The sequence below is a fragment of the Actinoplanes palleronii genome (genome assembly GCF_016862315.1).
GTDB classification, from domain to species: domain Bacteria; phylum Actinomycetota; class Actinomycetes; order Mycobacteriales; family Micromonosporaceae; genus Actinoplanes; species Actinoplanes palleronii.
Window position 1 is genome coordinate 1 of sequence record NZ_BOMS01000004.1, and the last position, 82326, is coordinate 82326.

Consider the following 82326-nt stretch of genomic DNA (forward strand, 5'->3'; position numbering starts at 1 on the left):
GCCGCCCCTCCGGTGCCGAGCGCGGACTCCCGCCGCCCGTTCCGTGCCGATCGCGGACTCCGGCCGCCCCTCCGGTGGGGAGCGCGGACCTCCGCCGCCCCATCGGCATCGATCACCCACGCCGAGCCGGCGAAGCACCGCTGAGCGACCGCTGGAACCTGGCGAACGCCGCCGGCAGCAGGATCAGCGCCGAGCCGGTCAGGTGCCGGCGGTTCAGCGGAGGTGCTGGGAAGCGTCGTCCCGGCCGCGGAAGTCCGCCGGGCGCAGGCGCGCGGTGCGGCGGCGGTACTCGGCGGCCATGCCCGGCCAGTTCGTGACGATCCGGCCGGTCGCCGTGCGGTACCAGCTCCGGCAGGACGTCCACACGCTGCCGGCCAGGCGGGACTGCAGCTCCCGGTCGTAGGCCTCGGCGACGTCCGCCCGTACCTCACAAGGTTTTTGATCTTGATCTAGTTGCCGGACGGCCTGGCCGATCCAGCGGGCCTGTGCCTCGTGGAAGTAGACCACCGAGGTGTTGCCGGTGTTCGTATTCGGTCCGTAGACCAGGAACATGTTCGGGAATCCGGGCACCACGAGGCCGAGATAGGCGTGCGCGCCGTCGCGCCACACCTCGTCGAGGCGCACGCCGTCCCGGCCGGTCACCGTGATCGGCACCAGGAACTCGGTCGCCGCGAAGCCGGTCCCGTAGACCAGCACGTCCACCGGATGCTCCGCGCCGTCCGCGGTACGCACGCCGCCCGCCGTCACCGCGGTCACCGGCTCGGTGACGAGATTGACGTCCGGGCGGGCCAGGGCCGGCAGCCACGCGTTGGTGAACAGCACCCGCTTGCAGCCCATCGGCTCGTCCGGGGTGACCTTGCGGCGCAGTTCCGGATCGCGCACCTGCAGCCTCCGCTGGAGCCGGGACGCGCCGTGCAGCAGCGCGCCCGCGGCCCGGTTGCCCTGCAGCGCGGCACCGGTGACCACGGTCATCGCCCAGGTCCCGGCGCGGGCCGGGGCCATCAGCGCCGGGAATCGCGAGTAGAGGGCACGCCGGACCCGGCCGTAGCGGCGGTCCGGTTTGGGCAGCGTCCACGGCGGCGTCCGCTGGAAGACGGTGACGTGCGCGGCCGTCCCGGCGATCTCCGGGACCAGCTGGATCGCGCTCGCGCCGGTGCCGATCACCCCGACCCGCCGGCCGGCCAGCGACAGCCCAGGTTCCCAGTGCGCGGTGTGCAGCGCGGGGCCGTCGAACGTTCCGGGCAGCTGCGGGACGAGCGGGCGGGAGAGCTGGCCGACCGCCGGGATCAGCACGTCCGCCTCGAGGACCTCGCCACCGGCCGTGGTCACCCGCCAGTCCGTGCCGGTCCAGTCGGCCGCGGTCACCTCGACACCGAGCCGAAGCTTTCCGGCGAGACCGAAATCGGTCACGCAGCGTTCGAGGTAGGCGAGGATCTCGGCCTGCGGCGGGAAGCGGCGGGTCCAGGCCGGATTCTGCGCGTACGAATAGGAGTAGAGCGGCGCCGGGATGTCGCACGCGCAGCCGGGATAGACGTTGTCACGCCACACCCCGCCGGGCCGGTCCGCCTTGTCGAGCAGGGTGATGTCGGTGAACCCGGCCTTGAGCAGCTCGTTCGCGGCCGCGATCCCGCCGAACCCGGCCCCGATGATCAGGATCCGGGTCATCGGTTCTCGATGGGGAGAAGTCGCAGGGCCGCCGGCGCGGTGCCCGGGACCACCGGATGGCGGGGCGGTATCGGATTTATCGGTACATAGCTATCGGCTGGCCGACGATCGTCTTCCCCTCTGTTCGGCCACAGCGCCACCGCCCGCTCGGCGAGGGCCGTGATGGTCAGCGACGGGTTCACCCCGAGGTTCGCCGCCACCACCGACCCGTCGATCACGTGCAGCCCGGGATGCCCGAACAGCCGGTGATACGGATCGACCACCCCGTGCTCCGGATCCGCCCCGATCGCGCACCCGCCGATGAAGTGCCCGGTGACCGGCTTGCCGACCAGCTCGGTGTAGGAACCCAGCGGCACCCCGTCGACCTTCTCCGCGACCCGCCGGGCCACGTCGTGCGCGGCCGGCACCCACTCCGGGCTCGGCTCGCCCACCCCGGGCCGGCTGTTCAGCCGCCCCCGCCGGCGGAACACCGTGATCGAGTTGTCCAGCGGCTGCATGGCCAGCAGCACCACGGTCTGCCGGGACCAGTCCCGCGGCGACAGGTACAACCGCAGGTCCCGGCCCGCCCGGGCGAGCGTCTTCAGACCCGCCCACCAGCGCGGCCGGTTGCCGGCGTCGTCGACGAGCACGGTGGAGAGCAGCGCGAGCAGGTTGCTGCCCGGCCCGTACCGCACCGGCTCGACGTGGGTGACCGGGTCCGGGTGGATCGACGAGGTGATCGCCACCCCGTGGCTGTAGTCGCGGTCGGTGCGCCGGGTCCGCGCGCCCAGGATGGACTCCGAGTTGGTCCGGCTCAGCTCGCCCAGCCGCGGCGAGACCCCGGGCAGCCGGCCGCGGTCACGCAGCCGGTGCAGCAGCCGCTGGGTGCCGAGCGCGCCGGCCGCGAACACCACCTGCTCCGCGGTGAACGTCCGGCTCCGCAGGCCACCGGTCCGGCGGGTGTGCACCGCGTACCCGCCGCCGGGCAGCGGCCGCACGTCGCGGACCGTGGTCAGCGGGTGCACCCGCGCACCGGCCCGCTCGGCCAGGTAGAGATAGTTCTTGACCAGGGTGTTCTTGGCGTTGCCCCGGCAGCCGGTCATGCACGAGCCGCACAGCGTGCAGGTCCTGCGCTCCGGGCCGGCCCCGCCGAAGAACGGGTCCGGCGTTGCGGCGCCGGGTTCGCTGCCGAACAAGACCCCCACCGGGGTACGTCGATACGTGTGCCCGACACCCAGATCCTCGGCCACGGCTCGCAGCACCCGGTCGGAGGCGGTCTCCACGGGGTTGACGGTCACCCCGAGCATCCGCTTGGCCTGGTCGTAGTAGGGGGCGAGCTCCCGCTCCCAGTCGGTGATCGCGGACCACTGCGGGTCGGCGTAGAACGCGGCGGGCGGCTCGTAGAGCGTGTTCGCGTAGCCGAGGGAGCCGCCACCGACACCGGCCCCCGACATGATCAGCACGTTCTTCAGCAGGGTGAGCCGGAGGATGCCGTAACAGCCCAGCGCCGGGGCGTAGACGTAGTCGCGCAGCCGCCAGGACGTGGTGGCGAACTGCTCGTCGGTGAATCGGCGGCCGGCCTCGAGAACGCCGACGCGGTAGCCCTTCTCGGTCAGCCGCAGCGCGGTCACGCTGCCGCCGAACCCGGAGCCGATCACGAGGACGTCGTAGTCGTACGACATCGCCGTAGCATCACGCCCTTATTGGCAACATGTCAACAACGTGTTTCCGGTCTTGCTCGCAGCGTCAATCCACCCGCTTGACCCTCCCCATCCCGCCCGGCTCCCGGCATGGTGCTCCGATGACCTCGCTGACCCACGACCGGCGCGGCGCCGGCCCGCCGCTGCTGCTGATCCACGGCATCGGCAGCCACTGGCAGGTGTGGGCGCCGCTGCTCGACCGGCTGGCCCCGCACCGCGACGTGATCAGCGTCGACCTGCCCGGCTTCGGCACGTCCCCGCTCTGGCCGGCGCCGGCCGCCGGTGTCACGCCCGGCTCGGTGCCGCACCTCGCCGGCCTGGTCGAGTCGTTCCTGGACACGCTCGGCCTGGGCGCCGTCGAGGTCGGCGGCAGCTCGATGGGCGGCGGCATCGCCCTGGAACTCGGGCGGCGCGGCCGGGCGAGCGCCGTCACCGCGTTCTCCCCGGTCGGCTTCTGGCCGACCGGCGGCGGGCGCTGGGGCCGGTTCGTGGTCGGCGCCGCGCGGGCCGGCAGCACCACGCTGGACCCGCTGCTGCCCCGGCTGCTGGCGACCCGGGCCGGGCGGGCCGCGCTGTGCTCGGTCTTCTACGCCCACCCGTCCCGGCTGGACCCGCAGGAGTGCCTGTCGGCGGCCCGTGCGCTGGCGCGGGCGCCCGGGTTTGCGGCGTCACGGACCGCGTTCGGCGGGCTCACGCCGTGGTCAGGAGCGGACATCGGGCCGCTGGCCGGGGTGCCGGTGACGATCGCGTGGGGCACCCGGGATGCCGTGCTGCCGTACCGTAAACAGGCCTTCCGGGCCCGCGCGGCGCTGCCGGGTGCCCGGCACGTGACGCTGCCGGGCTGCGGGCACCTGCCGTTCCCGGACGCGCCGGACCGCTGCGCCGAGTTGCTGCTGTCGGCTCAGTCCCAGTAGGTCAGCAGGAACTTTGTGTCGGCGGCGGCGCCGGACGGGTCGCGGCACGTGATCCGTACGTCGCCAGTCGCGGTCCGGGCCACGCAGGACGCCGCCGTGTCATACGCGGTGACCTGCAGATTCCCGCTCTTCAGGGCCAGCCCGGGCAGCTCGACACGGTACTCACCCGGCTCGGACCGGGTGACCGCCGCCGCCTGCCCGCCGCTGCTGAACTGGGCCACGCCCTCCGGCGTGTAGGAGGCCTCGGCCGGCCGGTCGGCCAGCACGTGGGCGCCGGCGACACCGGGCGCGCCGACACCGAGCGTGAACGTCACCGCGAACCGCGCGTCCACCGGCTGCCCACCGGCGTCGCGGCACCGCACCCGCGCGGCGAGATAGCGCCCCTCCGGGTAGGCGAACCACCGCTCCACCCCGCACACGGTCGCCGCGTCGGCCACCGGCGTGACCCGCACGGTCCCGCCCTCGACGGCTTCCAACCCACCGAAATAGACCACGTACGACCCGACGTCCTCGCGCCCGGCCGAGTTCGCCCCGCCCGCGGAGTTGTGGCTGTACGCGTCCTCCACGGTCTGACTGGTCCGGCCCGGATCACCCAGTCGCAGGTAGGCGGCGGTCCCCCCGGTCTCGCCCCCGGGGCTCACGTCCCAGAAGTGTGCGGTGAAACCACTGTCCGCCGCCGCGCCGGACCTGTCGAAGCAGTCCACCTGGACCAGCTCGTCGGCACCCTCGGGCCGCCAGTCCGGCAGTGTGCAGATCCGGTCATCACCGGTCACCGGTGTCACCGCGGCGACGCCGCCGTCCCGGCCGAGCTTGCCGAACACGACCAGGTAGCGCCCGGTCCCGGTCCGCTCGACGGTGTTCGGCGCGTCCGCCGAGTTGCACTGCCGGTCCGGCTGGTAGCGGTCCTCCGCGGGACGGTCGGCCAGCACGTACCCGGTCATCTCGTGCGCCACCCGGCAGGCCGGCACGTGCGCCACCGGATCCGGCTTGGCCGCCCAGGTCACCGCCATCACCAGGATCGGCAGCACCCCACCGGCCACCGCCACCACGGCGACCAGCGCGCTGATCCGCGGCTCGGACCGGCTGACCCGCTCCCCGGGCGACAGCCAGTCCCCGACCACGGTCATCGCCCGGCCACCCACCCGGTCCAGCCGCTCCCGCCAGTCCGCCACGCCCCGCGCCGGCGTCAGAGGCACCCCGAACTCCCGCAACCCACGGCCCGCCCCTTTTCCCGTACGAGACCTCTCACCGAGGCCGCAGTCCTGCCCTGCGCCGCGGCCTTCTCCGGCGCCGTGGTCCTCGCCGGCGAGGCGGTCTTCGCCGGAGCCGCCGGCGGGTCCGCCGGGTCGGGCTGTACCGGTGAGGCCGGTTCGGTCGCCGGATTCGGATCCTTCTTCACCGGCCTCTTCGGCCGGTTCGACGGCTTCGATGGGGTTCCGGTGTCCGAGGTGACCGACGGATCCCGCATACCCCGCCGATCCGGCATGCCCGATCGATCCCGGGTGGTCCGGGAACGATCGTCGCCTCGCGACCGCCCGGACCGGACCGACGGCCGCTCCCGATCGCTGCGCCGCGCGGCGCTCCCGGCCGAACCGGAATCCCGCGTCACCCCGCCGGCCCCGTTCCGGGTCACCCCGCTGTTTCGGCTGAGGTTCGCACCATCGGTCCCGCCGCGGTTCGCACTGTTGGTCCCGCCGCGGTTCGCATCGTTGGTCCCGCTCCGCGGCGCGCCGTCGGTTCCGGGCGCGCTGAGGGTTCCCGGAGCCGAGCGGGCACTTCCCGCCGGATCACCGGCCGCCGAGGTCTCGTCACCCGGAAGCTCGTCACCCGGTAGGACATCGCGCACCGGCCCTTCCGGAGCGAGCACGATCCGCCCCGGCCCACCGGACTGCCCGACCCCGGGCTGAGCCACACCGGGTTGAGCCGGGATCGGCTGGGCCGCAACACCGGCGAGATCCGGCTGCCCCGCGCCGGGCCGGGCTCCACCGGGCTGGCCGGCGCCGGGATCACTGCCGCCGGGCTGACCAGCACCGGCCGGGCCGGGCGGCAGGCTGTCCGCCACCGGCGTGAACATCCGCGGCGCCTGAGCCGAGTCCGCAGCGGACCCACCGCACCCGGCCAGCGGCGTCACGGCCAGCACCGCGGCCATCAGGAGGAACCGTCCTCGTTTCACCGCACCTCCACCACCGAGCCGTCTGCTCCTCAAACGACCCACGGCGGGAACGGTGATGCGGCCCGCCGCGGCCGCTGCCACACTTCTCACCGATACGTGGGAGCACCCCGCCCCGGACGAGGAGCACACCGAGATGGCCCTGAGCGACGCCGCGAAACTGCTGCAGAAGGCCCGCCACGTGGTCGTCTTCACCGGCGCCGGCATCTCGGCGGAGAGTGGCGTCGCCACGTTCCGGGACGCGCTCACCGGCCTGTGGTCCCGGTTCGACGCGCAGTCCCTGGCCACCCCGCAGGCCTTCGCCGAGGACCCGGACCTGGTCTGGGGCTGGTACGAGTGGCGCCGCCAGCAGGTCCAGCAGGTCCGCCCGAACCACGGCCACCTCGCCGTGGCCCGGCTGAAGGACCACGTCCCCCAGCTCACGGTGATCACCCAGAACGTCGACGACCTGCACGAACGCGCCGGCTCCGACACACCGACGCACTTGCACGGCAGTCTCTTCGCCCCGCGCTGCGCCACCTGTTCCCGCCCGGCCCCGCTGCCCGCGACCACGGAGGAGCAGCCCGCCGAGGGCAGCCGGGTGCCCCCGCCCCGCTGCGCCCACTGCGCCGGCCCGGTCCGCCCGGGCGTCGTCTGGTTCGGCGAGGCCCTCCCCGAGCAGGCCCTGGAGTCCGCCGTCCGCGCCGCCTCGTCCTGCGACGTCCTGCTCACCGTCGGCACGTCCGGCCTGGTCTACCCGGCCGCCGAGATCCCCCGCCTGGCCGCCCGCTCCGGTGCCGCCGTGATCCAGGTCAACCCCCAGCCCACCCCGCTGGATCCCCTGGCCGCGGTGAACCTCCCCGGCCCCGCCGCCGAACTGCTCCCCGCCCTGCTCACCACCACCTGGCCCTGACCGCCGCTGCCCACCCCATAACGGCCGCTGGGCACCAGCCGGGGCGCCGCTACTTGACCGTCACCGTGAGGCCGAGCGGGTTGGTGCCGGTGTCCGGGTTCCAGGTGTCCGGGTTGGCGAGGCGGATCGCGTACGCCGGGGTCGCCGCCAGCCGCGTCGACGGGTCCGGCAACGACAGCGCCAGGTCATACGCTCCGGCCTTCGACGGGGCGGTGAACGAGACCGTGAGCGCGACCGTCCTCCCCGGCGCCCAGGTCCGCACGTCCGCCGGGATCATCACGGACTGGGTGATCGGGCCGCTCAGCACGAGGCGGACCGGCCGCTTCTGGGCCGGCGCCGCGTACCCCTGGTTGGTGAGCGTCAAGCGAACCGTGACCGCGCCGTTCACCTTGACCGTGCTGGGCGCCGCGGCCGAGACCAGGCTCAACCGGTAACCGAGGCGGCGGGACGCCTCGGCCAGGCCGTCGGCACCCCACGAGGTGAGCACGTCGGTGTTGAAACTCGGGTTCAGGTACGTCCAGTGATAGGCCGCCAGCTCGCTCGACGCCGACGCCCAGCCGGACCGGTCGGACGGTGCGCAGGTCTCCCCGCCGACCAGCATCGACGGGCTCTGCGCGGCCATCCAGGCGAAGTCGGTGTCGGCCGGGAACGTGCCGTAGTCGTCGGTGCCGGCCAGGAAGCAGTCATCGTGGATGCCGACCCGGGCCGCGTACGCCGCCGGGACCAGGCGCTTCTTGATCTCCGGCGTGCGCACCTGGATCGGGGCCGTGGTGGCGGCGAGCAGCGCGTTGATCACCTTGCGGCGGTCCGGCCAGGCGGCGAAGTTCTGGGTGTAGTACCACTCGCCCCAGCGGCCGACGAAGCCCGCCTGCAGCGCGGTGATCAGGTCGGCGTTCTGGGTGAGCAGCGGGGCGAGCTGCCGGATGTGCTTGACCACCCGGGCGACCGGCGCGTCGGCGTCGTCGTCGGCGGTGTACGCGAACCGGAGCACCAGCTTCACCCCGGCCTGGCGGGCCGCGGCGAAGTCCGCCTTGATCAGGTTCAGGTCGGCGGCCGCGAGGGTGTCGCTGTCGCGGTAGCGCTCCAGGTAGACGATCCGGTAGACGACGCTGTGCGCCTCGGACTCCCGGGCCGCGGCCAGGGCGTCGGCGTCCAGCGGCGCCCAGCCGGTGCCGTCGGCGTACAGATGGGTCTCGGACCAGGAGAAGAAGCCGCGGCCCGGGTTGGCGAAGTCGGCGTCGGAGGCGTCGTAGGTCCGGGTGGTGGACGTCGTCGCCGGCGGCGCGGCACAGGCCACCCCGGGCAGCAGGAGAACGGTCGCAGCGGCTACCACCGGCAGGATTCGCATGCCCGCGTTCATCGTCGGAGCGCCACGGGAGCTGAGAGGGAATCAGCGGGAAGGTAGTGGCAGCGCCCGCAGCGGCCCCTTTCGCACCTTGTTCGAACCTGTCTTCGGCAGTTCCGCCACCACGTCGACGTACACCGGGATCTTGTATTTGGCGAGCCGCTCCCGCAGGAACACCGGCACGTCACCGGGCTTCAGATCAACACCATCCAGGGGTACGACGAACGCCCGCCCCACCTCGCCCCACCTCGGGTCCGGCACTCCGACCACGGCCACCTCGGCCACTCCCGGGTGCTCGAAGATCGCCGCTTCCACCTCGGCCGGATACACGTTCTCCCCGCCGGAGATGTACATGTCCTTGGTCCGGTCGACGATGTGAAAATGCCCGTCGGCGTCGACGACGGCCAGGTCCCCGGAGCGGAACCACCCGCCGTCGACGAACGCGGCCGCGGTCGCCTGCGGGTCGTTCCAGTAGCCAGGGGTCACGTTCGGCCCGCGCACCAGCACCTCCCCGGGCTCGCCCGGCTCCGCGTCGGTCAGGTCCGGCCGTACGCACCGGACGTCGGCGAAGAACACCGGCAGCCCGGCCGACCCGACGTGCTCCCGGCTCTCCCGCGCTTCCAGGAACGTGGCGCCGGGCGCCGTCTCGGTCATCCCGTAGCCCTGGCAGAACGCCAGCCCGCGCTCCTGATAGCGGCGGATCAGCGCTTCCGGCACGGCGGCGCCCCCGGTCATCAGGCTGCGCACCGAGGACAGGTCGGCGTCCGCCCAGCGGGGTGACTGGCTGAGCCCGGCGTACATCGTGGAGACCCCGAACATCCAGGTCACCCGGTGCCGCGCGATCAGGTCGAAACAGCCGTCCACGTCCCAGCCCGGCATGATCACCGAGGTGCCGCCCTTGAGGAACGTCGGCAGCAGGCACTGGTCGAGCGCCGCGACGTGGAACAGCGGCGCGCTGACCAGGGTCACCTCGTCACTGGCCACGTCCACGCAGATCAGCAGGTGATAGCTGTTCCAGACCAGGTTGCCGTGGGTGAGCACGGCGCCCTTGGGGTGCCCGGTGGTCCCGGACGTGTAGAGGATGCAGGCCGCGTCGTCCAGCCCGACCGGCTCGTCCGGGAATATCGGGCTTTCGGCGAACTCGGCAAGCGACGTCAGCGCAACGGTCACCGGTGCTTCGACGGCGGGCATCGCCGGATCGTGGATCAGCACCGACGCCCCGCTGTGCCGGAGCTGATATGCCAGCTCCGGCGCGGTCAGCCGGAAGTTCAGCGGCACGAAGACCCCGCCGAGCGCCCACGTCGCGAACATCGTCTCGACGAACGCCGGGTGGTTCGGCCCCAGGTACGCGACCCGGTCACCGCGCCGCACCCCGGACGACCGGAGTGCGGCGGCGAGCCGGGCGATCCGCTGGTGCAACTCGGCGTACGTGATCCGCTGCTCGCCGAAGATCAGCGCGGTGCGCCCGGGCGACATCGCCGCCCGGCGCGCCGGCCAGGAGCCCAGCCCTGCGTTGTGCATGGTCGGACCTCAGGCGTACTGGCGGTAGACGGTGCGGGCGACACACGCCGGCTTCGCCGAACCGTCGATCTGCACGGTGAAGTCGAACGTGCTCTGCACCCCGCCGGGTACGTCCTCGACGCTGACCACGGTCGCCGCCAGCCGGATCCGCGCGCCGACCTTGACCGGCGTGGGGAACCGCACCTTCTCCAGGCCGTAGTTCACGCCCATCGAGATCCCCTCGACCGTGAGCAGGCTGCCGAAGAGCGGGATGACCAGCGAGAGGGTCAGGTAGCCGTGCGCGATCGGTCCGCCGAACGGGCCGGCCGTGGCGCGCTCGGTGTCCACGTGGATCCACTGGTGGTCGTCGGTGGCGTCGGCGAACGTGTTCACCCGCTCCTGGGTGATCTCCAGCCACTCGCTGGCGCCCAGGTCCTTGCCGACCAGCGACTTGATGCCGTCGATACCGTTCACGATCGTGGTCATGTCGATTCCTCTCCGAGAAGCAGACGGGCGGCGTTGCGCAGCAGGATCTTCTCCCGGACCGCGTCCTTGATCTCCAGCTGCGCGAAGTCGGCGAGCCAGCGGTCCGGCGTGATCACCGGGTAGTCCGAGCCGAACAGCACCTTGTCCTGCAGCAGGCTGTTGGCGTACCGGACGAGTTGCGGCGGGAAGTACTTGGGCGACCAGCCGGACAGGTCGATGTACACGTGTTCCTTGTGCGTGGCGACCGCGAGGGCCTCGTCCTGCCACGGGAACGACGGGTGGGCCAGGATGATCCGCAGGTCCGGGAAGTCCACCGCGACGTCGTCGACGAGCATCGGGTTGGAGTACTTGAGCCGGATGCCGCCGCCCCCGCGCACCCGGGCGCCGATCCCGGTCTGCCCGGTGTGGAACAGCGCGACCGCGCCGAGCTCCTCGATCGCCTCGTAGAGCGGGTAGGCCAGCCGGTCGTCCGGCGCGAAACCCTGGATGCTGGGGTGGAACTTGAAACCGCGAACGCCGTAGTCGTCGACCAGGCGGTGCGCCTCGCGGACGCCGGCCTTGCCCTTGTGCGGGTCGATGCTGGCGAACGGGATCAGCACGTCGGGGTGGTCGGCACAGCTCGACGCGATCTCCTCGTTGGCGATCCGCGGGTGCCCGGTGGCGTGCTCGGCGTCGACGGTGAACACGACCGCGGCCATCCGGCGGGAACGGTAGTAATCGGCCATCTCGGCGATGGTCGGCTGCCGGTGACCGTGCGCCTGGAAGTAGTCGGCGGACGCGCCGAGCAGCTCGGGGCTCAGCGAGCTGTGACCGTCCTTGCTCACCTCGGCGTGCGTGTGCACGTCGATGGCGACGAGATCGTCGATCTTCACGAGGGAACCCGGGGCGCCGGGATGCCGTAGGTCTCCGCGGGGAAGTCCCAGGACGCCGCGATGTCCGATGCCGACCAGCCGCCGTCGTGGAAGACGACCTGCTTCTCCGCCGGGTGCGACCAGAGGGCCAGCTTGTCGCCGCCGATCCCGATCGCCTGCCCGGTGATCCCCTTCGACGCGTCCGAGGCCAGGAACGTGATCAGCCCGGTGACGTCGTCGACCGTGCCGAGGCCCTCGTCGCGGCGCAGCCAGGCCGGATAGGGCTGCCCGGTCCGCTCGGCCTCCTCGATCACCGGGGCGAAGGCCGGGATCGTCTTGGTCATCTCGGTGGCCGCGATCGGCACCACCGCGTTCACGGTGATCTCGCTGCGGGCCAGCTCGAGGGCCCAGGTGCGGGCCATCGCGGCGATGCCGGCCTTGGCCGCCGCGTAGTTGGTCTGCCCGAAGTTGCCGCGCTGGCCGGCCGGCGAGGCGATCAGAATCAGTCGTCCGCCGGTGCCCTGCGCCCGCATCCGGATCGCCGCGGCGCGGGCGCAGGTGAACGTGCCGCGCAGGTGCACCCGGACCACCGCGTCGAAGTCGTCGTCGGTCATCTTCCAGAGCACCCGGTCGCGCAGGATGCCGGCGTTGGTGATCAGCACGTCCAGCCGGCCGAACGCCTCGACCGCGGCGGCCACCAGACGGTCCGCGCTCTCGGTGTCGCCGACCGCGGCGGCCACGCCGACCGCGCCGGGGATCTCGGCGACCGCGGCGTCGACCGCCGCCTGGTCCACGTCGTTCACCACGACGGACGCGCCGGCCGCCGCGAGGGCCTTGGCATACGCGAGGCCGAGGCCCCGGCCGCTGCCGGTGACGACGGCGACCCTGCCGGTCAGATCCATGTGTGTCAACCTCTCACGAAGGGGGTGGGCGGCGCGACGGCTTCGGGCCCCGCAGCCCGTCGAATCCGGCGCCGCCCACAATCAACAGGATTCCTGTTGATGCCGAGTCTTCATGACGATCAGGTTTCCTGTCAATGGGGTAGTCTGCCGGTATCTTTCGCCGAGGAGATCCACTGATGCCATCGCTGCTCTACCTGGTCAAACAGCTCGAACTCGCGGTGCGGGCGCGCCTCGACGAGCTGGTCCGCGGCCACGGCATCACCGCGCTGCAGTACACCGCGCTGACCGTTCTTGAACGCCACGACGGCCTCTCCGCCGCCCAGCTCGCCCGCGACTCGTTCGTCACCGCGCAGTCGATGGCCGACATGGTCCGCACCCTGGAGAGCCACGGCCTGCTCCGCCGCGAACGCAACCCGGCCAACCGCCGTGAGCTCCTCCTGCACCTCACCGAGGACGGCCGCGGCCTGCTGGCATCGGTCGCCGCCCCGGTCCACGACCTGGAAACCCGCATGATCGCCAAACTCACCGAGGCCGAGTCCGCCGCCTTCCGCGACACCCTGATCACCGCCTGGCAGGCGCTCACCTGATGCGACGGATCAAGACCATGCCGCCGCCTCATGACCGCTTCTGGTTCCGCGCCGCCCTTGTCCGCTACGACCTGGGTGCCTTCACAAGAGCAGCTGCGGAGTCCCGGGCCTCCCCGCGACGCTGCCCCGCTCAGGATCGCTGGTCGCCGCACGGGTGTATCCCGGGCCCGCGACGCAGTCCCCCACCGGACCGCCAGGCGCGCGCCGTGTCCCGGCTGGCCCCCAGGGGTGCTTCGCACCCCCGGAGACACCCCCGAGAACCAGCTTGAGGCCAGGAGCCGCGCCGCGGCCCGGAGTGCGGCGGACCTCACGCGGTGACCACCCGCCACCCGCCGCTCGGCGGACGGCCGGCAGACCGGCTGGCGCTCAGGGGTGCCTCCGCAACGCGGAGGCACCCCTGAGGACCAGCCAAGACCGGGAGTCGCGCTGCGGTCTGGCGTGCGGCGGGTCTTGCGGGGCCGGGATACACCCGTGCGGCGCTCAGCGGTCTGGGGTGGGACTGCGTCGCGGGGAGGCCCGGGACTCCGCTGCTGCTCTCGTGATGGCCCGAGTTCGTACCGTATGGGGTTGATCTAAAGCGGTCGGATCGGCGGGAACGCGTCCTCCAGGTCGCGGGCGGCGGCCAGGGCGATGTGCTCGCCGTGCAGGCGGGCGATGACCTGGACGCCGAGCGGGCGGCGGCCGGTGACGCCGGTCGGGACGGCGACCGCGGGCAGGCCGAGGAAGTTCGCGGTGACCAGCAGGCGGTGGGCCTTCCAGAGTGCGGTGGTGGCGGCCGGGCCGGACAGGTCGAAACCGATCAGCGGCATCGGCTGGGTGGTGACCGGACCGAGAACGATCGGGTAGCGGGCGTGGAACGCGCGCCACGCGGCGGCGTGCACAAAACGCTCCGCCCAGGCGCCCTGGTAGGCCGCCGAGGTGTCCAGGAGTTCGACGTCGACGATGTTGTCCTTGAAGTACTGGACGGTGCCGGCCGACAGCGGGCCCGGGAAGATCCCCGGGGTCAGCAGCATGGGTGCGTTCTCGGTCGAGGAGAGCTGACGCCAGAGGGTGGCGCAGCGGTCCACCGACGGCGGCTCGACCTCCTCGACGTCCCAGCCGGCCGCGGCGAGCGCGGCCGCCGCAGCCCGGACCGCCGACGCGGTCTGCGCGTCGACGCCCCACCCGGCCGGGTCGACGGTGACCGCGACCCGGCGCGGACCGTCATAACCGGACGGGTGCTCGACGGTCACGCTCAGCGGGTCGACGTCGTCGGCGCCGTGCATCACGCCGAAGAGCAGGTCGAGGTCGGCGACCGAGCGGGCCAGCGGACCGTTCACCGCCATGTGCTGAATCGACAGCGGCAGCGGCTCGACACTCCGGGACGGCGCGGCCACCCGGCCGGCCGAGGTGCGCAGCGCGGTGATCCCGGCGGCGTGCGCGGGCAGCCGCAGCGAGCCGCCGTAGTCGTTGCCGAGACCGATCGCGACCATGCCGGTGGCGACCGCGACCGCGTCGCCGCCGCTGGAGCCGCCCGGCACCCGGGTGTCGTCCCACGGGTTGACCGTGCGGCCGAACAGGTCGTTGTCGGTGTCCCAGCGCAGGCCGATGTCCGGCATGTTCCCGCGGGCGACCGGGATCGCGCCGGCGGCCAGGAGCTTGTCGACGAACGTGGCGTTGGCCGCCGGCACGTTGCCGGCCGCGAACGGCAGCCCGGACGTGGTCGCCGACCAGGTCAGGTCGATGTTCTCCTTGACCGAGATCGGCACCCCGGCGAGCGGGCCCGGGTCCTGCCCGGCGGCGATCCGGGCGTCGAGCGCCGCGGCCGCCTCCCGGGCCCGCTCGGCGAGGACCACGGTGACCGCGTTGACCTGCGGGTTCACCGCACCGATCCGGGCCAGGGAGGCGTCCACGACGGCGGCCGCGGTGAACGTGCCGCGGCGCACCCCGCCGGCGATCTCGGTGGCGGTCAGGTTGTTCATCGTGGTGCCTTTCCTTCAGGGAGGACCGTGCAGGTCAGCGCGGTCTCGCCGAGCTGGAGCCGCTGCCGGTTCGGGACGGTCGTGACGGCCAGCCAGCGGTGTTCGCCGGTGCCCGGTGCGGGCACGAACTCCGGCGCGTCGCTGCTCGCCACGGTGAGCCGCAGGGCGTGCCCGGCCGGCAGCCGGTACCCGACGTGACCCAGGTCGAGCTCGACGGCGAACGCGGCGCCGGGGTCGAGGATGGTCTGCTGTCCGCGAGCGATCAGCTTGGCCGTGCCGTCGGGTGCGACGTCGAGCAGCCGGGCGAACAGGTCCATCTCCGGGCCGTCCGAGCCGGCCGTGGCGCGCAGCCGGATCGGGCCGGCCAGGTCGAGCGGCGCGGTGACCGGTGCGGCGGTGAAGGCGAGCACGTCCGGGCGGTCGGCGAGGTGCCGCTCGTCCGGGTATTCGGCGAGGAACGAGAACGCGTCGGCGACCGGGGACGGCACCGGGTCGGCGGCGTCGTGGATCCAGGTGGCGGTCTCGGCCGGGCCGGTCCCGGCGACCGGCGCGGTGGTCAGCGTGCCGCCCGGCGCGGCGCCCGCGGCCGCGGCGGCACCGGCCGGGCGCAGGACGATCTCGTGCGCCGCGGGCGGCGGCCAGGCGACGTCGGCGCGGTGGGCCGGGTCGCCGGAGTTGGCCAGCTGCCAGCGCACCCGCGGCAGGTCCCGGTCCTGCCCGCGCAGGAAGACGTCGAAGAACTCGATCGCCGGGTCCAGGTACCGGGGCAGCGCGGCGTCCGAGTCGGCCGTGCGGACCAGCGGGTCGAGCTCGAAGTGGCTGTGGTTCTCGTGGTCGATCGCCTCGAGCAGCAGGTACTCGTTGCGCGCCCAGGCCGGGCGGCGCTGGATCTCCCGGTGGTCGTGCCAGGACCACGGTGCGCAGTTGTCCCACCAGCCGATGGTCATCAGCACCGGCACCGGTGGCGCGTCGAACGGGCTGCCGGCCGGGAAGCGGCGCAGGGTGACCGGGTGCGGGAACCACACGTCGTACGACGCCGAGCGGCTGCCGACCGTCGCGAAGAACTCCTCGACCTGCGCGGCCAGGGGGCGCCGCGACCAGTCGAACTCCCACTCGAGCATGTCCTGATCGTGGAACATGCTGAGCGGGTACACCCGGGCTACGCCCATCTCGGTGTCGTGGGTGCGCTGCCCCGGGACCGGACCGGGCAGCTCGCCGAGGCGGGTGCCGGTGACCCGGGGCGCGATCGCGCGCAGCGCCGGATGCCCGGTGGAGGCGGCGGCCCACTGGGTGAAGCCGTAGTACGAGTCGCCCCACATCCCGACCACGCCGTCCGACCACTCCTGCTGGACGATCCAGTCGAGGGTGTCGTGGCCGTCGTACGCCTCGTTGACGAAGAGCAGGGTTTCGCCCTCGGAGCGGAACTTCCCGCGGACGTCCTGCACCACCATGGTGTAACCACGGGCGGTGAAGTAGGCGGCCACCCGGGGCATGAACGTGTACTCGCCGCACTTGTCGTACGGAAGCCTGGTCAGGATGACCGGGCCGGGCTGCGGATCTACGGGAAGATAGACGTCGGTGGCCAGACGGACACCGTCGCGCATCCGCACCATGTGCTGGGTCGCCGCGGGAGAGACCGGCCCGGGGCCGGTGCGCTGGACGGAGATGGTCATCAGAGCACCTCGAAGAAGCGGATGCGGACCTGGCCGGCCTCGCCGCGGGCCAGCCCCACGAAGACCGAGGAGTTCAGCCACGCGTGTGCCGGGGCGTCGGTGCTGAACTTCGGGCTGGTGCGGTAGTAGTACTCGGTCTCCGGGATGTCCTCGCCGGCCTCGACCCGCGCGTCGATCTCCGGGGTGGCCCGCCAGAAGCCGCGGTTGTCGATGTCGATCACGCTGCCGTCGTCGGCCTGCAGCAGGTACCGCGCGTCCAGCTCGGTCACCTGTCCGCGGGTCACCGACCAGTCGCCGCCGCCGGCCAGGACCGTGCCGTTCAGGCGGGGTCCGGAGACGGTGCCGCCGGTGATCGGGGTGAACATCAGGACCTCGTCCGGGCCGCGGCCGACGTGCCGGGTCTCGGCCACGTCGACCCGGGCCTCGAAGACGAAGACCAGGCGGGGGTCGGGGAGTTCAGGCATGACGGTCCTCGTTTTCTTTTCCGAAATGACAATCAATTAGGCTGAGCGAAATCGACCGGAGGGGGCGGGGATGGGCCGGCCGAGCATGGCAGCCGAGCGGACCGAACAGATCATGCAGGCCACCGCGCGCTGCCTGCAGAAACACGGTCTCGCCGGGACGACCCTGGAACGGGTCGCCGAGGAGTCCGGGCTGAGCCGCAGCCACGTGCGGCACTACGTCGGCAACCGCGACGACCTGCTGCAGAAGTTCGCGAACTGGCTCTACTCCGGGTACGAGGCCGAGTTCATCGGCCGGATCGCCGGGGCGGACGGCCGCGACAAGCTGCCGATCGTGATGGACTACCTGTTCAGCACGGGTTTCCTGCCGATCAGCGACGACGACACGGTGATCCGCGAGCTGATCACCGCGGGGATCGCCGACGAGCGCATCCGGGTCGTCATGCAGACCCACTACACGCAGGCGATCCAGTCGGTCGAGGACGCGCTCGCCGCGGAACACCCGGAGGCCTCCCCGGGAGCGCGGCGCGCGGTGGCCTACGGCCTGTGGTGCCTGGCGATGGGCAACTCGATGATGGCCGAGCTGCAGCTGCCGGTGGCCTCCGGCGGCCTGGTCCGCGCGGCCGCGGAGTCCCTGCTGGAACGGCTCAGCAGACACGGTTGACCTCCCGGGTCGGCACCCAGCCCGGGCGCGGGACCGATCCGATCAACTTCCTGGTGTACGGGTCGGACGGCGCGGAGAGCACCTCCGCCACCGTGCCCGACTCGACCACCCGGCCGCGGTGCATCACCACCACGTCCTCGCAGACGTGCTGCACCACGGACAGGTCGTGGGTGATGAACAGGTACGCCACCCCGGTCGCGGCCCGCGCGTCGACCAGCAGGTTCAGGATCTGCGCCTGGATCGACACGTCGAGCGCGGCCACCGCCTCGTCGAGGACCAGCAGCTTCGGGTCGGCGGCGAGGGCCCTGGCGATCGCCACCCGCTGCCGCTGCCCGCCGGAGAGCGCCCGGGGCAGCGCCGGGCCGTGCCGCTCGTCCAGCCCGACCAGGTTCAGCAGCTCGGCGCTCCGGGCGGCGCGCCCGGCCCGGTCGAGCGTGGTGTGGTGCGCGAGCACCTCGGTGAGGCAGCTCGTCACGGTCTGCCGGCGGTCCAGCGACTGGTACGGGTCCTGGAACACCATCTGCACCGTCGACGCCCGGCGCTCGCCCTCGATCGTGACCGTCCCGGAGGTGGCCTTCTCCAGCCCCGTGATGATCCGCGCGCACGTGGTCTTGCCCGAGCCGGACTCCCCCACCACGGCGAGGGACCCGCCGGTCGGCACCGAGAAGCTCACCCCGTCCACCGCGACGAACCGCCCCTTGAACACTTTGCGCAGGTCACGTACCTCAAGCAACACTCGGCGTCTCCCTGGGAAGAAGGTGGCAGGCGGCCAGTCCGGAGTCGATCGGCAGCAGCGCCGGGCGGACGTCCCGGCACAGCCCGGCCGCCTGAGGGCACCGGTCGGCGAAGACACACCCGGCCGGCGCGTCGAACGCCGACTGCGGTGACCCCGGCACGGTCGCCAGCCGCTCCCCCGGCGCCACCGTCCCGGGCCGCGAGCGCAGCAGCGCCTGCGTGTACGGGTGCCGGGCGTCCTCGTGCAGCCGGTCGGCGGGCAGGATCTCGACGATCTCCCCGGCGTACATCACCGCGATCCGGTCGCACACCGCGGCGGCCAGTTCCAGGTCGTGCGAGATGAACAGCAGCGCGCTGCCGTGCTCGCGGCGCCGCTCGTTGAGGATCGCCACCACCTCCTCCTGGGTGGTGACGTCCAGCGCCGTGGTCGGCTCGTCGGCCAGGATCAGCTTCGGCGAGGTGGCCAGCGCGGCTGCGATCACCACCCGTTGCAGCAGGCCGCCGGAGAGCTCGTGCGGGCGCTGGCGCAGCCGCCGTGCGACGTGGTCGACACCGACGTCGGCGAGCAGCCCGGCCGCCCGTGTCCGCGCGTCGGACCGACTGACACCCTGGTCACGCAGCACCTCGGTGAGGAAGTCGCCGATCGTCCGGACCGGGTTGACGGTGGCCCGCGGGTCCTGGAAGACCATCGCCACGTCCTGCGAGCGCATCCGGCGCAGCCCGGCGCCGTCCAGCGTGTGCACGTCGGTGTCGCCGAACCGGACCGTGCCGGTGGCCCGGGCGCCCGGCGGCAGCAGCCGCAGCACCGACTTGACCGTCATCGACTTGCCCGAACCGGACTCGCCGACCAGGCCGACGGCCTCCCCGGCCGCCACCGACAGGGTGACGTCCCGCAGGATCGGCCGGCCGTTGATCTCCACCCGGAGGTGGTCGAACTCCAGCATCGTCACCGGACACCTCCGCCGAATCGTTCGGCCAGCCGCTCGGCGACCACGGTGAAGGCCACCACGGTGATCACCACGGCGACGGCGGCCTCGATGGACTGTTGCGGGAAACCCGCCAGGATGGACGGCTGACCGTTCGCGATCATCAGGCCCCAGTCCGAGGCCGGTGGTTGCAGGCCGAGGCCGAGGAAGGAGATCGAGGCCAGGTCGATCATGGCGTACCCGAAACCGATCGCGGCCTGGACCACCAGCAGCGGCGCCAGGTTCGGCAGCAGATGCCGCAGGCAGATGTGCCATCCGGAGAAGCCCTGCACCCGCAGCGCCTCGATGTACGGCAGGTTCCGCTCACGCAAGGCCGCGGCCCGCATCACCCGGGCGATCATCGGCACGAAGGCCAGTGACAGCGCGACCACCGGCGCGGTGAACCCGGCCCCGAAGATCGCCGCCACGGTGATCGCCAGGACCAGCCCGGGGAACGCGAACAGGATGTCGAGCAGCCGGGAGACCGCCGCGTCGAACCAGCCGCCGAACCAGGCCGCGGTCACCGCGAGCGCGGTGCCGGCGGTGCCGGCCGCGAGGACCACGATCAGCGGGCCGGCCAGGCTGGTGCGGGCGCCGGCCATCAGCCGGGACAGCAGGTCACGGCCCAGGTCGTCGGTGCCGAGCGGATGGTCGCCGGTGAACGGGGCGTAGGCGTTCAGCGGGTCGACGGCGGTCGGGTCGTGCGGCGTGATCCACGGCGCGAGGAGCGCGAGCAGCACCACGAGCACGCAGACGACGGCGGCCGCCATGGGGACAAATCGGATTTTTACTAAACGTCGAGGGAGAGCCAGGGTGCTCACGAGTCACTTCCCCGTCGGCGGATCATGCGGTCCGCTCCGTCAGCAGCCGCGGGTCGAGGACCGCGTTGAGCACGTCGACCAGCATGTTGACCACCAGGAACGCGGCCACCAGCAGCAGCGACAGCACCTGCACCACCACCAGGTCCTGCCGGGCCGCGCTCTGCACCAGCAGCGAGCCGAGCCCGCTCACCCCGAACGCCTGCTCGGCCACCGCGGTGCCGGCGAACAGCCCGGCCACGGTCACCCCGGAGACCGCCAGGATCGGCGGCGCGGCGTTGCGCAGCACGTGCCGGCGCAGCACCGCCAGGCGCGGCAGGCCCCGGGCCCGGGCCGCGGCCACGTGGTCGGCGGCGAGTTCGGCGCGGACCTCGGTGCGGGTGATCCGGCTGACGTAGGCGAGGTAGCCGCCGCTGAGCGCGAGCGCCGGCAGCGTCAAGTGGTGGATCCGGTCCCCGAACCCCTCGCCGGAGCCGAAGACCGGGAACCAGGACAGCTTGGTCGCGAAGATCCAGATCAGCAGGATCGCGGCCACGAACGCCGGCGCCGCCATCAGGATCGTGGTGACCACCGTGAGCGCGCCGTCGACGACCTTGCCGGCCGCTCCGGCGAGCACACCGGAGACCACCCCGATCACCAGGATCACCACCGACGCGTACGCCACCAGCAGCGCGGTGGTGCCGATCCGCGACGAGATCAGCGTGGTGACCGGCTCCTTGAGCACCATCGACGTGCCCGGGTCACCGGTGAGCAGGCCACCGAGCCAGTGCCCGTACTGCACCCAGAACGGGTCGTCCAGGTGGTACTGCGCGCGGATCGCGGCCATCGTCGCCGGTGTGACCTCGTGCCCGCCGGCCAGGATGCTCGCCGGGTCCCCCGGTGCCAGGTAGAGCGCCCCGAAGATGACCACACTGGCGACCGCCACGGTGGCCAGCATCCCGCCGAGCTTCCGGGCCACGAACCAGATCATGCGGTGCCCACCTGAGCGGCCCAGGCCGAACTGATGTAGGAGAACGACGCCGGCGCCCCGGTGACCCGCTTGTTCAGGAACAGCCGGTTGTACGACTCGGCCAGGGTGATCTGCAGCTTGGCCGGCCCGAAGATCGCCTGCGCGGCCACGAACGCCTGCGCCGACGCGGCCGGGTCGGTCGCCGACACCGCGGTCACGATGTTCTTGGTGACCGCGGTGTCCTCGTAGTTCGTCCAGTTGAACAGCGCGCCCTTGAGCACGAAGCCCGGCGCGTAGTACAGCGCGCCCGGCACCTCGAGATACCCGGTGGTGGCGATGAAGTCGATGCCCTTGCGCAGCGCCGGGTCATAGAACAGCCCGGCGAACTCGGCCGCCTGCAACTGCTTGATCGTCATCTTCAGCCCGATCTGCTGGGCGGCGGCCTGCGCGATCGTGGCGGTCTGCAGCAGCGACTGGTCACCGGCCGGCAGCGCGATCACCAGGTCGGTGCGGCTCGGCGAGGCGTCGGCGACCAACTGCTTGGCCTTCGCCAGGTCGGCCTTCGAGGTGTCCGGCAGGGCCGCGTACCCGGCGTCGTAGACGCTCTTGGCCGGACTGCCGTTCCAGGCCATCGGCGGGGTGAACGTCTTGAGCGGCTCACCGGCGCCCTTGAGCACGCTCGTCACGAAGCTGGTCTTGTCGATCGCCAGGTCGAGCGCCTGGCGGATCCTCGGGTCGGCGGCCGGGCCGTCGGTGGCGACCGCGCCGAGGCTGAACGTCTCGGTGCTCGGCCCGAAGTACAGCTTGCCCACGCTGGCCTTCTGCAGGGCGGCGATGCTGCCGGCCGGCGCGCCGTAGACGCCGTCCACCTCGCCGGAGAGCAACGCGCTGGTCAGCGTGCTGCTGTCGGTCAGGAACACGAACTGGAAGCTGGCCGCCTTCGCCTTGCGCGCGGTGTCCCAGTAGGTCTCGTTCCGCTTCAGGGTGATCTTCTGGCCGCTCTGCCAGGAGTCCAGCCGGAACGGCCCGGTGCACATCAGCCCGCCGCTCGCGGTGCCGAACCCGGCCGCCGCCGTGGTCGCGTACTTCTCCTCGATGATCGCGCCCGGCACACCGGCCAGGTCCGGCACGAACTGCATGTCCGGCGCGGTGAACGTGACCGTGACCTCGAGCGGGCCGGTCCTGGCGATCGTCTTGACGTTCGCGAACACGTGCGCGCTGTAGGACGCCAGCTTCGGGTCCATGTTCCGCTTCAGGCTGTAGACCACGTCGTCGGCGGTCAGCGCCGCGCCGTCCCAGAACGTCACGCCGGCTCGCAGGGTGATCACCACGGTGGTGGCGTCCTTCTGGGTGACCGCGCTGGCCAGGCCGGGTGACGTCGAGTAGTCGGTGTTCAGCCGGAGCAGGCTCTCGCAGAGGTTGGTGCCGACCGTGTTCGCCGAGTAGTCCCCGGTCCGGGCCGGGTCGAGCGACGCCGGCTCACCGGACGGCAGCGCCCAGGTGACGCTGTCGACGTCTCCGGTCGCGGCCGGCGTGGTCTCGGTCAGCTCGATCGTCGCCGCGGCCGCCGGCCCGCCGCCGGACCCACCACCGCAGCCGGCCACCGCGACGCTCAGCACGACAGCCGAAGCCGCCAGCGCTATCTTGATGATCATCTATGTATCTCCCTGGACTAGGGCACGAGAACGCACCACCGGAACGCCGCGGGGACCACCCGCCGACCGGTCGCGGGTCCGGCGGCGTGTGGCGACGGTCTCAGAGTCCCGCCCAGGCCTGTAGATTGTCAATCCTGGAAATCAACTATTAACTACTCGCCCAGCTAACCCCCGTTCACCAGGAGTCTTACCAGCTGGATAGTCCATCTTTTTCGACGAAAAACCTTTTCCGGTACGGCCGTGGAGCCCCGCCGCGGGCCACGCGCCGCGGTGGTCTCACGCGGCACCGCGCGGCGCCGGGTCCCTGAGCGACTCGCGCTTCCCCCGGCTGGCAAGATCATGCACCGTGATCATTGATGCCTACTTATCCAGCACGCGTTGCGTGGTGGGGACGCCGTGAGTAATCCGGATCTCGGGGAGGCTCGCCGGTGAGGGCGGTCATCGTCGCGGCGGCCGTCGCGTTCATCATCTCGCTGCTCGGCACGCCGGTGGCGATCCGGGTCTTCACCGCGCTCAAGGCCGGGCAGCCGATCCGGTCCCTCGGGCTCGCCTCGAGCGACGGCAAGAGGGGCACCCCCGCGATGGGCGGCGTGGTGTTCATCGTGGCGACCCTGTTCGCCTACGTCGCCGGGCACCTGGCGCTGACCACGCTGCCCGACCGGCAGATCGCGCAGGCGAAGCCGACCATGACGGCGCTCGTCCTGCTCGGGCTGTTCGTCTTCTGCGGCGCGGTCGGCTTCGTCGACGACCTGCTCAAGGTGCGCCAGAAGAACTCCGACGGCCTGTCCGCGAAGGGCAAGCTGCTCGGTCAGGTGATCATCGGCACCGGGTTCGGCATCGCCGCGCTCTACGTGGCGAGCACCAACGGCCAGACCGTGGCCAGCGAGCACATCTCGTTCATCCAGGACATCAGCTGGCTGAACGTCGGCAAGGTCGGCTCGGTGATGATGTTCGTCTTCGTGATCACCGCGATGTCGAACGGCGTGAACCTCACCGACGGCCTCGACGGCCTGGCCACCGGCGCGTCGATGCTGGTGCTCGGCGCGTACGCGCTGATCGGCTACTGGCAGTACCGGCACTGGTGCGCCGACGACACGTACGCCCGCGCGAACGACTACTGCTACCAGGTCCGGGATCCGCTGGAGATCTCCATGATCGCCGCGGCCGCGGCCTGTGCCTGCCTGGGCTTCCTGTGGTGGAACACGTCCCCGGCGCGGATCTTCATGGGCGACGTCGGCGCGCTCGGCCTCGGCGCCCTGATCGGCGGCCTCGCGGTGGCGACCCGCACCACGCTGCTCTCGATCCTGATCGGCGGGCTGTTCGTCATCATCACGGTCACCTGGGTGATCCAGATCGTCTCGTTCAAGACCACCGGCAAACGGGTCTTCCGGATGGTGCCGCTGCACCACCACTTCGAGCTGGCCGGGTGGAGCGAGGTCAACATCGTGGTCCGGTTCTGGACCATCGCCGGCGTCTGCGTGGCAGCCGGCCTGGGCCTGTTCTACTCGGACTTCCTGACCGCCGTCGGCTAGCACCTCAGCGACGGCCGGCCGCCGCGCGGCGTCAGCGCGGGATGATCTGCACGCCGCGGGGCGGGAGGAAGCCGTCGATGCCCAGGCCGACCGGGTCGCCGGTCCGGTTGATCAGGAACCGGTGACCCGACCGGACCGCCGGCTCCACCCGCCGCCGGAGCTCCGGCGGCAGCTCGCTCGCGGCGCAGCCGGTGCCGATGCGCGTTGTCACCCGCGGCGATCACGCCACCGGTGCTACGTCACTCCCCGGACTCCTTGGGCCGGCCCGCTTCGCGCCGATAAGTACCCCGTGCAGACCCACGAAGCCGAGGACGGCGCATGAGCGGTCGTTCGACGAGTGGGCCCCGCCACCTGTGGTGGATCTACTTGACGGTCACCACCGTGCTCGCGGTCGTCTACGTCACCGTGCCGTTCAACGGCGGCACCCGATGGATCTACGTGCTGGTCAACAGCACCGCGCCGTTCGCCGTCTGGATCGGTCAGCGCGGGCACTCCCCGCAGCGCCGGGGCGGGTGGCTGGTGATCGGCGCCGGGCTGCTGTTCTCGGCGGCCGGCGACGTGATCTTCGCGGTGCACACCGCCCGCAACGGCGGCGCGGCGTTCCCGTCCAGCGCGGACGTGTTCTACCTGTTCGGGCACCTGACCATCGCGGCCGGCACGGCGATGCTCGCCGCCCGGGCCGGGCGGACCGCGTTCGTCGACTCGGCGGTGATCCTCACCCCGCTGGCCAGCATCGCCTGGATCCTGGTCGTCGAGCCGACGATGACCGTCGGCGGCAGCACCCTCGCCCAGTTCTTCGCGGTCTCCGCGCCGGTGAACACGCTGATCGTGGTGTACTGCGCGCTGGCCCTGGCGCTCGGCGTGGAGCTGCGCACGCCCGGGGTGCGCTGGCTGCTGTCCGGGCTGGTGCTCTGGTTCGTCTCCGACGCGCTCTACACGCATCAGGGGCTGACCGGCACGTACACCGAGGGCGGCCTGATCGACCTCGGCTGGATGGCGATGCCGATCCTGATCGGCACGGCCGGCCTGCACCCGTCGATGGTGGCCACCACCCCGCGGCGCTCCGCGGTGAGCACGCTGACCCTGCCGCGGGCGCTGACCCTGTTCGGCGCCGCGCTGATCCTGCCCACCCTGAACCTGTGCTGGGAGCCGGGGCACTCCGAGGTGCCGATGGTGCTCGGCTCGGCGCTGTCCATCGCGCTCGTCGCGATCCGGCTGATCGGGCCGATCCACGAGCTGTCCTGGCGGGCCGGGCACGACCCGCTGACCGGGCTGGTCAACCGCAGCCTGCTGATGGACCGGGTGACGCTGGCCCTGAGCGCGCTGCCGGACGGCGGGTCGGCCCGCGTCGGCCTGCTCTTCTGCGACCTGGACCACTTCAAGAACGTCAACGACAGCCTCGGCCACGACGCCGGCGACCAGCTGCTCATGGAGATCAGCACCCGGCTGCGGGCCGCGGTGCGGGACGCCGACGTGGTGTGCCGGCTGGGTGGCGACGAGTTCGTCATCCTGATGCCGGACACCACCGAGGAGCAGGCCGTGGAGATCGCGGAACGGGTGGCCGAGCGGCTCGGCGTACCCATGAGGCTCTCCGACGGCACCGAGTTCTTCGCCTCGTTGTCGATCGGGCTGCGCACCACCGGCGATCCGGACGCCGACCCGGACGCCCTGGTGCAGGACGCCGACACCGCGATGTACCAGGCCAAGGCGGCCGGCCGGGGCCGGGTGGTGCGGTTCGACGCGGAGATCCGCACGGAGGCCGCGCTGCGGCTGCGGCTGGACGCCGACCTGCGCCGGGCGCTCACCCACCCGGGCGAGCTGTTCTGTGTCTACCAGCCGGTGTTCCGGGTCGACGACGGCCGGCTGAGCTCGGTGGAGGCGCTGGTCCGGTGGCAGCACCCGGTGGACGGGATCCTGCCGCCGGCCGAGTTCGTGCCGATCGCCGAGGCGGCCGGCACCATCGCGCAGCTGTTCACGCTGGTGCTCGAGCAGACCCTGGCCGAGCAGCGCCGCTGGTTCCACCAGACCGGGCGGTGGATCCCGGTCGCGGTCAACCTGTCGCCGCACCAGCTCGACGGATCCACCGCCGAGCTGGTGCTCTCCATGATCGAACGGATCGGCACCCCGGCGGACCAGCTCACCCTGGAGCTGACCGAGACCGGGCTCGCCGATCCGGCGACGGTGGACGGCGCGCTCGGCCCGCTGCGGCGCGCCGGGGTCAAGATCGCTGTCGACGATTTCGGTACGGGGTACTCGTCGATGGCCCGGGTCGCCGACCACGGCTGGGACATCGTCAAGATCGACCGCGCGTTCGTCGCCGGCATCCACCGTGACCAGGCGCGGTGCGCGCTCGCCGACGCGATGGTCAAGATGGCGCACGCCCTCGGCATGGTGACCGTCGCCGAGGGCGTCGACAACGCCGCCGACCTGCAGGTGCTCGCCCGGCTCGGCTGCGAGTACGCCCAGGGCTACCTGCTGGCCCGCCCGCTCGACGCGGCCGGCATCCTGGAGCTGGCCGGCCTGGAGACCCGCACGTCGGTGGAGTTACGCCCCGGCGGCGTCCAGGCGAGCCAGCTGTGAGGCGTCCAGCTTGACGTCCACGGCCGGGATCAGGTCCTCGAACTGCTCCACGGTCCGCGGGCCGATCAGCGGGATCACCGACGGGTCGCCCTGGTGCAGCAGCCAGGCCAGGACCGTACGGTTCGGCGTGGTCCCGAGCTCGGCGGCCACCTCGGCCAGCACCGCCAGCCGGGCGTCCACGTCCGGCCCCTCGTAGTTGTCCATCATCCAGTGGCCGGAGCGTTTGGCCGGGTCGTCGTAGATGCCCTTGAGGATCGGCGAGTACGCGACCAGTTGCAGGTCCGGGTGCGTGGCCAGATAGTCCTGCTGCTCGGCGCCGACGATCGAGGCGGACGTGTTGCCGGCCTTCGGACGCAGGTACGAGTGCTGCTGCTGCAGAGCCACCGGCGCCACCCAGCCGTGCCGCTCGCACAGCTGCCGGATCCGCTCCAGCCGCCAGGTGCGCACGTTCGACCAGCCGAGGTAGCGCACCTTGCCCGCGGTGACCAGCCCGGACAGCGCCTCCAGGGTCTCCTCGAGCGGGGTGCCCAGGTCGTCCACGTGCACGTAGTACAGGTCGACGTGGTCGGTGCCGAGCCGCCGCAGGCTGCCGTCCAGGGCGTGCCGCAGGGTGTCCGCGCCGGCGCCCTCGAAGGTCTTCCGGGCGAGCTCCCAGTCCGGGTTCCCGTCGGCGTCCCACAGGTCCGGCGAGTAGGCCGGCACCGCGCTGCCCTTGGTGGCCAGGAAGACCTGGTCACGGTGGTTGCCGGCGCGCAACCAGCGACCCAGCAGTTCCTCGCTCTCCCCGCCCCGGCTGCCGACGCGCCGCCACCACTCGTAACAGTCCGCGGTGTCCAGGAAGGCGCCACCGGCCTCGCGGTAGCGGTCCAGGATCCGGATCGAGTCGGCCTCACTGGTGACGCCGCCCATCTGCATGGCGCCGAGGGCGAGCTTGCTGACCTGAGTTCCGGTTCGTCCCAGTTCGATCATTTCCATACGGACGACGCTAGGACCTGGAGCGCGCTCCAGGTCAACCTCGCGCGCTCCCCCGGGTGACCGGGCCCACATTCCGATACGAGAGCGTTCCGTTTCTATACGACGGGGGCTACTGTCCCCATTGAGATACGGAACGGTTCCGTTTCATAACCGGGGGGAAACACCGGATGAACGCCGAAGTACAACCCCAGACCGGGCACCCCCGGCGCTGGGCCATCCTGGGCGTGCTGGTCATCAGCCTGCTCGTGGTGGTGCTCGACAACACCGTGCTGAACGTGGCACTGCGCATCATCGCCGACCCGCAGCACGGGCTCGGCGCGACGCAGAGCCAGCTCGAATGGGCCATCAACTCGTACACCCTGGTCTTCGCCGGCATGCTGTTCACCGCCGGCATCCTGGCCGACCGGCTGGGCCGCCGGATCACCCTGGCCGTCGGCCTGGTGCTGTTCGGCATCGCGTCGCTGATCTCCGCGTACGCCGGCTCGCCGGACCAGCTGATCGCCGCCCGCGCGGTGATGGGCCTGGGCGCCGCGGCCGTCATGCCCGCCACTCTGTCGATCATCGCGAACGTCTTCGAGCCGAAGGAGCGCGGCCGCGCCATCGGTGTCTGGGCCGGCGCGGTCGGCCTCGCGGTCGCCCTCGGCCCGATTCTCGGCGGCTTCCTGCTGGAGAACTTCTGGTGGGGCTCGGTCTTCCTGATCAACGTGCCGATCGTGATCGCCGGCGTGATCCTGGTCTTCGTCCTGGTGCCGGAGTCGCGTGACCCCAAGCCGGGCCGGATCGACGTGGTCGGCGTCCTGCTCTCGGTGATCGGCCTGACCCTGCTCACCTACGGCGTGATCAAGGGCGGCGAGGACGGCTTCGGCGACACCCTGGCCTGGGCCCCGATCCTCAGCGGCGTGCTGGTCCTGGTCGGCTTCGTGCTCTACGAGCTGCGGGTCGAGTTCCCGTCGCTGGACGTGCGGCTCTTCAAGAACCGTCAGTTCTCCGCGTCGACTTCCATGATCGGCCTGGTCTTCTTCGCGGCCATGGGCTCGATGTTCTTCGGCGCGTTCTACCTGCAGCTGGTCCGCGGTTACGGCCCGCTCGCCTCCGGCGCGCTGTTCGTCCCGTTCGCGGTCGGCCAGATGGTCTTCGCCCCGATCAGCTCGAACATGGTCAAGAAGTTCGGCCCGAAGCTGGTCAGCACGGTCGGCCTGCTGCTCGTCGCGACCGGCCTGGGCACCTGGCTGCTGATCGGCACCGAGACCCCGATCGCCGTGGTCGCCGTCGCGTTCTTCCTGATGGGCGTCGGCATGGCGAACGTGATGCCGCCGGCCACCGAGTCGATCATGGCAGCGCTGCCCCGGGAGAAGGCCGGCGTCGGCTCCGCGGTCAGCAACACCATCCGGCAGCTCGGCGGGGCCCTCGGCGTCGCGGTACTGGGCGCCATCCTCTCCTCGGTCTACCGCGACAACCTGGGCACCGCCACCGACGGCCTGCCCGGCGCGGCGGCCGACGCGGCCCGCGAGTCCATCTCCGGGGCGTACGCGGTGGCCGAGCAGGCCGGCCAGGCCGGGTCCGCGCTGATCACCACCGCCAACGAGGCGTACGTCACGGCGATGCACTGGGCGGCCCTCGGCTCGCTGGTGTTCGCGCTGCTCGGCGCGCTGGTCGCGGTGATCTTCCTCCCCGGCAAGCGGCCGGAGGGTCCGCACAGCCCGGTTCTCGCCGAGGAGCAGGGCGTGGCCCTGGTCGAGGCGTAACCCGTCGGTAACAATGAATCCCATGACCAGCACCGTCCCGGCCGCCCAGGAGCGTAAAGCTCCTGGCCGGCCCCGCAACGCCCAGGCCGACGAGGCCATCCTCGACGCGGTGCTCGCACTGATGTCGGAGGGGCAGAGCGCGACGGCCGTCTCGATCGAGGCGGTCGCCGCGCGTGCCGGGGTCGGCAAGGCCACCATCTACCGTCGGTGGCCGAACAAGGAATCGCTGCTGATCGACGCGGTGCGCAGCATGAAGGGCCCGATCCCGGAGCTGCCGGGCGCATCGGTGCGCGACGACCTGATCGCCATGGTCACCGCGAACCGGTCGTCCCGGAGCCGGGAGTTCGGCAAGGTCACCGCGTGTCTGCTGCCGGAGTTGCAGCGGGACGCCGAACTGAGCCGGATGCACCATGCGGTGATGGAGCCCCGGCGCGAGGTGATGCGCACGATCCTGCGGCGCGGCATCGCCGGCGGGGAGCTGCGGGCCGACCTGAACATCGAGCTGACCCTGCTGATGCTCTCCGGGCCGTCGATGATGCAGGGCCTGTTCGGGATCGACACCGGCGTCACCGACGACGACTTCCCGACGACGCTGGTCGACTCGCTGCTGCGGGGCGCGGCCGCCTGACCCCCGAAGTGTGTGAAGTTGCGGCGCCCTCCGCACCCAAACTTCACACACACGGGGCCGCCGGGCGCTGCGTGGGGACTTTCGGCGCGCTCCGCACCACAACTTCACACACACGAGGTGGCCGGGCGCTGCGTGGGGACTTTCGGCGCGCTCCGCACCACAACTTCACACACACGGGGTGGCTGGGGGCTGCGTGGGGAGTTTGGGTGCGGAGCGCGCCGCAACTTCACACACACCGGGGAAGCCGAAACCGACAAAGCCGAAGAACCCGATTTTCCAGCGCGAAAGCCTTTCGCACTGCTGCAATCGGGAGCATGGGACCCCGGCGTGACGACAACAGGTCCGAGCCGAGGCCGGCGCGGGCCGGCGTGCACACGGCTCTACGGGCCTGGCGAGAGAGCCTGATCGATCTCGGCGACAACAATCGCCTGATCAACTTCACCGGCGGCAACGCCGACCTCGTGGAGATCACCGCACCGGACCCGGACCGGGTGGTCACCGCCCTGACCCGCGGCGCCCGGTGCGCCTTCACCGGGCCGGGCGGCGCGGGAGCCGAACGAGAGAACACGCTCCGCACCGAGCTGCCCGTCCGCTCGCTCGGCCCGGTGCTGCGCCGGCTGATGCGCCGCTCCCAGCAGGAGTACCTGGACCGCGGCGTCGCCGTCCTGCACCTCGCGCTCGGCCTGCTCAACTGGCGCCTGGCCGACGACGACGAGGACGCCGACAGCGAGTCCACCAGCCACGCCAGCCCGCTGCTGCTGCTCCCCGCCGAACTGGTACCGAGCGAGTCCGGCGACCTGCCCGAGCTGCGGCTGCGCGACGAGGAGCCGGTGCTCAACCCGGCCCTGGTGCTGCGGCTGCGCCAGTCCGGTGTCACCCTGCCCGGCCTGGAACCCGGCGCCGAGTTGAACGTCTCGGAGTTCTGGGCGCACTTCACCGACACGGTCGCCCGCCGGCACGGCTGGCACATCGAACGCACCGTGATCCTGACCTGCCTCACGTTCCACAAGGAGGCGATCTACCGGGACCTGCAGGAGAATGAGGAGCGGATCCTGGCCCACCCGGTGGTCCGCGCGCTGGCCACCACCGACCAGCACCGGCAGACCGACGCGTTCAGGTTCACCCCGATCCGGCCGGACGAGGTGGACCGGCTCACCCCGCCCGAGGACGTGCCGCTGGTCCTGGACGCCGACTCGTCGCAGCGGGCCTGCGTGGCCGCCGCGCTGGCCGGGCACAGCTTCGTGATGGACGGTCCGCCCGGCACCGGCAAGTCGCAGACCGTGGCCAACATGATCGGCGCGCTGCTGCACGCCGGCAAGCGGGTGCTGTTCGTCTCGGAGAAGGTGGCCGCGCTCGACGTGGTGCGCAACCGGCTGGCCGAGGCCGGTCTGGACCGCTACATCCTGGAGCTGCACGGGCAGCAGGCCGGCCGCCGCGAGGTCGCGACGCTGCTCGCGGCCGCGGTGGACGAGGCGCCGGAGGCGCCCGGGGAAGGCCCGGCTGTCGACCGCGGTGCGCTCCGGGAGCGCCGCGAGAAATTGACTGCTTTCGCGTACGCCATGAACCAGACCCGCCAGCCCCTCGGCGCCACCCTGCACGAGATCATCGGCCGTTGCGCCGGACTGTCCGAGGCCCCGGCCGCCCCGGTGCCGGCCATCACCCCGGACGCGCTCACCCCGGACGTGATGCGCCGGGTCCGCGAGGCCACCGACCAGCTCGCCCGCTCGTGGCGCGCGATGGCCGGCGGCGACGACCTGCTCTGGCGCGACGTGATCACCCGTGAGCCGCTCGATCCGGCGCTGAGCCGGGCCGAGAAGGCGCTCGCCACCCTGGCCCGCTCGGCCCGGATCGCCGACGCCGCGGCGCACGCGTTCGGGCTGCGCCGCCCGGATGACGCGGCCACCCTGGCCCGGCTCGCCGAGCACGCCGGCACCCGGCCGTCCCGGGTCGCCGACTCCTGGCTGACCGCGGACGACCTGGCCCCGGTCCGCCAGGCCGCCGACCGGCGCAGCGACGAGCTGGCCACCGCGGCCACGGCCGCCGAGGCGGTACGCCAGCGCGCCGGCGTGGACTGGACCGCGCTGCCGTCGCCCGCCGACCTGCCGGTGGTCCCCGACCTGAGCGCGCTGACCGCGCCGGTCGAGCTGGACGCGCTGACCGCCGCCGACGCCGACGACCTGGCCCGCTCGTTCACCCGGGCCGCCGAGCAGCTCGACAAGCACCGGCGGGCGGTCGACCGGGTCACCGCCAAGCTCGGGCTGCCGCCGGCCACCACGATCCGGGACATCTCCCGGGTGGCCGCCGTCGCCGAGCTGGGCGTGCGCCCGCACAAGCCGGAACGGTTCTGGTTCGGGCCGGGCGCGCTGACCGGGGTGCAGAACGGGTCGAGCGCGCTGCGCCGGGCCCTGGAGGCGCTCGTCGGTGCGGAGATCCAGGCCCGGCCGTACTTCGCCGAGGCGATCCTGGCCCAGCCGGTCGAGGAGCTCGCCGAGCGCTTCACCAACGTCCATCGCGGGTTCGGGAAGCTGCGGGCGGCGTACCGGCGGGACAAGCGGCAGGTGGCCGGCTTCGTGCTGCCGACCGCGCACCTCGGCGACGCGATCGACCGGATCGGCACGGCGGTCGCCTGGAAGCGGGCCCGGCAGGAGCTGGCCGCGGCGGAACACGCGTACGCGACGGTGCTGGGCCGCTACTGGCAGGGCCGGGGCACCGACTTCGCGGCCGTCGACGAGGCGATCGCGGTGGCCACCTCGGCGCTGGCCGCGGCACCGCCGTCCGGGGTGGAGGCGGTGCTCGGCTACCTCTGCGCGCCCGCTCCCGACCCGGAGCCGATCCGGGTCGTCGCCGAGGCCCGGGACGCGCTGCTGCGCTGGCAGGCCACGCTGCGCCCGGCGCCCTATCCGGCGGCCCGCCCCGAGCTGGTGTCCGGCCCGATCGAGGACGCGATCACCTGGCTGACCGCGCACACCGCGGCTCTGCACGCCACACTGGAGACGCTGCGCGCCTACGACACCGCGACCGGGCGCACCCTCGACTACGCCGAGACCGTACGCCTGGCCGAGCTGCGCACCACGGCGGCGCGGGCCGAGGCGGCGCTCTCCGGTCGTACCGGACCATTGCTCGACACCGCGAGCGAACCGCCTGCCGATCCCGCCGCGGTCGCCGAAGCGGTCGCCTGGGCCGCCGAGGTCCGCCGGTTCCGCGGTCCGGAGGCGCCGCTCACCGCGGAGCAGGTCGCGGCGCTGCGTGACCTGCGGCCGATCGTCGGGCTGGCCGAACGGGCGCAGGAGTGGACCGAGGCGAGCCACGCGGTGCTCGCCGGGTTCGGGCCCTCGCGCCAGGCCGGCCTGCGCGAACAGTTCGACGACTACCCGCGGGCGTCCGCGTTCCTGCGGGCCGCCCGGGACGACAGCAGCGGGCAGGAGGAGTGGTTCGCCTGCCTCGACGCCCGGGACGTGCTCACCTTCCACGGCCTGGACGCCGCCGTCGAGTTCTGCGCCGACCAGCACCTGGACAGCGCGGACGTGCCGGCCGTGCTGGAACGCGCGCTGCTGCACGGCTGGGTCGACGCGGTGGTCCGGGCCGACAACCGGCTGCGGCCCTGGCGGGGCGAGGACCGGGACCGCCTGGTCACCGAGTTCCGGCAGGCCGACGAGAAGCTCGCGGCGGTCGCGGCCCGCGAGATCATCGCGGCGGTCGAGGCCCGCCGGCCGGCCGCCGACAGCACGGCCGCGGGCCTGTTGCGGCGGGAGGCGATGAAGGCCGATCGGCAACTTCCGGTACGGGATCTGATCGCCCGGGCCCGTGACGTCGTGCTCGCCCTGCGCCCGTGCGTGCTGGCGTCGCCGCTGACCGTGAGTCAGTCGCTGCCACCGGACATCGGCTTCGACGCGGTCATCTTCGACGAGGCCTCGCAGATCACCCCGGCCGACGCGATCAACTGCATCTACCGCGGCACCGCCCTGATCACCGCGGGCGACGACCGGCAGCTGCCACCGACGTCGTTCTTCGACCGGACCTACTCGGCGGTGGACACCGACACCGAGGTGCTCGACTACCAGTCGGTGCTGGAGCTGGCCAAGGCCTGCGGCGCGTTCCCCGGGATGGGCCTGACCTGGCACTACCGCAGCCGGCACCAGGCGCTCGTGGCGTTCGCCAACGACGCGTTCTACCAGGGCCGGCTGAGCACGTTCCCGGCGCCGGGCAACGGCGGGCCGGACACCGGCGTCGAGTTGTTCCCGGTGGCCGGTGTCTACCGCCGCAGCACCAGCCGGGACAACCCGATCGAGGCCGAACGGGTCGCCGAGCGGATCGTGCACCACTTCACCACCCGGCCCGGGCACACGCTGGGCGTCGTCACGTTCTCGGTGGCGCAGGCCGAGGCGATCGACCGGGCCCTCGAGAAGATCGCCGCCGGTCATCCGGCGCTGGAACGCGCGGTCGCCGACGACCGCCTGCACGGCTTCTTCGTGAAGAGCCTGGAGTCGGTCCAGGGCGACGAACGCGACGTCATGATCTTCTCGATCGGCTACGGCTACGACGAAGCCGGCAAGATCAGCGCCAACTTCGGGGCGCTGAACCGGACCAACGGCTGGCGGCGGCTGAACGTCGCGATCACCCGGGCCCGGCACCGGGTGGAGCTGGTCACCTCGATCCTGTCCCGGGACGTCCCGGAGTCGGAGAACGAGGGTGTCCGGCAGCTGGCGGCGTACCTGGACTACGTGGAGCGCGGCACCGGCGACACCAGCCTGGACTCCTCCGACGCGCCCGGCGCGTTCGTGGACTCGGTCCTGGAGACCGTCCGGTCCTGGGGTTATCCGGCCCGGACCGGCCTGGGCACGTCCGGCGGCCGGGTCGACATCGCGATCCGGCACCCGGAGGACCCGGCCGGCGACTACCTGCTCGGGGTCCGCTGCGACGGGCCGGGCTACCGGGACTGCCCGGCCGCGCGCGACCGGGACCGGCTCACCGACCAGGTCCTGATCGACCTGGGCTGGACGTTGCACCGGGCCTGGGCCCTGTCCTGGTACCGCGACCGGGCCGGCGAGGAGTCCCGCCTGCGCGCCGCCCTGGACCGCGCCGCGGCGTCCCGCCCGGCCCGCACCGGCGCGGTCGAGGGCCCGGCCGCCGACCGCGCCCCGAACGCCCGCCCCCGCATCCTCCGCGGCGAGCCGGCCCGCAAGTAGCCGTCCCGGGCTGGTGCTGGGGGGTGTCTCCGCGTCGCGGAGACACCCCCCAGCACCAGCCAGAAGCGAGACATGCGAGACCGCACCGCGTGTCGCGGTCCCCGGCTGGTCCTCAGGGGTGTGTCGAGCACCGCGAGACACCCCTGAGGACCAGCCGGAAACCCGCAGCCGCGCCGCGGTCCGGGGTGGGCCGCGACCTCGCGCGAGACCAGCACGGGACTCGGCTCGTAGCCTGCGGACGGGCGCTCCGCATCCGTACCGGAAAAGATCTTCAGCGGAGCGCGGGCGCCGGAGCCGGAAGCGCGCAGGTCTCCGCGAGGCGGGCGATCAGGACCGCGGAGTCGATGTCCGCGAGCAGCGGCCGCAGGTGGGACGTGTCCAGCGGCGGGACCTCGACGTGCGAGATCAGCGGGTGGAACGGGCGGTGGTCGACCTCGCCCGCACCGAACAGCGTCTCGGCCAGCTTCTCGCCCGGGCGCAGGCCGATGTACTCCACCGCGACCGGCGCCGGCGCCAGTTGCGCCATCTGCGCCGCCACCTCGGCGATCCGCACCGGTGAGCCCATCTCCAGGACCAGGGCCTCGCCGTCCTGGCCGATCGCCGCCGCCTGGATCACCAGGTGGACCGCCTCCTGCAGGGTCATGAAGTACCGGGTCACGTCGGGGTGGGTCACGGTGAGCGGGCCGCCGTCGGCGATCTGCGCGCTGAACTTGGTGAACACCGACCCGCGGCTGCCCAGCACGTTGCCGAACCGGACGCTGAGGAACGTGCCCTGGCGGCGGCGGGCGGTCCACGCGGTGAGCCGCTCGGTGATCCGCTTCGAGTAGCCGAGCACGCTCGACGGGTCCGCGGCCTTGTCGGTGGAGATGTTGACGAAGCGTTCCACCGCCTGGGCCGCGTCCAGGACGTTGAGGGTGCCCAGGACGTTGGTCTTCACCGCCTCGGCCGGGTAGCGCTGCAGCAGGGCCAGGTGTTTGAGCGCGGCCGCGTGGAAGACCACCTGTGGCCGGCGGTCCCGGAAGATCTCCCGGATCCGGGCGGCGTCCCGCAGGTCGGCGAGGATCACCGCCGGGTCCTCCAGCCGGGCCTGCGGGTCGATCGAGAGCTGCACCGCCTGCAGCGACGTCTCGTCCCGGTCCAGCATCATCAGCTCGGCCGGGCCGAAGTGGTGGATCTGCCGGCACAGCTCCGAGCCGATCGACCCGCCCGCACCGGTGACCAGGACCCGTTTGCCGGTCAGGTAGCCGCCGATCGCGGTCAGGTCGGTGTCGATCTGGTGCCGGCCGAGCAGGTCGGTGACCTGCACCTCGCGGACGTCGCCGACCTCGACCGGGTGGTCCATCAGCTCGGTGACCGACGGGACCACCTTGAACTGGGCGCCGGCCGCCAGGGTCCGGTCCCGGATGTCGCGGACCAGCGCCGCGTCGGCGTTGGCGACCGCGAAGATCAGCAGTCCGGCGCCGGTGTCGGCGAGGGCGCGCGCGATGTCGTCGCGGGCGCCGCGGACCGGGACGTTGAAGATCCGCAGGTGGCGCTTGCCGGGGTCGTCGTCGATCAGGCCGGCCGGCAGGTAGCGGCCCTTCGGGTCCTGCAGCATCGAGTCGAGCAGCTTGACCGCCGCCGCGCCGGCCCCGAAGAGGATCACCGGAGCCGTGCTGCGGGCGTCCGGGCGCTGGCTGCGGGCCTGCTGGGTCCGCCGGGCGTAGCGGACGGCGAGCATCATGACCAGCGCGACGGTGCCGCCGAGCGCCGGCAGCCCGGCCGGGAGCGGATGCTGGGAGAGCAGCAGCACGATCGCGGTCAGCACGAACGCCACCAGGGCCGTGCTGGTGGCGACCGCGCGGACCTCGTCGAACCCGGCGAACCGGTAGCGGCCGCGGTACAGGCCCCTGGTGTGCCCGATCGCGGCCTGCAGCACCACGGCCACGGCGATCGCGACCAGGGCGCCGGCCAGGCTGCGCCGGGTCGGTGCGAAGTCGTAGCGGGCCAGCACCGCGGCGAGCAGGCCGGCCGCCCAGGCGGTGGCGTCCACGAGCAGCGGGAGCAGGCGGCGGTGGCGCAGCACCCAGGACCGTGCGCCCATCATGCCCGGGAGCATAACAGCGAAAATGCCCCTTAAAGTGGACTTTTTCCATACCGGAGGATTACTCGCCATACCGCTCATATCGTGACTACGTGGGCATGCGCGATTACCTCCGTGTCGCCCGGCGACATTGGTGGCTGCTGCTGGCCTCGGTCGCCCTCGCGCTGGGCGTCGCCCTGATCGTGAACCTGAACATGACCCCGGTCTACGCGGCCCGGGTCACCTTCTTCTTCTCCACCCCGTCGGCCGGCGCCACCGACCTGCTGCCCGCCAGCATGTTCAACACCAGCCGGCTGCAGACCTACGCCAAGCTGCTGACCAGCGACGAGGTCGCCACCCCGCTGGCCGGTACGCCCGGCATCGACCTGAGCGTGAAGGACGTCCGGGAAGCGATCGGCGCGGAGACCATCGCGGACACCGTGATGATGGAGGTGAGCGTGCAGGACCCGGACCGCAACCGGGCGCTGCTGCTGCTCGCCCGGCTCATCCAGCGGTTCGAGTCCGCGGTCGAGACCCTGGAGCGCCCCGCGCCGACCGAACCGTCGCTGGTGAAGGTCACCGTGGTCAACGGCCCGGCCCTGGACGAGGACCCGGTCGCCCCGAACGCGCTGAACAACTTCGCCCTGGCCACCGTCGCCGGGCTGGTCGTCGGCGCGATCGGCTCGGTCGGCCGGGAGGTCGCCGACCACACGGTACGCACCGCGGAGGCGTTGCAGCTGCTCACGTCGGCCCCGGTGCTGGCCCGGGTGCCGCTGGACCCGGGCAACCCGTTCGTGTCGGCGAGCAACTCGGCGCGCACCGAGGCGCTGCGCGAGGTACGCACCCAGGTGCAGTGCGCCGCCGCCGCCAACTCGGTCAAGACCCTCGCGGTGACCAGCGCGGTCCCCGGCGAGGGCCGCTCGGCCACCGCGTGCGGGCTGGCCCTGCTCTTCGCCGAGGCCGGGCAGCGCGTCCTGGTCGTCGACGCCGAGCTGCGGCACCCCCGGCTGGCCGCGTTCCTGGGGCGGGAGGACTCGGCCGGGCTGAGCACGGTGCTGGACGGCACCGCGGCGCTGGAGCAGGTGCTGCAGCCGTGGGGCGCCGGGCTGTGGCTGCTGGCGAGCGGGCGTACCCCGCCGAACCCGAGTGAGCTGCTCAGCTCGCCGCGGATGACGGAACTGGTCGACGACGTACGGAAAAGGTTCGATGTTGTGATCTTCGATTGCCCACCGCTGCTGCCGGTGACCGACGCGGCCGTCGTCGCCGCCCGTGCCGACGGCACACTGCTCGTGGTGCGGGCCCGGCGGACCACGGCGGCCCAGGTCACCGCGTCGGTCCGGGCCCTGCACGCGGTCAACGCGACACTGCTCGGCTGCGTGCTCAACATGGTGACCCGCACCGGCCCGGACGCGATACCCACCTACGACGGCTATCCGGCCGGGCCGAAACCACCGCGGCGCGGCCGGGAGTGGCGGATGCAGGCGGTGCTCTCGTGAGCACGGTGCTGCACTACTACCGGGGCCGGGTGGCGCTGCACGCGACGCTGCGGGCGCTGCACGTGCCGCCGGGCGACGAGGTGATCGTGCCGGGGTACACCTGCCCGGCCGTCGTCGAGCCCCTGCTGCGGCTCGGGATCCGGCCGGTCTTCGCCGACATCGACCGCGCCACGCTGGTCGCGAGCCCGGCGTCGATCCGGGAACGGATCACCGGCCGGACCCGGGCGGTGATCGTCCAGCACACGTTCGGTTATCCCGCGCCGGTCCGGGAGATCACCGAGCTGCCGGTGATCGAGGACTGTGCGCACATCGGGCCCGGCTCGATCGACGTGGGTTACGGCGGGGTGGCGGCGATCTACTCGTACGAGCAGGGCAAACCCGCCGTCGCCGGACCGGGTGGCGCCGCCGTGGTGCACGACCCCGCGCTGGCCGCCGAGATGCACACCCGCTACGCCCGGTACTCGGCCCCGCCGCTGCGCCCGGAGCTGACCGCGTCCGCCGAGTACCTCGCGTACCGGCTCACCGACGAGCTCGGGCTGCGCTGGCGGTGCCGTCCGCAGCCGTCCGACGCCGAGTACGGGTGGCGGATGAGCCGTGGCGTGCGGGAGCGGCTGTCCCGGCGGATCACCGCGGCGCGGCGTGACATCGGGGTGCGGCGCAAGGTGCTCACCGCGTACGAGAGAGGTCTTGATCGGCTCGCGGTCTCGCACCACCCGCGGCCCGGACCGGAAGCGATCCCGCTCTGCCTGCCGGTGCGGGTCTTCGGCAAGGCCACCGTCCTGCGCGAGGCGGCCGACGCCGGCGTCGAGCTGGGTGACCGGTTCCGCACACCGCCCGGCTATCTCGCGGGCTCCTGTCCGAACGCCGAGTGGGCGCTCGGGCACCTGGTCACCCTGCCGGTCCGGAGCAGTGTCTCGCCGGCCGACGTGCACAAGACGATGCAGCTGTTCGACCGGTTGAAGGCGAAGGGCCATGTCTGAGGCGTATGCCGGTCGGTGAGCGTCTCGGTTTCCGGACACTGCTGCGGATCGTCCCCGCCGCCGTGCGGCGCGACTATGCCTCGACGCTGCTCGTCCAGTGGTTCGTGCTGGGCACCGGCCTGTTCCTGTTCCACCTGGTCGCGGCGCGCGGCAGCGTCGACGGCTTCGCGTATTACCAGATCGCCCGGGGCACGGTGACCACGTTCCAGCCGGCCCTGCTGCTCGGGCTCGGCCTGGGCCTGCAGCGTTACCTGCCACGCACCGAGCACACCACCCGGCGCCTGGCCCGGCACGCGCTGAGCACCGAGGCCCTGGTGGTGGTCGGTGTCGGCCTGGCCGGGGCGGGCGCCGGGAACTGGATCGCCGGGCTGCTCGGGCTGCACGGCGGCCGGCCCGCGGTGGCCGCCATCCTGATCATGCTGGGCGGCAACTGCCTGACCACCGTCGCGCTCGCCGCACTGCGCGGCAACCAGCAGATCGTCGACGCGAACCTGACCTTCGGGCTGGGCCTCGGGCTGATGCCCCTCGTGGCGTTCGTCGCCGCGGAGCGGATCGAGGACTTCCTGATCATCCAGGGCCTCGGCGCCGCGGTGGTCGGCCTGTGGGGCACCCTCGTCGTCCGGCACCGCCCCAGGACGTTCTTCAAACACCCCGAACCCACGATCAAAACCCTGATTTCGTACGGTCTGAAGCGCATGCCCGGCGAACTCGCGCTGCCCGCGCTCTACACGTTCCCGACCTTCGCCGTGGCCGTGACGATGCCGGGCGACCCGGTGGCGGGCTTCGTCGGGTTCACCACCTCGGCGGTCACCCTGATCTGCTCGCTGTTCGCCATGCTCACCCCGGTCCTGATGCCCCGGCTCAGCCGCCTGTTCCACCGGGCCGGCGAGGACGCGGGCGTCCGTCAGCTGCTCACCGCGCTGCCGCTCGCCGCCGGGCTGCTCGCCGCGGTGCCGACCACGGTGATCTTCGTGTTCGCGCCGGCGCTGGTGCACGGGTTCCTCGGCGACGAGTTCTCCCCGGCGATCCCGGTGCTGCGCCTCGGCGTGCTCGCGGCGATCCCGATGGCGATGTTCTACGCCGCCCGGCCGACCATGGAGACGCTGCTCGAGGCGAAGTTCCTCAGCCGCCTGCTGCTCGCCTGCCTGGCCCTCGAGGTCGTGATGACCTGCATCGGCACGGTGTTCTTCGCGCCGCAGCACGCCGCGGTGCTGGGGCTGGCCGCGGCCGCCACCGCGCTCGGCATCGACGCCGTCTGGCTGGCCGGGTACGCCCTGCGCCTCCCCCGCCCATGAATGCTCCCGTCCTTGGTGACAAAGACGCTGCCCGGCCGGGCCTGGTGGTCCTGCTCGCCTTCGTGGTCGCGCTGGCCGGGCGGTTCACCCTGGTCCGGGTCGGCGTGGACGTCCCGGTCGTCAACGACGTCCGGGTACCGCTCTTCCTGGTCCTGCTGCTGAGCCTGGCCCTGGAGGCGCACCACGCCGGCCACCGTCCGGGCGAGGGCAGCGGTGCCCTGCTCGGCATCCTGGCCCTGCTCGGCTACCAGGGGCTCTCCGTGCTCTGGGTGCCGCCCGGCACCGAGACCGGCCCGATGGTCGGCGACCTGTGCGCGATCGCCGGGCTGCTCGTCGTCTACTTCACCCTGGCCGCCTGGGACCGCGACCGGGTCACCGAGGTCACCCTGAAGCTCTTCCACGTCGCGGCCTGGGCCTACTTCCTGTTCGCCGCGTCCGGCCGGGGCCACGACGCGAGCGGCCGATGGGCGGCGTTCGGCGGCGGCCCGAACGTCTTCGTCCGCATCATGATCATCGGCGGGATCACCTCGCTCTACCTCTACCTGCGCAGCGGCGAACGGCTGATCTGGCTGGTGCCGATCCCGGCGTTCCTGTTCGGCGCGATCGCCTCCGGCTCCCGGGGTGGCATCGTCGCGCTCGCCGTCACCGTCGCGGTCGCGTTACTGGCGATCCGGCCCAAGCTCGACTTCGACCGGATGGCCAAGCCGTTCGCCCTGATCGCCCTGGTCGGCACGGTCCTGGTGATCACCGCCGGCCCGACGATCGCCGGCTACGTCCAGTCGCGCTTCGTCGACGCGACCATCGGCCAGGGGTACGCGTCACAGCGCGACGTGCTGTTCCGGATGGCTCTGCAGATCTTCCTGCAGCGGCCGATCCTCGGCGCCGGGCTGAACGGCTTCCACACGGTCAGCGCCCTCGGCTTCGGCGAAAGGTACGTGCACAACCTGCCGCTGTCGATCGCCGCCGAGGGCGGGTTCGCCGGGCTGGTGCTGCTGGTCGCGGCGTGGGTGGGGCTGTGGCGGGCGTACCAGAGCCAGCCGCTGGCCGAGCGCAGCCTGGAAGCCCGGACGGCCGCCTACTGCGGCATCTTCATCGGGGCCACCTGCCTGTTCTCCGGCGACTACTACGACGCCCGGCTGATGTGGATCCTGCTGCTGCTGGCCGCGGTGCGCCCGGCTCGTGCCCGGCTCGTACCGGCCACCTCGGTCAGCACCCTCACGAAGTCCTGAAACAGCAGGTCCCGGTCGAAGCGGTCCCGGGCCAGGGCACGCGCCGCGGTCCGGGCGGCCGGCCCCGCCGCCGGGTCGCGGACGAACGCGGACACCGCGGCGGCCGCTCCCGCCGGGTCGTCCGGCGGCAGCACCAGTCCGGCGCCGCTCTCGGCGACCAGGTCGGCGATCCAGCCACCGTTGTTCACCACGACCGGCCGCCCGGCGGCGAACGCGTCGAAGACCTTGTTCGGCGAGTTGTTGCCCAGCTCGGGCAGGTTGACGAAGACCGACGCGGCCAGGTCGCAGGCGCCGAAGAACGCCACCACCTCGGCCTTGCTGACCGGCCCGAGCAGGAACAGGTTCCGGTCCAGCACGCCCAGCTCCACGGCCAGACCGCGCAGGTCGTCCCGCATCCGGCCGTCCCCCAGGATCACCACCCGCACGTCCGGGTCCGTCCCGGCGAGATGTCCGGCCATCCGTACGAGGTAGTCGACGCCGTTGGCCATCCCCAGCGTGCCGGCGTAGAGGACCAGCGGCCGGTCGCCCAGCCACGGCGTGGCCCGGCGCAACGCCTCGCCCGCGCCGTCCGCGCCGGCGAACAGCTCCCGATCCGAACTGTTCGGCACCACCGTGACCGGCACGTCGGCGAACCGGCGCCGGATGCTCGCGGCCATGCCCGGCGACAGCGCGATCACGTGCGCCGCCCGGTGGTAGGCCCACGCCTCCAGCCGGAACGCGGCCCACCGGCTGACCGGCGACCGCAGCGCGCCCACCGCGATCGGCAGCTCCGGCCACACGTCCCGGACCTCCAGCACCATCGGCACCCGCCGGCGCAGCGCCGCGTACGCGCCCGGGATCGCCACGGTCAGCGGCGTGCTGGTGGCCAGGACCAGGTCGTGCCGCAGGCGGCCGGCCACCACGGCGGCGCGGGCGACGAAGCCGAGGAACGCGCGGATCCGGCGGGGGTAGGACATCGCGTTGTCGTACGGCACCGGCAGCCAGTGCACGACGATGCCGGCCTCGGTGCTGACCCGGGGCCGGGCGCCGTCGGGCTCACCGGTGATCACGTGCACCTCGTGGCCGCGCTCGACCAGCCGCCGGGCGAACTCGTAGGACCGCGTCCCGCCGGACATCGCCGGGGTCTTGAAGTACTGGTGGATGTAGGTGATGCGCACGTGGTCTCCCTCTGCTTCAGGCTGCGGGGACGCCTTTGACGGTGCGGCCGGCGGTCACGTCGCGGACGACGCAGGCGTTGGCGCCCACCCTCGATCCGGCGCCGACGGAGCGGCCCTGGAGCACCGAGGCGTTCGTGCCGATCAGCACGTCGCGGCCGATGGTGCAGCTACCGGAGACCGCCGCCGACGGGTTCACCTGGACGCAGTCGGCCAGCACCGAGTCGTGGCCGACGGTGGCGTTCTGATTGATGTGCACGTGCCGGCCCAGGGTCACGTTCGTGGTGATCCGTGCGCCGGCGAAGACCACGACGCCCTCGCCCAGCTCGTTGGCCAGCCCGACCGTCGCCGCCGGGTGCACGAGCCGCGCCGCCGGCCGGCCGAGCGGGTCCAGCTCGGCGGCGACCCTGGCCCGGACCCGCGGGTCCCCGATCCCGATCACGAAGTGCGTGTCGAGCTGGGCCAGCAGCGCGTTCGGGCCCAGCCAGGCGGTGCCGAGCCGGTCGAGGCACCGGAGGTTGGCGTCGCTGGGCGAGTCGTCGAGGAATCCGGTCACCTTCCAGGGCACGTCACCGGCCTCGTTGATCGCCGCGACGATGCCGAAGATCTCCCGCCCGTGCCCCCCGCACCCCACGATCACGATGGCGTCAGGCACGGTCCGCCTCCCGCTGCGGCTTCGTGCCGGTGAACTGCGGCATCGTCGGGTCGCCCGGGGCGGTGATGCCGGTGCGGCGCAGCAGGACCAGAGCGGTCTGCGCGCAGATCCGCAGGTACAGGCCGAACGAGCGGTGATCGACATACCAGACGTCGATCGCCAGCCGGTCCTCCCAGCTCAGCGCGTTGCGGCCGCGGACCTGCGCGAGCCCGGTGACCCCGGGCCGCACCAGATGCCGGCGCGCCTGCTCCGGCGTGTAGAGCTCGAGGTAGTGCATCAGCAACGGCCGCGGCCCCACCAGGCTCATCTCGCCGCGCAGCACGTTCCACATCGTCGGCAGCTCGTCCAGGCTGGTCGCGCGCAGCGCCTTGCCCAGCCCGGTCAGCCGGTCGGCGTCGGTGACCAGCCCGCGCTCCTCGTCCACGTCCCGCATCGTGCGGAACTTGACCAGCGTGAACGGCAGCCCGTGCAACCCCGGCCGCGCCTGCCGGAACAGCACCGGCCGCCCGAGCCTCGCCGCGACCACGGCGGCGACCCCGGCCAGCACCGGCGACAGCACGACCAGCACGCCTCCCGCGACGACAACATCGATCGCACGCTGCACACCGTCGACGACGCGGGTCCCGCGGCCGGCGCGGCCCGCGGCTCGGGCCCGGTCGCTCGTGGCACGAGTCCCGCGGCCGGCGCGGCCCGCAGCTCCGATATCGCCGCTCGTAGCTCGGCCGCCCATGGCGCGGATCGCGAATCTCACCGGTGGCCGTCCAGGAACTCGATGACAGCGTCGAGGACCCGCCTGACCTGGTCCTCGACGAGCGCCGAGCCGCTCGGCAGCAGCAGCCCGTCGCGGAACAGCCGTTCCGCGGCCCCGGTCAGCGCGGCCCGCGCCCCGGCGTAGAGCGGCTGCAGGTGCATCGGTTTGAAGATCGGCCGGGTTTCCACGTTCCGCGCCGCCAGAAACGCGGCCAGCTCACCGGCCCGCCACCCGGCCCGGTCCGGATCGACGACGATGCTGGTGAGCCAGCGGTTCGCCGCCGGATCGTGGTCGCCCAGCAGGCTGACGCCTGCCACATCCGCAAAGACTTTCGCGTACGCGTCGTGCACCGCCCGCCGCCGCTCGATCATGTCGTCCAGGCGGCACAACTGAGCCCGGCCCAGCGCGGCCAGCAGGTTGCTCAGCCGATAGTTGTACCCGATCTCGGCGTGCTCGTAGTGCGCCGCGGGCAGCCGGGCCTGACCGGCCAGGTGCCGCGCCCGGGCGGCCAGCACCGGATCGGCGGTGAGCACCATGCCACCACCCGACGTCGTCATGATCTTGTTGCCGTTGAACGACAGCGCCGCCACCCGGCCGAACGAGCCCGCCGCCCGTCCGTGGTAGCGGGACCCGAGCGACTCGGCGGCGTCCTCGACGACCGGGATGTCGTACCCGTCGCACACCGGCAGGATCCGTTCGTAGTCGGCGCAGCACCCGAACAGGTCGACGGCCAGCACCGCGCGCACCGACGCACCCTCCGCGCGCAACTCGGCGAGCAGGCCGGCCAGCACCTCGGGGTCCAGGTTGCCGGTGCCGGCGTCGCAGTCCACGAAGACCGGCCGCGCGCCGGTGTAGACGACCGCGTTGGCGGTGGCCACGAACGTCAGGGTCGGCACCACGACGACATCGCCCGGGCCCGCGCCGACACCGAGCAGGGCCAGGTGCAGCGCGGCGGTGCCGGAATTGACGGCGACGGCGTGCGGCACACCGACCCGGCCGGCGACCTCCCGCTCGAACTCCTCGAGGTCCGGTCCGACCGGGGCGATCCAGCCGGAGCGGAGCGCCGCCATCACGTACTCCTGCTCCAGCAACCCGACATCGGGTGCCGACAGCAGCACAGCCTGACTATTTTCGATCATTCCCCCACCACCCGGCGAGTCGGCGTGACGGGGGGGGCGACAGCTCGACGTCCTTTTCCCTGATCATGCTAATCCGCGCCGCTGCCCGATACCGGAGATCCGCGCGGAAGCCGAATGCCCCTCACCTTCGAGCCGGGCCGCGTGAGGATCATCCGTGATCCACCCTGCCGCGGACGACGAGGTCACCTGCCGGATCGTCCTCGACGGGGCGATGGTCGCCGAGGTCACCCGCCCTCGGGTCGCGTTCACGGCAGAGAAAAGCCGCCCACCTCCGGAAACCTCCCCGACCCGCCCCTACCCGGCCCGGCCTCGGCGTCACCTCGGACCCGACGCCGCCCGCCGGGTGGAGCCTGCGGTCAGTTACCCGCCCAGGACGGCGTGAAGCCGATCAGCAGCGCCACCGCGGCACCGACGAGGGCCAGCGCGAGCCCGGCCAGCATGCCGATCCCGGCCGCCTTGAACCGCGGATTGTTCACCAGGAAAGCGCCGAGCGACGCGGTGATCGGCGAGATGCAGCACCCACCGGTCCCGTAGAAATACGTCCACTGCTGCGGATTATCGGTCTCCCCGCTCCACAACCAGTTCGCGGCGAGCAGCCCGAGACCGACGTGCAACGCGAGTACGAGACAGGCGACCAGCACCGCCATTGATCCCTTAGCCACACGGGAACGTTAGCCGCACCCACCCCACCCGACACACGCCCGGGGTCGCTCTTTCCCGCCAACTACCTACCATATCCCCGCAAAATGCCATCAATTTCGGAAGATCGGCCCGGCGGCCGAGATCACCTCTCACCCACCGCAATCGCCCTATCCACCCACAGTTCCACCCGTCACGGCACCTTCTGCGCCCCGACCTCCGCCACACCCCGCCCCACCGACCCGGCACGACCCGCCACCCCGGCGGATCCGCCGATCAACCGCCGGACCACCCCGCCCAGCCGGCGCCCCAGCGCCCCGGCGTGCCGCTGCCCCACCATCGCGAGCACGGTCACGAGACCCGCACCGAGCCAGGCCACCCCGAACCCGGCCAGCGGACGATCCGCGAACGCCACCCCGCCCAGATACCCGAGCAGCGCACTCTGCGCCGCCCACACCACCGCACCCACCCCGGTGAAAGCCACGAACCGCCGCCCGGGATACCCCACGGCCCCCGCCGTGAACGCCGCCGCCGACCGCACCCCCGGCACAAAACGTCCGAAAATGATCAGCGCCCCACCGTGCCGCCGCATCACCGCCAGCACCCAGTCGTGGATCACCGCACCCCGGCGCCCGCGCCGCAACCGGTGCCGGACCGCGGCGCCGCTGCGACGCCCCACGAGGTAGGCGAGCCCGTCCCCGCACACCACCCCGGCGGCCGCCGCGACCATCACCCAGATCAGCAACGGATGCCCGGCCTCAGCCACCCCGACACCGACCGCCACGATGATCGTCTCGCTCGGGATGAACGGCAGCACCACATCGACCATCGCCGCCGCCAGCACCACCACCAGCACCCAGCGGCCGCTCGTCAGCAGCTCCACATACTGCGACATCGGCACCTCCCCCGCCGTGCCGAGATTCGCAGCCGCGAGCAGCCCCGGAGTGACATCCACACATACGCCAGACATCACCCACACAACACCCGCCCCAGCCACCCACCCGCAGTCGCCGGACAGCACCACCGCCGGCCCCCGCCACCCGCACGGCAACACCGAGCAACCCACAACGGCCCCAGGCCCAGCCAAACTCGCCCAGCTGGCCCAGCCGGCCATGCTCGCCCAGCTGGCCCAGACGGCCGTGCTCGCCCAGCTGGCCCAGACGGCCGTGCTCGCCCAGACGGCCCAGACGGCCGTTATGGGTCCGCCATAACGGCCCCCAGACCCAGCCGAGCGAACCCGGCTGGCCACCACCGCCCTTATCGACCCCTCATAACGGCCCTCAGCACCAGCCGGGCCGCCCGAGCCAGCCGCCACAGCCACCACTGGTCCGCCTCGACAGCACCCGAGCCCAGCCAACCAAATCCAGCTGGCCACCACTGCCCTTATCGGCCCGCCATAACGGCCCTCAGCACCAGCCGGGCCGGCCAGCGAGCACCCACGGTGGCTCACGGCCGCCTTGACCACACCCGGGGAGCAGTCACCGCGGCCGCCGACGGCGACCGGCGGGTCGAGCGAGCGCCCTCAGACCAGCACCCGGCGGCGGCTCAGTGACACCGCCACCATCGCGACCACCGCCAGCAGGCCCGCCACCGGGGCGAAGACGAAGCCGTACCGAATGGACTCTCCCACCAGCGGCCCGGTGATCGCCGCGCCTGCCGCGCTGCCCACCGTGAACGCCGTGATGATCCAGGCGAACGCCTCCACCGCCGTACCCGGTGGGGTCAGCTCGTCGGCGGCCAGGAACACCGCGGTCAGCACCGGAGGCAGGGACATCCCGGCGATCGCAAGCAGCACTCCCATCAGGACCGGCCCGGGCACCGCGAGCAGCGGCACGAACCCGGCCGCGAGCGCCGCGGTGACCAGCGGCAGGCGGGCCGGGCCACCGGGACGCGCCCGCATGTAGAGCAGGCCGCCGGCCAGCGCGCCGGTCGCCTGGGCGGCGAGGAGCCAGCCGCTCAGCGAGCGGTCGCCGGCCGCTTCCGCATAACCGGTGACCACGACCGGCAGGCTGCCGATGGCCGCGCCGGCGCCGAGGACACCGAGCAGGATCACCGCGAACTGCGGCACTCGCAGCGGACCGGCCCAGTGGCGGTGCGCCGAGACGCCGCGCCAGGTGCGGACGAGCGGGGTCGAGACGAACAGCGCCACCCCGGCGAGCTGCAGCAGCGCGGCCACGATCAGACCCGCGGGCGGGCCGGCGACGGCCACCGCGAGCAGGGTGACCAGCGGGCCTGTCACGTAGATGACCTCTTGAACCGCGATGTCCAGCGAGTAGGCCGCGGCCACCCGGTCCGCACTGACCAGTTCCGGCCAGAGGGCGCGCAGGCAGGCTTCCAGCGGCGGCGTGCCGAGCCCGGCCAGCACCGCGCCGGTCATCGTGGCCGGCAGCCCGTTCTCACCCGCCGCGACCAGCAGGAACCCGGCGGCGGAGAGCAGCGCGGAGCCCCAGAGCACCGGGGGTTGCCGCCAGCGGTCGACGATCCGGGCGAGCAGCGGCGCGCTGACCGCCATCCCCGCGGTGTAGGCGCCGACCACCAGGCCGGCCATCGCGAGGCTGTGCGCCTCGCGGGCGAAGAGCAGCAGAGCGAGGGGGGCTGAGGCCATGGGCAGGCGTCCGGTTTGACTCGCGATCAAGAGCCTTGCGACGTACGGGGTGCGGAGCACCGCGGTGAGTGCGGACATGCGCGCTTCTCGTTTCCAGGAGCGAAGAACGGGCCGGGGACGCGGGCGGTTCCGGACACGGCGGCGCGCTGCGACAGCGGGGCAGTGGCGGAGACCGGCTGAGCGGACAGCTCAGGGCGCGAAGTCGGCCCGATCGTGGTCGAGCCCGTAGAGCGGCAGATCCGGCGTGACCCAACCCGCGTACGCAGCGGCGATGGCGTCGAGAGGGGTCACGGCGTGCACCCTACCCGAGTCGGCTGTTGACACTCCGGCACCCGATTCAAGGTCTTCCCGTAGCCGGGTGTCCCCCGTGACCCGTTCGAGAAGGTCGCCGGCGCCGCGGTCGTGCACCGCCTGACCGGGATCGCGCCCGCCGTCTCGCTGCACATCCCGTGGGAGCGGGTCGACGACTGGACCAGGCTGCGCGAATTCGCCCAGGAGCAGGGCGTCGCCCTCGGCGCGATCAACGCGAACGTCTTCCAGGACGAGGACTACGGACTCGGCCCGGTCACCCACCCCGACCCGCGGGCGCGCCGCAAGGCCACCACTGATGACCAGCCGCAGGGCGAAACCTCAGAGGCGGCGGATGACCGAGACGACCTTGCCGAGGACGACGGCGTCGTCGCCGGGGATCACCGGATAGTTCGGGTTCTGCGGGACCAGCTCGACGTGGCCGTCGCGCCGCTGGAACGTCTTGACCGTGGCCTCACCGTCGATCATGGCGGCGACGATCTCCCCGTTCTCCGCGACCGGCTGCCGGCGGACCACCACGACGTCGCCGTCGCAGATCGCCGCGTCGATCATCGAGTCGCCCTTGACGTTCAGCGCGAACAGCTCGCCGTGCCCGACCATCCCGGCCGAGACGACGAGGTGATCGGTCACGTGCTCCTCGGCCAGGATCGGCGCACCGGCCGCGATGTCACCGAGCACCGGGATCGTCACCGCCGGATGGCTCACGGCCGCGACCGGCGCGGCACTGTCCCGTACGTTCACGGCCCGCGACCCGTGTGGCTCGCGCCGCAGCAGACCGTGGCGTTCCAGCACCTTGAGGTGGTGCGCCACCGACGACGGCGAGACCAGCCCGACGGCCGCGCCGATCTCCCGCACCGTCGGCGGGAAGCCCCGCTCGCGCACCGAGTCGCGGATCGCCGCGAGAATGCGCTCCTGCTTGGCCGAGATCCGCGGCCGATCCTCGCCCTCACCGACATCGACGCTCATGTCGGCACCTTACCCCACGATTAGATCAGATGTACGAATCGTGACCGGATCCGCACGTTCGGGGGACCCCGTGGATCAGCGGACGAAGAGCAGGAACAGACCCGCCCAGGTGCACCCGATCATGAACAGCACCAGCGGCAGCTCGTCGGCGAGCGTGACCAGCAGCGGCCGGGCCGGGCGGACACCGGTCACGGCGGCGCCGGCCGGTACGACGGGCCGGGCGGCGGTCAGCGCCGCGTCGTGGGCGACGATCACGCCGAGCACGTGTCCCAGCAGGATCAGGGCGACCTGCGCACCGGCGATCACCGACGGGATCGGGACCACGTCCCAGGTGGCGTCCGGCGCAAGCCCCCACTGCCGGATCAACAGCAGGAACCCGCGCGGCGCCTCGACGATCAGCAGCGACAGGTAGTGGGCGAGCGTGTAGCCGACCGCGATCGGGATCAGCGAGGCGGTCACGTCCAGGCCACCGGCGGTCCTGCGTACGGCGGCGAACACCCCGGCGCAGACCACCACGAGCGCGGCCGTCGCGTAGAGCGCGCCATGCCCGGCCCGCTGGGTGAACCCGGCCCACGCGGGCGAGCCGGACGCGCTGTCGAACACCGTCGAGCCCCACCAGACCGCCACGAACGCGGCCGCACCGGCCCCGGCCGTCGACGACCCGGCCGCGGCGAGCCCGCTGAGCGGGGTACGCCACCACACGGGGCTGAGCCGGCCGGCGAGCTCGGAGTACACCTCGAAGCAGTCCCCGCGGGCGAACCACTCCTCACCGCGCAGCGCGGCCATCCCGAGCTGCACGATCGCGTACCCGAGCAGGGCACCCCCGATCACCGCCGGGGTGGTCCGGTGCGGCGCGACCAGCTCGAACCAGACGAAGGCCAGCAGCCACAGCGCGGCCGGCCACCCGCCTCGCCCGGTGCCCGGCCGCACCCCGGCACGCGGCAGCCGCAGCAGCCGGAACAGCGTGCGCAGCGGGTTGACCGCCCGCCACACCGGCCCGAACAGCACGCTGACCGGCACCAGCCCGACCCACAGCCAGACGAACAGCGCGTGCGCCGCCGGGTTTTCCGCGCCCTGCGGCCCGGCCAGCGCGTTCCCGACCAGATAGACGGAGAGCAGAAGCACCACACCGCGCACGACAGGCAACCACATGGGGGTACGCAGTGAGCGCGGGGTCGCGCCGCCCAGCCGTGGTTTGGTCCACCACAGCGCCGCGATCAGGAAGGACAGCACCACGGTGGCCGCGCCGGCCTGCAACACCAGGTCGAGCGGCAGCGGCAGATCCGACGAGCTCCCTACCCCGTGGGCGAGGGGGCTCACTTCACTTCGAGCTGCAGCAGCAGCGTGTCGGGGTGCGCCTCGACGTCGAAGAGGCCGGCCCGGGACGCGACGAAGACGATGCACGTGGGCTGGCCGGGCGTGACCGGGTATTCCAGGTCGTAGCCGTGCACGTGGATGTCGGCGGCGGCATCCACCGAGACGCCGAGCCGGACCTGGCTGCCGAGCGGCACACTGACCCGCTGCGGCGCGGGCTCGGCCTTGCCGGCGCGGAGCGCGGCGTTCGCCACCACCTGCTCCGGTGACGCGGACCCGCAGGCGGCCGGGGTGGCGGCCTGCGCGGCCGGTGCCGCCGTGCACCCGGGCAGCAGGGCGAGCGCGGCCAGCAGGAACGGCACGATCCGCAGCGACCGGCGACCGGTGCCGGCCGGCTCCACCGGCGTGGCCTCGGAGACCGGGGTGCCGGCCAGCGGCATCGGCATCGACGGCGGGCCAGCGGGCGCGCGCCGGCGGGTCAGTGCCAGCACGCCGAGCTGCGCGAAGATCGCGATCGAGGCGGACGACACCACCAGCACGAACGCCGCGAACAGCGCGGTGCCGGAGACCAGGCTCTCCGCGGTCATCAGGGTCTTGACGCCGAGCAATGCCGGCCCGGCCAGCAACACCGACGACACCAGCAACACCAGACCGGTCAGCACCCTCATGCCCACTCCCTCGCGACCGCACGCGGCGGGTCGTAACGGACACAACCCGCGGGCCGGCCGGAGACTTCCGTGTGCGGTGACATCATGCGGGTTCCTCGACGGCGGCACGCTGCGCCAGCGTGCGCAGCACCGACGCGCCGGCCACCGCGACACCCGCGCCCAGGCCCAGCGCCAGCACCACCAGCACCCGCTCGGCCACCGCCGGCCCGGCGAACGGCAGCACCGCCCGGTGGAACGAGGTCACGTCCGGGAGGACGAAGATCGCGGTCAGCGCGGCGCCGGCGCAGACCGCGAGCAGGCCGGCCGGGCGGCCGCGCAGCACGGTGACCACGCCGCCCAGGATCAGCGGCCAGCTCAGCAGGTTGATGCCGGCCGCGCTGAGGAACGTCCCGGCGGCCGGCGCCGACTCGACCGCCAGCGTGGAGCCGGTGACGTGCACGATCGACGCGGCCATCGCGACACCACCGGACGCGGCCAGCAGCAGGTCGGCCCGGTGCAGGCGACGAGCGATCACGGGTACGGCCACGGCCGTCACGATAGCCAGCGCCCACCAGGGCAGCGGGTTCGGCGGGCGCTCGCCGGTCAGCACCCCGCTGACCGTGACCGTGGTGCCGCGGGCGTCGACGGTCAGCGACCAGTCCGCCGTACGATCAGGTTTGATGTTTTTGCCCTCGGGAGCGGACCGTGAGTCAGCCCAGGTCAAGACGTTGCCGGAGGCAACGGTGGCCGGAGTGCCGGCGCCGCCGTCACCACTGACCGTGACCGGGCCGCCGGTGTTGTTCGTCAGCCGCAGCTTCGCGCCGTCCTCGATCGCGACCACTTGGAGTCCGGCGATCGCCGGTGTGACGGTCACCACCCGGCTGCGCGCGTCCGTCGCCACCAGGCCACCGGCGTGCGCCGCCGCCGGCCCGGCCGAGCCCAGCACGAGCGCCGCGGCCACCGCCGTCAGCACCGCGAGACGCCGGAGCGGGGCGGCGGCCGGCCGGTTCACTCCGGCTGCAGGTATTGGATGCTGCGGACGACCAGGACCGTCGCGGCACCGGTCAGCGCGCTGAAGGTGAGCAGGCCGCTGACCATGTGCACGTTCCAGCCCACCGTGCCGGTCACGCTCTGCCCGACGGCCAGCACCGCGCCCCACACGATCGGCGGGGCGAGCAGGCCCAGCGCGATCCAGCGCGCGGTCACCGGCAGCTTCACGAACCGGTTTGCCACCCGCAGCAGCAGCTCGACGACCGGCGCGGCGATCGCCACGGTCAGCTGCGGCCACCAGGCGTCCTCGGAGTCGAACATCAGGTGCATGAGCAGCGCGGGGATGGCGACCAGCGCGCTCGCCAGGCCGATCGGCAGACGCCAGCGGCGGCCGATCATCAGGATCGGGGCCAGCAGCAGCACGGTGCTGAACAGGTAGCCGTGCACCAGCTGGCCGTCGGTGGAGAAGACCAGCGGGTCGTCGTCGCCGCTGCCCAGGTGGCGGAAGCCGAGCGCGCTGGCGTGCAGCGAGTAGATGTGCAGCGGCAGCACCGAGAAGAGCGCGGAGATCGCGACCAGGAACCCGCCGCCGACACTGAGCGTGCGGCCCGGACTGGTGGCGAGCATCAGCGCCGGGCCCATGGCGACCAGCACCATGCCCAGGATGATCAGCTCGTGGCTGGGGCTGACGAAGATCTCGAGGTTCTTCTCGATGCCGAAGATGTTGTGCCAGAGGGTGTCCACGCCGCCGCCGACCAGCAGCGCCGCCATGCCGCCCATCGGGATGCGCAGGGCGTTGGGCAGGGCGAGCAGGCTCCGGTACGTCGGGATCGCCGGCAGCCGCGACTTCATGATCCAGAGGAGGGTGAAGCCGGACGCCGCGATGCCCGAATACAGCACCCCGTGCCAGGGCGTCCAGAACGTCTCCAGCTCCGGCGTGGTGGCGTGTGCGTACGCGTCGAGCTGCAGCCCGATCACCAGCCAGGCGCTCGCGATCAGCAGCACCCAGCGTTCCCGCGCGGTGAACGCGGCGATGCCCGCGGTCGTGCCCTCGACGGGCTGCGGCCGCTCCACGGACGTAGTCACGTTTCCCCCTCTGAAAGAACCGGCGACAGCAACCTACATCGCCGGTGTTACATAGCTCGATCAGATACTGGACCGACCCGCCACAATGGTGCGCCAGTCGCTAAACGATCAATTGACGGCATGACGGTCACCTCCCGGAGTTCCTTAAAATCTGTACCGATAAGGTGTGTTCCGTGGCGAACCTACGGGCGACACAGAAGTTGATGACACGACGACTTCTCCTGGACCACGGGCTGGCGCTCTTTCAGGACAAGGGGTACGCGGCCACCACCGTCGACGAGATCGCGGCCTCGGCCGGCACCACCCGCACCACCTTCTACCTGCATTTTCCGTCCAAGTCGCAGCTGATGCAGGCACTCGTCGAAGACCTCGACGACATCCGGACCGCCGACGACGACCCGCCGCTGGCCGAGGTGGTCGCGCGGGGCGACCGGGCGCTGATCGAGCAGTGGCTGAACCGGAAGTTCGACCAGTGGGGCGCGGTCCGGGCTCACCTGGTGGCGGCGTACCAGGCCGCCGCGATCGAACCGGAGATCAAGGCGACGGTGGAGACGTGGTTCGAGACGGTCACGAGCGCCCTGCACGAGGGCCTGGACCGGGCCGGCCGCTTCGACGCGGCCAGCCGCCCGATCCGTTCGATGCTGGCCTTCGGCCAGTTCGAGTACGTCGCCCGCCGCTGGCTGAGCACCGGCTGGACCGTCGACCGCACCATCTGCCTGCGAACCCTGTCCGACTCCTGGTGCCACCTGCTGGCGGGCTGACCCGCTCCGGCCTCAGCCGCCGGCACCGCGCCTTCCACGCCGCGCCTTCCACGCCGCGCCGCACCTCCACGCCGCGCCGCACACCCGCGCCCTCCACGCCGCGCCCTCCGCTCTCGGCGCCGCACCCTCAGTCGCGGAGGGTGAGTTGTTCCTCGAGGTGGAAGATCTGGTCGAGGACGAGCATGCCCTCGTCGGGGCGGAGTTCGCCCAGCACCGGGAAGAACTCGGCCATCGCGGCCTGCCAGCGGGCATTGACCTCGGTGCGGGCCATCGCCTCCTGCGCGGCGGCGAAGTCGTCGGTCTCCAGCGTGCCGACCAGCAGGCCGTCCGGGCGCAGGAACAACCGGTAGTTCCGCCAGCCGGTCGCGTGCAGGGCGCTCAGCATCTCCGGCCAGACGGCGGCGTGCGCCGCCCGGTACGCGTCCAGCTTGCCGGGGTCGACCTGAAGCGTGAAGCAGACGTGAGCCATCAACATCCTCCCCTGCGCGGACCGGAATGAAACGTATCACCGATTAGGGTCCGCAGCGTGATCTACTACGTGGACGACAAGGACGTTCCCGGACTGCCGTGGTCCCCGGCGCGGGTCCTGACGGACCTGTTCGAGGAGATCGACCGCATGAGCGCGGTTGTCGGCGCCCGGGGGAAGCTGCCGTACATCGGGATGATCCGGGACATGGCTTACCCGTTCATCGGTATCGACGACGATGGCGTCTTCCACTGGATCGCCATCGAACGGAACATCGAGGTCGGACACCGCCAGACCGCCGACCGGGGCGAGATCCTCTATTGGGCGCTGGAGGACACCACGTCCGTGCTGGCGAGCAACTGGAAGCTGGAACACCCGCGCCGCGGCCAGGAGCAGCGGGTCACCGGATGGATCAGGCAGTTCGACCTGCTCTACAAGCTGAATCCGGCCTGGGCACAGCGTTGCCGCCAGGAACTGGCCGACACCCTCGTCGATGTCCCCGACACCGGGATCCCGCCCCTGCCCGGACCGGTCTGACGCTGGCCGCCCTGGCCCTGGTCAGCACGTGGAGTGGAACAGCCCGCCGACCGGGGCCGAGCCGGCCAGGTTGTTGTAGATCTGGACGGCCTCGGTGGTCTCGGCGACGTGGACCTCGATGTCCCGCTGGCGCAGCAGCTCCAGGGTCGCCGGGTCGACCTGCAGCACCAGGTCCATCCCCCGGGACAGCACCAGCACGGTGGCGCCGTGGTCCAGCAGCTCCGCGACGTCGGCGGGCTGGATGCCGGGGTCGTGCCTGGTCCCGGTCTCGGTCCAGTCCCACGGCCGGCCGCCGCCCGGCCAGAGCATGAAGTCCTTGCCCGCCGCCAGCCCGTCGATCTCCATCTTTCCCCACGACACCGCGAGGATCCTCGGCGAATCCGCCATCGTTCCCACCTCCGTCACGTCTGAGTCTGCCGCTCCGGGTCCCACTCGGCACGCTCCCAGGCCGCCTCGAACTCGTCCCGGCCGACCTCCTGCCCGACCAGCTCCGGGTCGTAGAGGTCGACGACCGGCGGGTTGATCGGCCAGTCCTCCGCATCGTTCTTGATCCACGGACCGTCCTCGGCGAGCAGCACCTCGCGCAGCCGCCGGCCGTCGGCGCCGATCTCCATCAGGTACAGCTCCGGATCGCCCTCGTCCCAGGGGCGGCGCAGGTACACGACCTCCCGGTCGGCGAACGCCCCGAAATCCGGCCGGCCCCGCTGCGCGTCACGTTCCGCCCGCAGATCGTCAAGCCCCTCCGGCATGACCGGCGCGTCGATGTCCACCTCCTCGATGTCCGGGTCCCGCACGGCCCGCTCCAGCGACTCGGCGTCCGACTCGACCGCGACGTCGCGGAACGTCTCCCGGATCTCCCGCACCGACCGGGCGTGGATCCACCACCACAGCCCGCCCATCCCGTAGTCGTGGATCACGAGGAACCGCTGCTTGCCACCCACCTCGTCCATAGATTCCGATCATTCCAGTACGCCGGCCGCGGCCTGCAGCGCCTCGGCCAGCCGCGCCGCCGCCGGTGGCAACGGTTGGTGCAGCCAGGCCAGCATCATCTGCCGGCCCTCGTCCGACCCGCCGCGGACCGGCAGCACCCGGACGCCGTCCGGCACCGTCCCGGCCAGCACCGGCGGGATCGTGGTGAGCCCGCACCCGGCCGCCACCAGGTGCAGCTTGGCCAGCCAGTCCCGGGCGACGTGAGCGATCACCGGCCGCTCGTCCAGCCCGGGCCAGACCCCCATCAGCCGCTCGTCACCGGAACTGTGCCCGGCGATCCACTCCTGTCCGCGCAGCTGCGCGACGTCGATCGCGGAGCCACCGGCCAGCGGATGGTTCGCCGGCACCGCGACCATCAGACTCCGATCGGTCAGCACCCGCGTCCGCAACGGCGGCATCCCGGCATCCGGCAGCCCGTGCCGCCGCCGAGGCGTTCCGGCGCCCGGCAGCCCGTGCCCCTGACCAGGCGTTCCGGCGCCCGGCAGACCGAGCGGTGTCGTGGTGGCGATCACCGCCAGGTCCAGGCTGCCCGCGCGCAGGGCACGGATCAGCGCGGACGTGGCGGCCTCCCGGGTGGTCACGGTCACCCCCGGATGCGTGCGGCGCAGGTCGGCCAGTGCGCGCGGCACCAACCCGGCACCGGCGCTGGTGAACCACCCGAGCCGCACCGCGCCGTCCGGACCGGGCAATCCGGCCAGCTCGTGTGCCGCCGCCTCGATCTGCTCGGCCACCGCGACCGCGCGCCGCAACACGATCCGCCCCGCCGCGGTGACGCGCACCCCGTCGTGCCGCCGCTCCAGCAGGTCCGCCCCCACGGCCCGCTCGAGCGCCGCAATCTGCCGGGACACTGCCGACTGCGTATAGCCCAACGCCACGGCGGCCGCGGTGAAACTCCCGCGCTCGGCCACCGCCCGGAACACCCGCAAAGCTACCAAGGACGCGTCGGTGATCGCCATGACGATTACTCATACCAGGTATGAGTAAATCTCGTTGGCGGCATCCGGCGGCACCGGCCTAGCGTGGTCGCATGACTACACGTATCGCCCTGGTCACCGGGGCTACCCAGGGGCTCGGCACGGCGCTGGTGGCGGGCCTCGCCCAGCGGATGAATCCCGCCGACATCGTCTATCTGACCGGCCGCGACGCGGCCCGGGTGAGCGCGGCCGTCGCCGCGCTGCCGGAGACCACCGCGGAGGTCCGCGGCGCGGTGCTGGACGTGTCCGACCCCGCGTCGGTCACCCGGCTCGCCGCCGAGCTGGAGCACCGCGACGGCGGGGTCGACGTGGTGTTCGGCAACGCGGTGATGCGGGTCGGCCCGGATGACGATCCCCGTGCGATCGTCGAGGAGTACACGGAGGTCAACAACTTCGGCACCACCCGGGTGCTGCGGGCCTTCGCTCCCCTGCTGCGCGACGGCGGCCGGCTGATCGTGGTGGCCAACTCGCTCGGCACCCTCACGTTCCTGGCACCGGTGCTGCACCGGCACTTCGACGGCCTGTCCTCGCTGGACGCCGTCGACACCGCCACCGCCGACTGGCGTGACCAGGTCCGCGACGGCAGCGCGCGGGCCGGCGCCTGGCCGGGCTTCGTCAACATCCCCTCCAAGATCGCCCAGGTCGCGGCGGTCCGCGCGCTCGCCCGGCAGCGCCGCTCCTCCGACACCGAGCGCGGCATCCTGGTGGCCGCCGTCTGCCCCGGCATGATGAACACGCCGACCTCGGCCCTGTGGTGGGACGTCAGCGCCGCGCCGACCCCGGAGCAGGCGGCTGTTCCGCTGCTGTCGCTCGCCCTCGACCCGATCAAACCCGACCACTACGGCGAGCTGATCCGCGACGGAGCGGTCCTCCCCTGGCACCCGGCCCCCTGATCCCCGGCGGCTCAGGGCTCGCCGGCCGTCGCCACCACGGGGGCCGGGCCGCCTGGCCGCAGTCACCGCAACGCCCGGTCGCCCGGCTTCAGCCGCCGTGATGCGCCAGCGCCAGCCGCGGCCACCTTGGCACCGGGCCGCCTGATCTCGGCCTCCGTGACGTGCTGCCTCCCGACCGCGGCTGCCTTGGCCCTGGCCCTGGTTACCTGACCGCAGTCGCTATCAGGCGCTGTCTCCGACCGCGGCTGTCCTGACAGGGGGCCTGAGCTCAGCCGGCAGCGCCGGCTTCGTGAGCGCTCGCAGCCGGGGGCACGGGGTCGGGGTGAGCGCCCAGGGCTTTCAGCCGGGTGTCGTCCAGGCCGAGGCTTCGCAGGTGCGCCAGGTCGCCGGCGGAAACGGGCGGCCCGGTCGGAGCTGGCTCGAAGGTGCCCGGCTCGAAGGTGCCCGGCTCGGGCAGGCCCGGCCCGGGGAGGGGCGGCCCGGAGGTGCCCGGCTCGGAGGTGCCCGGCTCGGAGAGGGGCGGCTCGGAGAGGGGCGGCTCGGGGAAGAACGGCTCGGGGAAGGGCGGCGCTGGGGGTTGCGGGTCGAGGTTGAGGAGGGCTAGGACGTGCAGGGTGTGGTGGAGCACCGAGGCGAGGTCCGCCGGGGTGATCCAGCGGCGGGACGGCTCCACGATGAAGAGTTCGTCGCCGAGGACGGTCCAGGGCGGGATCTCGCCGTGCAGGGCGGCCCAGCGCAGCTCGGGGCGGTGCAACCGGGGCGAGTCACCGACGTACTGGAAAGGCAGTCGCCATGCCATCGACGGCGCCGGACGGGGCAGCTTCAGCACCACGAAGATCGCCCAGCCCTCGCGGTCCCGGACCGCGCCGGCGAACGCCGCGCCGGAGAAACGCACGCGGCCCGCGGCGATCGGGAGGCCGTCCACCTCCCTGATCCAGGCGGTCCCGACCACCGCGCGGCCCTGCTGCAGGCCCTGCCACGGCCAGGCCCGGGTGCGCGGATCGATCGGGCTCCAGCCCGCGCCCTCGACCGCACGGGTCATCCGGCGGCGCCGGCGCCGCCGGACGAGAAGCGCGGCGGCCGTCGCACCGGCCACGCCGGTGACCAGGGCGCCCAGGGCGATCCGGGGGTGGAGGACGAGCCACGTGCCCAGCAGGTACCGCAGGCCGAGCAGCGCCGCGCCGAACGGCACGAACACGGCGAGGCCGCGCAACCACCGCTCGGTCGTCTCCACCGCTTAGCAGCGCTCCATCGATCAACAGAGTAGGAGGTCACGGCGACCGGTTCAGCCCTCGCTCAGCCTCCTCCGGTGAGAATCCGCACGTGAGTGGTCATTTTCACGGCATACGGGTATGCGGAAGTGCGCTGTACTAAGCGGACGGACTCGGACGGGAGCAGGCAATGACTCAGCTAGGTCACCGCCAACGTGTGGTCGTGGTGGGAGCCGGTTTCGGCGGGCTCTTCGCGATCAAGGCGCTGCGCAAGGCTCCGGTGGACATCACCCTGATCAACGGCACGACATATCACCTCTTCCAGCCGCTGCTCTACCAGGTGGCGACGGGGATCCTGTCGGAGGGCGAGGTCGCCCCGCCGATCCGCGAGGTGCTGCGGCGGCAGGAGAACGTGGACGTCCGCCTCGGCTGGGTGAAGGACGTCGACATCGAGAACAAGGTCGTCTCGGTCGCCGGGCCGGGCATCGACTACACCGTGGAGTACGACACGCTGATCGTGGCGGCCGGCGCCTCGCAGTCGTACTTCGGCAACGACCAGTTCGCCGACCACGCGCCCGGCATGAAGAGCATCGACGACGCGCTCGAGTTGCGCGCCCGGATCTTCGGCGCGTTCGAGGTGGCCGACCTGCAGACCGACCCGGAGGCGATCCAGCGCTGGCTGACCTTCGTGGTGGTCGGCGCCGGCCCGACCGGCACCGAACTGGCCGGGCAGATCGCCGAGCTGGCCCACCGGAACCTGCCGGGGCAGTACAAGCACATCGACCCGCGGAAGGCCCGGATCATCCTGGTCGACGCGATCGGGGCGGTGCTGAACACGTTCGGCGACCATCTGTCGGCCAGCGCGCAGCGGCAGCTGGAGAAGCTCGGCGTCGAGGTGAAGCTGAACACCAAGGTGGTCGGCGTCGACGCGACCGGCATCGAGGTCGAGGACGCGAACGGCCGGCACCGGATCCCGTCGGTGACCAAGGTGTGGGCGGCCGGGGTGGCCGCGCCGCCGCTGGCCCGCAAGCTGGCCGAAGCGGCCGGCGCCGAGATCGACCGGGCCGGTCGGGTGCTCGTGGAGAAGGACACCACGCTGCCCGGGCACCCGGAGATCTTCGTGCTCGGCGACATGATGCACCTGGCCGGCGCGGACGGTAAGCCGCTGCCCGGGGTGGCGCAGGTGGCCATCCAGAGCGGCCGGCACGCCGCCGACCAGATCAAGCGGCGGCTCGGCGGCAAGGAGACCGGGCAGGCGTTCACGTACTTCGACAAGGGCAGCCTGGCGACGATCTCCCGGTTCTCCGCGGTGGCCAGCATCGGCAAGGTGCGACTGTCCGGCTTCCCGGCCTGGGTGGTGTGGATGGTGGTGCACCTGCTCTACCTGGTCGGCTTCAAGAACCGGGTGACTGCGGTGCTGCACTGGGCGGTCAGCTTCGTCGGGCGCGGGCGGGCCGAGCGGGTGGCGACGCAGCAGCAGGCGTTCGCGCGGCGGGCGATCCGGGCCTACGGCGACCCGTTCGAGCGGGAGCGTGCGGAGGCCGCCGACGCACCGGCGCCCCGGACGGACGAGCAGGCCGCGCAGGCCACCCCGGTGGACCACGACCAGGCGCCGCGGACTCCGGCCACGCCGGCGAAAGCCGAGCCGGCGAACACCGAGCCGGCGACAGCCGAGTCGGAGAAGACCGCACCGGAGCTGGCCGTGAACGAGCAGGTCGCGGACGAGCGGGAGCCGCTGAGCGTTCGGGAGTGATCTTCGCCGGGGGAGGGCGGCGCATGGGAGCGTGCCCACCCGGGCATGTAGAACGACATGCGCCGACCTCTCCTTCCGGCCCTGCTGGCCACCACCCTGCTGCTCACCGCCGCGTGCAACGACCACGACGAGAAGGGGCAACCCTTCGCCGATCACGACGACGCGGCCCGGGTCGTCACCGGCGGCAGTGTCGGCGACCATGACCGGGCCACCTTCGCGGTCATCTCCGGCGCGGACGTGGTCCGGGTGCGCGCCGCCGACCTGGGTGGTGACCTCTACCGGGTCTCCACCGCCGACGACGCCAAGGTCCGTCCGTCGGTCCGGCTCGACGGCGACACCGTCTACGCGGGCCTGGCCGACACCGGTGACCCGGGCCCGGCCCTGGTCACCGCGGAACTCAGCAACGCCGTGCACTGGCAGCTCCGGTTCGACGGTGGCGCCAAGGAGGAGTCCGCCGACCTGACCGGCGGCAAACTCACCGGCGTGAGCTTCGTCGCCGGCACCAGCCTGGCCGACGTCACCCTGCCCGCCGCGCAGGGCACGATCCCGGTCACGCTCGGTGGCGGCGCGAGCCAGGTCAGCGTGCACCTGACCGGTGATGCGCCGGTCCGCGTACGAGTGGGTGGGGGTGCCGCGACCGTGACCATCGACGGCGTTCGCCGTTCCGGGATCGCCGGAGGCACCGATTTCACCCCGTCCGGTTGGGGCACGGCGACCGACCGTTACGACATCGATCTCACGTCAGGTGTATCGACCCTGACCGTCGACCGGCGGTAACCAGAAGTTCGATCATTAGGTAGCGTGTACCGGCCCCGTCAGGAAGAGAAAGAGGCCCCGATTGATGCCGGTCACCGCCGCGACCGTTCTCGCCGCTCGGCAGCCGGCAATGGCCCCGGTCTTCGGGACCCTCACCCTCTTCACCGGCCGGATGGGGTCGGGCAAGAGCACCCTGGCCCTGCAGAACGCGTTCAACCGCCGCCAGGCCGGCCGGCCCGGCGTGCTGCTGACCAGCCAGGACCGGGCCGGCGAGGGGATCATGTCGTCGCGCCTCGGTGTGACCGCGGACGCCATCGAGGTGGATCCGGAGATGGACCTGGTCGCGATGGTCACCGAGCGGGTGCCGGCCGGCGGTTTTGTGATCGCCGACGAGGCGCAGTTCCTCACCCCGGCGCAGGTCGAGCAGCTGGCCTGGGCGGCCGACGAGATGGCCGTCGACATCGACTGCTACGCGATCATCACGGACTTCCTGTCCCGGCTGTTCCCGGGCGCGCAGCGGCTGGTCGAGCTGGCTGACGTGATCACGCCGCTGCAGGTCGAGGTGACCTGCTGGTGCGGGCGGCCGGGCCGGCAGAACGCCCGGATCGTCGGCGGCGAGGTGGCCCGGGCCGGCGCGCAGGTCGCGGTCGGCGACACCACCGAGACGTCCGCGGTCTCCTACCGGGTGCTGTGCCGCCGCCACTGGCGCAGCGGCGAGCCCGGCCCGATCTGATCCTTGCGCGCCGCCGACTCGCTGACCACCTGCGGTCCGCACGGCGGGGCACCGTGGCGGGAAGCGGCGGGCAGACCGGTCAGCGCGGCGGGATCGGCAGCGGCGACTGCGGCTTGGTCACCGCGAACGCGAACGTCGTCTTGATCGACGCCAGTGCCGGGATGGACCGCAGCTCCCGCCGCAGCAGGTCCTCGTACGCCGCGAAGGACTGGATGACGATCTTGACGAGGTAGTCGTCGTCCCCGGCCAGCAGGTACGCCTCGACCACCTCGGGGATCGTCCGCAGCCGCTCCTCGACCTCGTCGACCACTGCCGAGCCGTGCGAGATCAGGGTCAGCCGGGCGAACGCGGTGATCGGCAGCCCGAGCGCGTCCTGGGACAGCACCGCGGCGTACCGCTCGATCACGCCGGACTCCTGGAGCAGCCGCACCCGCCGCAGGCAGGGTGACGGGGACAGCCCGACCCGGTCGGCCAGCTCCTGGTTGGTGAGGCGGCCGTCCCGCTGCAACTCGAGCAGGATCCGGCGGTCGATGGCGTCCAGGCTCTCCACGTAGCAGATTCTGCCACTGCAGGCCCTTCCCGTGGCAGAACTAGCAATCGCGTGCCAGCCGATTGTTCCTAGCCTTTCCCCCAACGACCAGGGGAGGGAATCGCTCGTGCACCGTCATCGAGGCGTGGCCGCACTCGCCGCGGCCGTGGTCCTGTGGGCATCGTTCGCGCTCACCATCCGCGGGATCGGCGCCTCCGGCCTGACGCCGGTCGACGCCGCGTTCCTGCGGTTCGTCACCCCGGTGCTCCTGCTCGCGCCGTGGCTGCCCCGTGCGCTGCGCGCGGTCCGCCGGGAACGTCCCGGGGTGGTGGTCGCGCTCTGCCTCGCCGGGCTGCCGCACTTCCTGCTCTCCGCGCTCGGCGGGCGCCTGACCACGGCGGCCCTGGTCGGGCTGCTGCTGCCCGGGTCGGTGCCGCTGTTCGTGGCGGTCATCCTGGCCGTCACCCGCGGCGAACGGGTTCGCGGCCGGCGGCTGATCGCGCTGACCGCGATCGTGCTCGGCATCGCGGCGACCGCCGTGCTGACGACGGCCGGCGCGACGACCACCGGGATCGGGGTGCTGCTCGCGGCCGGGTTCGTGTGGGCGGTCTACACGATCGGGCTCGGCCGGACACGACTGGATCTGATCAGCGTCGTCCTGGTGATCTGCACGCCGGCCGCGCTGGTCGCCGCCGTACTGGAGGTCACCGGCGCCCTGCCGGTGAACCTGACTTCTGCCCCGGTGTCGCACCTTGCCCTCTTCGTCGTCCTGCAAGGTGTCGGGACCGGCATTTTTTCAACCCTGAGTTATGGGTACGCGGTCCGCAGGCTCGGCAGCGGCATCCCGGCGGTGATCGGCGCGATCAGCCCGGTGCTCACCACGGTCCTCGCCGTGCCGCTGTTCGGTGAGCCGATCACGGCCGGCGTGCTCGTCGCCTTGGCGCTGGTCGTGGGCGGAGTGATCACCTACAACGTGAAACCACGGGACCGAGCCGGGTCAGCACTTGCCGGTCCCCCACCAGCGGCAGGCCACCGTCCACATGTCCGCGGTCTGCAGCCGCACCTCACCACCGGCGTCGTCGAGCACCCGGCGGCCGCCGGCCAGCTGCACCTCCAGTGACTCGCCCGGCTGCAGGACCGTGCTCTCCTCGAACCGGTGCTGGTACCGGCTGACCACCGCGTGCCCCTGCAGGTCGACCGGCTGGTCGCTGGTGTTGACCACCTCGATCTTCTCCACCCCGGCGTACTTCACCCGGAGGGTGACCTTGCCGGTCAGCGGGCTGCCGCAGTGCACCCGGCACGGGTAGAGCATCGCCTGCCGCAGGTCGCCCTGCGGGTCGAAGAGGTACGCGCCGTCGCCGACCGAGTGGCCCAGCGGGTCGACGTTCGTGAAGATCGGCGCGGTCAGTCCCCAGTACTTGTCGGTCGCGGTGTCGGCGCCCTTGCCGACGTGCACGTAGACCGCGCCGCCCGCGGGCACCTCGGCGCCGGCCGCGAACGTGTACCGGCGCAGCCCGGAGTCCCGCACCCACCAGCCACCGATCGGGACCGGCTGGGCGCCGGTGTTGCCGATCCGGACCCACTCGCCGTTCAGGTTGGTCGCGTCGTCGCCGTCCGCGTCGCTGTTCGCCCAGACGGACAGCTGGGCGTCCTGGGCCGGTCCGGTACCGCAGTAGTCGTCGTCCCACATCAGGTTCTTCTCGGCCGCCGCGTTCGCCTCGGCCAGCTCGTACGCCGAGTCCCAGGCCCACTCGCCGGCGAACGGGAGCCACAGGGCGTACCCGTGTCGTACCAAATCTTCGCCGATATCCCGCCACTTACCATTGATCTTGACCGACATCGATCGCAGTGGCCGACTGCGGCTCTGGCTGCCGGACTTCTGCGCGGTCATCCGGACCACGCCCTTGCCCGCCTTGACCAGCTGCTCGACCCGGGCGGTCGCCTCGATCGCGTGGCAGTCACCGCGGCGCTTGGCCGGCTGCGGCGAGTAGACGTGCTGCTCCATGGCCTGCACGCCGATCAGCCGGATCGAGCGCGGGGTCTTCGTGCCGTCGCCGTTCACGTCGACCAGCAGCGTGTCGCCGTCGGCCACCCAGGAGACCTTGCCGGTCCAGACCGAGCAGCGGGGGCTTCCGGCACCGGGGCGGCAGGCGGTGGTGGCGGCTTCGGCGGGGGCGGGGAGGGCGGCGAGGGTCAGGGCGGTGGCGGTGGTGAGGGAGGTAGCGAGGGAGAGAAGACGGCGCAGCATGTCACCAGGATCGGCGGGGGTGGGTTGCGGGACGAGTGCCGATGGGCTGCGGGCTGGTTGTGATCATGACGCGCGAGCCCAAAGCCCGCCTCTCCCCGGGGGCTCCCCCGCTGACAGTCTGACCGCGAGCAGACCCCCGCCGCAGCGAGCATGTGGACAACCCGAGACTGTGGAAACCTCAGCCCCGCCCCGACCCCACCCTCCGGGTCCGCTCTACCGCCCCCGCGTCCACGCAGACCCGATCCCGCCCCGTCCGCTTGGCCTCATACAACTGCGCATCCGCCCCGGCCAGCAGCTCCGCCTGCGAACTCCCCGGCATGGCCGCATCCGCCCCGATGCTCACCGTCACCGGCAGCTCCCCGGTCACCGGCTCCCACGGATGCCCGGCGATCCCGGCTCGCACCCGGTCCAGATACCCCGCCACCTGCTCCCCGTCCATCCCCCCGACCACGAGCAGGAATTCCTCCCCGCCCAGCCGAGCCGCGAACCCCCCGACCGGCGCCGCGTCGATCAGCAACCGGGCCACCTCGATCAGCACCCGGTCCCCCACCTCGTGCGTGCACTGGTCGTTGACCCGCTTGAAGTGGTCGAGGTCGAGCAGCGCCGCCCACAGCGGCGCCCCGGTCCGCGCGGCCTGCTCGATCATCCCGGGCAGTTGCTCGTCCACGTAGCGCCGGTTGCGCAGTCCGGTGAGCGGATCCCGGCGGGCCTGCTCGCGGAACTGTTCGGCCTCTTCCCGCGCCTCGTTGACCTCGAACAGCGCCTGCCGGCTGCGCGCCTGCGCCTCCCGGGCCGCGGAGATCACTTCCTTCTCGGCCGTGTGGAAGCGTTTGTGCTCGGCGAACGCATTGGCGAAGTCGCCGGCCGCGGCGTACAGCTCGGCCTGTTCCTGCATCACCCGGACCAGGATCTCGCCGTGCCCGTGCGCCTCGCACTGGTCCCGGCAGGTGTTCAGGGTGTCCTGCGCGTTCGGCAGGTCGCCCTGCATCCGCCGGGTGGTGGCCAGGGTGAGCAGGAACTCGGGCAGCGAGTCGGCCTCCTGCGGCCCGTCCGGGTATCCGCTGATGGCGACCAGGATGGTCTGTTCGGCGTCGCCGTAGTGACCGAGGGCGATCTGCACGCTGGCGACCGTGTCGAGGTCGTTCGGGTCGAGCCGGTGATTGCTGGCGGCGGCGGTGGCCCGCATTCGCCGCACCACGTCCCAGGCCCGTTGCGGGTCGCCGGCCAGGAATTCGGCGTACGCGTGGTTGTTCAGCACCATCATCCGGTCGCGGATGTCGGTGCTGTGTCTCGCCAGCTCCTCGGCCTGCCGGTAGCGTTCCCGGGCCGCCTCGATCGAGCCGGTCTCGGTGAGCGCGTCGGCGTACTTGACCACGTACGGCAGCCGGCGGCGGGGCGGGACGGTGTCGTCGAGCGCCTCGACCGCGGCGACCGCGTGTTCCAGCAGCGCGGCCACGTCACCCAGGTTGCGGTAGGTCCGGCCGAGCAGCAGGTGACTGCGGGCGATCAGGTAGCGGTTACCCCGGGCGTGCGCCCACTCGTTGATCAGCCACATCGCCTCGGCGGCGGCTTTCAGCTCACCGGAGCGTTCGGCCGCGTCGGCCTGGATCAGCCGGGCCCGCATCCGGGCGACCGCGTCCCCGTCGGCGGCGGCGTCCTGCTCGACCTCGACGGCGCGGGCCGAGCGACCGGCCGGGTCACGGCCGACCCAGTCCTCCAGGTCGTCGAGTTCCGCCGCCCGTGCCGCGAACGCGGCCGGGACGGCGGCACTATCTGCCGCCGTCCGCATCAGGGCCGTTCCGGTCACGTCCGACCATCGGCACGGATCCGCGGCATCGTAGCTTTCCGGCGGGCATCCGATCATCGTGCGCCCATCGGGCACAGCGGGCAAGGAGGTCGTCACGAGTCGTTAAAACCTATAAACCCTATAGGTAATGTATATTGATCGAGATTGTTACGCCGCGGACACGCTACGTAAGGGATCTCGATGATAAATCCGCTCGTTAACCGCCGCACCCTGCTCGGGGGACTTCTCGGAGTGACCGCGCTCGGCCTGACCGGATGTGCCGGCGACGATGCCGCCGCCGCGAGCCTGAGCGCCTCCGACCCGCTGCCGACGACCGTCGACCCGGCCACCGCACTGGTCATCTCGATCCACACCACGCAGGTCGCGCTGCAGGCCTCCGGCGAGATCGGCAAGCTGCCGTTCACGGTCAAGGACTGGCCGAACATCGCGGCCGGCCCCGACGTGATCACGGCGTTCCGGGCGCACTCGGTGGACCTGGCCAACAACGCGGGGATCCCGCCGATCCAGGCCGCCGCGATCGGCGTGGACGCCAAGATCGTCGCGGTGCAGACCGTGCAGAAGCCGCAGTACACGTACGTCACGGCGCCGGGCAACCCGGTCGCGGGGCTGACCGACCTGCGGGGCAAGAAGATCGGCTTCTCGCAGGGCCAGGCGCAGGGCGTGGTGGTGCTGCGCACCCTCAAGGAGCAGGGCCTCACCCCGAAGGACGTGCAGCTGATCGCGCTGCCGAGCACCAAGTTCCTGGTCGCGTTGCAGAGCGGGCAGATCGACGTCGCACCGCTCGCCGAGCCGTCGATCACCAAATACCTTCTCGAGTACGGCAAGGACGGCGCCATCCAGTTCCCGATGACGGCTGTCGACTATCTGGGCGTGCTCTGGGCGCCGGGCGAGGTGCTCGCCGACGCGGGCAAGGTCGCCGCGATCCGGTCGTTCATCCCGTTCTGGGCCAAGGACCAGGTCTGGCGCTGGGAGAACAAGGAGAAATGGCTGGACGCCTACTACGTCAAGGACCAGCAGGTCTCCCCCGCGGACGCCGAGCGGATCGGCACCACGCTGCAGAAACCGTTCTTCCCGCGGAACTGGGACAAGGCCGTCGCGTGGGAGAAGGAGTCCGCCGACCTGCTCGTCGAGGGCGGCTTCATCAAGCCGATCGACCCGGAGAAGCTCTTCGACCGGCGCTTCCAGTCCCTCGCCGCGGACGCGGTACCCGCCGAGTACCAGGAGTGACCATGGCCACCGAGACGTTCTCCGTCGCCACCCGACCCCGATCCCCGGTTCCGGCCGTCCGCCGGGCGCGACGCCGCCTGGGTCCGGGCAGACCTCTTCCGTACGGAAGATTGCTCGGTCCCGCCCTCCTCCTCGCGCTGTGGGCGGCGGCCTCCGCGAGCGGTCTGCTCGATCCTCGCAAGCTCTCCGCGCCGTGGGCGGTGGCCCGGACCACCGCGGACATGATCTCCACGGGTGTCCTGCAGGAGCACGTGCTCACGTCGCTGACCAGGGCCACCGCCGGCTTCCTGATCGGCATCACGGCCGGCCTCGCGCTCGCGGTGATCGCCGGGATCAGCCGGATCGGCGAGGCGCTGATCGACGGCCCCATGAAGATCAAGCTGGCCATCCCGACCATCGGCCTGATCCCGCTGCTCATCCTCTGGCTCGGCATCGGCGAACTCTTCAAGATCGTGATCATCGCGGTGGCCGTGGCGGTGTACATGTACATCCAGGTCTACGCGGGGCTGGTCGGCATCGACAAGCGTTACGTCGAGCTGGCCGAGGTGCAGGGCTACCGCCGGAGCGAGTTCCTGCGGCACGTCGTCCTGCCCGGTGTGCTTCCGCAGTTCTTCGTCGGCCTGCGCCTCTCGCTCACCGCGTCCTGGCTGGTCCTGATCACGGTCGAGCAGATCAACGCGCTGAGCGGGGTCGGCTACATGATGGAGCAGGCCCAGCAGTATGCACAGACCGACGTGATCCTGGTCGGCCTGGCCGTCTACGGCATCTTCGGTTTCCTGTCCGACGCGCTGGTGCGCGTGACCGAGCGGAGGGTGCTGTCGTGGCGACGGACACTGGCGAGCTGACCGGCGTACGGATCGACAAACTGACCCGGCGCTTCGGCGACCACGTGGTCCTCGACCGGGTCGACCTGCAGATCGCGCCCGGCGAGTTCGTCGCACTGCTCGGGCGCAGCGGTTCCGGCAAGAGCACGCTGCTGCGCGCCCTCGCCGGTCTCGACTACGACGTGGCCGGCGACGGCGAGTTGCGGATCCCGGACCGGGTGTCGGTGGTCTTCCAGGACTCCCGGCTGCTGCCCTGGCGCCGGGTGCTGGACAACGTCATCCTCGGCCTGCGCGCGCCGAACCCCCGCGAGCGCGGCGCCGAAGCCCTGGCCGAGGTGGGTCTCGCCGGGCGGGAACGCGCCTGGCCCACCGAGCTCTCCGGCGGCGAGCAGCAGCGGGTGGCGCTGGCCCGGTCCCTGGTCGGCGAGCCGGAGCTGCTGCTGGCCGACGAGCCGTTCGGTGCGCTGGACGCGCTCACCCGGATCCGGATGCACGGCCTGCTGCGCGCGCTCTGCAAACGGCATCAGCCGGCGGTGCTGCTGGTCACCCACGACGTGGACGAGGCGGTGCAGCTGGCCGACCGGATCGTGGTGCTGGACGGCGGCCGCATCGCCGTCGACATCCGCCCCGGCCTGCCCGACTCCCGCACACCCCGTGACCCGGGGTTCCAGGAGGTCCGTGAACTGCTACTGCGAGCCCTGGGAGTCACCTCATGACCCGGCAACTGCACCTGAACGCGTTCCTGATGACGGTCGGGCACCACGAGGCGGCCTGGCGGCTGCCAGAGAGTGACCCGTTCGCCCACCTGGACGTCCAGCACTACGTCCGGCTGGCCCGGATCGCCGAGCGCGGCAAGCTCGACTCGCTCTTCCTGGCCGACAGCCCGGTGCTGTGGAACAGCGTCGGGCACCGCCCGTCCGGTGGCCTGGAGCCGACCGTGCTGCTCACCGCGCTGGCCGGGGCCACCGAGCGGATCGGCCTGATCGCCACCGCGTCGACCAGCTACAACGAGCCGTACAACCTGGCGCGGCGGTTCGCCTCGCTGGACCACGTCAGCGGCGGCCGGGCCGGCTGGAACGTGGTCACCACGGCCGGGCCGGACGCGGCCCGCAACTTCAACCTGGACGACCAGCCGGCACACCGCGACCGGTACGCGCGGGCCGCCGAGTTCGTCGACGTGTCCCGCAAGCTCTGGGACAGCTGGGAGGACGACGCCGCGCTCGGCGACAAGGCGAACGGCGTCTGGGGCGACGACACGAAGATCCACCCGGCCGGGCACACCGGCGAGTACTTCCAGGTGGCCGGCGCGCTGAACGTGCCACGGTCCCCGCAGGGTCACCCGCTGCTGGTCCAGGCCGGCTCCTCGGAGGACGGCAAGGCGCTCGCCGCGAGGTACGCCGACGCGGTCTTCACCGCCCAGCAGACCCTCGAGGACGCCCAGGCCTTCTACGCCGACCTCAAGCGCCGCGCCCTGGCCGAGGGCCGTGACCCGGACACCGTCAAGATCCTGCCCGGGATCGTGCCGGCGATCGGCTCCACCCAGGCCGAGGCCCTGGCACTGGAGGAGGAGCTGGAGCAGCTGATCAAGCCGGAGTACGCGCTGCGCCAGCTGGCACAGACGCTCAAGCTGGACCCGTCCGCGCTGCACCTGGACCGGGAGTTGCCCGACGACCTGCCGGACGAGGACGAGATCGAGGCGGCCAAGAGCCGGTACACGCTGATCGTCGAGCTGGCCCGGCGGGAGCGGCTGACCGTACGGCAGCTGATCGGGCGGCTCGGCGGCGGCCGTGGGCACCGCACCTTCGCCGGCACTCCGGAACAGGTCGCCGACGCGATCCAGCACTGGTTCGACAACGGCGCCGCGGACGGGTTCAACATCATGGCCCCGGTGCTGCCGTCCGGTCTGGAGGTCTTCGTCGACCAGGTGGTCCCGATCCTGCAGCGGCGCGGGCTGTTCCGCACCGAGTACACCACCCGCACCCTGCGCGACCACTACGGCCTGCCCCGCCCGGCCGGCGTCCTGAAAAGCAGTGCCTGAAAAGCAGTGTGTGAAGTTTCGGTGCGGAGCGCACCGAAACTTCACACACTTCCCCTTCCCGGGGTCGTTAGCTAAGCTAAGAATCCCGGGAAAGAGGAGCGCGCTTGCCCACCGCCCCACGCCGCGCCCCGAGCGCGGGCATTCACCCCGACCCGTCGAAGAGCTGGCTGCGGCGCGCCTGGCCGCTGCTGCGGGCACACCGGCTCATGTTGATCACCTCGCTGGCGCTGTCCTTCGTCGGGCTGATCGTGCAGGTGCAGATCCCCAACCTGATCCGGATCGGGATCGACCGGGCGCTCGTCGCGCACACCGAGCCGCTGGCCACGTACGTCTGGCTGATCGCCGCGCTGGCCCTGGTCCAGGGCGTGATCAACTACCTGGCCCGGCTCTACCTGCTGCGCACCGCGTACGAGCTGGAGTACGACCTGCGCAACGTCGTCTTCGGTCACCTGATGCGGATGTCGTACGGCTTCTACGACCGGGTCCAGTCCGGCGAGCTGATGTCCCGGGCCACCTCGGACATCCGGGCCGTCCAGATGTACCTCACGTTCGGCCCCTCGATCCTGGTCCAGTGCATGATCGCGGTGATCGCGTTCGGATTGATGGTCTCGATCAACCCGATCCTGGCGGTGGTCGCGATGGCCACCATGCCGGCCATCGCGGTGCTCGGCGTACGGATGCGCAAGGCGATCTTCCCGGTCTCCTGGCTGATCCAGTCCCGGCTCGCCGGGGTGGCCACCGTCGTCGACGAGAACATCCAGGGTGTACGGATCGTCAAGGCGTTCGCCGGCGAGCAGGGGCAGGTCGACACCCTGGCCCGGGCGGCCGACCGGGTGCGCTGGGCGTACACCGCGGACGCGAAGCTGCGCAGCCGGTGGATCCCGGTGATGGACAACCTGCCCCGGATCGGCCTGGCCCTGGTCCTGCTGGTCGGCGGCCTGATGGTGCTGCGCGGGCAGGCCACGGTGGGCACCGTGGTGGCGTTCAACTCCTACGTGCTGATGCTGCAGCCGCCGTTCCGGATGCTCGGCATGATCATCATGATGGGCCAGCGGGCCGCCGCGTCCTCCCAGCGCATCTACGAAATTCTCGACACAAAAGCCGACATAACCGATAGATCGGAAACAGCGACACCGTCACCCCGCGGCGAGCTCCACCTCCGACATGTCCATTTTGTTTACCCGGACGGCACCACCGCGCTGGACGGCCTGGACCTGCACATCCACCCCGGCGAAACGATCGCCCTGGTCGGCGCGACCGGCGCGGGAAAATCCACCGTCGGCCGCCTCGCCGCCCGCTTCTACGACGTGACCGAAGGGCAGATCCTGCTCGACGGCGTCGACGTCCGCGACTACCCCCTGGCCACCCTGCGCGACCGGGTCGGCATCGTCCCCGACGAGCCGTTCCTGTTCTCGGTCTCGCTGCACGAGAACATCGCGTTCGGCCGCCCGGAGGCCACCCGCGCCCAGGTCGAGGCCGCGGCGCTGGCGGCCGGCGCCGACGCGTTCATCCGCGACCTCCCCGACGGCTACGACACGGTCGTCGGCGAACGCGGCTACACGCTCTCCGGCGGTCAGCGGCAGCGGGTCGCGATCGCCCGGGCGCTGCTGGTCAACCCGCCGGTGCTGATCCTCGACGACGCGACAAGCGCCGTCGACGTCCGGGTCGAGCACGAGATCCACGAGTCGCTGCGCACGCTGATGACCGGCCGCACCACGATCGTGGTGGCACACCGGCTGGCCACCATCGGTCTGGCCGACCGGGTCGTCCTGATCGACGGCGGCCGGGTGGTCGCGGACGGCACGCACGCCGCCCTGCTGGCGACAAGCCCGTTGTACGCGCAGGTCCTGGCGACCGTGAGCGAAGAGGAACCGGTCGCATGAGCATGTTCGGAGGGGGCTTCGGCGGGCACGGCGGCGCGATCCCCGGTGGCCTCAGCGGTACGAGCCGCAAGGGCGGGCAGAGCGGCACCCCGTTCGCCGGCATCCCGCCCGAGCTGGCCGCCGGGGTGGACCGCTTGGAGGCCACCGAGCCCGAGCACCCGACGCCGCACGAGCCGTTCCGGCAGCAGCCCGACCATCGCCAGCTCACCCTCTGGTCGATGCTGGCCAACCGGCCCGCGTTCCTGGTCTCGGCGGCCGTCGCGGTCCTGGTCGAGGCGCTGCTGCTGCAGGCCGGTCCGCTGCTCGTGCAGGTCGGCATCGACCACGGCATCGTGGCCCGCGACGTGCCGGTGCTCGTCGGCGCGTCGATCGCGTTCCTGGTCGCGGTCGGGCTCACCGCGGTGGCGTCCGGGGTGCGGATCCGGCAGAGCGGGCGGCTCGCCGCGTACGCCACCCGGGACCTGCGAGTCCGGATCTTCAGTCACCTGCAGCGGCTCAGCCTGGACTTCTACACCAAGGAGAAGGCCGGGGTCACGATGACCCGGATGACCTCCGACGTCGAGGCGCTGCAGCAGCTGCTGCAGGAGGGGTTCGCGCAGTTCCTGATCCAGGGGCTGACCATGGTGGTGGTCACCGCGGTGCTGGTGCACTACGACGTGGAGCTGGCCGCGATCACGTTGCTGCTCGTGGTGCCCCCGCTGGCGGCGCTGTCGATCTGGTTCCGGAAGGCCGCCGACCACGGGTACAACCGGCAGCGGGACGCCATCGCGGCACTCTTCTCGCACCTGTCCGAGAGCCTCTACGGCGTCCGCGTGATCACGGCGCACAACCAGCAGCACCGCAGTGTGGTCGGCCATCGTGAGGTGGTCGGCGGGTACCGCGACGCCAACGATCACACCGGCCGGATCAACGCCGTCTACGGCCCCGGCAGCTCGGTGATCGGGTTGCTCGGGCTGGCCGCGCTGCTGCTGATCGGCGGGCGGATGGTGCTGCGCGACGAGCTGACCATCGGCGAGCTGACCGCGTTCGTCCTCTACCTGAACGCGTTCTTCCAGCCGGTCCAGCAACTCGTCCAGTTGTACACCAACTACCAGCAGGCCAGGGCCGCGCTGGGCAAGCTCCGCGGCCTGCTCACGACGGCTCCGGGCGTACCGGAAAAGGTTTCTGCCATCGCACTGCCGCCGGCGAGCGGCGGCATCGAGTTGCGCGAGGTGTCTTTCGGGTACGACAGTGAGCGTCCGGTCCTGCGCGACGTCAGCCTGCGGATCTCGCCCGGCGAGACGATCGCGTGTGTCGGCCCGACCGGCGCCGGCAAGTCGACACTGGCCAAGCTGGTCGCCCGGCTCTACGACCCGGACCGGGGCACGGTGCTGATCGACGGTCACGACCTGCGCGACGTCACCCTGGACTCGCTGCACCGGCAGGTCGGCGTGGTGCCGCAGGAGCCGTTCCTGTTCGCCGGGACGCTGCGGGACAACATCGCCTTCGCCCGCCCGGACGCGTCGGAGGCCGAGATCGGCGCGGCGGTCGACGCGGTCGGCCTGCGTGACCTGGTGGACCGCTCCCCCGGCGGCCTCGACACGGTGCTGCACGAGCGCGGCCAGTCGGTGTCGTCCGGCGAACGGCAACTGATCGCGCTGGCCCGGGTGTTCGTCGCGGCGCCCCGGGTGGTGGTCCTGGACGAGGCGACGTCGAGCCTGGACCTGCGGTCCGAGCTGCGGGTGGAGGCCGCGGTGCAGCGGCTGCTCGACGGGCGGACCGCGATCCTGGTCGCGCACCGGCTGTCCACCGCGCGGCGCGCCGACCGGGTGATCGTGGTCGACGACGGCGGCATCATCGAGTCGGGCAGCCACGAAGAGTTGGTCGCGGCGGGCGGGCGGTATGCGGCGATGTACGCGACGTGGGAGTCGCACGCCGCCCGGTCATAGCGTCGCCAGCAACTCGTGGATCGCGGTCAGCAGATCGCCGGAGCGTTCGAAGTGGGCGGTCACGGTGATCGCGGCGCGGCGCTCCGGGTCGATCACCGCGAACTGGCCGTAGGCGCCGTCCATCCGGAACGTGCCGTCGCCGCCGAGCCAGACGCCCAGGCCGTAGCCGTCGCTGAACTGCGGGCCCCAGGCCGCGACCGGCGCCGTGCTGACCTTCTCCGCCGCGATCCGCCGCACGTAGTCGGCCGGGACGACCTGCCGCCCCTGCCACTCCCCGCCCTGCAGGATGAGCTGGGCAAATCGCGCCAGCTCCCCGGTGCGCAGGAACAGCTCACTGTCCGCGAACGGAAACCCCAGCGGGCAGGTGTGCCAGGCCGGATGGTGCACACCGAGCGGGCGGAAAAGGCGGGGCTCGAGGTAGGCGCGCAGGTCCGCGCCGCTGGTGCGCGCGATGACCCGACCTATCGCGTACGGGCCGGAGCCGACATACCGGAAGCGCTCCCCCGGCACCGCCTCCAGGGGTGCCGCCACGAACTCGCGCAACAGGTCGGCGGGGTCGACCCGCTCGTACGACGACCAGTGGTGACTGCTCCCGCTGGTCATCGTGAGCAGGTGCCGCAGCGTGACCCGCTCGAACCCGTCCGCGGCGACCGGGCGCAGCTCCGGGAAGTGGTCGAGGAACAGATCGTCGAGTCCGAGCCGGCCCTCGGCCTCGGCAAGTCCGGCCGCGACCGAGGTGAACGTCTTCGCCACCGAGTAGACGTTCACCCGGTCGTCGGAGCGGAACCGGTGGATCAGCGGCTCGTGGCCCTCCCGGTGCACGTGGATGCCGTACGTGCCGAGCTGCTGCTCCCGGTCGGTGCGAACGAAGTCCGCAAGAAGATCATCTGGCACTCCCGGACGATACCGCCCTCAGAACGTGACCGACCCGCCGAGCGGGACACGGGCGTACGCGGTGCCGCTCTCCTCCGCCATCCAACCGTCGACGTTGTCGAAACCGACGTCGGTCGACAGCATCCGGTCGTGGATCGGGAACGCGCGCTGCGGGGCGACGGCGCGGACGAAGTCCAGGGCCTCGGCGAGCTTGAACCACGGCCCGCCCGCCGGGACGAGCAGCGTGGAGACCAGCCGGTCCTTGTCCGGTACGAAGAACGAGTCACCCGGGTGGTAGACGCCCTCGACCACGTAGCCGAGGTTGGCGCAGCCGGGTTGGCCCCGGTACACCTCGGCGTGGCTGCCGCCGACCGCGGTCACCGCGAAGCCGCCGGCCGTGAACGTGTCACCGGACGCGACCGGGCTGATCACGGCGGCCAGCTTCTCGTCCGGCGCGGCTGCCCGCACCGCGGCCGGGGCGTAGAGCCGCAGGGGCCGGGTGGCCAGCCGGGTCGCGATCTGCTCGAGGTCGATGTGGTCGGCGTGCTCGTGCGTGACCAGGACGTCGGTGATGCCGTCGAAGGCCTCCGGTTCGGTCCACACTCCCGGGTCGATCAGGAGTCGCCGGTCGCCGTCCTCGAGGCGTACGCAGGCATGGGTGAATTTGATCAGCCGCATGCCGGGCAGCCTAGCGAGGATCGGTATCGGTCTCAGCCCCGTAGCCTGTCAAGGACCTCATAGACCGCGGTGAGCAGGTCCTCGTCGTGGTCGGAGTGCGCGGTGACGGTGACCGCGGCGCGGAGGTCCGGGGCGATCACCGCGTACTGGCCGTAGAGGCCGTCCATCCGGTAGGTGCCGTTGCCACCGAGCCAGACGCCGAGCCCGTAACCGTGCGTGAACTGACCGCCCGGGGAGTCCGCGGTCGGCACCGTCTCCAGCGGCATCCGGCGCACGTAGTCGGCCGGGATCACCGGGCGGCCCGCCCACTCGCCGCCCTGCAGCAGCAGCCGGGCGAACCGGGCCAGCTCCTCGGTGCGCAGGAACAGGTCACTCTCCGCGACCGGGAACCCCAGCGGGCAGGTGTGCCAGGCCGGATTGCGCAGCCCGAGCGCTCGAACCCGTCCGCGGCGATCGGCCGCAACTCGGGGAAGTGGTCGAGGAACAGGTCGTCGAGGCTGAGCAGACCCTCGGCCTCGGCCAGCCCGGCCGCCACCGCGGTGAACGTCTTCGACACCGAGTACAGGTTGACCCGGTCGTCGGACCGGAACCGGTGGATCAGCGGCTCGTGCCCCTCCCGGTGCACATGGATGCCGTAGGTGCCGAGCGCCCGCTCCCGATCGGCACGCACGAAGTCCGCGAGAAGATCATCAGCCACCGCCGGAGCCTAGACCTGACCGCAACCGCCGGCGCACCTGACAGCGACCACCAGCCGCGAGGTACGCGGTCAGCTCGCGGGACGCGGCTGGTTCTCCGGGGTGCCTCCGGCACCCTGAGACACCCCTCGGGACCAGCCGGGACCTCGGTGGGGTCAGCGGGCCGGGACCAGGAAGGCGAAGACGCGGACGCCGACCGGGCCCTTCGGCAGCGGGGCGCCGGCCGCGGCGGTGACCTTCATGCCGGCCTCCCACGGCTCGCCGTCCAGGAAGACCTCGTTGGTCAGCAGCTGGCCGTCCTGGTGAACGGTGAAGAACCGCAGCGCGTGCACCGCCGGGCTCAGCGGCACACCCTCCAGCGCGGTCAGCAGCTGATCGAACAGTTCCTCGGCGGACGGCACCGCCTCGGTGGCGAACAGGTCCACCTGCGCGCCGAGCAGCACCTCGAACCCGCCGCTCGGGTGCGCGAACCGCTCCACATGCACGTTCTCCCCGGCCACGTCCCGGTCCAGCAGCGCCGCGATCATCGGGTACGCCACCGCCCGCTCGAACATCGCCAGGCTCTGGAAGATCGCTTCCCGCCAGGTCGGCGCGACACCGGCGCAGCTCTCCACCATCCACGGCCGGGCCAGCGCCGGATGGTTCACCGCGAAGTTCACCTGCGCGACGACCAGGTCGGGCGTCGGCCGCGGGTGCGGCGCCAGGGTCGCCTGGAACTCGGCGTCACCCAGCCGGAGGTCGTCACCGAGCGGCACGCCGTAGGCCGCCATCCAACGCGCGAAGATCGATGCGGGCGAGGGCACCCCGCCGCTGCCGGTGCCGAGCGGCGGCAACGGCTCGTCGAGGGTGATCGCCCCGAGCACGAGATCGGTCAGCGTGGCGCCGTCGCGCAGGGCCTGGCTGACCGCGGCGACCTCGTGGCTGTACCCCGCGACCCTGGCGATCTCCTGCTCCCCGACGAGCTGCGCACAGCGCTCGCAGGCCGCGTAGACCGGATCGTCGGCGAAGCGCCGGGTGGTCGCGCCGTCGACGAAGTTCTCGTCCACCCGCACCCCGTCGAGCACGCGGCGCCCGAAAGCGAGGGGCAGGAAGGCCAGCAGCCGCTCCGCCAGCCACGGCTCCACACCACCGCTGAGCAGCCTGTTCCGGACCTCGTCCCCGGACGGCGGCGTCGCGCCCTCACAGAACGCGATGACCCCGACCACAACCGCCTCGTCGAACATCGCGTGAGCGTACCGCCCAGCCGATCTCCCGCAAGCCCCCGCAAATCCCAAGATCAAACACCGGGTGAGGTGGCCAACCCCGCTCCCCGCACCGCGCCGGCCCGCCCACCCGGGTACGGTCCGGCGCGTCCGGGCGTCGTGACGGTGGCGTCCACCGGCGCCGATGCGCCAGGCTGCGACCATGACCGCTTCCGCGCTGCGCGCCCTCCTCGCCTCCGACCGGGTCACCCACGTGCCCGGCGTCTACGACCCGGTGACAGCGGCGCTCGCGGTGGCCGCCGGGAACCGGGCAGTGCACCTGTCCGGCGCGGCCGTCTCGGCCACCATGCTGGGCCGCCCCGACCTCGGCTTCGTGCCCGCCACCCAGATCGCCGACCGGGCGTCCACGCTGGTCCCGGCGCTGCGGGGGATCCCGCTGCTGGCCGACGCGGACACCGGCTACGGCAACCCGCTGCACGCGGTGTGGACCGGGCTGGCGTACAGCCGGGCCGGCGTCTCCGGGCTGCACCTGGCGGATCGGGTCAGCCCGGAACGCGGCGGGCACCCGGCCGGCAAGGGGGTCATCGCCACCACTCCGGCGGCCGCCACGATCCAGGCGCTGGCCGATCAGGTCCCGGAACTCGTGGTGATCGCCAGGACGGACGCGTACGCCGTGAACGGGCTCGCCGACACCATCGAGCGCTGCCGGGCCTATGCCGAGGCGGGTGCCGGCGCGGTCCTCCCGGCGGGTGTCGTGGAGCTTGCCGAGCTCGAGGAGCTCCATCGGGCGCTCCCCGGCGTACCCCTGGTGGTCGATCGCAGCGAAGCCGCACCGCACCAGCCCACCTGGACCGACGCGGACCTCGCCGCCGTCGGGGTCCGGCTGGCGCTGCACCCGGTGGCGGCCCTGCTCGCCGCGATGCGGGCCGCGTCGGTCACCTACCGCGCGATCGCCGAGAGCGGCGACGCCACCGCGGTCGAGCGGATGCCGTGGGCGGCGTTCACCGCCCTGGGCGGCCCGGACGAGGCGCGCGACCCGGACGCCCGCTACGTCCCCCGGGGGTTGCAGACCTGAACCGGATCCTGGCCGCGGTCGCGGAGACGGCGGCGGCCGGCGCGGGGACGACACGCGCCGGGCGGACCTGGCGGCATCGGGCGGATCGGGATTAGCTTTCGGGTGTGGACGTTGAGCTGGAGGCGTGGGACGCCTGGCATCCGCGGTTCGTGGCGGACCGGCTGACCGGTCTCGAGTTGCCCTGGTGCGTCGCCGGCGGCTGGGCCGTCGACCTCTTCCTCGGCGCCGAGACCCGAGCGCACGACGACCTGGAGATCGCCGTCCCCGCGAACCGTTTCGAGGACATCGCGGCCCGCTTCCCCGATCACGCGTTCTTCGCCGTGGGCGCGGGCACGGTCACCCCGGCCAGTCCGGAGAGCCTGCTCGCCACCCATCAGACCTGGGCACGGGAGCCGGCGACCGGCAAGTGGCGCTTCGACGTCTTCCGGGAGCCGCACGACGGCGTCGTCTGGATCTGCCGCCGAGATCCGGCGATCCGCCTGCCGTACACCGAGGTCATCGCGCACACTCCGGACGGCGTGCCCTACCTGGTGCCGGAGATCGTCCTGCTCTTCAAGGCCAAGGGACCACGACCGAAGGACGAGGCGGATTTCCGCGCCGTCCGCCCCCACCTGTCCGCGAGCCGGCGCGACTGGCTGATCAACGCGCTGGCCCGGGTCCACCCGGGCCACCCCTGGCAGCCACTCCTCAGCACCTGACCCACCGCCGGCGCGACCTACTCAGGATCCGCGGCCGGCGCAGCCGGATGACCCGCATCTCGGACCTTCAGCCGGCAGCGGCGACCGTTCGGGCCCGCGAGCCGGGCTCAACGGCCGACCGGACCGGCAAACGGACCTCGTCGTCCCCGCCGCGTGGACAAGCTGTTTCCGCTTGACCACTATCGGATGAAAGGTCTGACATGTCCAAACTTACCAGCATCTCCGCCATCGGTGTCGGGCTGCTGACGGGCGCCGCGTTCTCCATGGCGCCGGCTCACGCCTCGCCGTCGAGCCACCAGGTCACCGCGACCTCGGCCGCCACGCAGTCCTCGACGGGCTTCTCCGAGAAGCGCGAGACGTTCTGGGATCTCGACTCCTGCGTCAGAGCGCGGAAGAACCACATCCGCAACGGCGACTTCACCGACGCCCGCTGCGAGGAGTTCGAGGACGACAACGGCAACACCAAGTACGTGCTGGTGCCCCAGAAGTCCCGCGACAACAGCCGCGACAGGGACCGCGACAGGGACCGGGACCGCGACCGCGACCGCGACAACGGCCGGGATAGGGACCGCGACCGCGACAATGGCCGGGACGGCGACCGGGACCGCGACCGGGATCGTGACAACGACCGCGACCGCGACCGCGACCGGGACCGGGACCGGGACCGGGACCGGGACCGGGACCGGGACAACGACCGCGACCGCGACCGCGG

The 82326-nt window shown here is 72.2% G+C and carries 71 protein-coding genes and 2 pseudogenes; 29 read left to right on the plus strand and 44 right to left on the minus strand.

The annotated features are described in order from the left end of the window. Positions 1–213: 213 nt before the first annotated feature. Both Apa02nite_RS00655 and Apa02nite_RS00660 read right to left on the minus strand, forming a co-directional pair. The gene (locus tag Apa02nite_RS00655) at positions 214–1665 is read right to left on the minus strand and encodes a flavin-containing monooxygenase (RefSeq protein WP_203823335.1); all 1452 of its coding nucleotides are present in this window, start codon (positions 1663–1665) and stop codon (positions 214–216) included. Continuing rightward, positions 1662–3326, minus strand: a complete 1665-nt coding sequence (locus tag Apa02nite_RS00660; protein ID WP_203823336.1) for a GMC oxidoreductase — start codon at positions 3324–3326, stop codon at positions 1662–1664. The genes Apa02nite_RS00655 and Apa02nite_RS00660 overlap by 4 nt, the downstream gene beginning before the upstream one ends. A 119-nt stretch (positions 3327–3445) precedes the next feature. Between Apa02nite_RS00660 and Apa02nite_RS00665 the strand changes: the two genes are divergently transcribed. After that, entirely contained in the window at positions 3446–4258 is an 813-nt protein-coding gene (locus Apa02nite_RS00665) for an alpha/beta fold hydrolase (protein WP_239164019.1), read from the plus strand. On the opposite strand, the gene Apa02nite_RS00670 is transcribed toward Apa02nite_RS00665, so the two are convergent. Further along, entirely contained in the window at positions 4246–5454 is a 1209-nt protein-coding gene (locus Apa02nite_RS00670) for a hypothetical protein (RefSeq protein ID WP_203823337.1), read from the minus strand. The genes Apa02nite_RS00665 and Apa02nite_RS00670 overlap by 13 nt on opposite strands. 1110 nt (positions 5455–6564) lie before the next feature. Between Apa02nite_RS00670 and Apa02nite_RS00675 the strand changes: the two genes are divergently transcribed. Then, a complete protein-coding gene (locus tag Apa02nite_RS00675; protein ID WP_203823389.1) occupies positions 6565–7320 on the plus strand; it encodes an SIR2 family NAD-dependent protein deacylase in 756 nt (251 codons plus the stop codon). Between the two features lie 49 nt (positions 7321–7369). Here Apa02nite_RS00675 and Apa02nite_RS00680 read toward each other — a convergent pair whose 3' ends face one another. Genes Apa02nite_RS00680 through Apa02nite_RS00700 form a run of 5 tightly spaced genes read right to left on the minus strand, consistent with a single transcriptional unit; the run spans position 7370 to position 12404 of the window. Next, the gene (locus Apa02nite_RS00680) at positions 7370–8668 is read right to left on the minus strand and encodes a DUF4832 domain-containing protein (protein WP_203823338.1); all 1299 of its coding nucleotides are present in this window, start codon (positions 8666–8668) and stop codon (positions 7370–7372) included. Positions 8669–8710: 42 nt separating this feature from the next. Continuing rightward, a complete protein-coding gene (locus Apa02nite_RS00685; protein WP_203823339.1) occupies positions 8711–10186 on the minus strand; it encodes an acyl-CoA synthetase in 1476 nt (491 codons plus the stop codon). Between the two features lie 9 nt (positions 10187–10195). Next, positions 10196–10651, minus strand: coding sequence for a MaoC family dehydratase (locus Apa02nite_RS00690; RefSeq protein WP_203823340.1), 456 nt, complete (start codon positions 10649–10651; stop codon positions 10196–10198). Beyond that, positions 10648–11523 carry an amidohydrolase family protein gene (locus Apa02nite_RS00695; protein ID WP_203823341.1) on the minus strand — a complete coding sequence of 292 codons (876 nt, stop codon included), beginning with the start codon at positions 11521–11523 and terminating at the stop codon, positions 10648–10650. Before Apa02nite_RS00695 ends, Apa02nite_RS00690 begins: the two co-directional genes overlap by 4 nt. After that, entirely contained in the window at positions 11520–12404 is an 885-nt protein-coding gene (locus tag Apa02nite_RS00700; RefSeq protein WP_203823342.1) for an SDR family oxidoreductase, read from the minus strand. The genes Apa02nite_RS00695 and Apa02nite_RS00700 overlap by 4 nt, the downstream gene beginning before the upstream one ends. 176 nt (positions 12405–12580) lie before the next feature. Here Apa02nite_RS00700 and Apa02nite_RS00705 point away from each other — a divergent pair, with 176 nt between their 5' ends. Next, on the plus strand, positions 12581–12991 hold the full coding sequence (locus Apa02nite_RS00705; protein ID WP_203823343.1) for a MarR family winged helix-turn-helix transcriptional regulator: 411 nt from the start codon (positions 12581–12583) through the stop codon (positions 12989–12991). Between the two features lie 572 nt (positions 12992–13563). Here Apa02nite_RS00705 and Apa02nite_RS00710 read toward each other — a convergent pair. The 3 genes from Apa02nite_RS00710 to Apa02nite_RS00720 are packed head-to-tail and all read right to left on the minus strand — an operon-like array spanning position 13564 to position 17089. Beyond that, positions 13564–14952 carry an amidase family protein gene (locus Apa02nite_RS00710; protein ID WP_203823344.1) on the minus strand — a complete coding sequence of 463 codons (1389 nt, stop codon included), beginning with the start codon at positions 14950–14952 and terminating at the stop codon, positions 13564–13566. Next, positions 14949–16625, minus strand: a complete 1677-nt coding sequence (locus Apa02nite_RS00715) for a CocE/NonD family hydrolase (protein ID WP_203823345.1) — start codon at positions 16623–16625, stop codon at positions 14949–14951. Before Apa02nite_RS00715 ends, Apa02nite_RS00710 begins: the two co-directional genes overlap by 4 nt. Beyond that, complete coding sequence (locus tag Apa02nite_RS00720) at positions 16625–17089, minus strand: DUF3237 domain-containing protein (RefSeq protein WP_203823346.1); 465 nt, start codon at positions 17087–17089, stop codon at positions 16625–16627. The genes Apa02nite_RS00715 and Apa02nite_RS00720 overlap by 1 nt, the downstream gene beginning before the upstream one ends. An 85-nt stretch (positions 17090–17174) precedes the next feature. Here Apa02nite_RS00720 and Apa02nite_RS00725 point away from each other — a divergent pair, with 85 nt between their 5' ends. After that, entirely contained in the window at positions 17175–17750 is a 576-nt protein-coding gene (locus Apa02nite_RS00725; RefSeq protein WP_198170474.1) for a TetR/AcrR family transcriptional regulator, read from the plus strand. Here the strand turns inward: Apa02nite_RS00725 and Apa02nite_RS00730 are convergent. The 5 genes from Apa02nite_RS00730 to Apa02nite_RS00750 form a co-directional block, all read right to left on the minus strand. Beyond that, positions 17734–18486 (minus strand): ABC transporter ATP-binding protein, encoded by a 753-nt coding sequence (locus Apa02nite_RS00730; RefSeq protein ID WP_203823347.1) that lies wholly within the window; start codon positions 18484–18486, stop codon positions 17734–17736. The genes Apa02nite_RS00725 and Apa02nite_RS00730 overlap by 17 nt on opposite strands. Continuing rightward, positions 18476–19429, minus strand: a complete 954-nt coding sequence (locus Apa02nite_RS00735; RefSeq protein ID WP_239164032.1) for an ABC transporter ATP-binding protein — start codon at positions 19427–19429, stop codon at positions 18476–18478. The genes Apa02nite_RS00730 and Apa02nite_RS00735 overlap by 11 nt, the downstream gene beginning before the upstream one ends. Before the next feature lie 2 nt (positions 19430–19431). Then, positions 19432–20220 (minus strand): ABC transporter permease, encoded by a 789-nt coding sequence (locus tag Apa02nite_RS00740; RefSeq protein WP_203823349.1) that lies wholly within the window; start codon positions 20218–20220, stop codon positions 19432–19434. A 73-nt stretch (positions 20221–20293) separates the two neighbouring features. After that, positions 20294–21238: an ABC transporter permease gene (locus Apa02nite_RS00745; RefSeq protein WP_239164020.1), complete on the minus strand. Its 945-nt coding sequence runs from the start codon at positions 21236–21238 to the stop codon at positions 20294–20296. Further along, positions 21235–22872, minus strand: coding sequence for an ABC transporter substrate-binding protein (locus Apa02nite_RS00750; RefSeq protein ID WP_203823350.1), 1638 nt, complete (start codon positions 22870–22872; stop codon positions 21235–21237). Before Apa02nite_RS00750 ends, Apa02nite_RS00745 begins: the two co-directional genes overlap by 4 nt. 428 nt (positions 22873–23300) lie before the next feature. Between Apa02nite_RS00750 and mraY the strand changes: the two genes are divergently transcribed. Then, positions 23301–24404, plus strand: coding sequence for a phospho-N-acetylmuramoyl-pentapeptide-transferase (mraY, locus tag Apa02nite_RS00755; protein WP_067684607.1), 1104 nt, complete (start codon positions 23301–23303; stop codon positions 24402–24404). A gap of 31 nt (positions 24405–24435) precedes the next feature. On the opposite strand, the gene Apa02nite_RS00760 is transcribed toward mraY, so the two are convergent. Next, on the minus strand, positions 24436–24615 hold the full coding sequence (locus Apa02nite_RS00760; RefSeq protein ID WP_203823351.1) for a hypothetical protein: 180 nt from the start codon (positions 24613–24615) through the stop codon (positions 24436–24438). Between the two features lie 107 nt (positions 24616–24722). Between Apa02nite_RS00760 and Apa02nite_RS00765 the strand changes: the two genes are divergently transcribed. Further along, positions 24723–26984, plus strand: coding sequence for a putative bifunctional diguanylate cyclase/phosphodiesterase (locus tag Apa02nite_RS00765; RefSeq protein WP_203823352.1), 2262 nt, complete (start codon positions 24723–24725; stop codon positions 26982–26984). On the opposite strand, the gene Apa02nite_RS00770 is transcribed toward Apa02nite_RS00765, so the two are convergent. Continuing rightward, the gene (locus tag Apa02nite_RS00770; RefSeq protein ID WP_203823353.1) at positions 26949–27959 is read right to left on the minus strand and encodes an aldo/keto reductase; all 1011 of its coding nucleotides are present in this window, start codon (positions 27957–27959) and stop codon (positions 26949–26951) included. The genes Apa02nite_RS00765 and Apa02nite_RS00770 overlap by 36 nt on opposite strands. A 167-nt stretch (positions 27960–28126) precedes the next feature. On the opposite strand from Apa02nite_RS00770, the gene Apa02nite_RS00775 reads away from it, so the two are divergent. The 3 genes from Apa02nite_RS00775 to Apa02nite_RS00785 all read left to right on the plus strand — a co-directional run bounded on the left by Apa02nite_RS00775 (position 28127) and on the right by Apa02nite_RS00785 (position 35518). Continuing rightward, positions 28127–29704, plus strand: coding sequence for an MFS transporter (locus Apa02nite_RS00775; protein WP_203823354.1), 1578 nt, complete (start codon positions 28127–28129; stop codon positions 29702–29704). A 22-nt stretch (positions 29705–29726) separates the two neighbouring features. Then, on the plus strand, positions 29727–30332 hold the full coding sequence (locus Apa02nite_RS00780; RefSeq protein ID WP_239164021.1) for a TetR/AcrR family transcriptional regulator: 606 nt from the start codon (positions 29727–29729) through the stop codon (positions 30330–30332). 314 nt (positions 30333–30646) lie between these two features. After that, a complete protein-coding gene (locus tag Apa02nite_RS00785; protein ID WP_203823356.1) occupies positions 30647–35518 on the plus strand; it encodes a PDDEXK-like endonuclease domain-containing protein in 4872 nt (1623 codons plus the stop codon). A 271-nt stretch (positions 35519–35789) separates the two neighbouring features. Here the strand turns inward: Apa02nite_RS00785 and Apa02nite_RS00790 are convergent, their stop codons facing one another. Then, entirely contained in the window at positions 35790–37604 is a 1815-nt protein-coding gene (locus tag Apa02nite_RS00790; protein WP_239164022.1) for a nucleoside-diphosphate sugar epimerase/dehydratase, read from the minus strand. A 95-nt stretch (positions 37605–37699) separates the two neighbouring features. Between Apa02nite_RS00790 and Apa02nite_RS00795 the strand changes: the two genes are divergently transcribed. The 4 genes from Apa02nite_RS00795 to Apa02nite_RS00810 are packed head-to-tail and all read left to right on the plus strand — an operon-like array spanning position 37700 to position 42580. Beyond that, the gene (locus Apa02nite_RS00795; RefSeq protein WP_232343857.1) at positions 37700–39076 is read left to right on the plus strand and encodes a tyrosine-protein kinase domain-containing protein; all 1377 of its coding nucleotides are present in this window, start codon (positions 37700–37702) and stop codon (positions 39074–39076) included. Continuing rightward, the gene (locus Apa02nite_RS00800; protein WP_203823357.1) at positions 39073–40056 is read left to right on the plus strand and encodes a DegT/DnrJ/EryC1/StrS family aminotransferase; all 984 of its coding nucleotides are present in this window, start codon (positions 39073–39075) and stop codon (positions 40054–40056) included. Before Apa02nite_RS00795 ends, Apa02nite_RS00800 begins: the two co-directional genes overlap by 4 nt. 5 nt (positions 40057–40061) lie before the next feature. Further along, positions 40062–41351 carry a lipopolysaccharide biosynthesis protein gene (locus Apa02nite_RS00805; RefSeq protein WP_203823358.1) on the plus strand — a complete coding sequence of 430 codons (1290 nt, stop codon included), beginning with the start codon at positions 40062–40064 and terminating at the stop codon, positions 41349–41351. After that, a complete protein-coding gene (locus Apa02nite_RS00810; protein WP_203823359.1) occupies positions 41348–42580 on the plus strand; it encodes an O-antigen ligase family protein in 1233 nt (410 codons plus the stop codon). The genes Apa02nite_RS00805 and Apa02nite_RS00810 overlap by 4 nt, the downstream gene beginning before the upstream one ends. Here the strand turns inward: Apa02nite_RS00810 and Apa02nite_RS00815 are convergent. The 12 genes from Apa02nite_RS00815 to Apa02nite_RS00870 all read right to left on the minus strand — a co-directional run bounded on the left by Apa02nite_RS00815 (position 42475) and on the right by Apa02nite_RS00870 (position 54835). Further along, positions 42475–43737: a glycosyltransferase family 4 protein gene (locus tag Apa02nite_RS00815; RefSeq protein WP_239164023.1), complete on the minus strand. Its 1263-nt coding sequence runs from the start codon at positions 43735–43737 to the stop codon at positions 42475–42477. The genes Apa02nite_RS00810 and Apa02nite_RS00815 overlap by 106 nt on opposite strands. A gap of 16 nt (positions 43738–43753) precedes the next feature. Next, positions 43754–44389 carry an acetyltransferase gene (locus tag Apa02nite_RS00820; RefSeq protein ID WP_239164024.1) on the minus strand — a complete coding sequence of 212 codons (636 nt, stop codon included), beginning with the start codon at positions 44387–44389 and terminating at the stop codon, positions 43754–43756. Then, the gene (locus Apa02nite_RS00825; protein WP_239164025.1) at positions 44382–44993 is read right to left on the minus strand and encodes a sugar transferase; all 612 of its coding nucleotides are present in this window, start codon (positions 44991–44993) and stop codon (positions 44382–44384) included. Before Apa02nite_RS00825 ends, Apa02nite_RS00820 begins: the two co-directional genes overlap by 8 nt. A gap of 143 nt (positions 44994–45136) precedes the next feature. Next, positions 45137–46279: a DegT/DnrJ/EryC1/StrS family aminotransferase gene (locus Apa02nite_RS00830; protein WP_203823361.1), complete on the minus strand. Its 1143-nt coding sequence runs from the start codon at positions 46277–46279 to the stop codon at positions 45137–45139. Positions 46280–46635: 356 nt separating this feature from the next. Then, positions 46636–46941 carry a hypothetical protein gene (locus Apa02nite_RS00835; protein ID WP_157441104.1) on the minus strand — a complete coding sequence of 102 codons (306 nt, stop codon included), beginning with the start codon at positions 46939–46941 and terminating at the stop codon, positions 46636–46638. Positions 46942–47111: 170 nt separating this feature from the next. Beyond that, the gene (locus Apa02nite_RS00840; protein ID WP_203823362.1) at positions 47112–47813 is read right to left on the minus strand and encodes a DedA family protein; all 702 of its coding nucleotides are present in this window, start codon (positions 47811–47813) and stop codon (positions 47112–47114) included. Positions 47814–48440: 627 nt separating this feature from the next. Then, the gene (locus tag Apa02nite_RS00845; protein ID WP_239164026.1) at positions 48441–49523 is read right to left on the minus strand and encodes an MFS transporter; all 1083 of its coding nucleotides are present in this window, start codon (positions 49521–49523) and stop codon (positions 48441–48443) included. A gap of 630 nt (positions 49524–50153) precedes the next feature. Beyond that, complete coding sequence (gene lexA, locus Apa02nite_RS00850) at positions 50154–50798, minus strand: transcriptional repressor LexA (protein WP_067686063.1); 645 nt, start codon at positions 50796–50798, stop codon at positions 50154–50156. A gap of 75 nt (positions 50799–50873) precedes the next feature. Further along, positions 50874–52118, minus strand: a complete 1245-nt coding sequence (locus tag Apa02nite_RS00855) for a hypothetical protein (RefSeq protein WP_203823364.1) — start codon at positions 52116–52118, stop codon at positions 50874–50876. Beyond that, positions 52115–52780: a hypothetical protein gene (locus Apa02nite_RS00860; protein ID WP_203823365.1), complete on the minus strand. Its 666-nt coding sequence runs from the start codon at positions 52778–52780 to the stop codon at positions 52115–52117. Before Apa02nite_RS00860 ends, Apa02nite_RS00855 begins: the two co-directional genes overlap by 4 nt. Before the next feature lie 82 nt (positions 52781–52862). Further along, on the minus strand, positions 52863–53771 hold the full coding sequence (locus Apa02nite_RS00865) for a hypothetical protein (protein WP_203823366.1): 909 nt from the start codon (positions 53769–53771) through the stop codon (positions 52863–52865). Continuing rightward, positions 53768–54835, minus strand: a complete 1068-nt coding sequence (locus Apa02nite_RS00870) for a hypothetical protein (RefSeq protein ID WP_203823367.1) — start codon at positions 54833–54835, stop codon at positions 53768–53770. Before Apa02nite_RS00870 ends, Apa02nite_RS00865 begins: the two co-directional genes overlap by 4 nt. Before the next feature lie 203 nt (positions 54836–55038). Between Apa02nite_RS00870 and Apa02nite_RS00875 the strand changes: the two genes are divergently transcribed. Next, positions 55039–55596 (plus strand): TetR/AcrR family transcriptional regulator, encoded by a 558-nt coding sequence (locus Apa02nite_RS00875; protein ID WP_203823368.1) that lies wholly within the window; start codon positions 55039–55041, stop codon positions 55594–55596. Positions 55597–55723: 127 nt separating this feature from the next. Here the strand turns inward: Apa02nite_RS00875 and Apa02nite_RS00880 are convergent, their stop codons facing one another. Continuing rightward, a complete protein-coding gene (locus Apa02nite_RS00880) occupies positions 55724–56065 on the minus strand; it encodes an L-rhamnose mutarotase (RefSeq protein WP_067686076.1) in 342 nt (113 codons plus the stop codon). A gap of 57 nt (positions 56066–56122) precedes the next feature. On the opposite strand from Apa02nite_RS00880, the gene Apa02nite_RS00885 reads away from it, so the two are divergent. Continuing rightward, positions 56123–56599 (plus strand): Imm63 family immunity protein, encoded by a 477-nt coding sequence (locus Apa02nite_RS00885; protein WP_203823369.1) that lies wholly within the window; start codon positions 56123–56125, stop codon positions 56597–56599. Positions 56600–56620: 21 nt separating this feature from the next. Here Apa02nite_RS00885 and Apa02nite_RS00890 read toward each other — a convergent pair whose 3' ends face one another. From Apa02nite_RS00890 to Apa02nite_RS00900, 3 genes are read right to left on the minus strand one after another with little or no spacing between them, the layout of a single operon-like run. Beyond that, positions 56621–56986, minus strand: coding sequence for an Mth938-like domain-containing protein (locus Apa02nite_RS00890; protein ID WP_203823370.1), 366 nt, complete (start codon positions 56984–56986; stop codon positions 56621–56623). A gap of 14 nt (positions 56987–57000) precedes the next feature. Next, positions 57001–57549 carry a hypothetical protein gene (locus tag Apa02nite_RS00895; RefSeq protein ID WP_239164027.1) on the minus strand — a complete coding sequence of 183 codons (549 nt, stop codon included), beginning with the start codon at positions 57547–57549 and terminating at the stop codon, positions 57001–57003. Positions 57550–57558: 9 nt separating this feature from the next. Continuing rightward, positions 57559–58545 carry a LysR family transcriptional regulator gene (locus tag Apa02nite_RS00900; protein WP_203823371.1) on the minus strand — a complete coding sequence of 329 codons (987 nt, stop codon included), beginning with the start codon at positions 58543–58545 and terminating at the stop codon, positions 57559–57561. A 71-nt stretch (positions 58546–58616) separates the two neighbouring features. Between Apa02nite_RS00900 and Apa02nite_RS00905 the strand changes: the two genes are divergently transcribed. After that, positions 58617–59456, plus strand: coding sequence for an SDR family NAD(P)-dependent oxidoreductase (locus Apa02nite_RS00905; RefSeq protein WP_203823372.1), 840 nt, complete (start codon positions 58617–58619; stop codon positions 59454–59456). 268 nt (positions 59457–59724) lie between these two features. On the opposite strand, the gene Apa02nite_RS00910 is transcribed toward Apa02nite_RS00905, so the two are convergent. Beyond that, positions 59725–60690 carry a hypothetical protein gene (locus Apa02nite_RS00910; protein ID WP_203823373.1) on the minus strand — a complete coding sequence of 322 codons (966 nt, stop codon included), beginning with the start codon at positions 60688–60690 and terminating at the stop codon, positions 59725–59727. Between the two features lie 200 nt (positions 60691–60890). On the opposite strand from Apa02nite_RS00910, the gene Apa02nite_RS00915 reads away from it, so the two are divergent. From Apa02nite_RS00915 to Apa02nite_RS00925, 3 genes are all read left to right on the plus strand, one after another. Continuing rightward, a complete protein-coding gene (locus tag Apa02nite_RS00915; protein ID WP_239164028.1) occupies positions 60891–62420 on the plus strand; it encodes an NAD(P)/FAD-dependent oxidoreductase in 1530 nt (509 codons plus the stop codon). Positions 62421–62477: 57 nt separating this feature from the next. Then, on the plus strand, positions 62478–63197 hold the full coding sequence (locus tag Apa02nite_RS00920; RefSeq protein ID WP_067686086.1) for a hypothetical protein: 720 nt from the start codon (positions 62478–62480) through the stop codon (positions 63195–63197). Between the two features lie 64 nt (positions 63198–63261). Further along, a complete protein-coding gene (locus Apa02nite_RS00925) occupies positions 63262–63909 on the plus strand; it encodes a thymidine kinase (RefSeq protein ID WP_067686088.1) in 648 nt (215 codons plus the stop codon). A gap of 79 nt (positions 63910–63988) precedes the next feature. On the opposite strand, the gene Apa02nite_RS00930 is transcribed toward Apa02nite_RS00925, so the two are convergent. Then, a complete protein-coding gene (locus tag Apa02nite_RS00930) occupies positions 63989–64459 on the minus strand; it encodes an Lrp/AsnC family transcriptional regulator (protein WP_067686090.1) in 471 nt (156 codons plus the stop codon). 106 nt (positions 64460–64565) lie between these two features. On the opposite strand from Apa02nite_RS00930, the gene Apa02nite_RS50810 reads away from it, so the two are divergent. Further along, the gene (locus tag Apa02nite_RS50810; RefSeq protein ID WP_239164029.1) at positions 64566–65558 is read left to right on the plus strand and encodes a DMT family transporter; all 993 of its coding nucleotides are present in this window, start codon (positions 64566–64568) and stop codon (positions 65556–65558) included. Between the two features lie 210 nt (positions 65559–65768). On the opposite strand, the pseudogene Apa02nite_RS52200 reads toward Apa02nite_RS50810, so the two are convergent. Together Apa02nite_RS52200 and Apa02nite_RS00940 are read right to left on the minus strand one after the other, a co-directional pair. Beyond that, positions 65769–66686: pseudogene (locus tag Apa02nite_RS52200) on the minus strand (lamin tail domain-containing protein); the annotation flags it as partial. A gap of 178 nt (positions 66687–66864) precedes the next feature. Further along, complete coding sequence (locus tag Apa02nite_RS00940) at positions 66865–68493, minus strand: sensor domain-containing diguanylate cyclase (protein WP_203823375.1); 1629 nt, start codon at positions 68491–68493, stop codon at positions 66865–66867. A 180-nt stretch (positions 68494–68673) separates the two neighbouring features. On the opposite strand from Apa02nite_RS00940, the gene Apa02nite_RS00945 reads away from it, so the two are divergent. The 6 genes from Apa02nite_RS00945 to Apa02nite_RS00970 all read left to right on the plus strand — a co-directional run bounded on the left by Apa02nite_RS00945 (position 68674) and on the right by Apa02nite_RS00970 (position 76393). Beyond that, positions 68674–69720, plus strand: a complete 1047-nt coding sequence (locus Apa02nite_RS00945) for an ABC transporter substrate-binding protein (RefSeq protein ID WP_203823376.1) — start codon at positions 68674–68676, stop codon at positions 69718–69720. A gap of 110 nt (positions 69721–69830) precedes the next feature. Further along, complete coding sequence (locus Apa02nite_RS00950; RefSeq protein ID WP_239164030.1) at positions 69831–70565, plus strand: ABC transporter permease; 735 nt, start codon at positions 69831–69833, stop codon at positions 70563–70565. Continuing rightward, positions 70541–71260, plus strand: coding sequence for an ABC transporter ATP-binding protein (locus Apa02nite_RS00955; protein WP_203823378.1), 720 nt, complete (start codon positions 70541–70543; stop codon positions 71258–71260). The genes Apa02nite_RS00950 and Apa02nite_RS00955 overlap by 25 nt, the downstream gene beginning before the upstream one ends. Beyond that, the gene (locus tag Apa02nite_RS00960; protein ID WP_203823379.1) at positions 71257–72582 is read left to right on the plus strand and encodes an LLM class flavin-dependent oxidoreductase; all 1326 of its coding nucleotides are present in this window, start codon (positions 71257–71259) and stop codon (positions 72580–72582) included. The genes Apa02nite_RS00955 and Apa02nite_RS00960 overlap by 4 nt, the downstream gene beginning before the upstream one ends. Positions 72583–72686: 104 nt before the next feature. Next, positions 72687–74465 (plus strand): ABC transporter ATP-binding protein, encoded by a 1779-nt coding sequence (locus Apa02nite_RS00965; protein ID WP_203823380.1) that lies wholly within the window; start codon positions 72687–72689, stop codon positions 74463–74465. Beyond that, positions 74462–76393: an ABC transporter ATP-binding protein gene (locus Apa02nite_RS00970; protein ID WP_203823381.1), complete on the plus strand. Its 1932-nt coding sequence runs from the start codon at positions 74462–74464 to the stop codon at positions 76391–76393. The genes Apa02nite_RS00965 and Apa02nite_RS00970 overlap by 4 nt, the downstream gene beginning before the upstream one ends. On the opposite strand, the gene Apa02nite_RS00975 is transcribed toward Apa02nite_RS00970, so the two are convergent. From Apa02nite_RS00975 to Apa02nite_RS00990, 5 genes and pseudogenes are all read right to left on the minus strand, one after another. Then, positions 76388–77287: a serine hydrolase domain-containing protein gene (locus Apa02nite_RS00975; RefSeq protein WP_203823382.1), complete on the minus strand. Its 900-nt coding sequence runs from the start codon at positions 77285–77287 to the stop codon at positions 76388–76390. The two genes, Apa02nite_RS00970 and Apa02nite_RS00975, sit on opposite strands and share 6 nt — an antisense overlap. 18 nt (positions 77288–77305) lie before the next feature. Beyond that, entirely contained in the window at positions 77306–77944 is a 639-nt protein-coding gene (locus Apa02nite_RS00980) for an MBL fold metallo-hydrolase (RefSeq protein ID WP_203823383.1), read from the minus strand. A gap of 32 nt (positions 77945–77976) precedes the next feature. After that, a complete protein-coding gene (locus tag Apa02nite_RS50820; protein WP_344573605.1) occupies positions 77977–78369 on the minus strand; it encodes a serine hydrolase domain-containing protein in 393 nt (130 codons plus the stop codon). A 92-nt stretch (positions 78370–78461) separates the two neighbouring features. Continuing rightward, positions 78462–78641: pseudogene (locus Apa02nite_RS52270) on the minus strand (serine hydrolase domain-containing protein); the annotation flags it as partial. A 153-nt stretch (positions 78642–78794) separates the two neighbouring features. Beyond that, positions 78795–79862 (minus strand): DUF6348 family protein, encoded by a 1068-nt coding sequence (locus Apa02nite_RS00990; RefSeq protein ID WP_203823384.1) that lies wholly within the window; start codon positions 79860–79862, stop codon positions 78795–78797. Between the two features lie 181 nt (positions 79863–80043). On the opposite strand from Apa02nite_RS00990, the gene Apa02nite_RS00995 reads away from it, so the two are divergent. From Apa02nite_RS00995 to Apa02nite_RS01005, 3 genes are all read left to right on the plus strand, one after another. Continuing rightward, entirely contained in the window at positions 80044–80916 is an 873-nt protein-coding gene (locus Apa02nite_RS00995; protein WP_203823385.1) for an isocitrate lyase/PEP mutase family protein, read from the plus strand. 104 nt (positions 80917–81020) lie between these two features. Then, the gene (locus Apa02nite_RS01000; protein ID WP_203823386.1) at positions 81021–81614 is read left to right on the plus strand and encodes a nucleotidyltransferase domain-containing protein; all 594 of its coding nucleotides are present in this window, start codon (positions 81021–81023) and stop codon (positions 81612–81614) included. Between the two features lie 200 nt (positions 81615–81814). Beyond that, positions 81815–82326: hypothetical protein (locus tag Apa02nite_RS01005; RefSeq protein WP_203823387.1), on the plus strand; the 512-nt coding region annotated here is incomplete at its 3' end.

What these genes read in the sequence shown, in the direction of transcription:
- Apa02nite_RS00880 (WP_067686076.1), bottom strand. Translation starts at nt 56,065, where the DNA reads ATGGCTCACGTCTGCTTCACGCTTCAGGTCGACCCCGGCAAGCTGGAC.
- Apa02nite_RS00705 (WP_203823343.1), top strand. Translation starts at nt 12,581, where the DNA reads ATGCCATCGCTGCTCTACCTGGTCAAACAGCTCGAACTCGCGGTGCGG.
- Apa02nite_RS00765 (WP_203823352.1), top strand. Translation starts at nt 24,723, where the DNA reads ATGAGCGGTCGTTCGACGAGTGGGCCCCGCCACCTGTGGTGGATCTAC.
- Apa02nite_RS00665 (WP_239164019.1), top strand. Translation starts at nt 3,446, where the DNA reads ATGACCTCGCTGACCCACGACCGGCGCGGCGCCGGCCCGCCGCTGCTG.
- Apa02nite_RS00700 (WP_203823342.1), bottom strand. Translation starts at nt 12,404, where the DNA reads ATGGATCTGACCGGCAGGGTCGCCGTCGTCACCGGCAGCGGCCGGGGC.
- Apa02nite_RS00810 (WP_203823359.1), top strand. Translation starts at nt 41,348, where the DNA reads ATGAATGCTCCCGTCCTTGGTGACAAAGACGCTGCCCGGCCGGGCCTG.
- Apa02nite_RS00970 (WP_203823381.1), top strand. Translation starts at nt 74,462, where the DNA reads ATGAGCATGTTCGGAGGGGGCTTCGGCGGGCACGGCGGCGCGATCCCC.
- Apa02nite_RS00680 (WP_203823338.1), bottom strand. Translation starts at nt 8,668, where the DNA reads ATGCGAATCCTGCCGGTGGTAGCCGCTGCGACCGTTCTCCTGCTGCCC.
- Apa02nite_RS00900 (WP_203823371.1), bottom strand. Translation starts at nt 58,545, where the DNA reads ATGGCGATCACCGACGCGTCCTTGGTAGCTTTGCGGGTGTTCCGGGCG.
- Apa02nite_RS00735 (WP_239164032.1), bottom strand. Translation starts at nt 19,429, where the DNA reads ATGCTGGAGTTCGACCACCTCCGGGTGGAGATCAACGGCCGGCCGATC.
- Apa02nite_RS00725 (WP_198170474.1), top strand. Translation starts at nt 17,175, where the DNA reads ATGGCAGCCGAGCGGACCGAACAGATCATGCAGGCCACCGCGCGCTGC.
- Apa02nite_RS00925 (WP_067686088.1), top strand. Translation starts at nt 63,262, where the DNA reads ATGCCGGTCACCGCCGCGACCGTTCTCGCCGCTCGGCAGCCGGCAATG.
- lexA (WP_067686063.1), bottom strand. Translation starts at nt 50,798, where the DNA reads ATGAGCGTCGATGTCGGTGAGGGCGAGGATCGGCCGCGGATCTCGGCC.
- Apa02nite_RS00795 (WP_232343857.1), top strand. Translation starts at nt 37,700, where the DNA reads ATGCGCGATTACCTCCGTGTCGCCCGGCGACATTGGTGGCTGCTGCTG.
- Apa02nite_RS00840 (WP_203823362.1), bottom strand. Translation starts at nt 47,813, where the DNA reads ATGTCGCAGTATGTGGAGCTGCTGACGAGCGGCCGCTGGGTGCTGGTG.
- Apa02nite_RS00770 (WP_203823353.1), bottom strand. Translation starts at nt 27,959, where the DNA reads ATGGAAATGATCGAACTGGGACGAACCGGAACTCAGGTCAGCAAGCTC.
- Apa02nite_RS00710 (WP_203823344.1), bottom strand. Translation starts at nt 14,952, where the DNA reads ATGAACAACCTGACCGCCACCGAGATCGCCGGCGGGGTGCGCCGCGGC.
- Apa02nite_RS00745 (WP_239164020.1), bottom strand. Translation starts at nt 21,238, where the DNA reads ATGATCTGGTTCGTGGCCCGGAAGCTCGGCGGGATGCTGGCCACCGTG.
- Apa02nite_RS00920 (WP_067686086.1), top strand. Translation starts at nt 62,478, where the DNA reads ATGCGCCGACCTCTCCTTCCGGCCCTGCTGGCCACCACCCTGCTGCTC.
- Apa02nite_RS00805 (WP_203823358.1), top strand. Translation starts at nt 40,062, where the DNA reads ATGCCGGTCGGTGAGCGTCTCGGTTTCCGGACACTGCTGCGGATCGTC.
- Apa02nite_RS00875 (WP_203823368.1), top strand. Translation starts at nt 55,039, where the DNA reads ATGACACGACGACTTCTCCTGGACCACGGGCTGGCGCTCTTTCAGGAC.
- Apa02nite_RS00890 (WP_203823370.1), bottom strand. Translation starts at nt 56,986, where the DNA reads ATGGCGGATTCGCCGAGGATCCTCGCGGTGTCGTGGGGAAAGATGGAG.
- Apa02nite_RS00790 (WP_239164022.1), bottom strand. Translation starts at nt 37,604, where the DNA reads ATGATGGGCGCACGGTCCTGGGTGCTGCGCCACCGCCGCCTGCTCCCG.
- Apa02nite_RS00980 (WP_203823383.1), bottom strand. Translation starts at nt 77,944, where the DNA reads ATGCGGCTGATCAAATTCACCCATGCCTGCGTACGCCTCGAGGACGGC.
- Apa02nite_RS00740 (WP_203823349.1), bottom strand. Translation starts at nt 20,220, where the DNA reads ATGGCGGCCGCCGTCGTCTGCGTGCTCGTGGTGCTGCTCGCGCTCCTC.
- Apa02nite_RS00945 (WP_203823376.1), top strand. Translation starts at nt 68,674, where the DNA reads ATGATAAATCCGCTCGTTAACCGCCGCACCCTGCTCGGGGGACTTCTC.
- Apa02nite_RS00845 (WP_239164026.1), bottom strand. Translation starts at nt 49,523, where the DNA reads ATGGCCTCAGCCCCCCTCGCTCTGCTGCTCTTCGCCCGCGAGGCGCAC.
- Apa02nite_RS00715 (WP_203823345.1), bottom strand. Translation starts at nt 16,625, where the DNA reads ATGACCATCTCCGTCCAGCGCACCGGCCCCGGGCCGGTCTCTCCCGCG.
- Apa02nite_RS00960 (WP_203823379.1), top strand. Translation starts at nt 71,257, where the DNA reads ATGACCCGGCAACTGCACCTGAACGCGTTCCTGATGACGGTCGGGCAC.
- Apa02nite_RS00860 (WP_203823365.1), bottom strand. Translation starts at nt 52,780, where the DNA reads ATGAGGGTGCTGACCGGTCTGGTGTTGCTGGTGTCGTCGGTGTTGCTG.
- Apa02nite_RS00830 (WP_203823361.1), bottom strand. Translation starts at nt 46,279, where the DNA reads ATGATCGAAAATAGTCAGGCTGTGCTGCTGTCGGCACCCGATGTCGGG.
- Apa02nite_RS00785 (WP_203823356.1), top strand. Translation starts at nt 30,647, where the DNA reads ATGGGACCCCGGCGTGACGACAACAGGTCCGAGCCGAGGCCGGCGCGG.
- Apa02nite_RS00675 (WP_203823389.1), top strand. Translation starts at nt 6,565, where the DNA reads ATGGCCCTGAGCGACGCCGCGAAACTGCTGCAGAAGGCCCGCCACGTG.
- Apa02nite_RS00655 (WP_203823335.1), bottom strand. Translation starts at nt 1,665, where the DNA reads ATGACCCGGATCCTGATCATCGGGGCCGGGTTCGGCGGGATCGCGGCC.
- Apa02nite_RS00895 (WP_239164027.1), bottom strand. Translation starts at nt 57,549, where the DNA reads ATGGACGAGGTGGGTGGCAAGCAGCGGTTCCTCGTGATCCACGACTAC.
- Apa02nite_RS00780 (WP_239164021.1), top strand. Translation starts at nt 29,727, where the DNA reads ATGACCAGCACCGTCCCGGCCGCCCAGGAGCGTAAAGCTCCTGGCCGG.
- Apa02nite_RS00690 (WP_203823340.1), bottom strand. Translation starts at nt 10,651, where the DNA reads ATGACCACGATCGTGAACGGTATCGACGGCATCAAGTCGCTGGTCGGC.
- Apa02nite_RS00660 (WP_203823336.1), bottom strand. Translation starts at nt 3,326, where the DNA reads ATGTCGTACGACTACGACGTCCTCGTGATCGGCTCCGGGTTCGGCGGC.
- Apa02nite_RS00685 (WP_203823339.1), bottom strand. Translation starts at nt 10,186, where the DNA reads ATGCACAACGCAGGGCTGGGCTCCTGGCCGGCGCGCCGGGCGGCGATG.
- Apa02nite_RS00995 (WP_203823385.1), top strand. Translation starts at nt 80,044, where the DNA reads ATGACCGCTTCCGCGCTGCGCGCCCTCCTCGCCTCCGACCGGGTCACC.
- Apa02nite_RS00750 (WP_203823350.1), bottom strand. Translation starts at nt 22,872, where the DNA reads ATGATCATCAAGATAGCGCTGGCGGCTTCGGCTGTCGTGCTGAGCGTC.
- Apa02nite_RS00905 (WP_203823372.1), top strand. Translation starts at nt 58,617, where the DNA reads ATGACTACACGTATCGCCCTGGTCACCGGGGCTACCCAGGGGCTCGGC.
- Apa02nite_RS00990 (WP_203823384.1), bottom strand. Translation starts at nt 79,862, where the DNA reads ATGTTCGACGAGGCGGTTGTGGTCGGGGTCATCGCGTTCTGTGAGGGC.
- Apa02nite_RS00720 (WP_203823346.1), bottom strand. Translation starts at nt 17,089, where the DNA reads ATGCCTGAACTCCCCGACCCCCGCCTGGTCTTCGTCTTCGAGGCCCGG.
- Apa02nite_RS00775 (WP_203823354.1), top strand. Translation starts at nt 28,127, where the DNA reads ATGAACGCCGAAGTACAACCCCAGACCGGGCACCCCCGGCGCTGGGCC.